The organism is Bacillus sp. GW821-FHT01G09 (assembly GCF_059422205.1).
Map to the genome: position 1 here is coordinate 57,672 of NZ_JBWKWL010000004.1, position 110,779 is coordinate 168,450.

The 110,779-nt window shown below is 41.6% G+C and carries 130 protein-coding genes, 1 other RNA gene and 5 pseudogenes (2 of these 136 only partly in view); 43 read left to right on the forward strand and 93 right to left on the reverse strand.

Annotation, left to right across the window (positions count from 1 at the left end; translation table 11 throughout):
* Positions 1 to 157: the start of a DUF3221 domain-containing protein gene (locus AC07VD_RS13670; protein ID WP_217018430.1), read on the reverse strand. The gene continues 194 nt to the left of window position 1, outside the view; only the first 157 of its 351 coding nucleotides appear in the window; its start codon is at positions 155 to 157; the stop codon falls past the left edge of the window.
* A 216-nt stretch (positions 158 to 373) separates the two neighbouring features.
* Here AC07VD_RS13670 and AC07VD_RS13675 point away from each other — a divergent pair, with 216 nt between their 5' ends.
* Together AC07VD_RS13675 and AC07VD_RS13680 are read left to right on the forward strand one after the other, a co-directional pair.
* Positions 374 to 553 carry a hypothetical protein gene (locus AC07VD_RS13675; RefSeq protein ID WP_254149944.1) on the forward strand — a complete coding sequence of 60 codons (180 nt, stop codon included), beginning with the start codon at positions 374 to 376 and terminating at the stop codon, positions 551 to 553.
* 393 nt (positions 554 to 946) lie between these two features.
* Positions 947 to 1,210, forward strand: coding sequence for a hypothetical protein (locus AC07VD_RS13680; protein WP_128737933.1), 264 nt, complete (start codon positions 947 to 949; stop codon positions 1,208 to 1,210).
* 374 nt (positions 1,211 to 1,584) lie between these two features.
* Here the strand turns inward: AC07VD_RS13680 and ppsA are convergent, their stop codons facing one another.
* Both ppsA and AC07VD_RS13690 read right to left on the reverse strand, forming a co-directional pair.
* The gene (ppsA, locus tag AC07VD_RS13685; protein WP_128737934.1) at positions 1,585 to 4,185 is read right to left on the reverse strand and encodes a phosphoenolpyruvate synthase; all 2,601 of its coding nucleotides are present in this window, start codon (positions 4,183 to 4,185) and stop codon (positions 1,585 to 1,587) included.
* Between the two features lie 670 nt (positions 4,186 to 4,855).
* Entirely contained in the window at positions 4,856 to 5,497 is a 642-nt protein-coding gene (locus AC07VD_RS13690; protein WP_003231377.1) for an endo-1,4-beta-xylanase XynA, read from the reverse strand.
* A 294-nt stretch (positions 5,498 to 5,791) separates the two neighbouring features.
* On the opposite strand from AC07VD_RS13690, the pseudogene AC07VD_RS13695 reads away from it, so the two are divergent.
* A pseudogene (locus AC07VD_RS13695) lies at positions 5,792 to 5,968 on the forward strand (ATP-dependent DNA ligase); the annotation flags it as partial.
* 326 nt (positions 5,969 to 6,294) lie between these two features.
* Positions 6,295 to 6,411, forward strand: a pseudogene (locus AC07VD_RS13700) (DUF8096 family protein); the annotation flags it as partial.
* 87 nt (positions 6,412 to 6,498) lie between these two features.
* Here AC07VD_RS13700 and AC07VD_RS13705 read toward each other — a convergent pair.
* The 7 genes and pseudogenes from AC07VD_RS13705 to AC07VD_RS13735 form a co-directional block, all read right to left on the reverse strand.
* Positions 6,499 to 6,765, reverse strand: a complete 267-nt coding sequence (locus AC07VD_RS13705; RefSeq protein WP_128737935.1) for a hypothetical protein — start codon at positions 6,763 to 6,765, stop codon at positions 6,499 to 6,501.
* A gap of 847 nt (positions 6,766 to 7,612) precedes the next feature.
* Positions 7,613 to 7,977: pseudogene (locus AC07VD_RS13710) on the reverse strand (UPF0715 family protein).
* Between the two features lie 95 nt (positions 7,978 to 8,072).
* Positions 8,073 to 8,347: pseudogene (locus tag AC07VD_RS13715) on the reverse strand (YnaG family membrane protein).
* Positions 8,348 to 8,392: 45 nt separating this feature from the next.
* A complete protein-coding gene (locus AC07VD_RS13720; RefSeq protein WP_250635310.1) occupies positions 8,393 to 8,704 on the reverse strand; it encodes an HIRAN domain-containing protein in 312 nt (103 codons plus the stop codon).
* Positions 8,679 to 9,035, reverse strand: a complete 357-nt coding sequence (locus tag AC07VD_RS13725) for a hypothetical protein (protein ID WP_250540172.1) — start codon at positions 9,033 to 9,035, stop codon at positions 8,679 to 8,681. Before AC07VD_RS13725 ends, AC07VD_RS13720 begins: the two co-directional genes overlap by 26 nt.
* A gap of 513 nt (positions 9,036 to 9,548) precedes the next feature.
* Positions 9,549 to 9,857: a hypothetical protein gene (locus AC07VD_RS13730; protein ID WP_042976007.1), complete on the reverse strand. Its 309-nt coding sequence runs from the start codon at positions 9,855 to 9,857 to the stop codon at positions 9,549 to 9,551.
* A gap of 199 nt (positions 9,858 to 10,056) precedes the next feature.
* Positions 10,057 to 10,758, reverse strand: coding sequence for a hypothetical protein (locus tag AC07VD_RS13735; protein WP_217018429.1), 702 nt, complete (start codon positions 10,756 to 10,758; stop codon positions 10,057 to 10,059).
* A 262-nt stretch (positions 10,759 to 11,020) separates the two neighbouring features.
* Between AC07VD_RS13735 and AC07VD_RS13740 the strand changes: the two genes are divergently transcribed.
* Positions 11,021 to 11,356: a YolC/YozM family protein gene (locus AC07VD_RS13740; RefSeq protein WP_024571447.1), complete on the forward strand. Its 336-nt coding sequence runs from the start codon at positions 11,021 to 11,023 to the stop codon at positions 11,354 to 11,356.
* Positions 11,357 to 11,390: 34 nt separating this feature from the next.
* Here the strand turns inward: AC07VD_RS13740 and AC07VD_RS13745 are convergent, their stop codons facing one another.
* Both AC07VD_RS13745 and AC07VD_RS13750 read right to left on the reverse strand, forming a co-directional pair.
* Positions 11,391 to 11,750, reverse strand: a complete 360-nt coding sequence (locus tag AC07VD_RS13745; RefSeq protein WP_024571448.1) for a hypothetical protein — start codon at positions 11,748 to 11,750, stop codon at positions 11,391 to 11,393.
* 5 nt (positions 11,751 to 11,755) lie between these two features.
* Positions 11,756 to 12,223, reverse strand: a complete 468-nt coding sequence (locus AC07VD_RS13750) for a DUF4879 domain-containing protein (protein ID WP_003241736.1) — start codon at positions 12,221 to 12,223, stop codon at positions 11,756 to 11,758.
* Positions 12,224 to 12,463: 240 nt separating this feature from the next.
* Here AC07VD_RS13750 and AC07VD_RS13755 point away from each other — a divergent pair, with 240 nt between their 5' ends.
* Positions 12,464 to 12,538 carry a putative holin-like toxin gene (locus AC07VD_RS13755; protein WP_413927852.1) on the forward strand — a complete coding sequence of 25 codons (75 nt, stop codon included), beginning with the start codon at positions 12,464 to 12,466 and terminating at the stop codon, positions 12,536 to 12,538.
* Between the two features lie 282 nt (positions 12,539 to 12,820).
* Here AC07VD_RS13755 and yobK read toward each other — a convergent pair whose 3' ends face one another.
* Positions 12,821 to 13,279 (reverse strand): type VII secretion system immunity protein YobK, encoded by a 459-nt coding sequence (yobK, locus tag AC07VD_RS13760; protein ID WP_024571449.1) that lies wholly within the window; start codon positions 13,277 to 13,279, stop codon positions 12,821 to 12,823.
* A 9-nt stretch (positions 13,280 to 13,288) separates the two neighbouring features.
* Positions 13,289 to 13,909: pseudogene (locus AC07VD_RS13765) on the reverse strand (HNH/ENDO VII family nuclease); the annotation flags it as partial.
* Between the two features lie 145 nt (positions 13,910 to 14,054).
* Here AC07VD_RS13765 and AC07VD_RS13770 point away from each other — a divergent pair.
* Complete coding sequence (locus AC07VD_RS13770; protein ID WP_217018428.1) at positions 14,055 to 15,491, forward strand: flavin monoamine oxidase family protein; 1,437 nt, start codon at positions 14,055 to 14,057, stop codon at positions 15,489 to 15,491.
* 249 nt (positions 15,492 to 15,740) lie between these two features.
* On the opposite strand, the gene csaA is transcribed toward AC07VD_RS13770, so the two are convergent.
* From csaA to AC07VD_RS13805, 7 genes are all read right to left on the reverse strand, one after another.
* Positions 15,741 to 16,073: a chaperone CsaA gene (gene csaA, locus AC07VD_RS13775; RefSeq protein ID WP_217018426.1), complete on the reverse strand. Its 333-nt coding sequence runs from the start codon at positions 16,071 to 16,073 to the stop codon at positions 15,741 to 15,743.
* Between the two features lie 64 nt (positions 16,074 to 16,137).
* Entirely contained in the window at positions 16,138 to 16,863 is a 726-nt protein-coding gene (locus AC07VD_RS13780) for an AraC family transcriptional regulator (RefSeq protein ID WP_144530341.1), read from the reverse strand.
* Between the two features lie 14 nt (positions 16,864 to 16,877).
* Positions 16,878 to 17,621 carry a GNAT family N-acetyltransferase gene (locus AC07VD_RS13785; protein ID WP_130572464.1) on the reverse strand — a complete coding sequence of 248 codons (744 nt, stop codon included), beginning with the start codon at positions 17,619 to 17,621 and terminating at the stop codon, positions 16,878 to 16,880.
* Between the two features lie 77 nt (positions 17,622 to 17,698).
* Complete coding sequence (locus AC07VD_RS13790; RefSeq protein WP_024571455.1) at positions 17,699 to 18,274, reverse strand: TetR/AcrR family transcriptional regulator; 576 nt, start codon at positions 18,272 to 18,274, stop codon at positions 17,699 to 17,701.
* A 5-nt stretch (positions 18,275 to 18,279) separates the two neighbouring features.
* Positions 18,280 to 18,981 (reverse strand): MBL fold metallo-hydrolase, encoded by a 702-nt coding sequence (locus AC07VD_RS13795; protein WP_116316648.1) that lies wholly within the window; start codon positions 18,979 to 18,981, stop codon positions 18,280 to 18,282.
* 76 nt (positions 18,982 to 19,057) lie between these two features.
* Entirely contained in the window at positions 19,058 to 19,540 is a 483-nt protein-coding gene (locus tag AC07VD_RS13800) for a GyrI-like domain-containing protein (protein WP_153256118.1), read from the reverse strand.
* 53 nt (positions 19,541 to 19,593) lie between these two features.
* Positions 19,594 to 20,532 (reverse strand): helix-turn-helix transcriptional regulator, encoded by a 939-nt coding sequence (locus AC07VD_RS13805; RefSeq protein ID WP_130572466.1) that lies wholly within the window; start codon positions 20,530 to 20,532, stop codon positions 19,594 to 19,596.
* Positions 20,533 to 20,736: 204 nt separating this feature from the next.
* Between AC07VD_RS13805 and csk22 the strand changes: the two genes are divergently transcribed.
* Positions 20,737 to 21,282: a mother cell-specific sporulation protein Csk22 gene (csk22, locus tag AC07VD_RS13810; protein ID WP_017697551.1), complete on the forward strand. Its 546-nt coding sequence runs from the start codon at positions 20,737 to 20,739 to the stop codon at positions 21,280 to 21,282.
* Between the two features lie 26 nt (positions 21,283 to 21,308).
* On the opposite strand, the gene czrA is transcribed toward csk22, so the two are convergent.
* A complete protein-coding gene (czrA, locus tag AC07VD_RS13815) occupies positions 21,309 to 21,632 on the reverse strand; it encodes a Zn(II)-responsive metalloregulatory transcriptional repressor CzrA (RefSeq protein WP_003231284.1) in 324 nt (107 codons plus the stop codon).
* 192 nt (positions 21,633 to 21,824) lie between these two features.
* Between czrA and AC07VD_RS13820 the strand changes: the two genes are divergently transcribed.
* The gene (locus AC07VD_RS13820) at positions 21,825 to 22,502 is read left to right on the forward strand and encodes a lysozyme family protein (protein WP_003231283.1); all 678 of its coding nucleotides are present in this window, start codon (positions 21,825 to 21,827) and stop codon (positions 22,500 to 22,502) included.
* Positions 22,503 to 22,591: 89 nt separating this feature from the next.
* Here the strand turns inward: AC07VD_RS13820 and AC07VD_RS13825 are convergent, their stop codons facing one another.
* On the reverse strand, positions 22,592 to 23,128 hold the full coding sequence (locus tag AC07VD_RS13825; RefSeq protein WP_003231280.1) for a DUF420 domain-containing protein: 537 nt from the start codon (positions 23,126 to 23,128) through the stop codon (positions 22,592 to 22,594).
* Between the two features lie 136 nt (positions 23,129 to 23,264).
* Entirely contained in the window at positions 23,265 to 24,047 is a 783-nt protein-coding gene (locus AC07VD_RS13830; protein WP_024573290.1) for a VLRF1 family aeRF1-type release factor, read from the reverse strand.
* A 170-nt stretch (positions 24,048 to 24,217) separates the two neighbouring features.
* Here AC07VD_RS13830 and AC07VD_RS13835 point away from each other — a divergent pair, with 170 nt between their 5' ends.
* The 5 genes from AC07VD_RS13835 (at position 24,218) to desR (ending at position 28,826) form a co-directional block, all read left to right on the forward strand.
* Entirely contained in the window at positions 24,218 to 24,715 is a 498-nt protein-coding gene (locus AC07VD_RS13835) for an N-acetyltransferase (RefSeq protein WP_024573291.1), read from the forward strand.
* Between the two features lie 63 nt (positions 24,716 to 24,778).
* The gene (locus tag AC07VD_RS13840; RefSeq protein ID WP_494721841.1) at positions 24,779 to 25,756 is read left to right on the forward strand and encodes a S66 family peptidase; all 978 of its coding nucleotides are present in this window, start codon (positions 24,779 to 24,781) and stop codon (positions 25,754 to 25,756) included.
* 161 nt (positions 25,757 to 25,917) lie between these two features.
* Positions 25,918 to 26,976 (forward strand): Delta(5) desaturase DesA, encoded by a 1,059-nt coding sequence (gene desA, locus AC07VD_RS13845; protein WP_004399588.1) that lies wholly within the window; start codon positions 25,918 to 25,920, stop codon positions 26,974 to 26,976.
* 119 nt (positions 26,977 to 27,095) lie between these two features.
* Entirely contained in the window at positions 27,096 to 28,208 is a 1,113-nt protein-coding gene (gene desK / locus AC07VD_RS13850; RefSeq protein ID WP_015251908.1) for a two-component sensor histidine kinase DesK, read from the forward strand.
* A gap of 18 nt (positions 28,209 to 28,226) precedes the next feature.
* Positions 28,227 to 28,826: a two-component system response regulator DesR gene (desR, locus tag AC07VD_RS13855; RefSeq protein ID WP_004399356.1), complete on the forward strand. Its 600-nt coding sequence runs from the start codon at positions 28,227 to 28,229 to the stop codon at positions 28,824 to 28,826.
* A 601-nt stretch (positions 28,827 to 29,427) separates the two neighbouring features.
* On the opposite strand, the gene AC07VD_RS13860 is transcribed toward desR, so the two are convergent.
* The 6 genes from AC07VD_RS13860 to AC07VD_RS13885 all read right to left on the reverse strand — a co-directional run bounded on the left by AC07VD_RS13860 (position 29,428) and on the right by AC07VD_RS13885 (position 34,554).
* Entirely contained in the window at positions 29,428 to 30,291 is an 864-nt protein-coding gene (locus tag AC07VD_RS13860; protein ID WP_003231267.1) for a LysM peptidoglycan-binding and 3D domain-containing protein, read from the reverse strand.
* 247 nt (positions 30,292 to 30,538) lie between these two features.
* Positions 30,539 to 32,314 (reverse strand): DNA helicase RecQ, encoded by a 1,776-nt coding sequence (gene recQ, locus AC07VD_RS13865; protein WP_494721840.1) that lies wholly within the window; start codon positions 32,312 to 32,314, stop codon positions 30,539 to 30,541.
* Between the two features lie 141 nt (positions 32,315 to 32,455).
* A non-coding RNA gene (gene ssrS, locus AC07VD_RS13870) (6S RNA) lies at positions 32,456 to 32,642 on the reverse strand.
* A 236-nt stretch (positions 32,643 to 32,878) separates the two neighbouring features.
* Entirely contained in the window at positions 32,879 to 33,505 is a 627-nt protein-coding gene (gene azoJ / locus AC07VD_RS13875; RefSeq protein WP_003231260.1) for an FMN-dependent NADH-azoreductase AzoJ, read from the reverse strand.
* Between the two features lie 150 nt (positions 33,506 to 33,655).
* Positions 33,656 to 34,147, reverse strand: coding sequence for a TraR/DksA family transcriptional regulator (locus AC07VD_RS13880; RefSeq protein ID WP_494721839.1), 492 nt, complete (start codon positions 34,145 to 34,147; stop codon positions 33,656 to 33,658).
* Positions 34,148 to 34,221: 74 nt separating this feature from the next.
* Positions 34,222 to 34,554, reverse strand: coding sequence for a hypothetical protein (locus AC07VD_RS13885; protein ID WP_024573296.1), 333 nt, complete (start codon positions 34,552 to 34,554; stop codon positions 34,222 to 34,224).
* A gap of 77 nt (positions 34,555 to 34,631) precedes the next feature.
* Between AC07VD_RS13885 and AC07VD_RS13890 the strand changes: the two genes are divergently transcribed.
* On the forward strand, positions 34,632 to 34,859 hold the full coding sequence (locus AC07VD_RS13890; RefSeq protein WP_015383862.1) for a hypothetical protein: 228 nt from the start codon (positions 34,632 to 34,634) through the stop codon (positions 34,857 to 34,859).
* Here AC07VD_RS13890 and yocM read toward each other — a convergent pair.
* Positions 34,846 to 35,322: a salt stress-responsive protein YocM gene (gene yocM / locus AC07VD_RS13895; protein WP_003231255.1), complete on the reverse strand. Its 477-nt coding sequence runs from the start codon at positions 35,320 to 35,322 to the stop codon at positions 34,846 to 34,848. The two genes, AC07VD_RS13890 and yocM, sit on opposite strands and share 14 nt — an antisense overlap.
* Positions 35,323 to 35,388: 66 nt before the next feature.
* Here yocM and AC07VD_RS13900 point away from each other — a divergent pair, with 66 nt between their 5' ends.
* Positions 35,389 to 35,652 (forward strand): hypothetical protein, encoded by a 264-nt coding sequence (locus AC07VD_RS13900; protein ID WP_004399338.1) that lies wholly within the window; start codon positions 35,389 to 35,391, stop codon positions 35,650 to 35,652.
* 4 nt (positions 35,653 to 35,656) lie between these two features.
* Positions 35,657 to 35,890, forward strand: coding sequence for a hypothetical protein (locus AC07VD_RS13905; protein ID WP_003231251.1), 234 nt, complete (start codon positions 35,657 to 35,659; stop codon positions 35,888 to 35,890).
* Between the two features lie 86 nt (positions 35,891 to 35,976).
* Here the strand turns inward: AC07VD_RS13905 and AC07VD_RS13910 are convergent, their stop codons facing one another.
* Together AC07VD_RS13910 and AC07VD_RS13915 are read right to left on the reverse strand one after the other, a co-directional pair.
* Positions 35,977 to 36,321: a PH domain-containing protein gene (locus AC07VD_RS13910; protein WP_003220141.1), complete on the reverse strand. Its 345-nt coding sequence runs from the start codon at positions 36,319 to 36,321 to the stop codon at positions 35,977 to 35,979.
* Positions 36,322 to 36,677: 356 nt separating this feature from the next.
* Entirely contained in the window at positions 36,678 to 36,881 is a 204-nt protein-coding gene (locus AC07VD_RS13915; protein WP_003231245.1) for a DUF6501 family protein, read from the reverse strand.
* Between the two features lie 228 nt (positions 36,882 to 37,109).
* Here AC07VD_RS13915 and dhaS point away from each other — a divergent pair, with 228 nt between their 5' ends.
* From dhaS to AC07VD_RS13930, 3 genes are all read left to right on the forward strand, one after another.
* Positions 37,110 to 38,597 carry an aldehyde dehydrogenase DhaS gene (gene dhaS / locus AC07VD_RS13920; protein WP_153256127.1) on the forward strand — a complete coding sequence of 496 codons (1,488 nt, stop codon included), beginning with the start codon at positions 37,110 to 37,112 and terminating at the stop codon, positions 38,595 to 38,597.
* Positions 38,598 to 38,697: 100 nt separating this feature from the next.
* Positions 38,698 to 40,596: a sporulenol synthase gene (sqhC, locus tag AC07VD_RS13925; protein WP_494721838.1), complete on the forward strand. Its 1,899-nt coding sequence runs from the start codon at positions 38,698 to 38,700 to the stop codon at positions 40,594 to 40,596.
* Entirely contained in the window at positions 40,586 to 41,431 is an 846-nt protein-coding gene (locus AC07VD_RS13930) for a superoxide dismutase (protein ID WP_015251901.1), read from the forward strand. Before sqhC ends, AC07VD_RS13930 begins: the two co-directional genes overlap by 11 nt.
* A gap of 32 nt (positions 41,432 to 41,463) precedes the next feature.
* Here the strand turns inward: AC07VD_RS13930 and AC07VD_RS13935 are convergent, their stop codons facing one another.
* On the reverse strand, positions 41,464 to 42,801 hold the full coding sequence (locus AC07VD_RS13935; RefSeq protein ID WP_017697160.1) for a sodium-dependent transporter: 1,338 nt from the start codon (positions 42,799 to 42,801) through the stop codon (positions 41,464 to 41,466).
* A 218-nt stretch (positions 42,802 to 43,019) separates the two neighbouring features.
* On the opposite strand from AC07VD_RS13935, the gene AC07VD_RS13940 reads away from it, so the two are divergent.
* Entirely contained in the window at positions 43,020 to 43,985 is a 966-nt protein-coding gene (locus AC07VD_RS13940) for a bile acid:sodium symporter family transporter (protein ID WP_494721837.1), read from the forward strand.
* 49 nt (positions 43,986 to 44,034) lie between these two features.
* Here the strand turns inward: AC07VD_RS13940 and odhB are convergent, their stop codons facing one another.
* The 8 genes from odhB to cdaS form a co-directional block, all read right to left on the reverse strand.
* A complete protein-coding gene (gene odhB / locus AC07VD_RS13945) occupies positions 44,035 to 45,288 on the reverse strand; it encodes a 2-oxoglutarate dehydrogenase complex dihydrolipoyllysine-residue succinyltransferase (RefSeq protein WP_130572473.1) in 1,254 nt (417 codons plus the stop codon).
* Between the two features lie 15 nt (positions 45,289 to 45,303).
* Entirely contained in the window at positions 45,304 to 48,138 is a 2,835-nt protein-coding gene (gene sucA, locus AC07VD_RS13950) for a 2-oxoglutarate dehydrogenase E1 component (protein WP_494721836.1), read from the reverse strand.
* Between the two features lie 228 nt (positions 48,139 to 48,366).
* Complete coding sequence (locus tag AC07VD_RS13955; protein WP_494721835.1) at positions 48,367 to 50,283, reverse strand: vWA domain-containing protein; 1,917 nt, start codon at positions 50,281 to 50,283, stop codon at positions 48,367 to 48,369.
* A 10-nt stretch (positions 50,284 to 50,293) separates the two neighbouring features.
* On the reverse strand, positions 50,294 to 51,208 hold the full coding sequence (locus AC07VD_RS13960) for an AAA family ATPase (RefSeq protein WP_076458024.1): 915 nt from the start codon (positions 51,206 to 51,208) through the stop codon (positions 50,294 to 50,296).
* Between the two features lie 62 nt (positions 51,209 to 51,270).
* Positions 51,271 to 51,861 carry a superoxide dismutase family protein gene (locus AC07VD_RS13965; protein ID WP_124058270.1) on the reverse strand — a complete coding sequence of 197 codons (591 nt, stop codon included), beginning with the start codon at positions 51,859 to 51,861 and terminating at the stop codon, positions 51,271 to 51,273.
* Positions 51,862 to 51,953: 92 nt separating this feature from the next.
* Complete coding sequence (gene cwlS, locus AC07VD_RS13970) at positions 51,954 to 53,207, reverse strand: D-gamma-glutamyl-meso-diaminopimelic acid endopeptidase CwlS (RefSeq protein WP_124058272.1); 1,254 nt, start codon at positions 53,205 to 53,207, stop codon at positions 51,954 to 51,956.
* Positions 53,208 to 53,588: 381 nt separating this feature from the next.
* The gene (locus AC07VD_RS13975; protein ID WP_124058273.1) at positions 53,589 to 54,806 is read right to left on the reverse strand and encodes a macrolide family glycosyltransferase; all 1,218 of its coding nucleotides are present in this window, start codon (positions 54,804 to 54,806) and stop codon (positions 53,589 to 53,591) included.
* Positions 54,807 to 55,041: 235 nt separating this feature from the next.
* Positions 55,042 to 55,665 (reverse strand): cyclic di-AMP synthase CdaS, encoded by a 624-nt coding sequence (gene cdaS, locus AC07VD_RS13980; protein ID WP_010886531.1) that lies wholly within the window; start codon positions 55,663 to 55,665, stop codon positions 55,042 to 55,044.
* Positions 55,666 to 55,930: 265 nt separating this feature from the next.
* Between cdaS and AC07VD_RS13985 the strand changes: the two genes are divergently transcribed.
* Both AC07VD_RS13985 and rsbRC read left to right on the forward strand, forming a co-directional pair.
* The gene (locus tag AC07VD_RS13985; protein ID WP_003231218.1) at positions 55,931 to 57,289 is read left to right on the forward strand and encodes an MATE family efflux transporter; all 1,359 of its coding nucleotides are present in this window, start codon (positions 55,931 to 55,933) and stop codon (positions 57,287 to 57,289) included.
* Between the two features lie 15 nt (positions 57,290 to 57,304).
* Positions 57,305 to 58,153: an RsbT co-antagonist RsbRC gene (rsbRC, locus tag AC07VD_RS13990; RefSeq protein ID WP_024572324.1), complete on the forward strand. Its 849-nt coding sequence runs from the start codon at positions 57,305 to 57,307 to the stop codon at positions 58,151 to 58,153.
* A gap of 25 nt (positions 58,154 to 58,178) precedes the next feature.
* On the opposite strand, the gene bshB2 is transcribed toward rsbRC, so the two are convergent.
* From bshB2 to rarD, 4 genes are all read right to left on the reverse strand, one after another.
* Positions 58,179 to 58,844 (reverse strand): bacillithiol biosynthesis deacetylase BshB2, encoded by a 666-nt coding sequence (gene bshB2 / locus AC07VD_RS13995; RefSeq protein WP_003231215.1) that lies wholly within the window; start codon positions 58,842 to 58,844, stop codon positions 58,179 to 58,181.
* 18 nt (positions 58,845 to 58,862) lie between these two features.
* A complete protein-coding gene (locus tag AC07VD_RS14000) occupies positions 58,863 to 59,213 on the reverse strand; it encodes a YojF family protein (protein ID WP_003231213.1) in 351 nt (116 codons plus the stop codon).
* Positions 59,210 to 59,488, reverse strand: coding sequence for a protein YoyC (gene yoyC / locus AC07VD_RS14005; RefSeq protein ID WP_003231211.1), 279 nt, complete (start codon positions 59,486 to 59,488; stop codon positions 59,210 to 59,212). Before yoyC ends, AC07VD_RS14000 begins: the two co-directional genes overlap by 4 nt.
* Positions 59,489 to 59,563: 75 nt before the next feature.
* Positions 59,564 to 60,460, reverse strand: a complete 897-nt coding sequence (rarD, locus tag AC07VD_RS14010) for an EamA family transporter RarD (RefSeq protein WP_124058275.1) — start codon at positions 60,458 to 60,460, stop codon at positions 59,564 to 59,566.
* Between the two features lie 98 nt (positions 60,461 to 60,558).
* Here rarD and AC07VD_RS14015 point away from each other — a divergent pair, with 98 nt between their 5' ends.
* Complete coding sequence (locus tag AC07VD_RS14015) at positions 60,559 to 61,032, forward strand: spore germination protein GerT (RefSeq protein WP_124058277.1); 474 nt, start codon at positions 60,559 to 60,561, stop codon at positions 61,030 to 61,032.
* A 34-nt stretch (positions 61,033 to 61,066) separates the two neighbouring features.
* Here the strand turns inward: AC07VD_RS14015 and AC07VD_RS14020 are convergent, their stop codons facing one another.
* On the reverse strand, positions 61,067 to 61,303 hold the full coding sequence (locus AC07VD_RS14020; protein ID WP_004399366.1) for a hypothetical protein: 237 nt from the start codon (positions 61,301 to 61,303) through the stop codon (positions 61,067 to 61,069).
* 84 nt (positions 61,304 to 61,387) lie between these two features.
* Positions 61,388 to 62,722, reverse strand: a complete 1,335-nt coding sequence (locus AC07VD_RS14025; protein WP_124058279.1) for a gluconate:H+ symporter — start codon at positions 62,720 to 62,722, stop codon at positions 61,388 to 61,390.
* 364 nt (positions 62,723 to 63,086) lie between these two features.
* Between AC07VD_RS14025 and AC07VD_RS14030 the strand changes: the two genes are divergently transcribed.
* Positions 63,087 to 63,476, forward strand: a complete 390-nt coding sequence (locus AC07VD_RS14030; protein WP_014477090.1) for a tautomerase family protein — start codon at positions 63,087 to 63,089, stop codon at positions 63,474 to 63,476.
* Between the two features lie 377 nt (positions 63,477 to 63,853).
* Here AC07VD_RS14030 and yodB read toward each other — a convergent pair whose 3' ends face one another.
* Positions 63,854 to 64,192, reverse strand: coding sequence for a transcriptional regulator YodB (gene yodB / locus AC07VD_RS14035; RefSeq protein WP_494721834.1), 339 nt, complete (start codon positions 64,190 to 64,192; stop codon positions 63,854 to 63,856).
* A gap of 129 nt (positions 64,193 to 64,321) precedes the next feature.
* On the opposite strand from yodB, the gene AC07VD_RS14040 reads away from it, so the two are divergent.
* Positions 64,322 to 64,930 carry a nitroreductase family protein gene (locus AC07VD_RS14040; RefSeq protein WP_024573521.1) on the forward strand — a complete coding sequence of 203 codons (609 nt, stop codon included), beginning with the start codon at positions 64,322 to 64,324 and terminating at the stop codon, positions 64,928 to 64,930.
* A 42-nt stretch (positions 64,931 to 64,972) separates the two neighbouring features.
* On the opposite strand, the gene AC07VD_RS14045 is transcribed toward AC07VD_RS14040, so the two are convergent.
* Both AC07VD_RS14045 and AC07VD_RS14050 read right to left on the reverse strand, forming a co-directional pair.
* Positions 64,973 to 65,575, reverse strand: a complete 603-nt coding sequence (locus AC07VD_RS14045) for an alpha/beta hydrolase (RefSeq protein ID WP_024573520.1) — start codon at positions 65,573 to 65,575, stop codon at positions 64,973 to 64,975.
* A 15-nt stretch (positions 65,576 to 65,590) separates the two neighbouring features.
* Positions 65,591 to 66,502 (reverse strand): ring-cleaving dioxygenase, encoded by a 912-nt coding sequence (locus AC07VD_RS14050; RefSeq protein WP_029318029.1) that lies wholly within the window; start codon positions 66,500 to 66,502, stop codon positions 65,591 to 65,593.
* 183 nt (positions 66,503 to 66,685) lie between these two features.
* Between AC07VD_RS14050 and AC07VD_RS14055 the strand changes: the two genes are divergently transcribed.
* Both AC07VD_RS14055 and AC07VD_RS14060 read left to right on the forward strand, forming a co-directional pair.
* Entirely contained in the window at positions 66,686 to 66,886 is a 201-nt protein-coding gene (locus AC07VD_RS14055) for a DUF3311 domain-containing protein (protein ID WP_003231189.1), read from the forward strand.
* A complete protein-coding gene (locus tag AC07VD_RS14060; protein ID WP_217018405.1) occupies positions 66,886 to 68,376 on the forward strand; it encodes a sodium:solute symporter family protein in 1,491 nt (496 codons plus the stop codon). The genes AC07VD_RS14055 and AC07VD_RS14060 overlap by 1 nt, the downstream gene beginning before the upstream one ends.
* Positions 68,377 to 68,409: 33 nt before the next feature.
* On the opposite strand, the gene ctpA is transcribed toward AC07VD_RS14060, so the two are convergent.
* The gene (ctpA, locus tag AC07VD_RS14065) at positions 68,410 to 69,810 is read right to left on the reverse strand and encodes a carboxy-terminal processing protease CtpA (RefSeq protein ID WP_038429163.1); all 1,401 of its coding nucleotides are present in this window, start codon (positions 69,808 to 69,810) and stop codon (positions 68,410 to 68,412) included.
* Between the two features lie 152 nt (positions 69,811 to 69,962).
* Between ctpA and AC07VD_RS14070 the strand changes: the two genes are divergently transcribed.
* Positions 69,963 to 70,664, forward strand: coding sequence for a class I SAM-dependent methyltransferase (locus AC07VD_RS14070; protein ID WP_015714112.1), 702 nt, complete (start codon positions 69,963 to 69,965; stop codon positions 70,662 to 70,664).
* An 87-nt stretch (positions 70,665 to 70,751) separates the two neighbouring features.
* A complete protein-coding gene (locus AC07VD_RS14075; protein WP_014477099.1) occupies positions 70,752 to 71,003 on the forward strand; it encodes a hypothetical protein in 252 nt (83 codons plus the stop codon).
* A gap of 70 nt (positions 71,004 to 71,073) precedes the next feature.
* On the opposite strand, the gene ldcB is transcribed toward AC07VD_RS14075, so the two are convergent.
* Both ldcB and deoD read right to left on the reverse strand, forming a co-directional pair.
* Positions 71,074 to 71,895 carry an LD-carboxypeptidase LdcB gene (gene ldcB / locus AC07VD_RS14080; RefSeq protein ID WP_014480046.1) on the reverse strand — a complete coding sequence of 274 codons (822 nt, stop codon included), beginning with the start codon at positions 71,893 to 71,895 and terminating at the stop codon, positions 71,074 to 71,076.
* Positions 71,896 to 71,977: 82 nt separating this feature from the next.
* On the reverse strand, positions 71,978 to 72,679 hold the full coding sequence (gene deoD / locus AC07VD_RS14085) for a purine-nucleoside phosphorylase (protein ID WP_470210815.1): 702 nt from the start codon (positions 72,677 to 72,679) through the stop codon (positions 71,978 to 71,980).
* 201 nt (positions 72,680 to 72,880) lie between these two features.
* Between deoD and AC07VD_RS14090 the strand changes: the two genes are divergently transcribed.
* Positions 72,881 to 73,006 (forward strand): protein YoyE, encoded by a 126-nt coding sequence (locus tag AC07VD_RS14090; RefSeq protein ID WP_003231174.1) that lies wholly within the window; start codon positions 72,881 to 72,883, stop codon positions 73,004 to 73,006.
* 39 nt (positions 73,007 to 73,045) lie between these two features.
* Here the strand turns inward: AC07VD_RS14090 and yodL are convergent, their stop codons facing one another.
* The 3 genes from yodL to AC07VD_RS14105 all read right to left on the reverse strand — a co-directional run bounded on the left by yodL (position 73,046) and on the right by AC07VD_RS14105 (position 74,286).
* Complete coding sequence (gene yodL, locus AC07VD_RS14095) at positions 73,046 to 73,360, reverse strand: shape determination protein YodL (protein ID WP_004399431.1); 315 nt, start codon at positions 73,358 to 73,360, stop codon at positions 73,046 to 73,048.
* 60 nt (positions 73,361 to 73,420) lie between these two features.
* Entirely contained in the window at positions 73,421 to 74,032 is a 612-nt protein-coding gene (gene pgpB / locus AC07VD_RS14100) for a phosphatidylglycerophosphatase PgpB (RefSeq protein ID WP_024572726.1), read from the reverse strand.
* A 77-nt stretch (positions 74,033 to 74,109) separates the two neighbouring features.
* Positions 74,110 to 74,286 (reverse strand): YozD family protein, encoded by a 177-nt coding sequence (locus tag AC07VD_RS14105; RefSeq protein ID WP_003231166.1) that lies wholly within the window; start codon positions 74,284 to 74,286, stop codon positions 74,110 to 74,112.
* A 118-nt stretch (positions 74,287 to 74,404) separates the two neighbouring features.
* Between AC07VD_RS14105 and AC07VD_RS14110 the strand changes: the two genes are divergently transcribed.
* Positions 74,405 to 74,548 carry a hypothetical protein gene (locus AC07VD_RS14110; RefSeq protein ID WP_003231164.1) on the forward strand — a complete coding sequence of 48 codons (144 nt, stop codon included), beginning with the start codon at positions 74,405 to 74,407 and terminating at the stop codon, positions 74,546 to 74,548.
* On the opposite strand, the gene yodN is transcribed toward AC07VD_RS14110, so the two are convergent.
* The 14 genes from yodN to cgeC form a co-directional block, all read right to left on the reverse strand.
* A complete protein-coding gene (gene yodN, locus AC07VD_RS14115) occupies positions 74,545 to 75,225 on the reverse strand; it encodes a germination protein YodN (protein WP_014480050.1) in 681 nt (226 codons plus the stop codon). The genes AC07VD_RS14110 and yodN overlap by 4 nt on opposite strands.
* A gap of 147 nt (positions 75,226 to 75,372) precedes the next feature.
* The gene (locus tag AC07VD_RS14120; protein ID WP_003231160.1) at positions 75,373 to 75,597 is read right to left on the reverse strand and encodes a YozE family protein; all 225 of its coding nucleotides are present in this window, start codon (positions 75,595 to 75,597) and stop codon (positions 75,373 to 75,375) included.
* 86 nt (positions 75,598 to 75,683) lie between these two features.
* Positions 75,684 to 75,962 carry a YokU family protein gene (locus AC07VD_RS14125; RefSeq protein WP_024572727.1) on the reverse strand — a complete coding sequence of 93 codons (279 nt, stop codon included), beginning with the start codon at positions 75,960 to 75,962 and terminating at the stop codon, positions 75,684 to 75,686.
* Positions 75,959 to 77,374, reverse strand: a complete 1,416-nt coding sequence (gene kamA, locus AC07VD_RS14130) for a lysine 2,3-aminomutase (RefSeq protein WP_004399420.1) — start codon at positions 77,372 to 77,374, stop codon at positions 75,959 to 75,961. Before kamA ends, AC07VD_RS14125 begins: the two co-directional genes overlap by 4 nt.
* Positions 77,375 to 77,402: 28 nt before the next feature.
* Complete coding sequence (gene ablB / locus AC07VD_RS14135; RefSeq protein ID WP_101169522.1) at positions 77,403 to 78,230, reverse strand: putative beta-lysine N-acetyltransferase; 828 nt, start codon at positions 78,228 to 78,230, stop codon at positions 77,403 to 77,405.
* Positions 78,208 to 79,518, reverse strand: coding sequence for a peptidase (locus AC07VD_RS14140; protein ID WP_494721833.1), 1,311 nt, complete (start codon positions 79,516 to 79,518; stop codon positions 78,208 to 78,210). The genes ablB and AC07VD_RS14140 overlap by 23 nt, the downstream gene beginning before the upstream one ends.
* A gap of 8 nt (positions 79,519 to 79,526) precedes the next feature.
* On the reverse strand, positions 79,527 to 80,180 hold the full coding sequence (locus tag AC07VD_RS14145; protein WP_042976303.1) for a 3-oxoacid CoA-transferase subunit B: 654 nt from the start codon (positions 80,178 to 80,180) through the stop codon (positions 79,527 to 79,529).
* On the reverse strand, positions 80,165 to 80,854 hold the full coding sequence (locus AC07VD_RS14150; RefSeq protein WP_003230839.1) for a CoA transferase subunit A: 690 nt from the start codon (positions 80,852 to 80,854) through the stop codon (positions 80,165 to 80,167). Before AC07VD_RS14150 ends, AC07VD_RS14145 begins: the two co-directional genes overlap by 16 nt.
* A 6-nt stretch (positions 80,855 to 80,860) precedes the next feature.
* Positions 80,861 to 82,195: an aspartate aminotransferase family protein gene (locus AC07VD_RS14155; protein WP_494721832.1), complete on the reverse strand. Its 1,335-nt coding sequence runs from the start codon at positions 82,193 to 82,195 to the stop codon at positions 80,861 to 80,863.
* Complete coding sequence (locus tag AC07VD_RS14160; RefSeq protein ID WP_015714119.1) at positions 82,176 to 82,331, reverse strand: hypothetical protein; 156 nt, start codon at positions 82,329 to 82,331, stop codon at positions 82,176 to 82,178. Before AC07VD_RS14160 ends, AC07VD_RS14155 begins: the two co-directional genes overlap by 20 nt.
* Positions 82,325 to 82,474, reverse strand: coding sequence for a YjcZ family sporulation protein (locus AC07VD_RS14165; protein ID WP_015251877.1), 150 nt, complete (start codon positions 82,472 to 82,474; stop codon positions 82,325 to 82,327). Before AC07VD_RS14165 ends, AC07VD_RS14160 begins: the two co-directional genes overlap by 7 nt.
* A 43-nt stretch (positions 82,475 to 82,517) precedes the next feature.
* The gene (gene cgeE, locus AC07VD_RS14170) at positions 82,518 to 83,297 is read right to left on the reverse strand and encodes a spore maturation N-acetyltransferase CgeE (protein WP_015383898.1); all 780 of its coding nucleotides are present in this window, start codon (positions 83,295 to 83,297) and stop codon (positions 82,518 to 82,520) included.
* A gap of 28 nt (positions 83,298 to 83,325) precedes the next feature.
* Positions 83,326 to 84,606, reverse strand: coding sequence for a spore maturation glycosyltransferase CgeD (cgeD, locus tag AC07VD_RS14175; protein ID WP_124058296.1), 1,281 nt, complete (start codon positions 84,604 to 84,606; stop codon positions 83,326 to 83,328).
* A gap of 64 nt (positions 84,607 to 84,670) precedes the next feature.
* The gene (gene cgeC / locus AC07VD_RS14180) at positions 84,671 to 84,976 is read right to left on the reverse strand and encodes a spore maturation protein CgeC (RefSeq protein ID WP_129092477.1); all 306 of its coding nucleotides are present in this window, start codon (positions 84,974 to 84,976) and stop codon (positions 84,671 to 84,673) included.
* 204 nt (positions 84,977 to 85,180) lie between these two features.
* Here cgeC and cgeA point away from each other — a divergent pair, with 204 nt between their 5' ends.
* Together cgeA and cgeB are read left to right on the forward strand one after the other, a co-directional pair.
* A complete protein-coding gene (gene cgeA / locus AC07VD_RS14185; RefSeq protein WP_003230824.1) occupies positions 85,181 to 85,582 on the forward strand; it encodes a spore crust protein CgeA in 402 nt (133 codons plus the stop codon).
* A 6-nt stretch (positions 85,583 to 85,588) separates the two neighbouring features.
* Entirely contained in the window at positions 85,589 to 86,542 is a 954-nt protein-coding gene (gene cgeB / locus AC07VD_RS14190; RefSeq protein ID WP_124058300.1) for a spore maturation protein CgeB, read from the forward strand.
* A gap of 70 nt (positions 86,543 to 86,612) precedes the next feature.
* Here the strand turns inward: cgeB and AC07VD_RS14195 are convergent, their stop codons facing one another.
* Positions 86,613 to 87,761 (reverse strand): phytase, encoded by a 1,149-nt coding sequence (locus AC07VD_RS14195; RefSeq protein WP_129092478.1) that lies wholly within the window; start codon positions 87,759 to 87,761, stop codon positions 86,613 to 86,615.
* Between the two features lie 370 nt (positions 87,762 to 88,131).
* On the opposite strand from AC07VD_RS14195, the gene AC07VD_RS14200 reads away from it, so the two are divergent.
* Positions 88,132 to 89,157, forward strand: a complete 1,026-nt coding sequence (locus AC07VD_RS14200; RefSeq protein ID WP_336805252.1) for an SDR family NAD(P)-dependent oxidoreductase — start codon at positions 88,132 to 88,134, stop codon at positions 89,155 to 89,157.
* Between the two features lie 43 nt (positions 89,158 to 89,200).
* On the opposite strand, the gene msrB is transcribed toward AC07VD_RS14200, so the two are convergent.
* Both msrB and msrA read right to left on the reverse strand, forming a co-directional pair.
* Positions 89,201 to 89,635, reverse strand: a complete 435-nt coding sequence (gene msrB, locus AC07VD_RS14205) for a peptide-methionine (R)-S-oxide reductase MsrB (RefSeq protein WP_024572009.1) — start codon at positions 89,633 to 89,635, stop codon at positions 89,201 to 89,203.
* Entirely contained in the window at positions 89,636 to 90,169 is a 534-nt protein-coding gene (gene msrA / locus AC07VD_RS14210; RefSeq protein WP_014477117.1) for a peptide-methionine (S)-S-oxide reductase MsrA, read from the reverse strand.
* A gap of 131 nt (positions 90,170 to 90,300) precedes the next feature.
* Between msrA and AC07VD_RS14215 the strand changes: the two genes are divergently transcribed.
* A complete protein-coding gene (locus tag AC07VD_RS14215) occupies positions 90,301 to 90,726 on the forward strand; it encodes a MarR family transcriptional regulator (RefSeq protein ID WP_004398634.1) in 426 nt (141 codons plus the stop codon).
* A gap of 49 nt (positions 90,727 to 90,775) precedes the next feature.
* Here AC07VD_RS14215 and AC07VD_RS14220 read toward each other — a convergent pair whose 3' ends face one another.
* The 7 genes from AC07VD_RS14220 to ilvA all read right to left on the reverse strand — a co-directional run bounded on the left by AC07VD_RS14220 (position 90,776) and on the right by ilvA (position 96,143).
* The gene (locus tag AC07VD_RS14220) at positions 90,776 to 92,113 is read right to left on the reverse strand and encodes an MATE family efflux transporter (RefSeq protein ID WP_024572007.1); all 1,338 of its coding nucleotides are present in this window, start codon (positions 92,111 to 92,113) and stop codon (positions 90,776 to 90,778) included.
* 71 nt (positions 92,114 to 92,184) lie between these two features.
* Complete coding sequence (ypmT, locus tag AC07VD_RS14225) at positions 92,185 to 92,379, reverse strand: protein YpmT (RefSeq protein ID WP_003230808.1); 195 nt, start codon at positions 92,377 to 92,379, stop codon at positions 92,185 to 92,187.
* Between the two features lie 12 nt (positions 92,380 to 92,391).
* Entirely contained in the window at positions 92,392 to 92,955 is a 564-nt protein-coding gene (locus tag AC07VD_RS14230; RefSeq protein WP_015251867.1) for a YpmS family protein, read from the reverse strand.
* A gap of 9 nt (positions 92,956 to 92,964) precedes the next feature.
* Complete coding sequence (locus AC07VD_RS14235; RefSeq protein WP_494721831.1) at positions 92,965 to 93,732, reverse strand: SGNH/GDSL hydrolase family protein; 768 nt, start codon at positions 93,730 to 93,732, stop codon at positions 92,965 to 92,967.
* 77 nt (positions 93,733 to 93,809) lie between these two features.
* Positions 93,810 to 94,391, reverse strand: coding sequence for a cytochrome c oxidase assembly accessory protein ScuA (gene scuA / locus AC07VD_RS14240; protein ID WP_024572006.1), 582 nt, complete (start codon positions 94,389 to 94,391; stop codon positions 93,810 to 93,812).
* A 146-nt stretch (positions 94,392 to 94,537) separates the two neighbouring features.
* Complete coding sequence (locus tag AC07VD_RS14245; protein ID WP_004399020.1) at positions 94,538 to 94,789, reverse strand: YpmP family protein; 252 nt, start codon at positions 94,787 to 94,789, stop codon at positions 94,538 to 94,540.
* Between the two features lie 85 nt (positions 94,790 to 94,874).
* Positions 94,875 to 96,143: a threonine ammonia-lyase IlvA gene (gene ilvA, locus AC07VD_RS14250; RefSeq protein ID WP_129092481.1), complete on the reverse strand. Its 1,269-nt coding sequence runs from the start codon at positions 96,141 to 96,143 to the stop codon at positions 94,875 to 94,877.
* 248 nt (positions 96,144 to 96,391) lie between these two features.
* On the opposite strand from ilvA, the gene AC07VD_RS14255 reads away from it, so the two are divergent.
* Together AC07VD_RS14255 and trhA are read left to right on the forward strand one after the other, a co-directional pair.
* On the forward strand, positions 96,392 to 97,387 hold the full coding sequence (locus AC07VD_RS14255; protein WP_494721830.1) for a sigma 54-interacting transcriptional regulator: 996 nt from the start codon (positions 96,392 to 96,394) through the stop codon (positions 97,385 to 97,387).
* A 20-nt stretch (positions 97,388 to 97,407) separates the two neighbouring features.
* The gene (gene trhA / locus AC07VD_RS14260; RefSeq protein ID WP_004398522.1) at positions 97,408 to 98,049 is read left to right on the forward strand and encodes a PAQR family membrane homeostasis protein TrhA; all 642 of its coding nucleotides are present in this window, start codon (positions 97,408 to 97,410) and stop codon (positions 98,047 to 98,049) included.
* A gap of 39 nt (positions 98,050 to 98,088) precedes the next feature.
* Here trhA and AC07VD_RS14265 read toward each other — a convergent pair whose 3' ends face one another.
* The 11 genes from AC07VD_RS14265 to AC07VD_RS14315 all read right to left on the reverse strand — a co-directional run bounded on the left by AC07VD_RS14265 (position 98,089) and on the right by AC07VD_RS14315 (position 107,138).
* Positions 98,089 to 98,709 (reverse strand): 1-acyl-sn-glycerol-3-phosphate acyltransferase, encoded by a 621-nt coding sequence (locus tag AC07VD_RS14265; RefSeq protein WP_494721829.1) that lies wholly within the window; start codon positions 98,707 to 98,709, stop codon positions 98,089 to 98,091.
* A complete protein-coding gene (gene dfrA / locus AC07VD_RS14270) occupies positions 98,710 to 99,216 on the reverse strand; it encodes a dihydrofolate reductase DfrA (RefSeq protein ID WP_042976322.1) in 507 nt (168 codons plus the stop codon).
* Positions 99,213 to 100,007: a thymidylate synthase gene (locus tag AC07VD_RS14275; RefSeq protein WP_024572096.1), complete on the reverse strand. Its 795-nt coding sequence runs from the start codon at positions 100,005 to 100,007 to the stop codon at positions 99,213 to 99,215. Before AC07VD_RS14275 ends, dfrA begins: the two co-directional genes overlap by 4 nt.
* Before the next feature lie 83 nt (positions 100,008 to 100,090).
* On the reverse strand, positions 100,091 to 100,624 hold the full coding sequence (locus tag AC07VD_RS14280) for a phosphatidylglycerophosphatase A family protein (protein ID WP_019258702.1): 534 nt from the start codon (positions 100,622 to 100,624) through the stop codon (positions 100,091 to 100,093).
* Between the two features lie 17 nt (positions 100,625 to 100,641).
* Positions 100,642 to 101,253, reverse strand: coding sequence for a YpjP family protein (locus AC07VD_RS14285; RefSeq protein ID WP_080529448.1), 612 nt, complete (start codon positions 101,251 to 101,253; stop codon positions 100,642 to 100,644).
* Between the two features lie 259 nt (positions 101,254 to 101,512).
* Positions 101,513 to 102,286, reverse strand: a complete 774-nt coding sequence (locus AC07VD_RS14290; RefSeq protein ID WP_494721828.1) for a class I SAM-dependent methyltransferase — start codon at positions 102,284 to 102,286, stop codon at positions 101,513 to 101,515.
* A 41-nt stretch (positions 102,287 to 102,327) separates the two neighbouring features.
* Positions 102,328 to 102,762: a bacilliredoxin BrxA gene (gene brxA / locus AC07VD_RS14295; RefSeq protein WP_003230794.1), complete on the reverse strand. Its 435-nt coding sequence runs from the start codon at positions 102,760 to 102,762 to the stop codon at positions 102,328 to 102,330.
* A gap of 104 nt (positions 102,763 to 102,866) precedes the next feature.
* Positions 102,867 to 104,543, reverse strand: coding sequence for a dihydroxy-acid dehydratase (gene ilvD, locus AC07VD_RS14300; protein ID WP_009967560.1), 1,677 nt, complete (start codon positions 104,541 to 104,543; stop codon positions 102,867 to 102,869).
* A gap of 288 nt (positions 104,544 to 104,831) precedes the next feature.
* On the reverse strand, positions 104,832 to 105,965 hold the full coding sequence (locus AC07VD_RS14305; RefSeq protein WP_080529450.1) for a conserved virulence factor C family protein: 1,134 nt from the start codon (positions 105,963 to 105,965) through the stop codon (positions 104,832 to 104,834).
* Positions 105,966 to 106,024: 59 nt separating this feature from the next.
* Complete coding sequence (gene hdhQ, locus AC07VD_RS14310) at positions 106,025 to 106,642, reverse strand: Mn(2+)-dependent (deoxy)ribonucleoside pyrophosphohydrolase (RefSeq protein ID WP_080529451.1); 618 nt, start codon at positions 106,640 to 106,642, stop codon at positions 106,025 to 106,027.
* 13 nt (positions 106,643 to 106,655) lie between these two features.
* Positions 106,656 to 107,138 carry a glutathione peroxidase gene (locus tag AC07VD_RS14315; protein ID WP_088326326.1) on the reverse strand — a complete coding sequence of 161 codons (483 nt, stop codon included), beginning with the start codon at positions 107,136 to 107,138 and terminating at the stop codon, positions 106,656 to 106,658.
* Between the two features lie 341 nt (positions 107,139 to 107,479).
* Here AC07VD_RS14315 and metA point away from each other — a divergent pair, with 341 nt between their 5' ends.
* The 4 genes from metA (at position 107,480) to cspD (ending at position 110,207) form a co-directional block, all read left to right on the forward strand.
* Positions 107,480 to 108,385 carry a homoserine O-acetyltransferase MetA gene (gene metA / locus AC07VD_RS14320; protein WP_024572336.1) on the forward strand — a complete coding sequence of 302 codons (906 nt, stop codon included), beginning with the start codon at positions 107,480 to 107,482 and terminating at the stop codon, positions 108,383 to 108,385.
* A 230-nt stretch (positions 108,386 to 108,615) separates the two neighbouring features.
* Positions 108,616 to 109,764 carry a diglucosyl diacylglycerol synthase gene (locus tag AC07VD_RS14325; protein ID WP_033884727.1) on the forward strand — a complete coding sequence of 383 codons (1,149 nt, stop codon included), beginning with the start codon at positions 108,616 to 108,618 and terminating at the stop codon, positions 109,762 to 109,764.
* A gap of 80 nt (positions 109,765 to 109,844) precedes the next feature.
* Positions 109,845 to 109,991: a hypothetical protein gene (locus AC07VD_RS14330; protein WP_123373170.1), complete on the forward strand. Its 147-nt coding sequence runs from the start codon at positions 109,845 to 109,847 to the stop codon at positions 109,989 to 109,991.
* 15 nt (positions 109,992 to 110,006) lie between these two features.
* Positions 110,007 to 110,207 carry a cold-shock protein CspD gene (gene cspD, locus AC07VD_RS14335; RefSeq protein WP_003230776.1) on the forward strand — a complete coding sequence of 67 codons (201 nt, stop codon included), beginning with the start codon at positions 110,007 to 110,009 and terminating at the stop codon, positions 110,205 to 110,207.
* Between the two features lie 51 nt (positions 110,208 to 110,258).
* Here cspD and degR read toward each other — a convergent pair whose 3' ends face one another.
* Positions 110,259 to 110,441 carry a transcriptional regulator DegR gene (gene degR / locus AC07VD_RS14340; RefSeq protein ID WP_003230774.1) on the reverse strand — a complete coding sequence of 61 codons (183 nt, stop codon included), beginning with the start codon at positions 110,439 to 110,441 and terminating at the stop codon, positions 110,259 to 110,261.
* A gap of 155 nt (positions 110,442 to 110,596) precedes the next feature.
* Here degR and AC07VD_RS14345 point away from each other — a divergent pair, with 155 nt between their 5' ends.
* A protein-coding gene (locus AC07VD_RS14345) for a DUF2564 family protein (RefSeq protein WP_004398863.1) crosses the window boundary here: on the forward strand, positions 110,597 to 110,779 show its 5' portion. The gene runs 87 nt beyond the window's last position; the window shows 183 of its 270 coding nt (coding positions 1-183); its start codon is at positions 110,597 to 110,599; the stop codon falls past the right edge of the window.

Here is a 110,779-nt window from a genome sequence, read left to right on the forward strand (position 1 = left end):
GAGCTTTTGTATCGGTAATGAGAATTGCCCTTTCATTGTCTTTAAGCACGACATAGCCTACTAGGCTCTGCATCTTTGTTTCTTCTCCGTGTTGTTCATTTTTGCAGCCTGCAAGGAAAATAATGAGCACTATCAAGCTTACTCCGATTTTAGGCAACTTTCTCCCTCCCGTCATGTTAAACAATCTCACTCCATAACTACATATCAATAAACTGTAGTGTAAATCTATCCAGAAACTTCTTCATTTTCTCATATTGAATCTTTTACAAGCTGTTAATACACAGACTAAATCGGGTAAAAATTCGTAGAGGTGATTTCTTTGAATGATGATCATTAAGTAACTCATTACTCTTCATTTATTTTTTCAACAATCATGGTATTGGCGGTCGCCATCTTTCCACAATACACTTCTTGGTTTGTAACAGTTTTCTTCTTGGGTTTTGCACTTATCTATACATTCCAAAAACATCAAACAAGTTCTTCAAAAGCAATATCTTATATTTCGTATTTTTTATTCATTGTTTCATTGACTTACACTTTAGTTAATATGTAATAGTAATCCTCCCTTTGTGGGAGGATTTTTTGTTTAAGCTTATTTCTAGGCTGCTTTTGGGCCACCTCTATCTATAATGATAAAACTATCTGAACCATTTTTTTCTTCCGATCTTTGTCTTCGTAAATAGCAACATTTTGGCGTGTCATTAATGTAATACCGGCCATTTTAAACTCTTTTTGATCTTTAAAATAAACAACAGGGACATTCACCAAACGGATCTACTTCTTTTTGTTCTTTCTCAAATGTTTGTATGTGGTTGTCTTCGAACCATACCCTTACTCTTATTCCGCTAAAATCGAGATTTTTACTTTTTATGATCCATTATTCACTTCTAAAAAACTTCCAATTACAACATAATATATGTATAAATTGTAAATGGAGTTGATATAATTGAAGATTAGGAAAATCTTATTGAGTTCTGCTTTATCCTTTGGCATGCTCATATCCGCGGTTCCCGCATTGGCTGCTGGCACTACGTCTGAGGTTGCAGTAAAAAGTGATGAATATGATTATGACACTATATACCGCATTAGTCCTCTGCCAATGGACTTCCAGCCAACAATAGAATACAACGGTTATACTTATACGCTTACACGTCATTATTTTGATTACTCAATCGGGTTTTACACGGCTATTTATACAAAAGTTGTTTAAACTTATAAAGGAGCTTTTTAGCTCCTTTTTCTCTTGTTTTAAGCAAGGTATTTCTTCTATGTCGTCCCCTATCAAATACAATATCAACATTCTCCAGTTCTCTTTGACACGAACAAAATCTAAAGTTTGGTTTTAAATGCTGGTAATAAAAAATTCATTTTAAAGAAGTGCCGCCCGCAAAATACGGCTTTTGCACACTACGCCAATTTTATATAGAAAAGCCAGACCTCCTCCAAGAGGTTCCAGCTTTTCTTAATGTGCTATCGATCTTCGTTAGTTCAACGGAACTTTATCATTCGGTACAATTGCAGCCTCCCAACTTCTAGTTAGGGCTGATGGCGGAATATCTGATGGCTCTCTACACACATCAGACATTATAAGATTTCAATGTAGCCTTCTGTCCCATGAACGCGAATTCGTTGCCCATCTTTTATCAGCTTGGCAGCATTTTCAACGCCAACAACTGCAGGTAAGCCATATTCACGGGCTATAACAGCTCCATGGGTCATCAGCCCCCCAACTTCGGTGACCAGGCCTTTTATGGATACAAACAATGGTGTCCAGCTTGGATCGGTAAAGGAGGTAACTAATATATCTCCATCTTCTAAATCAGCATCTTCCATGTTTAAAATGACACGCGCTCGCCCCTCTATAACTCCGGAGGAAACAGGTAGACCTACAATCGCTCCGGCTGGGAGATTTTCTCGTTTATACTCACCTGTAACGATTTCACCATCAGACGTGATAACACGTGGTGGAGATAGTTTTTCATATAATGTGTACTCGTCTTTTCGTGTACTGATGATTTGATAATCCAGTTTATGTGTGCGCACGACTTCGTGAAGTTCTTCAAAAGTGAGATAGTATATATCTTCTTTTTCATGAATAACGCCCGCTTCTATGAGTTGTTCGGCTTCTTTCAGTAAAGCCTGCTTATAAACGAAGTATCGATTAATCATGCCATATTTTGGATATTCCCTAAACCCGCTGAAATTCCGGATGATATCTATCATTCGTTTTGTTTCTTTGGCTTTTTGTTCACCATCCGGTAATTGCTTCAATCGATCTAATAACTCTTGCTCTTTCTTCAAAGCCTCCTGTCGCCCTTGCTCAAATTTCCGATGGCTGGCATTAGGCCCACTGTTATTGATGTTATTAAGAATCATTGGGATAAGTGTAGTTGGTTTTTCGCTCCATCGAGTTCTTGTAATATCAATTTCTCCGGTACATCGCATTCCGTATTTGCTGAGATAATCATAGATCGCGTCTCGGGTTTTGCTTCCGCCATCAAACTTAGCTAGTTCATCCAAAAAGTTATCATCTTTTACATGTTGTAAGTAATCAATTACCTCTGGATAAGGACGAATCACATCTGCGACGTCTAATAGCGCAAGACCCATTTCTGAAGTAATATTATGGGGTACAGATTGAGAAAGCGTATCTGCTGCGTTTTTTTCACCTAACCACTCGTTCATTTTTTCGTTAATCCATAATGAAGCATTCATAGCAGTTCGAATTAGAACCGAACTTTTTGGGTTAAATAAAATCTTCTTTAATTCCTGGATATCTTCTAGAATAAAACGAAATAAATCTGATCCTGATTTCGTTTGGATGTTTTGTTTTAACTCTTCTATCGATGTTTGACTGCTCTTAATCAAATCAGACACGATTGTCGGATCGTTTTCAACTTGAGCCGGCATATCTGCATTGCCTCTGCTGGGATTTGGTGCTGTTTTATCATTTGGTATCGACTTTATGAAATCTCGTCGCTTTATTATGGTCATAAGTGCGTCTTTTAAGAGCTGATCGTGCTGCCCCATGCCTTTTAAGAAAACTTCTCTGCTGTCAGGGGATGCCAGATGATGTGTGACATCAACAAATAGCCTTCCACCGGCTTTACGCATGGGTGCAGCAGTCGTCAACAGAAAAAAAGACAATCCCAGTGGTTTTATGGGATCCGTCATCATTTGTTGATGACCAACAGAAATATAGACGTGATTTTCTTGGTCACTCGCTTCAGGGATGGGGAATAAAGTAGTGATTGGACGACTCTGTACAATATAAAAAGTATCGCGGGCCAAACACCATTCGATATCTTGCGGCTGGCCGAAATGAGCTTCGATCTGTCTTCCAATGCGTGCCAGCTGTAAAATTTGTTCATCAGTCAGTGTTTGAGCCTTTTGCTGATCAGAATCGATCTGCTGTGTTTCTGTTCCGCCTTCTTTTCGTCCGTAGATAGCCATTTTTTTAGTTGCTATTCTCTTATCGATGATTTGCCCATCCTGTACTTTATAACAATCGGCAGATACCAAGCCAGAAACCAGTGCTTCACCAAGTCCAAAACCGGCATCGATGGATAACACCTTTCGGTTGGAGGTAATCGGATCAGCGGTAAATAAAATCCCCGAAGCCTGAGGGAAAACCATCCTTTGAACGATAACGGATAAATAGACTTGGCTGTGGTCAAATCCATTTTGCATACGGTAAATAACCGCGCGATCCGTAAATAGGGACGCCCAGCATTTACTGATATGCTGCAAGATTGCATCGACGCCGATTATATTTAAATAGGTGTCTTGTTGACCGGCAAAAGAAGCATGTGGTAAATCTTCAGCAGTTGCACTAGAACGCACGGCATAGGCATGTTCCTCGCCGAACTGGGAGAGATAGTGAGCCACTGCTTTCACAACATCGGAAGGAATGTCTACTTCCATAATGATTTGCCGAATCTTCCGGCTGATGTTACCAATCTGATCTCGGTCCTCAACTTTTAGCATCGCCAACTGATCCAACAACACTTGTAACGTTTCGTTTTGTTCGATGGCTTTTTGATATCCTACTGTTGTGACACAAAATCCTTCTGGTACTTGTATACCTTGAATTTTCGATAATTCCCCTAAATGTAACCCTTTTCCTCCAACGAGCGAAAGCTGTGTTTTTTCAATTTCATGTAAACCGAGAACCAAAGAACTCATTCTACATCTCCCCTTCAAAAAATAAATATTGACAAGAGCTTCCCAGCAGGATATAATTAAATTATAAGATGGGTATCTATAACTTTTTAACCAGAAAGCGCACGTAGTGTGATTATATCACCGTGTCTGTTTTTGTGCAATATAAAAAGAACCTGGGCAATTTCACCAGGTTCTTTTCTTAATTTCCGTAACTAGTCACATTAAAAAACTTGGTTCGAGCTGATTCAATCCTCTTAGGAAATCCTAAAGTTGGGTTCTTTTTGGAACTAACCTGCTTTATTCGTAGGTCCCCATTTATAAATTAGACTTTTTGTTTTTAACAGTCCCACCTTTAACTAGTATAAAGTTATGAGGATCTGGTTAACTACCAGATATTTTTATTTTGAAAAAGGCTTATGTTTGATAAAGAAGGGTTATGTAAAGGTATCTGTTGTGAGCAAGCGCTGACTACAAAAAATTGATAGCATTCTCATTTAAATACCATTCTATTAACCTATAGGAAAAGTTTTAAAACCAGATGGAGAATACCCTACCTCCAGCAATTCCAAGGCCGTTCACCTAGTAGAAAACAACCTTTAACCATTACTAACGATTTTAATAATCATTGATTATAAAACTTCTCAAGGAACGATCAGCAGCCCGTTAGCTACCCCTGATTAAGGATGATCTGCTACCACACTGTTACGTTAGAACTTCCACTACTTTGATATCCTTCTGTCGCCATGACTTGGTAAGCCCAATTACTGCCCAGATTCATTCCATGGCTCTTCCATGCGTTAACATGATTGCTGAAAGTGATTGTAGCGTTGCTTCCGGTTGGTCTCTTCGACTGGCGAACACTCCAGTACTGCGTAAAAGTAGTGCGATCGCCATCAATGGAAGGTGCGTTATAACGTGTAGTTGTATATATGTCATATGTACCCCCATCACTTTTTACAGTACCCTTATACGTTCCAGTAGGTCTATAAGTACCCCATGAATCCACTACATAATATTCTATGAGCGGTGATCTCGTCCAACCATATAAAGTTAAATATCCATTGCCATTCGGTGCCCAAACTCCGGCATTATAGTTTATCGTCCTAAATGGCGAACCTGTAGTCCAACCTTTACCAACAACAAAATTTCCGGTATTAGACCAATTAACACTGTAATTCCCGCCAGACCCATTGACAGCGTTTACTATACCGCCCCCATCAGTCCAATTTTGCCAGTAGTCTGTGCTAGCTGCAGAGGCGGTTGCCGAAAACAAGCTAATACTCATTAAAGCTGCCGATAATCCAACTAAGAAATTCTTTTTAAACTTAAACATATGTTACCTCCTATAATATTTTTTTCCGACTTTGAGGTAGCACTCGTATATATTTAAAACATTCTTAATTACTAACGCCAAAGCTTTTGATCGTCCTCTTCAGTATAATAACACGAATTCACGAGCGAATATTAAAAGTATTTGTAATTTAATTACAAATACCTAGAAACACATTATAAGTGGTCTTCTTCCACCATATCCTGATCCTTTTTTCGCAGGATCACAATTCTTGTTTCTAATTCAGATGGAGTAATATCTGTAATGAATTCCCGTGCGAACATAAAGGTGATATACATTAGAGATTGTGAAATTATTGTAGCTGACCCAGGTGGTGCTCTTGACTTTGAAGCTGTAGTGCAACGTTTCATGTCCAAAAAATCAGCTTATAAGATTGTCGAAGTTATCTATAAAGACGGTCAGTCAATAGCCTCTAAGCCGCTCACTGTGAGTAAGACAGTTTTGAAATCACTATAGTTATAGAATTACTCACGATTAATTTAGAAAAAATAAGACTAGTTTTATTACGTTTTCAATCATTAATAAAGTAATCCTTGCATTCCTTTGCCCGCCATGCTTTATTGAGATAGCGATGAGCTGAATTGTGTATGCCGATTACATGCCCTTTGCGGCACACACGATGTGGTGTGTTCAAAGAGGTATGCCAAAGTCTTACACAGCGCAGTTCATCGCTTTTTTTATTTCGTCAGGTCACATGTGAGGTCACGATTTTAACAATAAATCCATCTTATTTGCTGCTTCTAATTGCATACTTAAATTGTTTGAGATTACAAAGAGATCCTGATGTAAAGTACGGCAACTGTGACAATTGCGATTACACACTGTTCAAAAGCTCTGTGAAGAGTGGAATATTCTTGCGTGAATGTCGGCGCTGTGGGATGCAAAAGAGCATTTAGTTTAATGAAATCCAGTGTATGTATAATCTAAAGACATTGAGGTCAAGCCCTACAGTTATTTTTCTATAGGGCTTTGAAACTGTTACATTAGTAGCTTTCCTCTGTGTCGATTGAAGTGAAAGGTTCTAACTCAATGGCCTCATGTACTTCTGGGAAAAGATAAATTTCTCTCTGTTGCCCTTCACTGTATGCTTTAACCAATGGAGCAATGGCATCTGACCATTTTTTAAATTCTGTAGGATTTATTCTTGGAGTAGGAGTGTAAGCGTGATGAATTGCATACGCAGTTGTTTTATTTAAAACACTTCTAGGAATCATTTCATACCATGTGTCAGTTCTATTATGTCCTCCCAACGCTGTACCATTTACACCATACCTACGTGGAGCTGTTGCATACAGAATGTTCCCCCTTGAATCAGTTAAGAAAACAACTACTGTGCCGGTGAAACCTTTCCACTTTTACTAGTCCATGTTTTAGTGGTTGCATCTAATCTTCCACTTGAGGATATAATAATATTGGTTGCCATTCGTCTATGATCCCCTAATTCTGTATGCTGTGAGCCCCGTAAAGGAAATGTCACACGCTCATCACTTTCAATACTTTCTACGTAAGAATTAAAGTTTAAGTAATCATTTCTGTAGTCAAACGATACAGGATACATTGCGTCGTCCCAATTTTGATAGAATTTTTGGAATTGATAATTATACACAACAAAAGACCTCAGTAAATAATTTAGGTCAATGACCAAAATCAACATATTCAGTTAACTCGAACAAAGCTCCTAAATATTTACAATTAAATATGACAGTGTAAGTTCCTTAAAGATCGCAACCTTAACTCAAGAACTGTATAATTTATCTTCCTCTTCATTTTTAGGTATTCATAAATGTTTTCAAGTGTAGCCTATAACTCACTCATTTTTCTTGATTTTAAATTTCAGGAATTGTTCCATAATCAAAATAAAAATATCTTCTGTTGGCTTTTCTTATATACTTACTTTTCTTGTTTAAGCTCTTTCTTTTTATTCCTTTTGTAACCTGCATAAGAGCCGCCAAAAATAGCTATAAACATGGCAATCCAAATAAAAATGTTCAAGGCAACTTCCCCAATTTTAAATAAAACACTTCTTTTATCTTGAGCCCTTTGCCTCTTCCCAATAGAAAATGACCTTTAATTCCGCAGGAATATAGAGTCCCAAAATCAATAAATGAGAGCTGCAACAATACTCATAATGTAATAATTTATGCTTTTTAGCACAGCAAGAGCACTTGTTGGATTAGTTTTACAACAAAAAACGATAACGCAGCTACAAAGGCTATTGCTGTGTAAATAATAAGATTAATTAAATTAAACTTTTTTCCCCTTTTTCGCAGCCACATTTGAAAAGGAACAGCAAACACCAAGTAAGTGATTAAAGCGTAAAATGCAATGATCCCAATAGTTACTAATGCGATTGCCATAAAGCCGGAGTAAACAAACATGTACAAGCCAAAGATTAGACCATAGGACAAACTTGAAAATGCCAATGTATAAGCGTAACTGTCTAACGGTTTATATAACCCCAAATTAGTACCTCCGCATTCTCCCGTTTCTATAAAAAAGTTGTTTTATTCATTTATGCAATTGCTCAAGATCTTCATCAATTTTGTCATTTTAATTTTTAAACTCCAAATAACAAAGTTCCGCCTATAAACCAGAAAAAAGGAAATAGAAACATAATTGCATTTAAGACTATCCCATATACAGCACATCGTTTATTTGCCTTTATTAAGACCAACGCCAAGGCTATCCCTATAGGGGAAAGTATTAATGGAAAAAACACCGGCATACCTTGCCATGGAATTGAAATAACTCCCGTAAATAAATTAATAATTAAGATAGCTGAGATAATTGGAATAGTGATTGAAAAATACATGGAGCATTTTTAACATTCATATTTAAGGTAAGTCTCCGTTCTCTTTAAAATCGTAGTTTTATTGTCTATTTGTCTGTTTTAATCACAATTTGACACTCAATTTTATAATCTGTTTCACCGGTCTCAATCTTTGTATCATCACGGTTAACTTTATATTTTCCTCCATACAAACTTGCTGAGATTGGGTGCCTTATACCACCCTTTAACTGATCGTAAATGTATTTCTTGCCTTCTTGAAAATTCTTTCGCGGAACATGTCCTACTTTGCAATCATTTACATAGACAGCTATAGCTTCCGGATCGTACTTGTTGTTCTCTTCTAACCGCAATTCACAATTTGAGAAAAGGGCATTATGATAAATAAATATCGGCTTCAAAAGTTGATTCTATAATCTCTTTATTTGTCATACCGCCATATTTTTCATCGAAGAAAAAGCTATCTTCATCCTCTATCTTGATGGCTTTCTTAATATCTTTTTGATAGTGTGATGTTCCTGCAACCTTAAAGTCTATATACTCGAAATCGAAAAATGCAGACTTTTCCTCATACTTCCTTGAGAAATCTGTTTCTTGAATCAAGATTGGAAAATTTTCTTTTTCTAATGCCACCTCTGTTTCGTTATTAACCTCAACAGTGTTAATACTATTATTTCTATTCTCATGCTGCTCTTTTTTATCTTTGTTCTTGAAAAAGTTGAGTATGTCCAAAATGAACCCCTCCAATTAAAATAAAAGATTGGTTTAATCAAATAACTCATCATCAATAAAATCATTTTCTCTTGAAAGTTTATTCGGATCCTTTTTTAAAAACCTTTGCTTTAACTTTTTCTTTAACTGTTAATTTTTTGTTTTTGTCCTGACATATATGGCATACATAATCTCCGTTGTATGTAGTGTGCAGCCAATCTTCTGCATTTTAGAGCATACTCACGCTCTTCACCTTCTAAAGCATTAAATTCCTTATCATTTAAATCTAAAGAGCACTTTCCTGTTCGGACTTTATAACAGTCAAATTTACTTAGCCTAAAATAAAAAGAATGTTTTGTAGGATTTATTAACCTGTCCAACCTGATCATCCTTTCTCTTTAAAAGAATGATTTTATCTTAACTTACACTCTCACGAAACTTGAATTTTCGTGTATGAAGCACCAGACCTTCTTATTTACTAACTCATAATTCAACAATTTATGGAATATAAATTCTTTCTTTCCCCATTATTTTTTAAACGTGTTCTTTTAATACGAACAATTTTGATGATTCTAAACAATTAACTTGATCATCCATAATATAAGCCTCCGACAACCATTCAGGCACATGTCCTAAATGTTGTTTGCCCAAAACTAATCTTTTTAAAGCTAAATTAATTTTCATCTGAACCCAATAGAGATTGGAATAAGTTCCAAGGTATTTATTGAAACTATATTTTTTACCCTCATGTTCAATAACCTCAGTATATTGGTTTACATAACAATCTTCTTTTCCAGTGTGAGGAGTGTTTCGAACCCATATGGTTTGGTTCTCTACTTTCAAAAAAGAGATGTTCTTTTATGGTTCTTTCGCATAACCAGTGCACCTTTCTTCAATAGTTGCTCATCATACTCCTCCAGAAAACCAAAGCATCCTTTCCACTTTTGATCATTAATTTTAGGTCTTATAACATTATGCTCTTTTATAATTTCATTTTTATTCCCAAATCTTTTCGACTCATAACGAGCTTCACTAGCTGCGCTCAATGTTTTTCGTAATAATAGGATTTGACCCAATGATAATTTCTACCCTTATATTCACACCATTCAATAAATCCCTTTGATTGTTTTTCTGTAAACAACACCCAATCATTCAACAGATCTTGATAATAGTTAAGTGCTTCGTTATTGTTATTTCTTGTTTGTTGACATTCTACCTTGTTGTTTAGCTGCAGCGACTTAATAATAAGTGCTGTATCTTCTTTAATATCGCCAAGATACAAATCTTCGGATATATGATGAAATGAATACCAAAGGGCGTTCAAATTAATATCGATTAGCGTTAATAAGGATAATTGTTTATTGCTGCCACCAAGTCTAAGCGCATTGTGTAAGTAATCGACACGTTTTTCGGTATTTAAAAACACGCCATACCACCTATATGGCCTTGGATCTTCCGGATTATTCTTCATCCATCCCTCAAGTAAAGGCTTTAAAAGTTCCTCTTCCAAAGGATGAACGAGTACATGGTGAATATCATCTGATGTTTCAAATAAAGCAAATAGCCAACAAGCAAACTTCTGTTGGGCATTATTATCCCACGTCTTTGCTTCATCAATAAAGGAAGATAATGCTTTAAAGGATTCCTTACGTAACCCTTTTTCTTTGAGGGAGCAGAACTTTTGAAGTAATGGATATTCATCCAATCTGTCACTTTTCAAGATATTAGTTAAGATATTTACCATTGCTCACATCTCTCTTCGTTAAGAATAAAGTCCATGTTTTATTTAGGTTTTGTACCTTGCTATATCACTAAGAATAACTTGATTTCCATTTTCCTTTTTCTACACCTGAATGCTTTTCAAAATGCTATAGTTGCATTATTTAATTTGCTTCACTGAAAGTAATATGAACAATAAACTGAGTTGTTATCTTCAACTATAAAGTATGTATCCTGGATTAAGAAAAAGGAGAGATTCTTATCGACGAGGGAGAGAGTAATGGTGAATGAAGAAGAGGTTAATTGGATTTTTGATTTTAGTTCCTGTTTTGATTATGTCAGGTATAACTTTAACCGAAGCAAATAAAAAGTCCCCTTTGGAAGTAATTGATAGTATTCGGGATGAATTTGGTTTATTTAGTGTGCAAATTGGTCAAACAGATCCGGCAATTACAATTGGCATGGATCAAACCAAAAGTGAAGCAAAGCTCCGTGAATATTTAGAACATAATCTATCAAGAGAAGCAAAGGAAAAATATAAGATTTATATATTCAAAGATAATATTGATAAGTTGAAGAAAGAGCATCAAAAGTATTTGCGAGAAAATAACCTCAATAAATAAAATACCCAGCACTAAGCTGGGCATTGTTTCATATTTAAATTGAATTTTTATAAGCATTAATTGCTTCGTTTCGCAACAGCATATTATTTTTGTTAACCATGCCTAAGTTGCAAGCTTTTTTGATAATATCTAATACCTGTGAATCTAATGCAGAGAGATTGCCTCCTGGATTAAATCTTGATTTCCAATAGTCTAAAGACTTATTTAGGTCAAGTGAGCTTTTTTTGTTCTCGGGATTAACTACTTCATTTTTCTCAAGTTTTTCACAGAATTCACTAAAACCAATGGATCTACTAGGAGCTGAGTTATTCCCCCCGTATCCTTCTGTAGCCAAGCTGCAAAATGCTAAGAATTTTGGATCTTTAGTTACATCATAATTAGAAGAGCTAATCACCTGGTTCACTCTCTTTCAAAATCAATTTTTTGGCTGTAAACAAAAGTGGTGCCTGAGCTTAATGCTTTAATCTGTATAGAGTTATCTTGAAGTGCGTCCATTGGAATCTCAAAATATTTATCCCAGCCTATAACCACCTTATTCTGACCAAGAATGGCATCAGATTTGTACATCCTAGCTGTACCATCATATAACAGATTTTTCCCATCTTTACCCGTGATAACTGTTAACTTTGTATACCCCATAAAACGAGCCCTAACGTGAAGTTTATCACCTTTTAAAACACTTGGAGCTTTGGTTTGGTTAAAGTTAATGTAATCCCAAGCAAAGTCGTTTCCATCTGATGTTATCCCTGTAATTTGCAGATAATAAAGTGGTGTTGCTTCTGCTGCTTTGGCTTTTGATGAATCAGTGAAAGCAAAAGCTACTACTGCTAGAAGAGCAAGCAGCACATACGTAATTCTCTTCTTCATTTCCTAAATCCTCCTTGGTACAAGTTTACATGTTAAATATCGTCATTTGAAGGGAATTGTTTAATATTTGAAATAAAAAAAAGAACCTGCATTAAGCACGTTCTTTTCATACTGTCAATTTATTGTGAATTTTTAACGACAAGGACATTTATGTATAGTAAAATATTCCCTGCTCATTAAGTTTGCTCACTCAAGGGAGTCTTGCTCATCCCCTATGAAAGAGGGTGAGGCTATGTCAACATCCAGGCATTAATGCTAATGCTTGCATTCGGGTCATTTATAATTGCCCTGTTGACATATATAAATAAAAAATAGACCTCCCTTGAGCCTAAGAACCTGAAGGGATAGGTCTACCAAGAAATCACATCGAGCAAGCCCTTTAGTGGGTAGCTTTAGTACAGAGACGGGGTGTTGATAGCACCCTAGTCTTTTTATTTTTTGCATTTTTTATACCTTAAAAAGCATAATCCTTATCCTAATTATAACCATATAGAAATGTTATTTGAATACAATTGCTTTATGGATAAAACCATTATTTTATTTAGATTGAGGATGTGCAACTCAAGTGTATCTATTGAGCAATTGCAATATTTTTACTTAATCGTCCCAGTCTTCATCCTCTTCCCAATCATCTTTCGCTTCCTGAATCTTATTATAAAAAAATTCAATAAAGCTTTCTGCAACAGTATCTTGATAACCAACTACCCTATCCCATTCAACTACAGGGCATTCTCCGTCTTTCATTTTATTTGTATCTAGACAGTAAGCAAAGTAATCAACATCTTCAATAACCACAAGTCCATCAGTAAGACCATAGTGTTCTTTATATTCATTAGTTCTATTTACAACTAATGCATGATCAAAGTTGTAGCCTAAAACTAAAACACCGAATAAACCACCAGCACCGTATTTTTCTAAAAACCATTTATAACTGTTGGGGAGATCGCATTGGAGGTTTTCTTCAATGCGACCAATGTTTTCATGACTTGCGCCTTCTGTAAATATAGCATTTTGTTTATTTTCATTAATAAAGTTCTCAACCTTCGAATAAATCATATAAACACCTCAATTCTCATTTTCAAATTGTTTCGCTCTCCACTTCCAATATCTCTTTCTAAAGCTCTCGTATTGTGCTTTTAAAACCTTATCATTTCTAAAACTTTCACCATCAGACTTAAGCTGATGAATGACATCACTATATTTTGTATGTAAGCTGTTCGGGATTTCAAGCATTGGGCCAGGTTCTTCTTGAATCAAGTGATATAAATTAATCTGTGTACCGTCTTTTGCATAAGGGGCATTCCCGTTTTTCATTAGCTGAAGATTTGTAACACCGAATTCTGTTTTTTGATTAATATCAATATCTTTCATAGTATACACTCTACGGCTTACATCTTTAACTTTCCCCTTCGCCTTTACCTTCCCCTCTATTTCATATGCTTCATACTTTTCTTTATTTAGCCAAGGGGGGCTTATCTTTTGGCCAGTAAACGGTTTTCTTGTTCCATCCGGTATATTCTTCGCATTAGTCAAAAGTTCATTCTTAAGGCTTTGGCTATCAACCACATTGTATGGCACATTATCGGCTAGAGCAAAGTCGTACTTAGGATTATAAGGCAGCAAATCTGGAATCTTGACGTCCTTAATTTTCTTCCCTGCCTGACTTGCTTTGTTTATGACCTTCCCCCACCAAAGTTAGTCACATACATCACCCCTTTATTTCCTTTTAACAATAACCTTTCAAATTCCAAAAGATGTGAACAGATCGTGATAGGCGCTCTTTTCAATGAATATAATGCAATAAATTCTAAAAAGAGGTGCCTCCAAAAAAGTGAATTCTCTAATGAATGATGACATGGTAAAGATCATTAGAAATGGCCTTAGCGCATCCCAGCATCCAAAGCATATTCTTGTTGTAGGAGCTGGATTGTCCGGGCTTGTATCAGCATCTTTGCTGAAAAATGCCGGTCACAGAGTAACGATTCTCGAAGCGAGCGGCAGAGCGGGCGGCCGTGTCTGCACTTTGAGAGCTCCCTTTAGTGATGATTTGTATTTTAACGCTGGCCCGATGCGCATACCGAATAACCATTCGTTAACCTTAGAATATATAAAAAAATTCAAATTGCCAACAAATGTATTTATCAATAGAACCCCTATGGACATCATTTATGCAAATGGAATCAAAACACGTCTCCAAGTTTTTGAACGAGCTCCTGGAATATTGAGATACCCAGTTGCACCACATGAACAAGGGAAAACGTCTGAAGAGCTGATGCTTTCTTTACTGCAGCCTATTCTAAATTTTATCAATCTAAATCCAGCGAGAAATTGGCGGATTGTCGAAGAACAATACAAAAATTATTCGTTAAGCTCTTTTTTAAACACGTATTTTTCATATGGCGCGATCGATATGATCGGTGTACTTTTGGATATGGAAGCGTATATGGGGATGTCCCTTGTTGAAGTATTGCGGGAATCTATCTTTTTTTCTTCACCCGCTCACTTCTATGAGATAACTGGCGGCATGGATCTGCTGCCTCACGCGTTTCTTCCTCAATTAAAAACAAACATTCTATACCATCAAAAAATGATGAAAATTTCTCAGGGTGAAAATAGTGTTACGATCCATTGTCAGCATCAACAAACGGCAGAATTCACATCATTCACAGCTGATCTCGCTATTGTAACCATTCCTTTTTCAACATTGCGATTTGTAAAAGTCGAACCATACCATTCATTCTCGTACTATAAACGGAGGGCAATCCGTGAGCTAAACTATATCAGTGCAACAAAAATCGGCATAGAGTTTAAAAGCCGATTTTGGGAAAAAGCCGGGCAGCGCAGCGGCAAATCTATTACTGATCTACCGATTCGTTTTTCGTATTATCCAAGCAGAAATATTGGAGCAAATGGACATGCCGTCATTCTGGCCAGTTATACTTGGGCTGATGAGGCACTGATATGGGACAGTCTTTCAGAAGGAGAGCGAATCCAGTATACTTTACTGAATTTATCTGACATCTATGGTGATATTGTGTGGTCTGAATTTGTGTCTGGCACTTCTTTTAGCTGGAGCCAGTACCCGTATTCTGCGGGAGGTTTTACAGCTTTCGAACCAGGACAAGAATTAGAGCTGTATCCCTATATTCCTGTCCCTGAGGGCAGAGTTCATTTCGCCGGAGAACACGCCTCACTCACTCATGCGTGGATGCAAGGCGCGATTGAATCTGGAATACGTGTTGCTTATGAGGTCAATCGCTTACCTTAGATCATGCTCACCTTCTGTACTAAAAGATTATTACATTTCATATAATAAGATCTTGATTAGACGGACAAATTCAATCACAAAAACAAAGTAATCCTTGCAATCCTTCGCCCTCCATGCTATATTCATATAGCGATGAGCTGAATTGTGTAAGTCGATGTACATGCCTTTACGGCACACACGAATGTGGCGTGTGGTGCATCGCCTCAATACGCAAAAGACGTTTGCCTTAGGCAAACGTCTTTTTTTGCGTTATCCGATTTTTGTGCCGTTTGGGACAGGCTGATCCGGCTGCAAAAGGACGACGTCGCCCTGGCCGGGTATGCCGCCGAGGACCAAGACTTCCGATTTAAATCCGGCGATCCGGCGGGGCGGAAAGTTCACGACTGCTATGACTCGCTTGTTGACGAGATCTTCCGGCTTGTAACGCTTCGTGATTTGTGCGCTCGATTGTTTTAAGCCGATTTCAGTCCCAAAATCTATCACAAGCTTGATTGCCGGTACTCTTGCTTCAGAAAATTCTTCCGCTTTTACAATTGTTCCCGTTCTGATATCCAATTTCTCAAAGTCTTCAATGACTGCCATATCAATAACTCCTTTTTCTCCTATTGTAAAGGAGATATTCAAGATTCGTTTAACCAAATAGCCATTATTTTTTATCTGAATATAAGGTGTTTCGATACAGGCGGGGCGGCATTCCTGTGCTTTTTGTGAACCATCTGGTAAAAGAAGAAAGGTTTTGAAAGCCCAGCGCCTCGCTCACGACGGTAAGGGTTTCATTTCTCTCCATCAGCATTCGTTTTGCTTCCTCAAGGCGAAGGTCGGCAATATAGTTCTGCGGGGACTTCCCTGTCTGTTTTTTGAACCAGCTTGAATAGTAAGCTGGGTGATAATGCTCGATTTCTGCCAGCTTCTTAATCGTCAGCCGCTCAAATAAATGGCTGTGAATGTATGCAATTGAGGCATAGTTATGGGATTGAAGCTTTTCTTTTATGTATTGTACTAGCATATGAAGCGAGTTGGCTGTTCTAGCCTTTGCTTCCTCTGTCAGCAAGTACCTGATCGAAGACCAGAAAGGGTCGAGTGCAGCTTCAATTCCCGATCCTGCACGATACTCATCAATTTTCATTGCATGAAGCGGAACATCCAGTACAAGACATTCATTTCTTCCGATAGAACGGAAGCGATGCTCGCACTGCGGCGGAATATATAAAAAATGATCCGGATTTAATTTCACCTGGCGCTCTTCAGTTTCAAGATCAATACTCCCTTCAAGCGGAAAAAGAAATTGGCTGTACGCGTGCTTATGTGAATGATAAAGGCGTGTGTATGTCCGTTTTTCGCAAATCATCTCTTGAAGCGAATCCATCAGCAACCCCCTTCCTTTGGTCATCTTTTAATCCGGTAATGGTGTTCCGATATAGGCGAAAATCCGATTTTTTCATATAAAGAAACTGCCGCCAGATTTTCTTTCATCATTTGTAAAAACATGCGTTCCGCTCCGTTGTTTTTTGCCCATTCAGTCAACACCCTGATCACTTGGGTTCCTGCCCCTTTTTCTCTGTGCTCCTCAGCTACAACGATATTACTAAGTCCGCCATAACCATCAATGACAGAAACCGTGCCAAGCGCTGTCAGGCTTTCTTTGTCATACATCTTGAAAAAAGTTTTACACGGCGGCATGCGTTCGAATATGTGTTTGTAACCTTTGTGACGTTCGGGTGAAAACCCTTCTAATTGAATAAATTCATCTATCCAAACAGATGGTGGCTCTTGTTCCCACTTGTATGTAAATCGGCTGTTGTCATTTGTTCGGCTCATAATTGACCGGCACAACGCTGTCATCTGGAAGCACTCGTCTACCTTTTCATAACGGCTGTCTGCCAATGCGTCATCAAGCCCTTTCGGTGATGCGTTGCTAATATGAAAACAAACAGGTAAGCCTAAACTTTGATAAAAAAGTTCGGCCTCTAGCTGAAAATCCCCTTCAGGCATATCCGCAGACGTCCATACGCTATTTGCCCTTTTGGTTACGCCAAAATTCGCTCTGAGAAGCCATTTCCCTATGCTTTTTTGAAAATAAGCCGGCCATGAAGCTGCCGCTAATCGTTCAATCTTGTGAATGTCATCCATTGCATAATGCCTCTCCCCTATGTATACTCCCTTGATATTATACAATATTCAGAAATATAAGACATCCATTTATTTGTTTACATAATATTTTTATTGTTTATTAATAATCCTGACAAAAATGTCCGAATTGAAAATGACAGGCTTTCTAAAATGTCCTCCTCACGTTCAAATGCTTCTTTTGCGATTAAAACAGCAAAGCCATGCAGCAGGCTTCTGAGCCCCCTTGTCGCATGAATGGCAGTCTTTTCACTTGCATAGCCGTTTTCAATGAGCAGCTTCGTCACAAGACAGACAATTTGGTCAGAGACGATTTCCGTCCGTTTGTCCTGAACCTTAAGAAGAGCCGCTTCATAATATCCGGGATTTTCAATTGCAAAATCAACATATGCATGAGCTAAAGAAAGCATCGCGGAATCTCCCTTTCGTTCGGTTACGGAGTCCGCCATTTGATCAAAAAGCTTTGTCAGTCCTCTGACAGCAAGTTCTGCTCTGATCGCTTGCAGCCCGTTGATATGGTTATACAATGACGGGGGGCGCACATTCATTTTTTTAGAAAGTGCCGCAAGTGAGACACCATTTACCCCTTCCTGATCGGCAATCTCCGCTGCAGCGTCTACAATCATTTTTTGGGTCAAACCTATTCTCGGTGACATGCTCATCATCCTTTCTTTGCTTTTTGGATCGCCTGTCTCATCCGCTCTGAAGGTGATCGCAGGAATTTTCCATGTCCGACAGCGAGACAGGAAGGCGCCTTATCGGCGAGCAATTGTGCACTTTTGATGGCCTCCTCCTTATTCCATGTGGCGAAAGCGGGAAAAGGAAACGTCCATTTTATCTGACCTGATACAGCGATTCCTCCGCGCAACTGAAACGCATCTCCTGCTATTAAAGTGCCGTTTCTTGTATCAAGAAATGACATGCTGCCCGGAGTATGGCCCGGTGTTGGAATGGCAAGCAGAGAACCAATTGTTTCACCGCCCGTCAGCAGTTGGTGAGGCTTTGTTTGTATGTGTTTCGGAATACCTCCTTTTATAGGCGTCTGCGGCTCATCTTGCCGCAAGGATGTGTCACCTTGAAGCAAGAATGAATCTCGTTCCGAGATCATAACCTTTGCATGCGGAAATGTTTGTGCCAATGTATCCAGTGATCCGACATGGTCCCCATGTGCATGAGTCAGTAAAATATGCCGAAGCGGTTTTCCAAGCTGATTCACAGCTTGAATAATCCCTTTATAGCTGCCTGGCAGTGCGGCATCAATAAGGGTGACTTCGTTTTCTTCCTCTACTAAATAGCAATTAACCGGAAACAATGCTGGAAAAAAAGTCAGCTGCCAAACCGTTTGGTACTGAGTAATTCTCATCTTTTTATTCCTCCTAACAAAAACTAATGGTGTTAGTTTTATTATTAACTAACACCATTAGTTTATCAAGAGTTTATTATTTTTTTATCGCTACATAAATGTTAACTTGTGCTCGCTGTGGCACTGCGGCACTTTGATCATACATCTCAAAGTCACCTGTAAACGTGCGCAGATGCCGCTTATCCCAAGTCCAAATTTCCTTCCACGTTTCAAGCACAATCTCTTCAATAGGGCCGATTCTGGAAGTGAAAACGGCGTAAGCGGAAGCCGGCAAATTAATGTCTTCATATGGTTCCGGAAGAGTACTGCTGTGTTCCTGAAACGTTCCGACTGAAAACGTATAAAACCCATTCGTCTCTTGTTCATAATTCGAATATAAGGCAATAATGCTCTTGTCTTTTTCAGCCTGTGATAAAAGAGCGCTCATATCCTGCTTCCAGAATTGATCCCACAGTGCCGGAATCCTCCTTTCTTCCGTCATTTCCAGTGCGTTGCTTGTCCGTTGTGACAGTCCGGCAAATCGTTTCCGGTCTAAGTGTGTTATATGTGAAAAGCCCATACGTTCTCCTCCTTTTGTTAAGATTATAGACAAAGAAACCTGACAGCAGTGTGTCAGGTTTCATATATTTTTTGCATGTGATGAATGGTTTCTTTTACTTTATCCCGTATATGAAGAGGCTGCAGAACCTCAATATCCTTTCCGAACTGGAGCAAAAAACCGATCAGCCATTGATCTTCTGGAAGTGAAATCACTGCCCGGCAGATTTCATCTTCCTCACAGTGAAGAACATCATATCCGAACCATTCACCTATACGCTGACGTGCTGCCGGCTGAACAAGAATAACCAGTTCAGTTAAACGGCCCTTCTGGTACCAATTCTTATCCCATGGCAAAGTATCCAGCTGAATGTCTTTTCTGATAAAGGTTTGATGTAAGATGGCCAGATCTTTCATCCGGTTCAGTTTAAAAAAACGAAAATCATTTCTTACCAGGCAGTAGGCATATAAATACCAGTGCCCCGCCTTGCAAACCAATGTATAAGGTTCAGTTTCCCGAAGTAGTGTTTCCCCGCTTGCGCTTGTATATGTAAAAGATATCGTTGACAATCGATCGATGGCGGCGCTTATTTTCTCGCGCAGCGTCTTTTGATCCTCAGTATGGCCCCATGCCGTCATGTCAATAAACCATTTTTCTGTTTGGTGCTTAAATGCTTGAGCAGATTGCTTAGGTATAAGGTGTTTGATTTTTTGATAGGCTGTGCTGTGAGAAACGGGTTCATACATAGATGAAACGCTCTGCAAAGCGGAAGCAATTGCAAACAATTCCTCCTCCTTCAGCCACTCTCTTTCAAGCCGATACGTTTCCATGATGCCAATTCCGCCCCCGGAACCCTGTGAGGTCACAATCGGAATACCAGCCCTATTGATCGTCTCAATATCACGGTAAATTGTTCTGACAGATACTTCAAACAGCTCAGCAAGCTCTGCAGCCTGCACTTGTTTTTTGCTGATCAATAACACAACCATCGCTAACAAACGTTCCAGTTTCATTCTGCCACCTTTTCTTCTTGTATTTTCCAACAAAACAATCATAACATTTTGATAAAGCTTGGGCATATCTATTATGCGGCGGAATACACCTCGCATATGCTATGAAAACAGGGGGTTCCCCTTCTTTTTTGTGTTCAGTATTTATTTCAGCTACTATTTCCAACCGGATAAGCATACACTTCTCAACGGAGGGGATTTCACATCATGCATCTTACACTTCAGAGCGTTTATCCTGCCATGATCATTATCTTTTTTCTGTATAAAAAAATTAAAAGGTCCATCGGATACCAGCCGCTGAAGCCCCGCTGGCTGTTCACCCGTATCATTCTTTTCTCGCTGTTTGCTTTTGGCCTTTCAATCTTCAGCGCCATTCACCCTTTTTTATATGGATATCTCATTTTGGGCATTCTTGGCGGATGGCTCCTTGTCTTTTTCGCTAAGAAAAACATCTCTTTTGAAAAACGCAGAGGAAAGATCTATTTTCGGACTCATATTTGGGTAGAAATGATTCTCTTAACCTTATTCCTGTCAAGATTTCTATATCGAGTGACAGAGCTTTATCTTACCTCGCCTGATCTAAACCGCCTTGGATCATACAGTCAGTCAATCGGAACGGACCCTCTGACAATTGGCGTCTGTTTTCTGATAGCCGTTTATTATATCGGTTTTTCTTCTTTTGTCATCAAGCTCAGCAGAAACGAACTCGAACAGCACGGACACAATAAAGAAAAAGACATCCTTGCCCGCTAGCAGCGAGTTAAGCAAGGATGTCTTTTTCAATCATGCTGTGTATGATGGATCATTTGCTGAAGAACATCTAAAACATGTTCATCCTCGGGAGAGTAATAAATCGATGTTCCTTCTCTGCGCGATTTGACAAGTCGAAGATTTTTTAAAAATCTAAGTTGGTGGGACACTGTGGATTGCAGTAAATTCAGCTTTTCTGCAATTCCGTTTACTGCATGCTCACCCTGGGACAATAAATGGAGAATCCTGATTCGGGTAGGATCAGAAAGCGCTTTGAATGTTTGCGCGACTAGAAACAGCGTCTCCTCGTCCAGATCAGCAGCCGATTGTTCCGTTTCTCTAAATTCAGTCATATGTATCACCTTTCTTTATTCATAGTTTTATCTTATAACAAATGCTCTTGAGTGCAAACCAGCCTGCTTGTATTCCATTTCAATCTCATAGTTTAAATTTATGTTTCAAATCAGGTTTTTACTTGGTCTGATATACCGTCTTATGTCATAATAAAAAGGTCATACTGCTCCAAACATTGAGGGTGAAACACAGTGAAGAAAAAGAGAAAAGGCTGTTTCGCTGCTGCGGGTTTTATGATGATTTTTGTCTTTGTCATCGCCTCTTTTTTATTGGTCCTGCTTTTTTTCAACCGGGATTTAATCAAAAAACTTCCGATCGATACGAAAACGATTGTTTTGGAACGTTTAACCGATTACAAACCCTTGGTGGAAGAAGAGCTTGAAAGCCAAGGACTCTCTAATTATACATCACTCATATTAGGCATGATGTATCAGGAGTCAAAAGGAAAAGGCAATGATCCCATGCAGTCCTCTGAATCTCTGGGGTTAAAACGCAATGAGATAACAGACCCTCAACTCAGTGTTAAACAAGGCATCAAGCAATTTACCCTCATGTACAAGACCGGTAAGGAAAAAGGCGTGGATTTGGATACCATTATTCAAAGCTACAACATGGGGGCAGGTTACATTGATTTTGTAGCTGAACATGGAGGAACGCATACTGAGGAATTGGCAAAACAATACTCCGAGCAGCAAGTCAAAAAAAATCCTGATCTGTATACTTGCGGGGGAAATGCGAAAAATTTCCGCTATCCGTATTGCTACGGTGATTATACGTATGCAGAAAAAGTAAAAGAAAAAACAAAAACTGTTGAAGAATCTTTGCAGGTTGCAACACTTGAAACCATGGAATCCAAGGCTCATGAATAAGAGTCTATCAATTTACTGACAAAAGCCCAAAAATAGATTTGGGCTTTTGCCATGTTTACATGTAAAAAAAGCCATACTGAGTATGGCTTTTAATAATACGGTGAAATCATCAAATATACAATAACGCCTGTAAGGCTTACATACAGCCATAGAGGCATTGTCCATCTCGCAATTTTTTTGTGGCGCTCTACCTGCATGCTGAACCCTCTGATCAGCGTAAACAGCGCAAGCGGCACAATGATTGCAGAAAGGCAGATATGTGTAATTAAAATAAAGAAATAAATCGGGCGCATAATACCTTCTCCGCCATAGAGCGTGTTTTCCGCAATCGAGTGGTACGTCACATAGCAAATCAAAAATAGTAAAGTTGTTGTGAATGCGGCCAAAATAAAGCGTTTGTGAGCTTTGATATTTTTCTGTTTAATCATAATCAGCGCGGCCAATAAGAAGATAAACGTAAAGCTGTTGAATATCGCATTCAGCATTGGCAAAATGTGAATATTCGCATGGCTGAACTGATCTAATTTAGGCATGAAAAACAGCACTGCGATTAAACCGTTAATCAGAACTGTCAGCGTAAGGACAATTCCCGTGTAATTTTTCGGTTTATTTTCTGTTTGGTTCATTTGGTGACCTCTCCTAATTTGTACTGGCTATCCAAATCGTATGCAAATTCAAAGAAGATGTCAACGGTTTCGAGTGCTTCGTCAGAAATTAGACACACTTCAAAGGCCGGAGGCTATTAGCCCCGGCCTGTTAGGTTTACGCCTCTTTTATCAAATGTTCAATGACCTTATGTTCATTTTCATTCAGCAGGTTCTTTTGAATTTTCGAATGAATGGGTTTATTCATATGCTGATCCAAGATATCGGCCGTTTCTTTATCCCCGGCAATAACCATTCGTTCCCATCTTTTCGCGGCAGCTTTTTGATCAAGGCTGGCAGCCAGCCGCTTATACAGTCTCGATTGGTTCTCTGTTACATGTTCCCTCATCCGGTTCTCTTCAAATCGTGCCGCTTTGTCTACAGCTGAATGGCAATTCTTCCAAGATTCATTGATCATATCATACTCATAACGCTCCACCGCCTCAATTTTCCCTAAAACGGTTTCAATAATTTTCACTTCATGCTGCTGAGTTAAAATAAACGCCGTACTTGGGTATGTCTGGCGCAAACCCTTTAGCTGATCCAGGACAGCTGTTTCTTCCCAGTAAAATCTTGTATCTACAGGGACTTGAAGCTTAATAGGCTCCCATATGCCGCTGTCGGAAACAAAAAACACGAGACTGCGGGGCATGTCTTTTCCTATTGCATTCAAGTATTGATTCATTTTAGCCCTGATTCCATCCAGACACTTTTCCTCCTCTGGATCACTAACTGCCAAATACTCTTTTAATCGGCTGAATCCTGACTTTAGGGCAATCTTCCATTCTCCCCCCTGCTGCTCTGGATCTCTCATGTCTGTATTGAGATACAGGGAGAGAATTTTATCCGGCGGTTCCAATTGGACATACTGTAATTTGTTAATCAATGAATCAATCGCCATTCTGATTCCTCCTTTTTCACAGGTTAGTTTTCTTTTTCCTCTCTTAAAAACGATCAAACCTGACTTTGCGCTAATTTCTAGTAATAATGGAATTGTTGTTTACAATACGCCTCTCTTCTAATACAATTGGTAACTGTGTTTCTAAGCTGATTTTTGAAAGGAGTTTGATCTTGTTTACTATTAAAGAAAAAAATCGTCAAGAGCTTGAAGAAGAATTAAATGATTTAGAATTTCAAATTTATCGCATGCAGGAGAATATGAAGGATTTATCTAAAGATGCCAAAGTGCTTGGTATTGATCAATCGAACAATGAAGAATGGATGATTGTTTCCTCGATTGATGATGGCCAAACATGCAAAATTATGCTAACTGATTGTAAAACAGCTTACCGAGGAAAAGGCTGTTTTTCACTTGTAGCGTCTTACAAGGACGATGCCATTCATATAGGCGATATAAAAGGCCCTCCGAATCACGGGTTTGGTTCCATTTGCATGAAATATTTAAAAGATATAGCAAGAGACCACAATATACCGAAAGTCACAGGAGACATCGCCAAACGGGATTGGAATCATGTAGACCGGCTGATTCACTTTTATGAAAAACATCAATTCAAAGTATGTATCGATCATGATACCCAATCCGGTAGCATTAAGTGGGTTGATTTGTAAAAAAGTCTGGAAGAAAGAGCCAAGATATGCTGTAATGGTATAAAACCATTGATGGAGGGTTCTATGTACGCCTCAAAACTGAAAATGGGAGACGAAATCCGGATCGTGTCTCCCGCGACCAGCATGTCTATATTATCAAATGAAGCAAAAGCCCAAGCAAAAACGGCGTTAGAACGCTTAGGTTATCGGGTAACCATCGCTGAACACGCAAATGAATGTAACGAATTTGATTCATCCTCTATCGAGTCAAGAGTCCAAGATCTGCACGCTGCCTTTTTTGATCCAGGCGTCAAAGCGATTTTAACGACACTCGGAGGGTTTAATTCAAATCAGCTGCTGCGTTATCTTGATTACGAGAAAATCAAACGACATCCAAAAATTCTGTGCGGCTATTCCGATATAACCGCTCTTTGCAACGCTATTTATCAAAAAACGGGTCTTGTTACGTATTCAGGTCCCCACTTCTCAACATTTGCAATGAAAAAAGGACTCGATTATACAGAGGAGTATTTTCTTTCTTGCTGCGCTTCGGACGACCCGTTTGAAATTCTTCCTTCAAGTGAGTGGAGCGATGACCGCTGGTTTTTGGATCAAGAAAACAGGCGTTTTTATCCTAATAACGGCCCTGTTGTAATCCAAGAAGGTTATGCGGAAGGCACTTTAATTGGCGGAAACTTATGCACGCTTAATTTGCTGCAGGGAACGGAGTATTTTCCTGAAACAGAACATACTATTTTATTGATTGAAGATGATTATATGTCAGACATCCACATGTTTGACCGCGATCTGCAATCACTCATCCACCTCCCCGCTTTTTCACATGTAAAGGCGATTTTGATCGGCAGATTTCAGAAAGCATCAAACGCATCAATGGATCTTGTAAAAGCCATGATCGAAACAAAAAAAGAATTATCCGGCATCCCGGTCATCGCAAATATAAATGCCGGACATACCTCGCCAATTGCCACGTTCCCTATAGGAGGAACATGCAGGATTGAAGCTATTTCGGGCACATCACGAATATGGATTGATAAGCATTAATCAGCTTGTAAATTTTTTTACAAGCTTTTTTAGCGCAATCGGTTATGCATGCCGCACGAGACATGACAAATGTCATATAGGAGGCATGATGTGTGCTACTACAAAAGACTTCTCTCATTAGCGTATACTGAACCGAGACACACAATGAGAGGATACTTACTATGACTGAACAAACCATTGCACATAAACAAAAACAGCTGACAAAGCAAGTCGCTGCATTTGCTCAGCCTGAAACAAAAAACAGCCTGATTCAGCTTTTGAACACGTTTATCCCATTCTTCGGCCTGTGGTTTCTTGCTTATCTCAGCCTTGATGTCTCCTATCTTCTTACGTTAGCATTAACGGTAATTGCCGCAGGTTTTCTAACAAGAATTTTTATCATCTTCCATGACTGCTGCCATCAATCTTTTTTCAAACAAAAACGCTATAACCACATTCTCGGTTTTCTGACAGGTGTCCTGACTTTATTCCCGTATCTTCAATGGCAGCACAGCCATTCGATTCATCATGCAACTAGCAGCAATCTGGATAAACGCGGAACAGGAGACATCTGGATGTTAACAGTAAACGAATATAAAGCTGCATCCAGACGAACAAAGCTTGCATACAGACTTTATAGAAACCCGTTTATCATGTTTATTCTCGGACCGATTTATGTTTTTCTGATCACGAACCGTTTTAACAAAAAAGGCGCAAGACGCAAGGAACGTGTAAACACATACCTTACGAATCTGGCAATTGTCGCATTGGCTGCCGCTTGCTGTCTGATCTTTGGCTGGCAATCGTTTTTACTGGTGCAAGGCCCGATATTTCTGATTTCAGGTTCAATCGGTGTTTGGCTGTTTTATGTGCAGCATACCTTTGAAGATTCTTATTTTGAAGCGGATGAAAACTGGAGCTACGTTCAGGCTGCTGTTGAAGGCAGTTCATTTTATAAACTCCCGAAACTGCTTCAATGGCTAACAGGCAATATCGGTTACCACCACGTTCATCATTTGAGTCCAAAGGTGCCTAACTATAAGCTTGAAGTTGCTCATGAACATCACGAACCATTAAAAAACGTACCGACAATCACCTTAAAAACAAGCCTGCAATCACTCGCGTTCCGTCTATGGGATGAAGATAACAAACAGTTTGTGTCATTTCGGGCTATAAAACATATACCTGTAAGCCTTCCGCCTGATTCACCAGAAAAACAGAAGCTGCGGAAGAATGCCTGATGATAAAGGAGGTCTTCTAATATACTAGAAGGCTTCCTTTTTATTGTTGGAGGGTGCATTCTGGCTTTCACAATGATAAAGTTACAAGTAAGATGAAAAGCTGAAAATGAGGTAAGATCATGATTAAAAATCATTTTACATTTCAAAAACTAAACGGGATTACGCCCTATATATGGACGATATTTTTCATCCTCCCCTTCTACTTTATATGGAAATCATCATCTACATTTGTTATTATTGTCGGCATCATTTTGACGCTTTTATTTTTTTCGGTATATCGATTTGCTTTTGTCTCAAAAGGCTGGACCATTTATTTGTGGGGATTTTTATTAATTGGCATTTCAACCGCCTCCATTACCCTGTTCAGTTATATTTATTTTGCTTTTTTTATCGCGTATTTTATTGGAAACATTAAGGAACGCGTCCCTTTTCATATTTTATATTATGTCCATTTAATAAGCGCAGCCGTCGCAGCCAATTTCAGTCTCGTATTAAAAAAGGAATTCTTTCTGACACAAATTCCTTTTGTCGTCATTACCCTCATCAGCGCAATTTTATTGCCCTTTAGTATAAGAAGCCGCAAGGAGCGCGAACGGCTTGAAGAAAAGCTCGAGGATGCAAATGAACGGATTGCAGAACTGGTAAAATTAGAAGAACGTCAGCGAATTGCCCGCGATCTCCATGATACGCTTGGGCAAAAACTTTCTCTTATTGGGTTAAAAAGCGACTTAGCAAGAAAATTGATTTACAAAGATCCCGAACAAGCAGCTCGTGAACTGAAAAGTGTTCAGCAAACAGCGCGAACTTCTTTAAATGAAGTAAGAAAAATCGTTTCCTCTATGAAGGGCATACGGCTCAAGGATGAATTGATCAACATCAAACAAATTCTCGAAGCAGCTGACATTATGTTTATCTATGAAGAAGAGAAATGGCCCGAAAATATCTCATTGTTGAATGAAAACATTTTGAGCATGTGCTTAAAGGAAGCTGTCACAAATGTCGTCAAACACAGCCAGGCTAAAACTTGCCGAGTTGACATTCAGCAGCTCTGGAAGGAAGTTGTGATTACAGTGTCTGACGATGGAACATTCAAAGGAGAAGAAAATTCCTTTTCAAAAGGACATGGCTTACTCGGGATGAGAGAACGGCTTGAGTTTGCAAACGGAAGCCTTCACATCGATACCGAAAACGGAACCAAGCTTACCATGGCAATTCCTAATAATTCAAAATAAACATAAAGGATGGCTTATATGATTAGTATATTTATTGCAGAAGATCAGCAAATGCTGCTGGGCGCTTTAGGATCACTTCTAAACCTAGAAGACGATATGGAAGTCGTAGGCAAAGGTACAACCGGCCAAGATGCTGTTGATTTTGTCAAAAAACGCCAGCCTGATGTATGTATTATGGACATTGAAATGCCCGGAAAAACAGGGCTTGAAGCTGCTGAGGAGCTAAAAGATACAGGCTGCAAAATTATCATCTTAACCACCTTCGCCAGACCCGGTTACTTTCAGAGAGCTATTAAAGCTGGCGTTAAAGGCTATTTGTTAAAAGACAGTCCTAGTGAAGAGCTGGCCAACGCCATCCGTAGCGTCATGAATGGAAAACGCATCTATGCACCTGAGCTGATGGAGGACTTATACAGCGAAGCTAACCCTCTTACAGATAGAGAAAAAGAAGTGCTTGAACTTGTGGCTGACGGTAAAAACACAAAAGAAATCGCTCAGGAACTCAGCATCAAAAGCGGGACGGTGCGGAATTATATCTCAATGATTCTAGAAAAGCTTGAAGTGAAAAATCGAATTGAAGCCATTACCCGGTCAAAGGAAAAAGGCTGGTTTAAATAAAAAAGGATCTTGGCATCTGCCAGGATCCTTTTTGTTAACCTGAAATTCCCGTTTGAGAACCTCGCCGCAACCAGAATTAAATTGATCCATATCCTCGCTCCTATACCCGCTGAACGATTGCTTGGTTAACAGCCCAATAAAAGACTGGATTGAATGATATCCCTGTTAAAATGGTCGGCCATTGCACATCAGCAGAATTTCTGATATTGATTATTTTGTATTTTCAGTATGACAAAGTTGTGCCACTTCGCTCCCGAAGCTGCCATGCCCAACTGCAAGAGCCTAATATCACAATAAAAAACCGTCTGAAATCAATCCGATTCCGTTCCGTAAATGGTATCTGCTACATCCAACTGCTTATTATCTGCCAAAAACACCAGCTCGTTTCGCTGATCAAAGATATTAACAACCAGCTATAAATGTCATGATGCCGAATGTCTCTGTAATGTGGAATCAATCATTTAACCCGAGAGCCCCTGAATCGCACATAAAGAGAAAAACGGGACCACTTTCTTTTATCAGCATATGATATAAACAGCTCTAAGCAGAACAAAAAAAGACACAAGCCAAAAGCTCATGTCTTTTATCACAATCTATATTATTAGTTTAAGACTTTAACACTTACAGTTTTGACGCCCCAATTAGAAGCATCACTTTTACTTGGTACAAATACGTCGATTTTATTTCCTTTAATAGCGCCGCCAGTGTCTGCTGCTGTTGCTTCCCCGTAGCCTTCAACATAGACTTTAGAACCTAGCGGAATTACATTAGGATCAACCGCAATAACTTTCGCATTCGGGTTCTTATTTAAGTCAATGCCTGTAGCTGTAACGCCGGAAATGCCGCCGTCGTTAGCAGTGTAAGCAGTAGCAGTAACTGTTAGTTCTTTTGAAGCTTCTTGATTATTTGTATTTGATTGAACAGCCTTCTCCTCTGTGTTAACAGAAGTTTCTGCCTCAGCCTTTGTTTCTTGTTTAGGTTGCTGTTGTACAGCTTCTTGTTTAGGTTGCTCTTTTTGCACAGCCTCTTGTTTTGGCGCAGCTTGAGGTGCGTTTGTTTGCGCATTCTCAGTAGCTGTGTTTGCTGCTGTTGCCTGACCTTTTACTGAAAGAGTTGATCCAGCATAGATCATGTCAGAGCTTAAGTTATTCCAAACTTTCAGGTTGTTGACTGTCGTGCCGAATTTTTGAGCAATCTTAGAAAGCGTATCTCCCGCTTTAATTGTATATTGCCCAGTCGTGGTTGTTTCTTCTGAAGAAATGGTCAGTTTTTCTCCTGCAATGATTTTATCAGAAGTTAACTTGTTCCATTCTTTTAAGTCCTTTAGGTTCACTCCATTTTTCTGAGAGATTCCCCAGAGCGTATCACCCTTTTGCACCGTAATTTCTTTTGCAGAAGCGTGAGCTCCGAATGCAGTTGTTGAAAGTGCAGCAACTGCCACAAAGGACATAATCGTCTTCTTCATAAGTAAATCCTCCCTTGTTAGCTTTTTATTGGCGGCTAACAGGTGATATCGTAACACACGTAAATGTCAAATCAATAACAAAAAGATATGATTTAGATTACAGTTCCTTTACATGAAGGATTTCTCTCTGATGGAAAGACTTGCTGAACCCTTGATATAATAGGCTTCGCAGGTCTTTTTATTTTGAGGCAAAACAGAGAAAATAAAATGTGTTTTTTATAGAAAAAAAGATTGTTTTTCTGTTTTTTTAGTCTGTCATCCTTGCATAAGCTTGTATTTCTTGTAAAAAAAGCCGGCCGTATTTTGCTCTTTTTTGTTCTCCGACTCCTTTTATAGACAAAAGTTCATCATCATTTACGGGCTGTTTTCCTGACATTTCTTTTAACGTTTGGTCAGAGAAAACAACAAATGGCGGAACACCCTGCTCAGCCGCAATTTCTTTCCGAACCATGCGCAATCGTTCAAATAGCTCGTCATTTTCAGTAATCGCTGCCGCTTTTAACGCTTCTTTTCTCGCTACTGATAATTCTCCTTTCAGCACATTCCTTCCTTTACTGCTGACAAAAAGAGTCGGAAACGTTCCGTCTGACATCCTGATGAAGTCGTCAGAAATAAGAAATTCGATAAAATCACTGATTTCGCCAACGGATTGGTGTTTTAATATCCCGTATGTTGAAAGGTCTGAAAAGCCATTTTCAAGAACTTTTTTATTTTTGGAGCCGGCAAGCACCTGGGCAACCATCGTCTTGCCAAACCGTTCTTTCATGCGAATGATACAGGATAAGACCATTTGCGCCTCCCGCGTCACGTCATGGGCCGCTCTTGTATCGGTACAGTTTCCGCACTGTCCGCACGCATCAGGCTCCTTTTCTCCGAAATACATAAGGATAAAACGCTGCAGACAATCTTCCGTATGACAGTAGTCGACCATTTGTCTCAGTTTTTTTAAATCCTGCTTTTGTTTCTCTTCATGTTCTGATTGCTCAATTAAGAAGCGCTGCACCATAATATCCTGCGGTGAAAACAGGAGAACACATTCACTGGCAAGACCGTCCCGTCCAGCTCGTCCTGCCTCTTGATAATAGCTTTCCATATCTTTCGGAATTTGTGCATGCAGAACAAATCTGATATTTGATTTATCAATACCCATTCCAAAAGCAGAGGTTGCCACCATCACTTGAAGCTCATCATTAAGAAACCTTTCCTGCTGCTCTTTTCTCTCATCATCAGCCATACCTCCATGATACCGGCCTGCCCTGACATGGTTTCGTTTCAATCTCTCATATATCCGATCAGCTTCTTTTCTGGTCGCTGTATAGACAATTCCTGCTTCATGCCTGTTGTTTTGCACATATTCGTCTATAAACCGATCTTTATTTTCTCCTTTTACTACTTTAAAGGTTAAATTCTCTCGGGAAAATCCGGTATATACCGTGTTTTCTTTTTGAATATGCAGCTGTTTGCAAATATCATCATGAACCTCGGGTGTGGCTGTTGCTGTTAACGCCATGATGACAGGCTTGTCGTGTAATTCACGGAACAAGATTTCAATATTCCTGTAGCTTGGCCTGAAATCATGGCCCCATTGAGAAATACAGTGCGCCTCGTCTATTGCGACCAAAGGAACATCTATGCCCTGCAAAATCCGGATAAATTCTGTGGACGTTAGTCGCTCTGGTGTAATGTAAAAAAGCTTATAAGCCCCTTCTTTGAGTCCGTTCAGCCTCTCATATATTTCCTGATTGGATTGTGTGCTGTTAATGTAGGCGGCGTTAATCCCCGCTTCTTCTAACGCATCAACTTGATCCTTCATCAAGGAAATCAACGGTGATATGACGATCGTCGTCCCTTCAAACATTAATGCCGGAATTTGATAGCAAATCGATTTGCCGCCTCCCGTCGGCATAATGCAGGCCGTATTTTGCCTCGCTTCCATCACCAAGCGGATCGCTTCATCTTGGCCGCTCCGAAACTTCTCATAACCAAAATAATGAGCCAGAAGGGATTGGGCTCTATGTAACATAACGTGTAAACCTCGCTTTTCCTTGAATTTCTCCCATCATATCATAAAAAAGCGGCCTTCATTTCTTTCACACAAAAATGGAATATTCACTATACCAAACCTTTTTAGATAAAATAAAAAGCCATTTCCGAAAAGGAAATGGCTTTCGCTACGTCTTGCCGTATGCAAGTAAGAAAGTTTTAAACCACCACTCCTCAAAGTGGGTGTTTGCAGAAACGTTCCTGTCGTCCTCTGCAATGGAGGCATGACATTCCGGCTTCGATATAAAACTCCCTATTACAGCTTAAAGGTTAAAACTTAATTAACAATACGCACAAAGTAGCTTCTTTAATATAGTACACCATCAGGCGGTTTTAATCAAGAGGTCAGAACAATTGTTTAGAAAAACTTTTTCCAGTGAATAAAACTGCTTTTTCTCCAAAATACCTGACAATTCGACAAACAAAAAATATATTACAATAAAAAAAACAGCCTTTTTCGCTAAAAGTGAATGATTATTTTCTTCTATATTAATGTGTATATACAAAAAGACTCCTATTTGTAACGATAGGAGTCTTGGCTTTATTAGAATTTTGCAGCAAGATCTTTTGCTTCTTGTAAACCTTTTTCAACGATTTCTTGCGCTTGATCAGGTGCTGCGTTATGTCCTTCGATGACAACTGTGTGCAAGTCTTGAACACCCCAGAAACCAAGAACTGTTTTCATGAAGTTTAATGACATTTCAAGTGCAGCCATTGGTCCTTCTGAGTAGACACCGCCGCGAGCGTTAAGAAGCGCAACTTTTTTGCCGCCCATTAAACCGACTGGTCCTTCTTGTGTGTATTTGAATGTAACGCCTGCGCGAGACAGATAATCAACATAAGTATGAAGCACTGCTGGCACTGTGAAGTTCCAAAGCGGGAATGCGAAAACAACTTTGTCAGCTTTTACAAACTGGTTCAGATATTTGTCAGCAATTGCTGCTTGTTTTTTCTCATCTTCTGTCATTTCCATTCCTTGACCTGCTTTAAATGTTCCGTTAATCATATCTCTGCCAAGGTAAGGAAGGTTTTCCTTATGAAGATCTAATTCAACCACTTCATCATTAGGGTTGTTTTCTTTATAAGCAGCTAAGAAAGCTTCGTAAAGTTTAGTTGAAACGCCTTCTTCAGCTGTACGGTCGCTTGATTTTACAAATAAAACTGTAGACATTTGTATTCCTCCCGGTAAACTTTTTATATTTACTTACAAATAGTATGTTACTTTCTTTTTTACGCAAAGTCAATCACTTTATTTTGAATATGAGATTTTTTTTCAAAAAAAAGCAAGTACATCTAATATCGGTGTACTTGCTTGGCATTTTTACTTCGAATCTTGTTCACGATCCAAGATTTCATACGTCTGCGAGCTTTTTTGATCAATTGTTTCTTTGTTGGATAAGTCTTTTACCTGTTCATGAAACTCTCTTTCATAAGAAGGAGCATCTGTCTCCAGATCATCCTCCACATCAGCTTGGGCCTCAACTGTCATTCTTGCATAAGGAACAGCTTCAAGTCTTTCGTAAGGAATCTCTTGGCCGGTTTTTTCACACACGCCATAAGTTCCTTCTTTCATCTTTTGTAATGCACGGTTGACCTCCTCTAACAGCTCCCGGTCAATCTCTTTCACTGTTTGGTCTGTCATCCGGTCTGTGACGAGCGTCCCGTGATCTGCCATATGGTTGTCAACCCCATTGGAAAGCTCCCCCACTTCTTCCGTCATTGATTCTGTTTCCTTTTTCTCGCCAGACAATTCTTTTTGCATATCGAGCAATTTATGATAGAGATGCTGTGTTTGTTCTTTTGTCAGTGCCATGTATATCCTCTCCTTTCTATCCTGTTTCCCGTTTTGCCTTCTGTCAAACATGGGAACATCGATGGAAAGATGAGCTACTGCCTTTTTGAACGGATCGTGACCGCTGGCGTCGATGGTGCTTCGGGTTTTCGTTGGCACTTTTTGTTCTTCTCTTCTGGCGGTATATAATAGGTTGCGCCTATATTTAATCTGCCGCTCAGTTCATCAATGGTCAGCTCGCCGAATTCAAGATGATAGTCAATTTTTTCGACATTCAGCGTTTCAATATGTATATAGGTTTCTTCAGACTCCTGTTTGCTGCTTTGTTTCTGTTTCTCAAGCACTGAAAGTCTTTCTTCACATTCACGCAGTTTGTCAAGTTCTGGTTTCAAGCAATGCCTGATCAGCGACCGGAACATTTTTTTCATGACATCACGACCCTTTGCATACTCCTCTTTCGTCTACATATATAATGAGGTATATCCCATAGAAAGGAGAGGTTTTCATGCTTCCGACTAACATCAATATTTCTCATCTCAAGACTAACTCGATAGGCACCGGCTCATCCCTTACCTTTGGTTCTGCGGAGTTAAGGAACAGGTGCTCTGCTATCAAAAGAAATAACGGTTTTGGGGAACAAAATGCAGATGTTATTGTCATGGTCATTCCGATTGAATCAATTGATGACCGTGATGGGGCAGATGCACTCAGTATGAAAATCAATCATCAATAACAATGGTTTTCGCTTGACCTTCGTCTTTTTGAATGGTGATGTATAGGATTCCGTCTTTAAAAATGGCATTCATCTTTCCATGAAGATGGTCGGAAAGCGGAATTTTCTTTTCAAAACTTCCGTATTTCCCTTCTTTTTGGCGAAAGTCCTGTTCATTAAAATAGGAAAAGCGCTGCCCCTTCACCACTAAATAATCTCCGTACGATAATATGTGAACGTCTTGTTTACGATAGCCTGGAAGATAAATTAAAAACTGCACTTCCGCAACGGTATCTACAATATCCATGCTCGGAAATGAAGCATCTCCTTTCCCTCGCTGATCTTGCTGCGCAAACGGAAACGGAGATTGGCCATTTGTCATAAAAGGGGTTTTTTGGTCTTCATCAAATACCTGTTTCCAAAAGTCACCGCCGTACATCTGCTGTGCGAATTCCATCCACTGCTTCATCTTTTCGAAATCCATTTGAAGCCCCCTGTCTTAACATACTTTATAACCGCCAGCATACAACTATAGAAAGGAGGTTTGCCTGTGGTTCAACCAACTCCGTATATCAATATTAATATTTTCATGCTGAAAATTAATTCCTTTGAAAATGCTTCAGCGGTTAACGTAGGACAAAATTTATTGGCAGAATGGCAAAATTCAGATAAAAAAAATCAAGGCTACGGACAGAATTTTGGAGATGCGAGCGGATTTATGGGCACGAGAAGCCATGTGGATGACAGAGACCAAATTGATTCTCCGGCCTCTTTTGAAAGTGAAGCGGTTAACTCCTCAATCAAAAGGAAGTGATGAGATGTTCTTTTCTCCCTCCGTCGTGAATGTCGGCGGATTTAAAATCAATACGATGGACCGTGGTTCCTCTTTAACACTCGGTCCGTATCAGCAGGTCGATTACTTTTTATCAGCTAAAATAAATCAAGGGTTTGGAGAAGAAAATGGCGACTTTACTCCTCTTGTCGTACCGATTTCAAATGTATTAGATGCAGATCTTGTTGATTCGAACTCAGCGAAAAACAGTGTGGTGTAATAAGAACAGGGTGCACATGCCCTGTTCTTATTTTTATATATAAAAAAAAGCCTAACCATTTTTTGAACGGCTGGCTCATCAAATATTCAGCTGCACAAATGCTTTGTCAGCACCGCCTGAACCTCGCTTAAATCGGTGTCTTTCGCAAATTCTAATTCGAACGTTTTGCTTCTTGTCATCAATAAAAGCCCAGTGTCCGGATCAAACATTCCCGCTTCTTGGATGGCAAAGCTTTCAATTGTTTTATATGGAAGAAATACACGAACCTTCTTTTTGGAAAACATTTTATTGTCAAAGAAAATGATCCGCTTATTTGTAAAGCAAATTTGGTCCACTCGGAGCTTATAAATCGATTCTATTCTTTCCCCTTCAACGAGCAAAGCCTCAAGCTTCTTTGCGTCCGTTGATCTGCTAACAGAAAAAATACCCAATGAAGAACCCCTCTTTCTGCATTTATCTATTTGTTTTATCATTCACTACATAAAAATAAGTCCTTTATCCCTATATAAGAATACGACATAGAAGACATTTAAACCATTACGAACAGATTACATTTTTCAAATTTTTGATTTGTTTTTTGGCTTTTAAGCTGTTGTCATCAAGTAATACGCACAGATAGAGAAAAAAGTTTCAATATTCAGCAATGTTTTTATAAAAAAGTGGTTTTTAATGATTTTTTTAATTTTGTTTTATATTTCCTGTTTTAACCACAAAAAAACCGCAGCTGAGCTGCGGTTTTATGTATCGACTGCTTTTAACAAAATCTGTTTGATGCTTCAAGGAAGCATTACATCTCTTCGAAGTATTCTTTATAATAGCCGCCGACTTTGTTCGTATTGTCGACCACAAAGAGAAACTCCTCTGTTTCATTTTTTACTTCATATTCTTTTCCCGGCGTTAAAACGCGGTTTACGATATATTTTTTTGCGTTTGTCTGCACACACTTTACTTTTTTAATTGTTTCTTTTTCAAGCCAATTTTTATGAATCATGATGAAATCTCCTTTTCTTATCTATAAGCTTATTGTAGCTTTTTTCTTTTGTAAATTGCAATATCGGTTATTCATTGATTTTGCCTTGATTTCTATTATAGAATATTTGTATACGCTTACGTTTGAAGCAACTATCACAGCTTATTTCTGCTATTCAATCCAGGAATCAATGTCTATCACCAAGAATCTCAGAACAGACCATAAAAAATGACTGGAGGTTTGTTACGGATGAGTTCTTTAACGATGCAAGTGACGAAAAGGCTGGAGACATTTTTACAGGGAACAAAGAAGCTTTATATTGACGGAAAGTTTGTTCCGAGTGCCTCAGGGGCAACCTTTGACACTCCAAACCCGGCGACCGGCGAAACCTTGATGACGCTGTATGAAGCCCAGGCTGCGGATGTGGACAAAGCGGTTAAAGCTGCCCGGAAAGCCTTTGACCAAGGTGAATGGAGAACAATGTCTCCAGCTTCGAGAAGCAGACTGATGTATAAGCTGGCAGACTTAATGGAAGAGCATAAAACTGAGCTTGCTCAGCTTGAAACACTTGATAATGGGAAACCGATCAATGAAACGACTAATGGAGATATTCCGCTGGCTATTGAGCATATGCGCTATTACGCCGGCTGGTGTACAAAAATAACAGGACAGACGATTCCGGTTTCCGGCGCTTATTTTAATTATACGCGTCATGAGCCTGTCGGTGTCGTCGGCCAGATCATTCCATGGAATTTCCCGCTCCTGATGGCGATGTGGAAAATGGGTGCGGCACTTGCAACAGGCTGTACAATCGTCCTCAAACCGGCTGAACAAACACCGCTTTCAGCTCTTTATTTGGCAGAATTAATTGACCAAGCCGGTTTCCCTGCCGGTGTAATCAACATCATCCCAGGATTCGGTGAAGATGCGGGAGAAGCGCTGACGAACCACGAAGCGATTGATAAAATTGCCTTTACCGGTTCCACTGAAATCGGAAAGAAAATCATGTCCACCGCAGCGAAAAGCATTAAGCGTGTTACATTGGAGCTGGGCGGAAAATCGCCTAATATTCTTCTGCCGGATGCGAATTTGAAAAAAGCCATCCCGGGCGCTTTAAACGGTGTGATGTTTAACCAGGGCCAAGTCTGCTGTGCGGGCTCACGTGTCTTCATTCATAAAGACCAATATGATGAAGTTGTTGATGAAATGGCATCCTATGCTGAGTCACTCCGCCAAGGAGCGGGACTTCATAAAGATACTCAAATCGGGCCTCTCGTAAGCAAGGAACAGCATGAGCGCGTTCTTTCCTATATTCAAAAAGGAAAAGATGAAGGAGCAAAAGCAGTGACCGGCGGAAGCTGTCCTTTTGAAGCAGGATATTTTGTCGCACCGACTGTGTTTGCGAATGTTGAAGACGAAATGACCATCGCAAAAGAAGAAATTTTCGGACCCGTGCTGACTGCAATTCCGTACGAAACAGTCGATGAAGTTATTGAACGGGCAAACCATTCAGAATATGGGCTTGCAGCCGGACTATGGACAGAGAACGTCAAGCAGGCTCACTATATCGCGGACCGACTTCAAGCCGGAACCGTTTGGGTCAACTGCTATAATGTGTTTGACGCGGCGTCTCCATTTGGCGGTTATAAACAGTCAGGACTCGGACGAGAAATGGGATCATATGCCTTGGATAATTACACAGAAGTCAAAAGTGTATGGATAAACCTTGAAGACTAACATGTATGTTTAAAAAACTGCTGCCTGCCAGCAGTTTTTTTCTTTCTGTAATGGCAGTAAAAGACGCTGAATATATATGCTTCTGAAGGAGTTGAGCGTGATGGGCACACTTCAGGAGAAAGTGAGGCGTTTTCAAAAGAAAACCATTACCGAGTTAAGAGACAGGCAAAATGCTGATGGTTCATGGACATTTTGCTTTGAAGGACCAATCATGACAAATTCCTTTTTTATTTTGCTCCTTACCTCACTAGATGAAGGCGAAAATGAAAAAGAACTGATATCATCCCTTGCAGCCGGCATTCATGCAAAACAGCAGCCAGACGGCACATTTATCAACTATCCCGATGAAACGCGCGGAAATCTAACGGCTACCGTCCAAGGATATGTCGGGATGCTGGCTTCAGGATGTTTTCACAGATCTGAGCCGCACATGAAGAAAGCTGAACAATTTATCATCTCACATGGCGGTTTGAGACATGTTCATTTTATGACAAAATGGATGCTTGCCGCGAACGGGCTTTATCCTTGGCCTGCTTTGTATTTACCATTATCACTCATGGCGCTCCCCCCAACATTGCCGATTCATTTCTATCAGTTCAGCTCATATGCCCGTATTCATTTTGCTCCTATGGCTGTAACACTCAATCAGCGATTTGTCCTTATTAACCGCAATATTTCATCTCTTCGCCATCTCGATCCGCACATGACAAAAAATCCTTTCACTTGGCTTCGGTCTGATGCTTTCGAAGAAAGAGATCTCACGTCTATTTTGTCACATTGGAAACGCGTTTTTCATGCACCATTTGCTTTTCAGCAGCTGGGCCTACAGACAGCTAAAACGTATATGCTGGACCGGATTGAAAAAGATGGAACATTATACAGCTATGCGAGCGCAACTATATATATGGTTTACAGCCTTCTGTCACTTGGTGTGTCACGCTATTCTCCTGTTATCAGGAGGGCGATTACCGGCATTAAATCACTGGTGACTAAATGCAACGGGATTCCTTATCTGGAAAACTCTACTTCAACTGTTTGGGATACAGCTCTAATCAGCTATGCCCTTCAAAAAAATGGTGTGACCGAAACGGATGGCTCTGTTACAAAAGCAGCCGACTTTTTGCTAGAACGCCAGCATACCAAAATAGCAGATTGGTCTGTCAAAAATCCAAATTCAGTTCCTGGCGGCTGGGGGTTTTCAAACATTAATACAAATAACCCTGACTGTGACGACACTGCAGCCGTTTTAAAGGCGATTCCCCGCAATCATTCTCCTGCAGCATGGGAGCGAGGGGTATCTTGGCTTTTATCGATGCAAAACAATGACGGCGGATTTTCTGCTTTCGAAAAAAACGTGAACCACCCACTGATCCGTCTTCTGCCGCTTGAATCCGCCGAGGACGCTGCAGTTGACCCTTCAACCGCCGACCTCACCGGACGTGTACTGCACTTTTTAGGCGAGAAAGTTGGCTTCACAGAAAAACATCAACATATTCGACGCGCAGTGAAGTGGCTTTTCGAACATCAGGAACAAAATGGGTCTTGGTACGGCAGATGGGGTGTTTGCTACATTTACGGCACTTGGGCTGCTCTTACTGGTATGCATGCATGCGGGGTTGACCGAAAGCATCCCGGTATACAAAAGGCTCTGCGTTGGCTCAAATCCATACAAAATGATGACGGAAGCTGGGGAGAATCCTGCAAAAGCGCCGAAATCAAAACATATGTACCGCTTCATAGAGGAACCATTGTACAAACGGCCTGGGCTTTAGACGCTTTGCTCACATATGAAAATTCCGAACACCCGTCAGTTGTGAAAGGCATGCAATACCTTACCGACAGCAATTCGCATAGCTTCGATAGCCTTGCGTATCCAGCAGGGATCGGATTGCCGAAGCAATTTTATATTCGCTATCACAGTTATCCATATGTGTTCTCTTTGCTGGCTGTCGGAAAGTATTTAGATTCTATTGAAAAGGAGACAGCAAATGAAACGTGAATCTTATCAAACGGAGATGTTCAATTGGTGTGAAGCCCTGAAAGATCAGATTCAAAAGCGAGGTCAGCTTGACCAGTTTGAAGATCAAATCGACAAGATGATTGAGGCTCTGGAAGATGACCAAACAACAGAAGAAGATTGGTATAAACAGGCCGCTGCCCTTTATCGGGATATTACAGAATCAGATGATACAAGTGAAAGACGCGCTTATGTCCCTATAGGGAAACACGTGCTGCCAAAGCTTCCTTACAAATACTCCGCCTTAGAACCTTATATTTCACGCGATATTATGGTCCTTCATCATACAAAACATCATCAAAGCTATGTCGATGGCCTGAACAAAGCAGAATCAGAGCTTAAAAAAGCGAGAGCAACAAAGAATTATGACTTAATCACTCATTGGGAAAGAGAGCTTGCGTTCCATGGAGCAGGCCATTATTTGCACAGTATTTTTTGGTTTTCTATGCATCCAAACGGAAAGCGGCGTCCTACAGGAGCATTGTTCCAAATGATAGACCTTTCATTTGGAAGCTATTCCGCTTTTAAAGAACATTTTACCCAAGCCGCTAAAAAAGTGGAAGGCGTCGGCTGGGCCATTCTGGTCTGGGCACCTCGATCAGGACGGCTGGAGATTTTAACGGCAGAAAAACACCAGCTCTTCAGCCAATGGGATGTAATCCCCCTTTTACCGCTTGACGTATGGGAGCATGCCTACTATTTGCAATACAAAAATGACCGGGCCAGCTATGTCGATCACTGGTGGAATGTCGTGGATTGGCGCGAGGCAGAAAAACGTTTTGAGCAGGCAAAAGAAGTCGTTTGGAAGCTCTATTAAAAAAAGCCCCCTTTCCCCGGGGGCTTCGTGTTTTAAAAAATCCCTATCACATGCAAAAACACGATGATGATGGCAACAGGAGATAGATATCGAATGAGCAGCAGCCAAACCGCAAACCACTTTCGTTTGAGATTGGAACCGCTTTTCAGCTCGTCAAACAAATCCTGTTTCGGTATTTTTAGCGGGACAAAAATCGAAATCAGTAACGCACCTAACGGCATTAAAATATTGCTCACAAGATAGTCGGCCGCATCAAAAATAGACAGATGAAATATAGAGACGTCACTTAAGACACCGTATGATAATGCAGACGGCACACCGACAATAAAAATAGCAATTCCGCCTAACCAAGCGAATCGTTTTCTCTTATTGACATCGCCTTTCGAAAGTACTGCGACCAAAATTTCCAGCATTGAAAAAGCAGATGTCAATGCAGCAAATAAAAATAGAAGTAAAAATGCTAATAAAAAGATAATTCCGAACGGCATTTGATTAAACACAGTCGGCAGCACGTTAAATAACAGAACCGGGCCTTGGTCTGGTTTGAGGCCGAATGAAAAGACAGCTGGAAAAATCGCAATTCCGGCCATTACAGCAACAAGCATGTTCATAACAGTTACAGATACAGCGGACTGTACCAGATTTTCCTGTTTCTCTAAATAAGCGCTATACGTTACCATGACAGATACACCGACACTTAATAAGAAAAAGGATTGTCCCATTGCATATAAAATGGTATTGGCATCAATTGCAGTTAAATCAGGCATCAGGAAAAATTTGATTCCTTCCATCGCGCCATCAAGTGTAACCGAACGCACCATTAAAATGATGAATAATAGAAAAAGCGCCGGCATTAATACTTGGCTTGCTTTTTCAATTCCGCTGCTTACCCCTTTTGCAACAACTAAAATTGTTACCACCATAAAGAGCAGCTGGCCTCCTACAGCCAAATAAGGATTTGAAATGGTACTTGCAAATATCGTATCAAAACCAGATGTCTGCGATAAACCGCCAGTGAAGCCTTTTATAATATAAATTAAAATCCATCCGCCTACGACACTGTAGAAAGATAGAAGAATAAAGCACGTCACCATGCCTAAATAACCGATCCAATGCCACTTCGTTCCTGGAGCAAGTGTTTTATAGGACTGAACGGCATCTTTCTGTGTTCTTCTGCCTATGATGAATTCACCTAACAATAAAGGCAGTCCGATTAAAACCGTAAATAAAATAAAAATAAGTAAAAATGCGCCTCCGCCGCTGGTTCCGGCAACATATGGGAATTTCCATATCGCACCAAGCCCGATAGCTGATCCTGCCGCGGCTAAAATAAAGCCAAGCTTCGAAGACCATTGATTTGCTTCCTTCACCGTATCACTCCTATTTGATCTAACCATTATAAAGGTTCATTGTAAGAATATCTTCCTATATAGTCAAGAACATTTTGATTAGTTTACATCATATATCTATAGACATCTGCCAAAAACTAATATTGAATTATTCAGAAAATTATTTATAATAAGAGAATGTTATGAAATTTGTAAGAATTTCTGCTGAAGTTCTTGATAAGTGTGTTAGGAGTGTTTTTATGGACATCATTAGAAAAATAAGTCATTTTGCAGGACAAACCTTTGGCATATGGGTCATTGTTTTTGCAGTGCTGGGATTTTCTTTCCCATCTTTATTTACGTGGATCAGTTCTTATATTACGATTTTTCTTGGCATTATCATGTTTGGGATGGGCCTTACACTGCAAACCGATGATTTCAAAGAGCTGGTCAGAAAGCCTTGGCAAGTTATTATTGGAGTAATAGCTCAGTATACGATCATGCCGTTCGTTGCTTTCGGCCTCGCATTTGGGCTTCATCTTCCAGCTGAAATCGCAGTTGGTGTTATTCTTGTCGGCTGCTGTCCCGGGGGAACTGCATCTAATGTTATGACATTCTTAGCAAAAGGAAATACTGCCCTTTCTGTTGCGGTTACGACAATTTCTACCTTATTGGCACCTGTTGTAACACCGTTGTTGATTATGCTGTTTGCCAAAGAATGGCTTCCTGTCTCGCCGGGGTCTTTGTTTATCTCAATCTTACAGGCGGTTTTATTTCCGATCATTGCAGGTCTGATTGTCAAAATGTTTTTCAGAAAACAAGTGGCAAAAGCCGTACATGCCCTTCCGCTTGTTTCTGTCATTGGCATCGTTGCGATTGTCTCAGCTGTCGTCAGCGGCAATCGGGAAAATCTGCTTCAATCGGGGTTGCTCATTTTTTCAGTTGTTATCCTGCATAACGGTATCGGTTATTTACTTGGTTTTTTTTGTGCAAAGCTTTTAAAAATGGATTACCCGTCTCAAAAAGCGATTGCAATCGAAGTCGGCATGCAAAACTCCGGGCTTGGGGCTGCACTTGCCACGGCTCATTTCTCACCGCTATCGGCCGTACCAAGCGCAATATTCAGTGTGTGGCATAACCTTTCAGGTTCTATGCTTGCAACATATTGGTCAAAAAAAGTGAAAAAGAAACAAGCTGGATCCAAAAGCAGCAATCTATCACTTTAAATATGCATCAAAAAAGGTACATCACTTTATCGTGATGTACCCTTTTTTATTATCCTTCTAATAAAAGCTGTTCAGGATCTTCCAGTAAATTTTTGATTGTCACGAGGAAGCCAACCGCTTCTTTACCGTCTACAATCCGGTGATCATAAGATAAAGCGAGATACATCATCGGACGGTTTTCGAAACGCTCTTCATCAATTGCTACTGGGCGCAGCTGAATCTTATGCATGCCCAGTATACCGACTTGAGGGCTGTTTAAGATCGGAGTTGACATCAGTGAACCGAAAGTCCCTCCGTTGGTAATCGTGAAGGAACCTCCCTGAAGCTCGCTAAGGGTTAATTTATTGTTTCTTGCTTTTTTCGCAAGCTCGCCGATCTCTTTTTCGATTCCTGCAAATGTCAGGCGGTCCGCATCTCGTACTACCGGTACGACAAGGCCTTCATCAGCAGCAACAGCGATACCGATATCATAGAATTTCTTAACGATCAACTCATCGCCTTGAATTTCTGCATTCAACAGCGGATATTTTTTCAATGCAGCCACGACCGCTTTCGTGAAGAAAGACATAAAGCCGAGCTTCACTTCATTTTGCTCAAAGAATTGATCTTTGCGGCGTTTTCTGAGATTCATGACAGCCGTCATGTCCACTTCATTAAATGTGGTCAGCATCGCTGATGTTTGCTGTACCTCTACAAGGCGTTTTGCAATCGTTTGTCTGCGGCGTGACATTTTTTGCACTTCAACAGGTTTGTCAAAGCTTTGCTGTGCTTTTTGAGCCTGAGGCTGCTGTTTTTGCTGAGGAGCCGGTTTTGATGCCGGTTTTTCGTACGCTTCGACATCCTGCTTGCGCACTCTTCCAAGCGGATCTCCAGTTGGAACTTGAGACAGGTCAATTCCTTTTTCTCTCGCCAGCTTACGGGCCGACGGAGAAGCGATCGTTCTTGATTTTGCTTCAGATTGTGTTTCCTCGCTCACCTCTTGTGCAGCTGGTTCAGCCTGTTTCTCTTCTTTCACGCTTTCCTTGCTTTCTGCTTTCTCTGTAGGAGCAGGGGCAGAACTTTCACCCGCGCCTTCTGAAATCGTACCGATAATTTCTCCGACCTGGACGGTATCACCCGAATCTTTCAATACCTCTTGAAGTACACCCGATTCTTCTGCTGTCAATTCAACATTCACTTTATCCGTTTCTAGTTCAAGCAGATATTCACCCTGTTCTACATAGTCACCAGGCTGCTTTAACCATTGGGCTATTGTTCCTTCTGAGATTGATTCTGCTAATTCAGGTACCTTAATTTCCGCCATTTTTTCATTTCCCCCTTAGTTTTTGCGAGTCAAGCTATCAGATACAATACGTTCCTGTTCTTTTTTATGAACTGTCGGATCTCCCTCTGCAGGGCTGGATCGTCTTCTGCGTCCAATATATTGAACGCTTACTCCCTCTGGTGCAATCTCTGTCAAATACGGGCTGATATAACCCCAAGCCCCCATGTTCTGCGGCTCTTCCTGCACCCAAACGATTTCTTTCAGGTTCGGAAGTTTTGCAAATAACTCTTTGACTCCTTTTGCCGGGAATGGATACAGCTGTTCAATTCTCGCAATGTGAAGCCACTCTTTACCGTCTACTAACTTATTAAAATGATCACTGATGTCTATAGACACTTTACCGCTGGATAATACAAGTCTGGTTACTTTTTCATAGTCATGAGAAAGTCCCGACTGTTCATAAACAGGCTGGAAGCGGCTTTCGCTGAGCTCCTGCACTTCCGACACCGTATTTGGGTTGCGAAGAAGGCTCTTCGGCGTCATAATGACGAGCGGTCTGATTTCTTCACGAAGCAGCATTTTAGCCTGTCTTCTTAAAATATGGAAATACTGTGCCGCGCTTGTCAGGTTGGCAACCGTCCAGTTGTTTTCTGCTGCAAGCTGCAGGAATCGCTCGATTCTTCCGCTTGAGTGCTCAGGCCCCTGTCCCTCGTAACCGTGCGGAAGCAGCATGACTAATCCGGATTTTTGGCCCCATTTCGCGCGTCCGGCAGAAATAAATTGGTCAAAATACACTTGAGCAGCGTTGGCAAAATCTCCGTACTGCGCTTCCCACAAAACAAGCGTTTCCGGTGAATGCACGTTATAGCCGTATTCAAAACCGAGAACCGATCCTTCAGACAGAGGGCTGTTATGAACAGCAAATGATGTGCTGCAGTCAGATAAGTGATGAAGCGGCACAAATTCTTCGCCCGTCTCACTGTCATGAAGCACAAGGTTTCTTTGGGCGAACGTTCCGCGCTCGGAATCCTGTCCTGTTAAACGAATCGGTGTTCCGTCTTTCAAAATTGAAGCAAACGCGAGTGATTCTGCCAAAGACCATTCCACTTTTCTGTCATCATCGAACGCCTTGGCGCGTCTTTCTAAAATGCGCTTTAGCTTGCCGAAAACATTAAATGACTCCGGCCAGTTGATCAATTCGCCATTCAGCTTGCGGAGCACATCAAAATCAATCGAAGTGTCCACATCTGGGAAACCGTTTGATACAGGCTCTGGAAGTTCAATTTCACAGGCAGTGTGTTCCTTTTTAGACGGAACTTTCTGATATGCATCTTCAATGCGCTTCGTTACCGATTTTTCGATGTTTTGAACGACTTCCTCGGTAAGTACGCCTTCTTTTACCAGCTTTTCAGCGAAAATTTGTTTGACGGTCGGATGCTTTCTGACAGCATCATACAGCATTGGCTGAGTGGTTGACGGTTCATCCATTTCGTTGTGTCCATAGCGTCTGTACCCGATCAAATCAATCAGAAAATCCTTGTTGAATGTTTTTCGGTATTCGACCGCAAACTTAACAGCTGAAAGACAAGCTTCAGGATCGTCCGCATTCACGTGAACAATCGGAATTTCATAACCTTTGGCCAGGTCGCTGGCATATTTTGTCGATCTGGATTCAGCGCTTTCTGTTGTGAATCCGATCATGTTATTGGCGATAATATGAATCGCACCGCCTACTTGATACCCTTTTAAAGAGCTTAAATTCAATGTTTCAGCTACAATTCCTTCCCCAGGGAATGCAGCGTCTCCATGGATTAAAATGGCCAGCGATTTTGTTTCATCTTGTACCGGGTATCCGCTTTGTGTTCGCGTTTCCTGTGCCGCTCTTGTGCTGCCTTCAACAATCGGATTGATAAATTCCAAGTGGCTCGGGTTGTTCGCTAACGTAATGCGCGCTGATTTTGTTTCAGCGTCTTGAAGCTCCCGATTCGCCCCCAAATGGTATTTGACATCCCCTGTCCATCCGTAGCTGATTCCAATTGATCCCTCAGACGGGACAAGATCTTTGTTCGGCGCATGCTGGAATTCAGAGAAGATGATTTCATACGGTTTGCCGAGCACATGTGCCAAGACATTCAGGCGTCCCCTGTGCGCCATCCCGATGTTGACACTTGTCGTACCTGATTTGACAGATTGTGCAATAATGTCATCAAGCACTGGAACAAGAGCGTCCAGACCCTCAATGGAAAAGCGCTTCTGCCCGACGAATGTGCGGTGCAAAAACTGCTCGAAGCCCTCTACTTCAGTCAGTCTTTCCAGCACAGCCGACAGTTTTTCAGCTGAGTTCTTCTGGAACAGCTCGCCAGATTCAATCTTTCTTGTCAGCCACTCGCGCTCTTTGAAGTCATGCACATGGTCAAATTCAAAAGAGATGGTTCTTTTATACGTATTTCGTAAATACTGAATGGCTTCTAAACCGTTCGTAATGTTTTTAGGAGCGTCTTTGCAGATGACAGACGCAGGTATTGCTTTTATTTCCTCTTCTGTTAGCCCGTAATCGGATAATGGAAAAAGTTCGCTCTTTTTCCCATCCTTTCTGAGCGGATTGACGGAAGCGTTCAAATGGCCATAGGTTCGGATATCTTCTGCAAGTCTGACTGCGGATGCGATCTTTTGAATCAGATCGGCTGTAACACGTCCCTTTTCTTTTGTTCCCGAGGCCTCTTTTATATCGCTTGGCGGAGCACCGAGCTCGTCGAACATTTCCTTCAAATCCGGGTCAATGCTGTCCGGATCCTGGGTATATTGATCGTAAAGCTCCAGCGCATAGCCGAGGTTCGGACCGTAAAAATCTTCCCAATTCATTCGTTGTTTCATACTATTTTGAAACATTTGAATATTACCCCCAACTTAGATAATCAAGTGATTGATTCACTATCTTGAAATAACTTTCGAACGCTGTGTCCAAAATTATGTAATAAAAACGCTTCCAACGATATTTTACCACTGTTTGCAATTTGATTCTACCTTGATTGTTCACAAAATAGTAAAAAACCTTTATAAAAAACAAAAAATTTAATCATTCGAAAAAACAAACGCCAAAAAGCATAGGATTAAGGGCTACCCTATGCTTTTATGAAGCAGTTTTTTCAGCAGCGGATACAGAACATCCGGTAACTGATCAACATCCGGGACAAATATACTGAATTTTCCGTACATATCCTGGATCGTCTTCATTTGCGATTCTTCTATTTCTGAGTTGGAGAGAAAAACATTTATCACTTCTATTCCTCTTTTTCGGGCTTCGATAACCGCCTCACTTGTATCGACGATCCCATTTTGTTCGTAGCCAAATGCGGCCGGCTCTCCATCTGAGAAAACAATTAAGAACTTTTGCGCCTCGCTGCGATGCAGCATTTTTTTCGTCATCTGCCTAATTGCGTACCCGTCACGGTTATCTTCTTCTGGCTCAAGCTGCATAATGGCCGGTCCAGACTCTTGTCTTAATGATGATTGGAAGAGAATAACCGTATTGAAATAGTTTGGCTGGCTTGTTTCGGTTGCATCATTTGTGTCCTCCCAGAACCCGACAATCTGATGCGGAACCGCTACCGATTTCAACGCTTCGTGAAACAGCACGATTCCTCGTTTTGTTTCGTCCATTTTGTCGAACATGCTGGCTGAACAATCGACCAGCAATGTAAAAACTGCGTCGATTTCTGAAGATGGTTCTTGCTTTTTGTAGAACAGGCGCGGATTTCGCTCAGTGAAGTAGCGAAGAAGCTTATTGTTCAGTCTCCCGGCATGAAGGTCTGTTCTCGGCAATGTTTTTTTATGTTCAAGCGTTTTTTGAATCATTTGTTTCAAACGCTTTTGATACGATTCAATCGTTTTTGCCTGCTGTTTATAAGAAAGCTCTTCTTCACTGGTTGCCGGCTGCGGTTCTTTATAAATTGGAAATGCATATTTATTTTCTTTGCCGTCAGCCATACCCGCTCCGTTCGGCTGGTCTTTTTGGGACTCCAGCGCTTCCAGCTTGGAATAGTCTTTCCGTTTCGTTTGTCTGGCTGATCCTTGAACAGAGCCAAGGGCCTGATCTCCATCGTCGCCTTCCCTTGAAGCATCTTTTCCTAAATCTGATTTTGCGCCGTGTTCAATATCAAATTGAAGGAAGCTTTTGGACGGTGCTTCTGTTTCCCTGTGCCATGTCGGCATTTCTTCTTCATGGATATCCTCATCACCGTCTGATTGTTTTGGAAGCGTGATGTCATCACTCAGCTTCGGCGCTTTTTTCTCTTCTTCAAATAACGGCTGTTCTGCAGCTTTTGCGTAGTCAAGCTCAGGCAAAAAGAAGTAGGTGTTCAACATGTCTTTATCGAGCACCTCTTCAAGCCCATCCATGAGGTCCTCAACAATTTTCAGAACCTGCCGTGTCGAATCTGCTTCATACACACGCAAGAGCTGCTGCTCAATAAACGGGCGCATCAGATCGATATCTTCACGCATGGACGGAAGGGTCTCAAGCGGCGATTCCGCTGTGAGCTTGACATAGATCGCGCAAAAGAGCGCATCGGTAAAAATGCTTCGTTCCAAATTTAAGGTCAGCTGGGTTGAGAAATGTTTTCTGTACATGTCTTTTCGCTTCGCAAATACATGTTTCGTACCCGGACGCTCATGTTTGATGCGTTCTTCGATTCTAATGTCTTCAAGCAGCATAAAGAGCTGCTTGGCAAAACTTTTAAACGTAAGATGGCGATGGATATCATTCAAAAAGTTCGCAAACTCATGCAGCGAGCTATATCTTGTTCCGACTGAACGCAGGTAGACGTCGCTTTTCAGACCCGCTTCCATGTCCTCAGCTGCCCTGTCTTTCCAAAAGTGGCTCATATAGATTTTCTTTTCAAATGGATTGTAATAGGACTGAACGCCATACTCCACTTCTACCGCTTCACTCTTGGTGAGTGTTTTGGCCAAATCAGTCAGCATCATAAATAAAAATGAATCAATTGTGCTGTCGTTAAATTTGATAAATTTCATCGCAGCCCCCTCATTCAAACAGAGTTTCTGCAATATTTCGGACGGCCGCTTTTTCCCGATCATCATCAAGCTTTTCTACAATTCCCCGCTCAATAGCACGACGCGGCGGAATATAAGCAGCTAAATCACATGTATCGATTAAAGCTCTGATGGATGCCGCTTCTTCAGACACCTGTCCGTTATTGGCCTGAACGATCAAGTCAGAGGAAAGCGTGATAAATCTGTCAATCAATTTCTCGTCTTTCAAGGCTGACTGAGACATGAGCACTTGTTTCAGCAGCTCGCCTTTAATATAAGGCACATCAATGATGACAAAACGGTTTTTCAACGCTTCATTCAGAGGAACAGTTCCGACATAACCTTCATTGATGGCTGCAATGACTCCGAAACCGCCTTTAGCCCGAATGACCTCGCCTGTAAACGGATTTGTCATCATTTTTCTGTAATCTAATACACCGTTTAAAATAGGCAGTGTTTCCGGCTTCGCCATATTGATTTCATCTATATAAAGAAAATGGCCTTCCTTCATTGCCTTTGTAACAGGTCCTGAAACAAACTCGATTGTTGCCTGGCCAGATTGATTTTCAATCGTTTTATAACCGACCAATGCCTCAGCGTCCAAGTCGACTGAACAGTTGACGCTGTGCATCGGTTTATGAAAATAGCTGGACAATGTTTCTGCCAACTTTGTTTTTCCTGAACCTGTAGGCCCTTTCAGCAGGACATTTTTCCCCATGGCTAATGCAATAATGGCGTCAAATAAAATGGCTTCATCCTCCGCCTCATAGCCTGATGTTCCTATAAGCGATTGAAACTCTGGGGAAATAGGCTGCTCTTTATATGATAAAAGCTTTTGTTGTATATCTTCCGGCAATGTTAAGTGCTGTAGTTGTGTTGTCATAGACAGATTCCCTTTCCTATTCATATTCCTTAACGAGTATACTAAAAAAGCCCCTGTATGCTCAATACAAAAGGGCTTGGATGATATTACTGCTTCTCGTTATTTCCCAAAAGGGCTCCGCAGACAATACGCGCACCGGAATTGCCGCTTGGGTTTGTCAGATAATCGTCGGCTTGTTCATGAATAATAAATGCACTTCCGTCCTCGTCGAGAATATTTAGTTTACTTCCTTTTTTCAGTGAAGTGTCAGGCGCATTCATAATGACATCTACCTTTCCATCAGCACCGACTTCAAGGTTAGGCAGATCTCCGGCATGATGCCCCATCGGATTGTTGAAGCCGTGTTCTTTGTTCAGTGGATTAAAGGGACCGCCCGCTGATTCAAAATCCGGCCTGACACAAGAACCTTTCTCATAAATATGAAAACCGAGAGAAGCACCTGGACGCAGGCTGTTTGCGGAAATATGGATATCGAGGCCTTCATCATCTGATTCTTTGATCTCTATAAAACCGACTGCTTTCCCTTCACGATTGACCAACTGGACATGATGACCAAACACTGACGTTTCAACCACTTTTTTTTCCGGCACCCGGTTAGGAGGGTCTGGAGGTTTTTTTTGTCCGCATCCGGCAACTCCCAGTGCCGTCAGCATCATCAACAGCAAGAGACGGTACATACTGTCTCCCCCTTGTTTTTTCTAACAGTGTGGTCAATCATTGTCTGGTATAAACAAAAAAGCCTATAAAAGGCTTTTTGTCATACTCATTTTTAAAAATAACTTCTTGCGCCCAAGTACCGCTGTTTCCAATACGAATTGCTGAGATTGGAAATGTCGACGCCCGATGAGCTTGCATGAATAAAATCACCGCCGCCTAGATAAATCCCCATGTGAGACGGGCCGGATTTATATGTGGTAAAGAAGACAAAGTCTCCTACTGACGGCTGGCTGACTTTCTGCATGACATTCCAATATCCTGCCGTACTCAATCTTGATATAGATGATACATTATTAATGAGGTAATAAATGAAGCCGCTGCAATCAAAACCGGCAGGCGTGTTTCCGCCCCATCGGTAAGGCACTCCGACATATTTTTTCGCTTCCGTTATCATTCTGTCAATCTTCGAACCTATTTGAATGTTTGACCCTGAGTTATCTTTTGGCTTTGTTGGCTTTGTTGGCTTTGTCGGATTTGAAGGATTAGATTTTGATGCTCCCGAAATAGTCAGAACCTGCCCGATTTGCAACACATCCGATGATAAATTGTTTTTATCACGGATGCTTTGGACAGTGACTCCGAGCCGATTTGCAATTTTCCACAGCGAATCGCCTGCTTTTACCTTGTACGTCGTTGTTTTTGAGGGATTGGAGTTTGACGGCTTTTTGGAACCGCTGTTTCCGCTCTTCGGTGAACTGCTTCCTTTTATTTTGAGTACCTGTTTAGGATAAAGTGTATCTGATGTTAAGCCATTTAAGGTTTTTAATTCGGCTACAGTCATATTTAAGCTGTTTGCGATTTTCCACAGTGAGTCACCAAGCTTGACCGTATATGTACTTTTTGAAGAACCTGAAGAATTGGAACCGCTGTTTTTCTTTGATCCATTTGATCCACTTGAACTGCTTGTCCCTTTGATCTTAAGCTTTTGCCCCGGACGAATCAGGTCACTGCTCAGGCTGTTTAAGCTTTTAAGCTCAGAAACACTCATTTTATGATTTTTAGCAATCATCCATAGGGAATCACCATATGCAACTGTGTATGTTGATGTTTTGCTTGAATTAGATGGGGATGTCGTGCTTTTTTTGCTGCTTTCAGGAACCTTAAGACTTTGTCCGACATAAAGCACCGTTGATTTCAATTTGTTTTCGGATTTCAGAGCTGATATTGTCGTATCATACTGGCGGGAAAGTTTCCAAAGAGAGTCACCGCTTTTTACTTTTATCGTTTTTGCTTCCACGGGTGCTGCGGCCATCGACGACCCAACAACTGCAGAAACAGCCAAGCCGGCTACAATCTTCTTTTTCATTCATTCAACCTCCTAAACTGTTTTTTTGCAAAAACAGCTAGTATTTTGTTTCCAAAAATGGCACACAACTGTTTTATCGTCAATTTTTCAGCAAGTTAAACCCTTTTCAAACATTTGGCGCAGCATTTTCAGCATCGTTCGACCTTTAAACCTTCAAATAAACATCTAACATTTTACATAAGCACGATATGTTTTTCGAAAGTCTAAGGAACTATTTAAGCGAGGGTAAAAATGATGGTTTTCTATTGATGAACGAAGCAGTTTCTCCTCCTTTCTTGTCTATTTTTCTAATCAATTCTCTATCGGCGTGTCAAATCCCTTCCTCTGCATTCTTATGAAATGGCAAAAAGCCTGTTCTTTCGATAAGAACAGGCTTTTACACTATGCATTTGCTGATTGAGTTTTTTGTTTTACAGCTTCAAGAATGCTGTCGGCTGCTTTTTTAGAGCCGCCTGCCGCTTTCAGTGATTGTCCAATTTCTTTTGCCTTTTCAGCATACGAACGATTATTCATTACTTCTTGTATCGTATCTTTCAGTAGGCTTTCAGACAATTCTTCCTTTTTAATTACTTTTCCTGCGCCGACTTTTTCTACCTGATCTGCGACAACAAATTGGTCGCCTCCCATCGGAATGACAACGAGCGGGGTTTCAAAATACAAACCTTCACTTGTGCTGTTCATTCCGCCGTGGGTCACAAATAAGCTGGCTCTTTTCAAGATCTCAAGCTGAGGGACATACGGGCGTACAATGAAATTCTCCGGAATGTCGTTTAACTCACTTGTTTTAATATGCTTGCCGATGGAAAGCACAACTTTACCGTCAAAGTCCTTACACACTTCAAGGCATTGATTAAAAAACTGCTTTTGATTATTAAAAATGGTTCCCATTGAAATAAACAGCACGTTTTCATTGTCAATCTGATCAAATGGGAAATCATTGTTTCCGGCTCTTTCTGTAATGGAAGGACCGACAAATACATATCGCTCGCCAAATTGCTCAGCCAGTGGCTGAAATCCCCTTGATGTAAAGATGATTGTCAAGTCACCATCAGCTAAAAAAACATCAAATGGCTTCTTGATCTCTGCTTGAAAATCAGCATTTAAAGTTTCTGCAAGCTGCTGGTATGATTCATAATGAGGCGAATCTTCAAGTGATCCTTTCATGTACGCTCCCATCATTTCCTTCGCAAATTCCTCATTCATCGCAAAGGTTGTACACAATGAAAATCTTGGCAGCTTCAGCAGGTTGGCGATGACTTTACCCGCGAGAAGATGGTGATCATATATGACATAATCATACGATTCATGTTTGACTTCCTCATAAATATGAGTCGCAATATCTTTACAGCTTTTCAAAAAAGCGCAGATCATTTCAGTAAAGTCTCTTTCTTCATCACCGGTTGCGTTTTTCCCGAAGTAATCTCCCCTGAAATCATGATACTCACGAAACTCTATATCAAGAGCTGTGATTTTTTCTTTATATTCCTTCACTGCGTAGTACGTAATGTTTTCTCCCCGAGATTTCAGCTCCTTCATCACACCGATAGAGGGATTAATATGCCCTTCACCGGGGAAACCGATCATTAATACATTTGCCATGCGGCAGCACCCTTCCTTTGAAAATTTATATAATATTTTATACGGTACTATAAATACATAAACAGGTAAAGTATTTCACTTTATTAATATTCATCACATATAACTTTTCTACCAGTTTATATTCCCTGTCTTCAAGACAAAAAGCATTCAGCTTGAAGCGAATGCTTTAATAAAGATACGAATTCAGTCATTTTGTCTCATGATAGGATTCTTAATCAGGCCCTTTTTATTATTTTTACGTTCTTGGTGAAATTAACGGATATAATACACCGTCTTTGGCAAACGACATCTTACCTGTTTCCTCTGAAACCACGAGCACCAGTGCATCCGTATAGCCCGACATACCGAGAGCCGCCCGGTGCCGGGTTCCCAAATGGATATCCACTTCCTTCGTCGTCAGCGGGAGCACATTGGCTGCTGACACGAGTTTGTTTTCCCTCACTAATAAAGCACCGTCATGAAGAGGGTTTCCGGGAAAAAAGATGCTTTCAATTAATGAAGAGCTGATCTCGGCGTGTAGGGAGGTGCCTTTTTGAATAAAACGTTCAACCGGGTCTGCTCTTTCAATCACAATTAAAGCTCCATGCTTATGTTCCGATAAGGCTTTAATCGCCTTGGCCAGCTCAATAAATGCCGGCGTAAATTCCTCAATGTATGATTGCAAATAAAAGGAGGATGCAATCCCCTGCATGTCCTGAAAAACGTGCCCCAAATCATCTAATTCACAAAGGAGACACTGGTCTTTTTCGTGAAGCGTTTTCAAGATTAGAGATGCATCACCTAATATTTGCTCTAAGTACACCTGTATTTTCCCCTTGAACGCATTTTCTGATATCTGCTCATAGCGCATAGCCTTCATCTCCTGTTCAAATTTCCAACTTTTCACGAATGCTTATCTTATTGATGCACATTCTATTGGTAAAGGAGGGATGTAAAGAATGGAAATCGAAAGAATCATTCAGTATATTTGCACCTTTTTAGGCGTGATTTCGCTTTCTTTTATTTATGCCCAAATGTTTAGAAAAACGAAACCGACAAAAAAAGAATAGGCCCGGCGTTCATTGCTTTTTATACATAAAATGTTATAATTTCTCTCGTTATGAAAAAGAAACGGAGATCAATGTATGAAAGAAACTCAAAACGCCCGGGAAAAAATCAAACAGCTCTTGCACATTTTAATACCGATATTCATTACCCAAGCGGGGCTTTCTCTGATCACTTTTCTAGATACTGTGATGTCAGGGAAAGTCAGCCCCGCTGATTTAGCTGGTGTCGCCATTGGCTCAAGCCTTTGGACCCCTGTTTACACAGGACTTGCAGGTATATTAATGGCGGTAACCCCGATTGTCGCTCAGTTATTAGGTGCAGAGAAAAAACAGAAGATTCCCTTTACTGTTTTACAAGCTGTATACGTGGCCGCGCTTCTTAGCATCGCCGTTTTAGTGATTGGATATGCTGCAGTTGACCTTATTCTTGGCCGATTGAACCTTGATATTCACGTGCATCAGATTGCTAAACACTTTTTAGGCTTTTTATCACTGGGAATTTTCCCTTTATTTGTTTACACCGTGTTGAGATCATTCATCGACTCATTAGGAAAAACGAGAGTCACCATGATGATTACACTCAGTTCTCTTCCAATCAATTTTGTATTGAATTATGTATTTATCTTCGGGAAGTTCGGAATGCCGGCACTTGGAGGTGTAGGCGCGGGACTGGCATCCGCGTTAACTTACTGGTGTATCTGCATCATCAGTTTTTTCATTATTCATAAAAACGCACCGTTTTCTGAATACGGGATTTTTCTTACCATGTATAAGTTCTCTTGGAAAGCATGCAAAAATTTGCTCAAAATCGGGCTGCCTATTGGGTTCGCCGTGTTTTTTGAAACGAGCATTTTCGCAGCTGTCACGCTTCTAATGAGCCATTTTCATACAGTGACCATCGCGTCCCACCAGGCAGCCATGAATTTTGCGTCTCTTTTATATATGCTGCCGCTTAGCGTGTCCATGGCTCTAACAATTGTTGTCGGATTTGAAGCGGGTGCAGCCCGTTTTAAGGATGCACGCTCATATAGCTTAATCGGCATCATGATGGCGATCGGCTTTTCTTTGTTCACTGCCGCCTGTATCCTTTTATTCAGAGAGCAAATTGCGGGCATGTACACTTCTGACCCCGATGTGCTCCGGCTGACACAGCACTTTTTAATTTATGCGCTATTTTTTCAGCTTTCCGATGCTGTTGCCGCACCGATCCAGGGAGCACTCAGAGGGTACAAAGATGTGAACTATACGCTTGCGGCCGCTTTTGTCTCTTACTGGGTCATTGGCCTTCCGGTCGGTTATATGGTCGGTACGTTTACAAGCCTCGGTGCATTCGGCTATTGGATTGGATTAATAGCGGGACTCGCCGCCGGAGCAGTTGGGCTGTTTTTCAGGCTGGCAAAACTGCAAAAACGTTATTCGCAAAAACAACACATTTAAAAGAGGTGATCAATCATGGCAAAAAATAAAAAATTATTCGAGTATCTTTCCCAGCATGCGGAAACCATCAGTTCAACATGGTATGAAACAATCGAGGAGACTGATCCCAATTCCATTTATGCCTCAACAGACCCTGTTGTCATTCACAATTTAAAGAGCCAGAATCTTGCCTTTAACTATAAAATAAACCGTATTTTTATAGATGATGAGGACATATACTTGCCTATACTGAAAGAATGGGCCTTTGAAGTCACACAGGATCAAGAGCATTTAAAAACTCCTATCCACTATATTATTCGGGAGTTTGTCAGAGTGAGAGATTTATATGTTTCTTATGTGAAAGAATTTGTCCATCTCAATCAGAATACTGTGAAAAGCGAAGAAGCCGAAGACCTGTATCACGCCCTTATAAAAGCGTTTGATCTTGTGATTCATATTTTTATAGAAGAAATGTACAAAAACACAAGCCTTCAGCTTCAGGCCCAAAAAGATATGATTACTGAATTGAGCGCTCCGGTCATCGTGCTGTTTCACAGCGTCGGACTGCTGCCTTTAATCGGAGATATTGATACAGTCCGCGCCAAGCTGATTATGGAAAACACACTGCATCAATGTGCGAAAAAAAAGGTGACACAACTGTATATTGATTTGTCAGGAGTAGCTGTGATTGATACGATGGTTGCCCATCAGCTGTTCAGTCTGATTGAGGCGCTTCGTTTAATCGGTGTTTCTTCAACTTTGTCTGGAATCCGTCCGGAAATCGCGCAAACAGCGGTTCAGCTAGGTTTGTCTTTCGAAGGTATTTCCTTGAGATCCACTCTCGCTTCAGCAATTGCATCGGACTTAAAATTAAAAAAGGTATAAGGCTTAAGGCCTTATACCTTTTTGATTAATCATTCCATTGATACGTCCAATATATTTCTTCTTCAAACCATGTTGCCATAACAGGTTCATTATTTTTCAATTTCTCTTCAAGCTCTCTGAGCATGCCTTCTGTTTGTGTGCGGTGAGCTCTTAACGCATTCATTTTAATATCAGCTACTTCTTTGATATCAAGCACGACATCAGCTTCGCCGAGAACCTCTTCTCTGTTGCGGGTAATGGCCATGCAGATTGTACGCGGACGGTCTTCTTTCTTTTTGCGATATAATGCACGGATAACCGCTTCCCCGCATGCATCATGGTCAGGGTGCACACCGTGTCCGGGATAAAATGTGACAATTAAACTTGGTTTTACATCATCTATGATCTCTTCCATGATATCAGCTAAATACTCATCGTCTTCAAATTCGAGCGTTTTGTCACGGAGTCCAAGCATACGAAGGTCATTGATATCCATCTCTTTGCAAGCATTGATGAGCTCTTGTTTTCTTAGCAGCGGCAACGTTTCCCGATTCGCGAAAAATGGATCGCCCATATTTCTGCCCATTTCACCTAAAGTGGCGCAGGCATACGTAACGGGAATGTCTTTTTTTCTGTTTAAGGCAATGAGGCCTGCCACTCCATATGATTCATCATCAGGGTGAGGCAGGATTACTAGTACATGTTCTTTCATTATTATTCACCCTTTTCTTTAAACTGTGAACGGTTTTTCGCTGATTTGCAGAGAAATAGCCAGTTTACCGCCCGGCAGGTGTCCCGCCATTAATAAACGGTTTTCTTCATCTACCGTGTATTCAGTCAAGCCTTCAGCATAAATCCAGCCTTCTTCTGTTTTCAAGCCAACGCGGTAAGGCCCGTTGCCTTTGATTTTTGCCTGATGATAAGTGACTTTTGCATTGCGAATATACGCAACAACCGTCATGTTCTTTTCATTTAAGTGCGCTGAATAAGAACCTGTGGTGGTTTCTAAATGGATATATACAGGGCGGTCCGCATATCGTTCTAAAGATGCTTGCACATCTTCTTTTATGATCGCTTTCATGATTGCTCCCCTCTTTCTTCTTTTAAATACTCTGCACGTTCTGTATGTAATTTGACCAGCTGATATTTCACAGCCGGTTCGAGCTGTGAATTCACAATGCGCTGAATCGCGGCAAAATATTTTTCCAGCATCGGTTTTCGGAGTCTTGGATGTGTTCGTTTATCCAAGAGCTCAAGATCAATCGCCTCTGCTACCGCTTCTGCGTCATCATGTGCGAGAGATCGGTTATTCCAAAGTGAAGCATAGGCTTTCACTATCTCTTTATCATTGTCCATCGTCTTGCTCCTTTATGTCTTACATACATGAAATGATTATACATAATATATGCATCAGCTGAAAAGCCAAAGGCCTCAATGGCTTTTTGACGCCCGTTTCCACTTCACTTGTGAAAACGTAAACAAGAGCAGCGCAGCCCATATACAGCTGAATGTAAAAGCCTTCGAGCTTGAAAATGGCTCATGGTAAACAAACAGCCCGATCAGCAGGGTAATGGTCGGCGCAATATATTGTAAGATACCGACTTGATACAGTGGTAGCCGTTTCGCTCCTTCCGCAAACAATAAGAGCGGCAAAGCCGTAAACACACCGGCCAAAAAGAGAAGCAGCCACGTCCCTCCGCTTTCTGCACCCGCTGGCTGATCATGTCCACTGAACAGCAAATACCCCAATGCAATGGGCATAATCATGAATGTTTCCAGCGTTAAGCCGATGGCGCTCGGCAGGCTTGTTCTTTTTTTGCTTAACCCGTACAGCCCAAAGCTGAATGCAAGCAGAAGCGCAACATAAGGAATGGAGCCGTATTGGAACGCCGAGATGATGACACCGGCTGCCGCAATCGAAACGGCCACTAATTGCAGGCGATTCAGTTTTTCCTTTAAAAATAAAATCCCAAGGAGTACTGATACAAGCGGATTAATGTAATAGCCAAGACTAGCCTCAAGCAAAAAGCCATGGTTGACAGCCCATATGTATACAAACCAGTTGATCGAAATCAGGATAGAAGCAAGAAATAAAGAGAGGATCCCTCCGTTCTTTTTCAGAGAGCGCAGCTCCTGCCATCCTATTTTCCATTTCCGCAAGAAAAAAAGTACGATACACATAAAAACAAAAGACCATATAATACGATGAGCCAAAATATCAAGAGCCGGCAGCTGTTCGAGAAGCTTCCAATAGAGCGGAAACAGGCCCCACATGATAAAGGAAACGGCTGTGTAAATAACGCCTTTTTTTGTTTCTGAATATTGCATTTATATCCCTGCCTTTCTTTAGAGCATCTTATATTATATCACGTGAAAGATCTGGCGGGCATATACTATTTTGTCCGTGAAGAAAGGATGTGAAGACAATGTTTGAGTGGAACAAGTACTTTCCTTTCCACAATCAATTTTCTAAAGAAGCATTAAAAAAAGCTGATCCGAAAGAAGTTGAAACGTATGTCAATCGTGTGATGGAAAGTGTGTTCGGCAGTGATTATGCGGCTCAATTTCCTTTCCGCGATCCTCTCCCCCAAAAAGAACATCCCGCCAAACCTGATGCAAAACCTGATGTCAAACCTGATATTGATATATTCGAAACAGCAGACCATGTGTTTGTAAAGGTGCCAATCAGCGAAGAATGGCTGGAACAAGTGAGAATCAAACACACATCTCACGAATTATGGTTGGAAAACCTCCCAATAGCAGATCATCCGAAAAAAGTAAACCTTCCTTGTTTAGTCAAACGCAAAGGAACAAAAGCCGTCTATAAGGATGGCCTTCTGGAAGTCATGTTTCAAAAGCAGCAAGACTACAATATGTCCGAGGTAGAAATCATCCGATAAAAAACGGCCTGCAATCGATGCAGGCCGTTTTTTATTAATAGAAGCCGGGATATCCCCCGTATGGCACGCCGGCACCAAAACCGTACGGTCCGCCTCCATATCCATAAGGGCCAGGAGGATAGGCATAGGGACGAGAATAGTTAAACAGCGCACTCCCGAGAAAACCGCCTAATAAACCGCCGACTAGAGGAGCGCCAAACAAAAAAGGACTACGCGCCGGATATCCGGCTGGACCTGGGATTCCGCGTAAATACGAATGATGAGGGTACATGATTTTTTCCTCCTTTATGTCTGCCTATACGTAAAGTATTCAGCAAGGAAGAAAAACGATTGGGCTACGGACTGTCTTTGATTGTTACATCACAAGCCCTGCCAATAACACACAGCCGAGTCCTGTAACCGAAAGAACTGTTGTAAGCAACGTCCAGGTTTGAAATGTTTCTTTCATGCTCAAGCCGAAAAATTCCTTTACCATCCAAAATCCTGCATCATTTACATGACACGCAATGACACTGCCGGCTCCTGTTGCAAGCACCATTAACGCGGGGTTTACACTGCCAGCCTCCATAAGCGGAGCTGCCATTCCCGCTGTGGTAAGCGCAGCCACGGTAGCAGAGCCTAGACACAGACGCAGAACCGCGGCGATGGTCCATGCAACGAATAGCGGCGACATGTTTGTTTGACGGAAAAAATCAGCGACATAATCGCCGACTCCGCCGTCAATCAGCACCTGTTTAAACGCTCCTCCCCCTCCTATGATGAGCAGCATCATCGCAATTTGCGAAATTGATTCTGAAATAGATCTGCTGATTTCCTGCATAGATATTTTACGGGCATATCCCATCGTATAGAGTGCAAGCAACAGCGAAATGAGCATTGCCGTTCCCGGAGTGCCGATAAATTCTATAATGTCTTTTCCTTTTGAATGTTCACTCAATAATAAAGAAAAAACTGTTGCCATTGCCATAAAGATAACCGGGAATAAAGACGTGACAGCACTGATCGCAAAGCCCGGTGTTTCATCCAGCTGAAATTCTTTCCTCGGTCCTAACCCCGATAAGTTTCCATGCTTTTGATACGCACCAGGAAACCGTTTCATCGCAAATTTATTAAATAAAGGCCCGGCAATCATAGTTGTCGGAACAGCGATGATGATTCCCAAAAGCAGCACCTGGCCAATATGGGCACCATATGCAACTGAGATAGCAGTTGGAGCAGGATGCGGGGGCAAAAATCCGTGAGTAACATTTAAGGCGGCGGCCATCGGGATTCCCAGATACAGAAAAGGCATTTTTAATTCTTTAGCAATCGCGTAAACAATCGGTATCAACAGAACAAGACCGACTTCAAAAAACAGCGCAATACCGATGATAAAAGAGGCAACCACAACCGCCGCCTGTATTCGTTTCCTCCCGAATTTGTCAATCAGCGTAATGGCAATCCGATAGCCGCCCCCAGCATCTGAGACAAGCCTCCCAAGCATCGCGCCAAGTCCAAACACTAAAGCTAAATGCCCCAGCTGCCCGCCAATTCCAGCCTCAATTGAAAGAACAATTTTATTGATATCCATTCCAAGTCCGATGGCTACTAAAAATGAAACGACAATCAGTGAGACAAAGGTATTTAATTTTACTTTAATAATGAGAAATAACAGAATCAGCACTCCGACAGCTACAATTAAAATCGGCATGGTACCCCTCCAAAAGTGTTTTATATGATTCTCGCGACAATGTTTTGGCGCTTTTCATGCCTAGATGAACAGAAAGCGCTTTCATTAATAACTAAAAACGTCTTGGTTATATGATTGTTATCTTTTGATCAACTAATATGTTCATACTAATCTCCTAATCAATGACTGTCAATCGTTTTTATGAGCTTGTCTCGATTACCTACCGCCTAACTCAATGATTTATTAGTTATATGTTGATTAACTTTTGGTTATATGTTATGTTTTTTAAAGTTGACTGCCAATCATTATATCTCTCCATTGTCTGGAAGCAAATGAGACAATATGAGAACAGACGGATAACAACTTCACAAGAGGAGGAGTACACATGCCATTATTGCGTTTTGATGTAATTGAAGGCCGTGACGAAAAATCGCTGCAATTGTTATTAGATACTGCTCACCAAGCGATGGTTGAAGCGTTTGGTGTTCCGGAAAGAGACCGTTATCAAATTGTCCATCAGCATCCCGCAAACGAGCTTATAATCCAGGATACGGGATTAGGGTTTCAGAGAACCAAGGATCTGGTCATCATTAGCATGACAAGCAAAGCAAGAACCGAAAGCCAAAAGGAAAAATTGTATGCTCTGCTTGCTGAAAGGTTAGAAGAAAAATGCGGAATTTCCCCTGAAGACCTCATGGTATCTATTACTGAGAATGGTGACGCAGACTGGAGTTTCGGTCTCGGTGAGGCGCAATTTTTGAATGGAAAACTATAAGATTTCGTCTCCCCATAAAAAAAGAGAGAGCTCCAAAGAAGCTCTCTCTTTTTTTCATAAATGCGGAAGTCATCAGTATAGAAGCATCCAGCAATACGAAAAACCTGGATCTCCTTTTAGATCCGGTTTAAATGCCAATTGGAAGCTGACTTTGGCCGAAAATATAAAATTTTGCTGATTTGCATAATAAGATAACTCATAATCCCCATTTACAACAGGTTGGATGCTATAACTTATTGATCATTTCCATGAACATGACACTTTTGCCAATCCGGAAATGTCAGTCTGACAAATATAAAAAGTCATGTAAACGGGTGTGAACCGTACTTACATGACTCACCATGGAAACAAAGGCTCTTTTTCAGACGCCGCTTTCCTTATTTCTCTTCTTCACACACTGTGTCACCAGGCTCGCAAAATTGATCGGCCCATGCCTGCATCTCTTGAAATACAGCTTGAAGCGCCGTTCCTTTTTCAGTCAGCGTGTAGATGACTTTGACCGGCGTTTCAGGGAGAACCTGCCGTTCGACAATCTCGTTTTGTTCAAGCTCCTTCAAGCGCTCTGCCAACATTTTTTGGCTGATCATCGATATTGTTTCCGTTATCTCTTTAAACCGTTTCGGCCCATCCATTAGCACATGGATGATCAGACCGTTCCATCGTTTTCCCAGCAATGAGAATGCGGATTCCATTTTAGGGCACATCGTATTTCCCACAAGTCTTCATCCCTTCATCTATTGATTGACATGTATTCAATGATCCATTACAATAATCTTTCAAGTTACATTTAGTAAGCTTCTAACTTTTCTATTATCATACCACGTTTATCCGAAGGAGGAAACACTATGACGAATACTCTGGATGTTTTAAAAGCACGTGCATCTGTAAAGGAATATGATACAAATGCCCCGATCTCTAAGGAGGAGCTGACTGAGCTATTAGACCTTGCCACTAAAGCGCCTTCTGCTTGGAACCTTCAGCATTGGCATTTTACAGTATTCCACAGCGATGAATCAAAAGCGGAGCTTCTTCCTGTAGCGTATAATCAAAAACAAATCGTTGAGTCTTCTGCTGTTGTTGCCATTTTAGGCGATTTAAAGGCAAATGAAAACGGTGAAGAAGTTTATGCTGAATTAGCAAGCCAAGGCTATATTACGGATGAAATCAAACAAACATTGCTCGGCCAAATCAACGGTGCTTACCAAAGCGAGCAATTCGCACGTGATTCAGCTTTCTTAAATGCTTCTTTAGCTGCTATGCAGCTTATGATTGCCGCAAAAGCAAAAGGTTATGACACTTGCGCAATTGGCGGATTTAACAAAGAGAAGTTCCAAAAGCAATTTGATATCAGTGAGCGCTATGTTCCGGTTATGCTAATTTCAATCGGCAAAGCAGTGAAGCCTGCGCATCAAAGCAACCGTCTGCCGCTTTCAAAAGTATCAACTTGGCTGTAAGGATATGAAAAACCTTAGTCCGAAATCCGGACTAAGGTTTTTTTATACAATCGCCTCTTTGTACCATTCACGAGCCTGTTCAGCTTCATGCTGAGTCAGCTGATGGCCCCCGTCCTGCCAGAAAACGGAGGCTGATGCCCCGCTGTCACGTAAATAGCGGTAAAGCTCTTCTGATTCTTCCTTCGTGCAAAGAGGATCGTATTTCCCGGCACCGATAAAAACAGGGAGCCCCGCCATATCAGGCAGCTCGATACCCCGAATCGGAACCATTGGATGATGCAGAATAGCCCCTTTTAACACATCTTTATAATGAAAAAGCAGGCTTGCCGCAATGTTTGCGCCGTTTGAATAACCGACTGCAATCACTTTGCCGCGATCAAACTGATGCGTTTCTGCAGCCTCGTCGATAAAATCTTTCAATTCTCTTGTCCGCACCACAAGATCTTTTTCATCAAAAACTCCTTCACTCAGACGTTTGAAAAATCGCGGCATTCCATTTTCAAGCACCGATCCTCTGACACCAAGCAAATGGGCATCAGGGTCTATAAACCGCCCCAATGAAAGCAGATCGTGTTCATTACCGCCCGTGCCATGCAACAGCAAAAGTACGTTGTCAGATGTTCCTTTTTCATAAATATGCTTCATTATAAATTCCCCCTTTTAAAGTTCAGGTAAAATGTCTGTAATTTGGTGTCTATGTTTCTCCAGCCATTCAGGCAGTTTTAAGGAAGTCCCTAGCTCAGAAAACGTTTCATCTGTCATAAAGCCCGGTTCATCTGTGGCAATTTCAAATAAGATACCGCCTTTCTCCCTGAAATAAACTGATGTAAAGTATTCCCTGTCGAGAATTTCTGACGAAGGCAGATGGTTTTCAGCAATAATCGGCAGCCATTTCGCCTGTTCGTTTTTCTTTGTCCGAAACGCTACATGGTGTACCGTACCATATCCTCCGACTCCTCTTTTTTCAGGGTGTAAATGGACATCAATGACACCGCCGACGGCCGCTGAGGTTGCCAGTCTGACAATCTGGTCTTCTTCGGCCACTTTGGTGTATCCAAAGCTTTCCGTTAACAATTGTATGGTCGCCTGCGGGTCGTAGGAATATAGCAGCACACCTTTCATTCCCGTAATTGCTTCATTTGTTGTGATCCCGTCAGGCGTCCACTCGCTTTTGCCGCTTTTCGCATCCTCCATGATCGCCAGCGGAAGGTCTTCTGTATCATCAAAAATAAGACCTTTTTCACCAAACAACGTTTTTTCCTCTAGGCTCAGCCCGCTTTTCTCAAGACGCTCCTTCCAAAAAGACAGGGAGCCTGAGGGAACTGAAAAGTACACCCGGCCCGCTTGGCCTTTTCCTACCGTTCCCTGTCCGCTTCCTTGGAACGGAAAAAAGGTCATTATTGTACCGGGATCTCCGTTTTGATTCCCAAAGTAAAAATGATACGTTCCGGGATCATCAAAGTTTACTGTTTTTTTAACAAGCCTGAGCCCAAGCACTTCTGTATAAAATCGCAAGTTTTCTTGCGGATCTCTGGCGAATGCTGTGACATGGTGCAATCCTTCTGTTTTCATTTTCTCACTCCTATTTATCTCGATTTCAAGATATTTATTATTTTAAACCTTTATTGAAAAGGATGCAAACCATGTGTTTTGATTAAATAATTGAAAAAATCATTTTTTTCTAATAATTATCTTGTGATCTTTTCTTACAACTGCTATTATAGTGAGCATTATCATGTTTCAGGAGGAAAGTAAATGGTTAAAAAAGCACTTATTGTTATTCTCATTCTTTTGCCATTCGTTCAGCTCGCGCTTTTGCCGCTTGTGAATCGAATAGAACCGATTATGTTCGGCCTGCCGTTTTTCCACTTTTGGCTGCTGCTGTGGATTATTGTTACGCCGTTATGCTCGTTTGGCATTTATCAGATGCAAAAAAAAGATGGAGGACTTGAATAATGCAAGGGAATCTGACTGCACTTCTCATTACTGCTATTATTGTTTTAACCGTTGTCTGTATCGGCTTTCTCGCCGGAAGAGACAAATCCTCACGCACTTCTGTGGAAGAATGGTCTGTCGGCGGCAGACGCTTCGGCGGTCTTCTCGTCTGGTTTTTAGTAGGCGCTGACCTTTATACGGCCTATACTTTCTTAGGGTTGACCAGTACTGCTTTTACAGGCGGAAGTGTTGCATTTTTCGCCATTCCTTATTCTGTGTTGGCCTACTTTATCGCCTACTTCTTCTTGCCAAAACTTTGGAAAGTTGCGAAAATTCATAAATTAACAACACTCGCGGATTATGCCCGGGAACGTTTTAACAGTAAGCTTTTGGCAAGCCTCGTTGCCATCGTTGGGGTACTCATGCTTATTCCGTACATATGCCTTCAGCTGAGCGGCATTCAAGACACGCTTCAGGTTGCCGGCACCGGATATATTAACGTAAAATTCGTTGTGATCATTTCATTTATTCTTGTTGCTCTTTACACATTCTTCAGCGGGATTAAAGGGCCCACATATACAGCCATCATTAAGGACATTTTAGTATGGGTCATTATGCTGTTTATGGTGGTGTCCCTCCCTCTCATTCATTTTAACGGCTGGACGCCAATGATTGACACGTTAGTGAAGGAAGCGCCGCAAATGCTGACGATACCGTCAGAAGGACCAAAAGGCATTCCTTGGTTTATCACAGCATCTATTGTTTCCGCTTTGGCACTTTTTATGTGGGCACATGCCGCTACAGGTGTTTTCACGGCGAAAAGCGCTGATGCAGTAAGAAAAAACAGCATGTTTTTGCCGCTTTATAATATCGTGTTAATATTGGTTATTTTTCTTGGCTTTATCGCCTTTCTTGTCCTGCCGGAAGATACAAATCCAAGGCTGGCGCTGCTGCATTTGATTCAAACATCTTACGGCGGCGTGGCACAAGGCTTTGCATATGCCACTATCGCTCTTGCTTCATTAATACCTTGTTCCATTATGGCAATCGGCGCATCGAATTTATTCGCCAACAACCTATACCGGGATTTGATTCATCCGAATGTGTCGCAAAGCAAGCTGACCCTTGTCACACGTTCAATGGTCTTTGTTGTCATCGGTCTTGCGCTGCTGTTTGGAATGCTGTTCCCGACTGCCTTAGTGACACTTCAGCTATTAGGTGTATCCGGTATGGTGCAAATCTTCCCTGCGATTGCTGTCAGCCTGTTCTGGAAAAACCAAACGAAAGAAGCAACGGTTATCGGATTATTAGCCGGCCTAGCGGTAACGTTTATTGTGTATATCACTCAATCCGCACATGGCATTTATGAAGGATTCTGGGGATTGGCCGCCAACATGATCGCTGTGGTTATCCTGAATCCGCTGTTCGTTAAAAACGCGGGATCCAATCCTGTCATTGAAGGTTTATTTGGCAAAAAACAAGACGTTAATCCAAATCAAAAGGGCGCATAAAAAAACCATACGCGGCAGCCGCGTATGGTTTTTTTACATTTCTTTTTTCAGTGTTTCAATTGCCTTTTCCATTTGCGTATCATTATCAGACAGCTTCTTTTGAAGTTCTATCATTAATTTCGTTGTTGTATCGCCAGTCAGTATGCCTGTTTCTTTCAGCTCCTCTTTTTTCTGGAACTGTTTGACGACAGATACAAAATCCTGGTCATACGTACTGTTAACCTTTACCTTGTAACCAAGTGCTTTGAGCATTTTCTGAGCCACTTTGACGTTTGTGCCTGTATCACCTGATTTGTACGTTTTATCTGCGTCCAAATACGGCAGCTTCGCGTAATCAGGCAGCTCAGCTTTCACTTGAGGCTTGATGCCTTTTTTGTGAATCCATTCGCCGTCAGCAGTCAGCCATTTGGCAACTGTCAGTTTGACGGTAGAGCCATCATCATATTCTTTTGCCGTTTGTACTGTACCTTTGCCGAATGTCGTCTCGCCGATTAACGGTACGTTTGACGATTCATGAAGGGCAGCGGCCATAATTTCGGCTGCGCTTGCTGTACCGTCATTTACTAAAACGACGGTCGGCTTGGTCACTTTCCGTTCTTTTTCGGCCTTCATGACTTCTTTTGAACCGTTTTTGTATTCAACCTGCATGATGTTTTTCCCTTTATCAATGAACAGGTTGCTCATCGTAATCGCCTGTTCCATTAAGCCGCCCGGGTTGCCTCTCAAATCTAAAATATAGCCTTTGGCGCCTTTTTTCTCTAAACTGTCAATCGCATCTGTCAGCTCTTTAGCTGTTGTTTCAGAGAAAGAAGTGATTTGAATTTCTCCGATGTTGTTGTCTTTCATCTCTGAATAGACAGTCTCTACAGGAATGGTATCGCGCTTAATGGAAAGATCGATATTCCCCACTCCCGCTCTGTTCAGTTCAAGCTTCACCTTTGTGCCCTTTTTGCCTCGGATTAAAGCGACGGCTTCATTTACATTCATGCCTTTTACGCTTTTTCCATTCACCTTAATGATTTGGTCTCTCGGTTTGATACCGGCTTTTTCAGCAGGTGAACCTTTAATTGGGGATACAATAAGGATTTCTCCGTCTTTCTCCTCTACTTGGGCTCCGATTCCTTCAAAAGATGCTGAAATCGTCTCGTCGAATGATTTCGCTTGCTCTTGATCCATATATGTAGAGTACGGATCATCCAGTGATTGAATCATTCCTTTAATTGCTCCGTCTACTAATTTGTCATCATCTGTTTTTTGGTAATAATCACTTTTGATTTGCTCATACGCTTTATTTAATTTGTCGAACTTACTGTCTCCTGTGCTTGCTGATTTTTGGCCCAGGATACTGGAATTGCCCGTAATAAATAAAGTAAGCGCCGAAGCGACAACTGCAGTGATCAGCACAATAAAAAACAGTTTTAATTGCCGTTTCAATTAAACACCACCTTTTTCTTCTTACATTATTATCATGGACGAATTCTTATTCGTCAACTCGGAGCAGAAATGAAAGAGAAACGCCCTTCTTTTGCTTTTCATAAACCTATGTCTTTATACGACATATGATAAGGAAAAAGGAGGATTCGATATTGAGCCGATATTTAGAAATGCTGTCCTTATTCGGTGTCGCAGGGGCGCACCCAGGCGGGCTGGCTTTTTCAAAAGCGGTCTTGCAAAAGGCTGCGCCCTCCCCGGATCAGCCGATTCTTGATGCCGGATGCGGAACAGGGCAAACGGCGGCTTATTTAGGACATTTGCTGTATCCTGTAACAGTCGTTGATAAAGATCCTATTATGCTTGAGAAAGCGAAAAAAAGATTTGCGAATGAAGGGCTTGCCATCCCTGCATATCAGGCGGAGCTGGAACATCTCCCGTTTTCTTCTGAGTCCTTTTCCTGCGTCCTGTCAGAATCGGTCCTCAGTTTTTCACGCCTGACATCCTCTCTTCAAGAAATTTCAAGAGTTTTAAAACCCGGCGGGATGCTGATTGGTATCGAAGCTGCTTTAAAAAAACCGATGCCCCCTGCAGAAAAGAAGCAAATGATGGATTTTTACGGATTTACTTGCTTACATGAAGAAAGCGAATGGCATAAACTCCTAAGATCCTATGGCTTTCAAAAAACAGAAGCGATGACACTTCTTCCGGAAGACATGGAATTTGAACCAACCACAGAAATGGATTTATCGCAAACGATTGATCCCATCTATTACGATACGCTTCAAACACATTATCAGCTCATGCAGTTATATAGTGAGTACATGGGTCATTGTATTTTTATCGCGTACAAGTAAAACGGCGTATCGCCCCCTGTTTTCGTCCAACCTTTTTTTCCTATCTATCATATGCTGATAGAAAGTCAGGATAGGAGGGGAACAATATTGGAGAGATATTATCATCTTTGCAAAAACCATCAAGGTAAAGTCGTCAGAATTACAGAGAGAGGCGGGAGAGTTCACGTCGGCAGAATTACCCGTGTAACAAGAGACAGAGTTTTTATAGCTCCGACCGGCGGAGGGCCAAGAGGTTTCGGTTACGGATATTGGGGCGGTTATTGGGGATACGGAGCAGCTTACGGTATTTCCCTCGGTTTAATTACAGGGGTCGCTCTTGCTGGTTTATTCTTCTGGTAAGCATAGAACAAATGCTAGATTCACCAGACACAATGAAGCCCGCTTATCTAGTGTAAGCGGGCTTTTCATTTTAAATTTTCTTCACTTTTTCAAAGTACTCTTCAAGCGTTAAATCATTATCTTGGATGACCTTTGCGGCTTTTTTGCCTACATAGCGCAGATGCCATGGCTCATATTCATATTTCGTGATATCTTCTTTATTTTTCGGATAGCGAATGATAAAGCCATATTTATAAGCATTGTCCTGCACCCATTTCCCGTCTGCCGTGCTTCCGAACGCTTCATTTAGCTCAAAGCCATTACTCCGGCTCGAAATGTCCATCGCGAGGCCTGTTTGGTGCTCGCTTTCACCCGGGTAAGCAACCGCTTCCTTTGCCTTCTTTTCCCCTTTTAGGCTTACTTCATTGTCAAAAATGACTTTCTGTCTGTCATACGAACGGTACCCTGAGACAGCTGCCAGTTCATAGCCTTCCTTTTTGGCAGCATCGAACATTGTTTTTAATGCGTCGGCCGCTTCTTTTCTGATGTAACGTTTTTGAATCTTTTCTTCAAAAGAAAACTCTACATCTGGTATGACAAGATCGCTAGGTTCATAGTTTCCGGGCAGTGCATATTGTTTATTGACAAGCGCGAGTATATTTTCTGGATTTTGAATGGTTTCCAAACCATCGACTTTTTTAATATCATTGAAATACTGGCTTTCCAATGAAAACTCACTGTTTTGAGTGTTTGATTTTTTGCTGTCAGCTGTTTTTTGTTCTGTTTGCTTTGTTTCTGCTGTGGTTTTCGTATCCTTTTGAGCATCTCCGTTCGACATGCTGCAGCCGGCTCCGACTATTGCCGTTACACTCAGAGCGGCAGCCAGTGAGAACCATTTACCGGACTTTTTCATATTACATTACCTTCCTTTTATCAATCGTTTCCGCATTCATAAAGAAGAGGCTGCCGGCACCCAGCACGCCTCTTGATATATTTTATTGTGATACGGAATGTAAAGCCACTTCTATCATATCATGAAATGTCGTTTGACGCTCTTCCGCTGTCGTTTCTTCTCCTGTTAATACGTGATCACTCACGGTGAGAATTGACAGGGCTTTTCTTCCTTGCTTCGCTGCTAATGTATACAATGCAGTTGTTTCCATTTCAACGCCAAGCACACCGTATTTTGCAAGTTTTTCAATTTGTGAATCGTCGTTGTAGAACTGGTCAGCTGTAAATACGCTTCCTACAGTCACCGGCACACCTTTATCCTTTGCGGCATCATAGGCATTTTTTAAAAGCTCGAAATCTGCGCAAGGCGCAAAATCAATGCTTCCAAAAGCGACTCTGTTCATTTGTGAATCAGTTGAGGAGGTCATCGCCAAAATGACGTCTCGCACTTTGACATCTTTACGAATAGCGCCGCAAGAACCGACTCTTATTAGATTTTGCACATCGTAGCTTTGAATTAATTCATTCACATAAATTGAAATAGACGGAACACCCATTCCCGTGCCTTGTACTGAGATTTTTTTACCTTTATATGTACCCGTAAATCCATACATGCCTCTGACTTCATTGTAGCATTCTACATTTTCAAGATACGTTTCTGCAATAAATTTTGCTCTGAGAGGATCTCCCGGCAAAAGCACTGTATCCGCAATTTGTCCTTTTTCAGCACCTATATGTACACTCATCTCATATCCTCCTGTAAATCAAAATTATCATCCAGCCCGTCCATTTTACAACGAATGTCATGATGAAACAAACTTCAGCATTGATTATAAAGGAATATGTCGAAAAAAGAAATGTTCGAGGATCTGTTAGGCACTTCCTCAGAAAAACGGATAATCGGGGTGTTAATTTGAAAACCTAACCGCAGGAAGGAGGGGTGGGACTTGGGTAAAAAACATCGCAACCGGATCACCGGCCAAAAAAAGAACAATCATATACCTGAAAAAGATATCATTGCAGCTGAAGAAGCACACGGGAAAGAATATTCTGCTGCCAAACGCAAGCCTTAAAACTGCAGAAAACTGCGGGTTTCCGCAGTTTTCTTTTCATTATGTCGTTTGTACAATCAGACGATTGATTTTCCTCCAGCCGGCGGGAAGCAGTTGATAATATGTTTTCCCTTTTCTGCCTTCATCAATCAGGATCACGTCCCCTGTGGCCATGAATCTTGCATCATAATCACTCGGAACAGTGTCGAATACATTAAACAAAGAGAATGCTCTTTTCAGCACGTCTTGATGATCGCTCCCGTTCAGTTCAGTTCGATAGACGGCTCTGTAGCCCTTTTTTTCGCCAAACCGGGGTGTCTGAAATATTGTCACGTCATAGGAACAAGACTTCTTTTTAAACACGGATAACATCATCAAGATCCCCTCCCTTTTATTTCTTTAACATATTGGCGTTTTTGCTGTGTTTTCCTCTCTCTATTTTTGTCGAAACCGCTTAATCTTTTCGTCAAAACCTTTTACTAGGAAAAACAGAAGCAAGCCGAGGCTAAAGCCTCCTAACACGTCTGTCACAAAATGAACCCCCAGATACACTCTGCTTATGCCGACTAAAACAGCAATTACACCGGCTATGATATATACCATTTTTTTATGCTTGGACAAAAACGGGAGGTGTTTCACTAAAAAGTAAGCAATAACAGGATAGACACAAGCAGCATTCATGGAATGGCCGCTCGGAAAACTGAAGGATGATTCATGAACCAGCGGTGCAAAATCAGGCCTCACTCTTTCGATCCATTCTTTTAAGACTTTGTTTAACAGCCGATCTGTGCCGAATATCAAGAGCATCAACAGGCCGTCCCATGTTTTTCTGTAGAAAAACAGGCCTGCTCCAATGATGACAATTAGAGGGAGCAGAAAAGAAGAAGCACCAAGATGCGTGATCCCCGTCATGACTTCATTAAGCCATGGCTGACGGATCAAAACAGCTGCCTTGCTTATTGCTTCATCTGCAGATTGAACAGCATTTGTATGAATGGCCGCAGCTAGAATTAAAAAGAAAAGAAACAAACTAACGGGCTTGTACAATTTTAACCACCTCAATTTTCATAGAAGTCATAGAACATGAATAATAAAACCGGAGCTGACCGCTCCGGTTTTAAGCCTCACTCATCTTCATCCAGCTCTTCATCTATCATACATTTTTCTATCAAATAATCAAAGGTAATATCAGCGATTTCAAACAGCTCATCCTCACTCGGTATGTAGCCCCGTCTTGCAAGCTCTCTGTAAAAAAATTCAGCGATTTCTTCCGTATCAATCACAAGATCTATTTCTTTCATCTCCGTACCGCCTCCTTTTTTATGTTTTATGAAAAAACAGGCTGAATTATACCCGGTGTTCTAAACAATTCTTTCAGTCATATATTGAATAAAAAACGAGCCATGGGAGGCTGACGCTATGATTGCTAAAATGATGGAAGCACTGGACGGAGAAAGATTTGATATCATAATGGAAAAAACGCTCAAAGGAATGACGCGTGTGATGATTTGGGGCTGTCTGCCATATTTTTTATATGTCTTGATCCGTATGTTCACAAACTAACTGAAATGCTCTTTTAAACTTTCCAAAACAAACATCATCATGTCTTTATATTCTTCATCATGAAACATTTCGTACAGAATTTTGTAGTCATTATAAATATCCAGAAGCTCATCAACAATTGACACAGCAAGGATGTGAAGGGTATCTTGATCTTCATCATCGCCTTCAAACTGAAGAAGAGCAGACGATGCGATATCTTCGCCGATCTCATGGCCAGTTTCTCCGACATAATGGACAAACAACAGCTGATGCACAAACTGGTCCATTTCATATTTTCTAAGCACCAGCGTGAGATCCTCTTCCTCCGTTTCAAGCCACTCTCCATCCTTTAAACGGGTCAGCTCATAAATGATATCTTCCCAGCCATCTTCTAAATATCTCCAAATTTCTGTTCTATGGCCGATAATGCGAAAGAGTTCTTTTCCATAATCTTTTACATAAACAACGTCCCCAATAAGGAATTCATACTCAATATCAAGCTTCTCCATGTCGACAATGACACCCTCATAATCTTTATAAAGCTGAATAGATGATTCAAAGTATAAAACTTCGTTATGATTGACTTCATAAAGATAGTGTTTATCAATTTGGTGTACTTTTGTGATGGTGCCGACTGTTCCATACATAATGACGACTACGATATCCCCTACTTGGAATTTCGGTTTATTTTGCTTCATGGTGTCTCCCCCTCGCCGCAACATTTCTCATACGCTATCGTATGCCGGGTGAAGCCAATTCGCATGGGCATGAAAACCAAAGGAAATATCCAATTATGGTATGGGGGACATAAAAAAATCCGCAGTGATCTGCGGATGAAACAGCTATTATCTGCCGTGCACTTCAGACTCGTATTGATCCCAAGCTTCATCAAACGTCGCCATCGTGTGAAGGTAATCAGCATTCAGCTCCAAATATGAACTGATTTCATGATAATCGGTTGATGTTTTTGGAAAGCTGTGATCCTCATACGCCTGATTGGCAAATTCACTGATGCTGTCCTTCGGCTTAGGGTGTCTGTATTTCAATAAATAGTGATAAAAGGATTTCATGGGTTTCCCCTCCTGGTGTCTGTCTTTTGTTGTTCTATTATACAGTTCAAGTGTAAAATTACAACAAAAGAATACTGAAACATGACTCAGGAGAAGTCAAAATAGTTGCGTTTCAAAATTCTTTCTGTCTCCATGAGCTGCTGATATGTCAGGCTTTCAGGCAGTTTGTTTGTTTGAATTAAAAGCAGCTGATCCTCAATCTCCTTAACCGTGTTTTCCTCTTGATAGGTCATACCGCAGGAAGAACATACCATGGCAGGAGTGTCTGTCAGTTCTATAGCCCTCGTTCCATCAGGAAGCTCCCAGTACACCGTGTTCCTGCCGGGCACCGCTTCAAGCTCGCCGCACCATTCGCATGTTTTCATGAAGAATCCCCTCCGCATTCAGTCTCTTTCTGTTTTTTCTGCTGCGCCAAAAATTTCTTTTCTTTGAGCTGATCTCTTTTCTCACGCCGATCTTTTAATGTTTCATGCTCCGGATTTGCGATGTATGCCTCTCTCCTTTTGATTCTGTCTACATTTTCAGGTGTAAACGAAACTTCTTTGTCAGCAAAAATGGCACTCAGCCCGATCGGCTCCTTTTTGTCAGCGGTTTCAGGGAAAACGGACTCAAAATAGGCGTCTGCCTGATTGGGGATATAATTCTCAGGTTCCGGATATGACGTAATCACACCTTCAAAATTTCTTAAGATCACTTTGTCAGGACTTTGTGACAGGACATAGTTTGGCTGCAGGGCGATTTTACCGCCGCCGCCTGGTGCGTCAACGACAAAGGTAGGAACCGCATAGCCTGAGGTATGACCTCTCAACCCTTCAATGATCTCCAAACCTTTGGAAACAGGAGCTCTGAAATGCCCGATTCCCTCTGACAGATCACATTGGTAAATATAATAAGGACGGACTCTGATTTTTACCAAGTCATGCATGAGCTTTTTCATAATTGGAACCGAATCATTAATACCTGCTAATACGACAGCCTGATTTCCGACCGGCACTCCCGCGTTCACCAGCTTTTCACATGCTTCAACGGATTCTTCTGTCATTTCGATGCTTGTGTTAAAATGGGTGTTCAGCCAGACCGGATGATATTTTTTCAATATCTCGCACAGATGATCGGTAATGCGCTGTGGAAAGACGACGGGCGCTCTTGTTCCGATTCTGATGACTTCCAGATGCGGAATGCTGCGCAGCTCTTTTAAAATATATTCTAAAATTTGGTCGTTGATGAGCAGCCCATCACCGCCTGAAATTAAACAATCGCGGATTTCGGGTGTTTCCCGGATATAAGCAATTGCAGCATCAAGCTGTTTTTTAGGGACGCCCATTCCGATTTGTCCGGAAAAACGCCTTCTTGTGCAGTAGCGGCAGTACATGGAACATTGATTTGTGACAAGAAACAGCACACGGTCGGGATAGCGGTGTGTCAGACCGGGTACCGGTGAATCTTCATCCTCATGAAGCGGGTCTTCCAGATCGTATTTTGTTTTGTGCATTTCTTCAGAAAGCGGCACAGACTGCATGCGTACCGGGCATCTCGGATTGTCGGGGTCCATTAAAGAAGCATAGTAAGGTGTAATATTTAAGGGGATCGTTTTGGTAGAAATTCTGACGCCTTCCTCTTCATCCTCGGTCAGATTGATGACTTTCTTTAAATCATCTAACGTTCTTACAGTGTGTGTCAGCTGCCAAAGCCAATCGTTCCATTTCTCTTCCGGAACGTCCTTCCATAACTCGATCTCCTTCCAATGCCGTTTCGGTTTATACCATTTGTTTTTCAAACGAACTCCTCCTCGCGCATATTTTGACTTACAGTTGCTTGCACCAAATATTCATGTTTTCAAGGCCTTCGGCTATAAAGCAATTATTGATCAGCCTTCCGCCATACTGATAACCTGAATGGTACAACACAGCATTCATCCCAAAAGACGAAGCACGGGCGAGAGAAAATACATGAAAGATATCCTTTCCAGCCATTTCTTTTTCTAACGCCTCGATTAAAAAGCTTGTTAACGAATGGCCGCGATATTCCGGCAGCACAGCGCAATCGGTTATTTCTGCATGCCCAAGCTCTGGATTGATTTCTGCGCTTGCTGCGCTGATCAGGCGGTCATGATCAAGCATGATATAATACACCGTATTTGCATTCATCGTCTTTTCAATATAAGCGGGGTCAAATACCGGGGTTGGGTACGTGCGGAATACTTTTTTATACAACATCGATAGCTGGTACATGTCATTTGTTTCTGCTTTTCTCATCGTAAAAACGGGTGTACTGTCGTTGTGAAGACGGGGCGCTGTGCGATATATGGCTTCGATGATCTCCTGTTCCTCTGTATAAGAATCTGTCTGTCTCCGGCTTTCTGAAAGGTAACGTACCATGACACAAGCCGAATAGCCGAGATAATAGCCCTTTAGATAACCCTCCGGCGCAAATAATTGTTTGGCAAGGATTGGCTCATCATGCTGCTTCGCATAAACAATGATTTTTTCTGCATCCTCTTCTTTTGCCGCTGCCACGATATCCGGCAGGGCCTTCTCAATGGCTCCGTCATAACGGACCACTCTGATTCGTTTATTAAAGCCGTCATGGTCCAAAACTGCTGTGACACCGCTACTCTTTATTGACTTGAGCATCCTCATCCTCCCCATCTGTATGAAGCCCGCACCAATCCATGACAAAAAGTGCAATAATTTTAGCAGATTCTATCATGGCTTCAACCTCAATGTATTCATTGGCCTGATGAGCCGTTTTTGTTTCCCCCGGCCCGAAAACGATCACTGGTGTATCTCCTGCATGGTACAAAAGCCCTCCATCCGTTCCCCACGGGGAAGCCTCAATAATCGGCTCTGTCTGTTTCATTTTTTGATAGGCTGATTGCAGCACAGAAATTAAAGGGTGATTATCAGGTAAATCATTCGGCAGCCATTGAGCGCCAAACCATTCGACTTGTACGGGATGGCGTTTAAACCATTCGTCATAGTATTCTAAATCCTTCAGCCAGTTTTCCAATTCAAGTTTTACAGCTTCTGGTTTCTCATGGGGAGCAATTCCGCATCTCCCTTCTATAACGACACGGTCTGCAACTGAAGATGGCCAGGCACCGCCCGAGATGGTGCCGATATTCACCGGTACCGGTATTGGGATATTGTCATACAGCGGATCTGAAATTCTCGCATTGCGGACTTTCTCCAGCTCTTGTATCGCTGTGATAACGTGCATGCTTTTTTCAATCGCGCTTACCCCTTCATAGCGTGTGCCCCCATGTGCGGCTAATCCCTTCACAGTGATCCGAAACCACATCGAACCCTGCTGCTTAATAAATAGTTTCATATTCGTCGGTTCAGGAATCAGCGCCCCGTCAGCACGATAGCCTCTCATGATGGCGGACAGTGTACCGGCGCCGCCGCACTCTTCATCTACAACACTCTGAAACAATACATCTCCCTTCAATTTGACATCGCAAGCGTGCAGGGCTTCTAAAGCAAAAAGAAGGGCTGTATTGCCTCCCTTCATATCCGTTGAGCCGCGGCCGTATATTTTACCGTTTTCTTCGACAGCTTGATACGGTTCATACTTCCAATCCTTTACGCTTCCTTCAGGCACAACATCGATATGACCGTTCAAAATCAGGGACCTGCCTCCGCCGGCTCCCGTTTTTTTAGCCACGATATTCGGGCTCTCATGAAAATCGGATCGGTTAGATTTAAAGTAGGGATGCTGTTTTAATTGCTTTATGCTTGGCTCCCATACATCAATGTCCATATGAAATTGCCGCAGCTTTTCAAGCACAACAGCTTGGGCGTTAAACTCTGACCCCAATGTGCTTTTTTCCCCAATCAGCCTTTTGAGAAGACGAATGGCTTTGGCCGAATGCTGATCAAGCCACTCGATTACTTTTCTTTCAATGTCTTGCATCCTCATTCCCCCTCTTAAGAAAAAGGCATATCTATTTTGATTTCAGCTTCTGTCAGCCTCGTCACCTCATCGATTGTCGAACCATTCATCAGCTCTTTTAAAATGAAGTGATGGCTATCGACCTCAAGAACCGCTTTTTCGGTAATAATCAAATCTACACAGCCTGCAGCAGTTAATGGCAGCGTGCATCTTTCTGTTAATTTAGGCCTTCCCTTTTGATCTGTATGACTCATGACGACAACCACTTTTTTCGCTTTTTGGGCAAGCTCCATCGCCCCGCCCATACCAGGCACCTTTTTTCCCGGAACAAGCCAATTTGCCAAATCTCCTGATTGGCTCACCTGCAGGGCGCCTAAAATCGTAATGTCAATTTTGCCTTTTCTGATCATCGCAAAAGACATGGTTGTATCAAAATAAGAAGCCCCTTTTACAGCGCGGACAGGATAGCCCGCGGCGTTGCATAAATGCGCATCCTCTTCTCCCTTTTCGGGACTTTCTCCAATGCCAAGGACACCGTTTTCCGCTTGAAACATGACCTGTATGTCAGGCTTCAAAAAGTTCGGTACCAAGGATGGGATACCGATACCGAGATTCACAATCATGCCCTGCTTAATTTCAGTAGCAGCCCGTTTTGCAATCTGTTCTCTTTCTGCTACTCCCAAGCCCATTTCCACTTCACTCCCTCGCTTCTTACAACTCCCTCAACAAAAACCCCCGGTGTGACAATCATTTCTTCAGAAATCTCACCCATCGGAACGATACGCTCAGCTTCGGCAAAGGTTCTCCTGGCGGCCATTGCCATAAGCGGATTCATATTGCGCGCGGTTTTGTCATACGTTAGATTGCCGAATTCATCTGCAATGTAAGCATTGATGAAAGCAAAATCAGCCGTCAGCGCCTCTTCAATCAAGTATCGTTTTCCCGCCACTGTTACGATGTCCTTTTTTTCGCAAACCATTTGATTATCAATGCCCACATCGGTTAAAATACCGCCAAGCCCCGCTCCGCCGGCGCGAATCCGTTCCGCAAGCGTTCCCTGAGGTGAAAATTGAACCTCTAACGTCCCCTCTGTCATCTGTTTTCCGGCTACAGGATTGGAACCGATATGCGAGGCGATCAGGGTTTTGACCCGTTGATTAACAATAAGCGGGCCGATCCCGATATCCGGGAAACCGGCGTCATTGCAAATCACAGTTAAATCCGTTACACCGCTGTCCAATATCGCTTCAATCAATGAAGGAGGCGACCCGACTCCCCCAAAACCGCCAAACATCAGAACCGATCCATCCCGAACATCTGCAATTGCTGTGTCAATGCTGATTGCTTTTTGAAATGGCGCCATTTAATGTCAATCCTTTTTTAAGTTTTTTTCGACCGCTGCAACTGTTTCTGAAAAAATAGAGATAAGCTCTTCCACTTCACCGTCTGAAATAGTAAAAGGAGGAGCAATAATGACAGCATCTCCTTCTCCACTGTCTATTCCAGCTTTGGAAGGATAAACAATTAGCCCGCGTTTTTTCGCCTCGCTGACAATAAGCTGGGTTACCGCCTGCTCTGGCGGAAACACTTTCTTCGTTTTTTGGTCTGCCACAAATTCAACGCCTAATAGCAGTCCTTTTCCGCGCACATCACCTATAATGCCGCTTTGAGATGCCGCCTCATCAAGCTTTTTCTTCAGCACAGCGCCCTTTTTTTCTGATTGTTTGATCAAGCCGTGCTTTAACACATATCGCAAAACTTCAAGAGCAGCTTTGGCTGAATAGGGATGTGCACTATATGTGTGACCGCTCATAATCACACCTGACCCTTGTTTTATCGTTTCAATAATAGAATCAGATACGACGGCAGCAGCAATAGGCGCATACCCCGCACCGAGTCCCTTCCCCAGTACAGCAATATCAGGTACGGTGTCCCAATGCTCTGTCGCGAGCATCCTTCCTGTTCTCCCAAGCCCCGTCATCACTTCATCTGCAATAAAAAGCACATCGTGTGTGCGGCATACCTCACTTAATCTCTCATAATATCCCGGAGGCGGAGTAATCGCTGCTCCTGCAGCACCAATAATAGGCTCAGCCACAAAGCCGGCGATGAATTGGCTTCCGATTCTTTTGATCATAGTGTCCAGTTCATCAGCTGCAGTCTGAACAAAGTCTTCTTCTGTCTCGTGATTCAGCCGATAAATATGTGGAGCTGAGATAGCTGGATACCGCTCAATGAGATGGGTGAACCGGTATCTCCTTTCATAAAAACCAGACAATGAAAGCGCTCCCAAAGTTATTCCGTGGTAACTGCTCCATCGAGACAAAAAGATGGATTTTTGTGTTTGCTTTTTTTCCTGCCAATACTGAATGGCGATTTTCATAGCTGTTTCTATCGCTTCTGATCCGCTGTTGACAAAAAAAGACCAATTCACATCTCCGGGCAGCTCCTGTGCCAAGAGAGCGGCTAATTGCTCGGCGGGCTCACTCGTAAACTGTGAGCGGTAAGCAAAAGACACCTGATCAAGCTGTTCTTTCAGCTTCTCAGTCACATCACGAACTCCGTGGCCGATATTACATGTCACCGCACCTGACGAGCCGTCGAGATATTTTTTTCCGGTCTGATCATAAACATATGAACCCTTCGCATAACTGACAACCGGATAGGCCGAGCTAAGCTCTGGCTTAATCAAATAACTGCTCATGCTCCCACCTCAAAACCCCTTTTACCATATTGTATGAGTGTCCAAATGGCGGCATGACGTTCCCCGCAAAAACTTTTTCACATAAAAAGAGCCTTCCTAATAGGGAAGGCTCTTTTGGAATTTCAGCATCTAGCAAATAAAAGCGGCTCCAACAATAATTAATAAAATGAACAAGACAACAATTAACACAAATGTATTTGTCCCGCAGCCAAATCCGTAACCGTACCCAGAGTATCCATACATGCTGTTTTCATCCTTTCTTATCACGATATACGGCATTTTATGCGGGCCAAGTCCCAAATGGTTTGTGCAAACGCCTATTTCATGTAAGGAAATAATGAAATACAGTATGCACCCGCTCATATTTTTTAAACGTCAGCTTTTCGTAAAACTGAGTTGCACCGTCAGTGCTTGCAGCCACTAAGTAGGCTGCTTCCATTCCTAGTGATTTGGCGATGGACAGCATTTCTTTCACTAAGATACTGCCGTAGCCCTTCCTTTGAAACTGATCTAAAATTGCCACTTCTTCGATTTTAGCCGTTTTCTCTTGATGATCGATAAACAGCTCGCCGCACCCAATGGGAACTTTCTGTGCCTGGTCGCTGTAACAAACAACAAGAATGATTATACCTGCTTCATAGAAAGGATATTTTCTTTTTAATTTTTGTTCAGCGATTGCTTCTCCAATATAAATGGAATCGTAAATTTTCATAATAGAAGATCCGTCGCTAAGACTTTTCGCCGTCCCCCATGCGGTTAAAGGATGTCCCATCTGCCCCTTCCAGTCACTAAGCTTCATGTCATATAGTAGCTCATCCTCGACGACAAAACCGCTTTTTACAAGCGACTGCTTCAAGCCGAGCGGAAAAACATGCTGCGGCGACGCTTTTAAATGGAGATAATTCGCATCAAGCAGCTTTGGTACGGAGGGTAAAAAGTTAAGTAACCGCTCCAATGGAAACGTATCATGAAGCTGAACAAAGTTATGAGAAAAAATTTGTGGAAGCTGCGGATCTCTGTATACGCTGTAATGATCAAACGATGCCGATTCAGACGTTAACAATATATATTGATGTTCCGTTTTTGAATAATGTCCTGTCATGAACGTCTCCTTTTTATGACCTATACCTTTACTCTGTTGCAATATTCAATTTCTTTATAATCTCATCGTACACCGGATAAAACGGCTTTCCAATTGGAAATTGCTGAATATTTCGGAAAGAAGCGGAGATTGGCTTCTGATGTAAAAAAAACTTCCTTGCTACTTGTTCACTAATCGGGTGAAAGACGCCGTTTAGAAACAAAAACGGCTCGCGTTCGATGAAAAACACCCGTCGGCCAGGCGGATTTTTGATCAATTCAGATCGTTTCCACGTAATCGGCGGCCCTTCCGGAAGCGTCTCCATCTCTTCTTTTCCAATTGTCACTATGTCTTTTCTTTGAAATTGATAAAATTGAAACGCATACTGGTCCACAATTCGCCTTTTTTTTCCGGCTTCGATATAAAATATTGCAGGATGATTAGCTTCCTTTACTAAAATATAATTCGGAATGTTTAAAATTTTGCCAATCCTATATTGGAATAAATATGGGTCTGGAACAGCGACAGTCCGATTTAGATACAAAAAACCCCACTTTTCTCCAACAGGATGCCTTACACCCTGATCAAAAAAATACACATATTGATCTGAACCTTTTACAAAAGAGCCGTCAATCAAATCGGCGGGCAGAAACCGATATGCATTTTGAAATGAATCTGGGGTTTTATAGGTTGTGTCTAATACTTCATTTATCGGCAGAAATGGGGTAAAGTTGTTGAGTCTCGCCCAAAAAATTGCGTCTCCATGATTCCAATGCTTCATATCATCATCCCAGTAGCCTCCAAATTTATGGTGGATGAGATTAAGTAACGAACGGCGATGCATAACGGAGCAATGATCAACTTGAAAAGCGGCCTGATCAAGCACTGCATTGGCATTTCTGTAGAAATGTGAGATTTCCTCTCCCCTTTCGTTTACATGTACAACTTTTTGTTTTGAATAGACCGCCTGCGCTTCAGGCTTATGTGAAAACTCTTGCACCATACGGCTCAGCCGCTCAGGATGATAAACAGTGTCGTCAGTAAGATAGGAAATGTAATCGCCGTCTGCAAATGGGAGCGCACTGTTAATTAATGTGGCATAACGGGCTGTTTTTAATCGATCTGCAGGATGCACGAAACTGTTATGATATTGAATGCGCCGGTCATGGAGATACTTGTGAATCACCGCAGTTGTTTCTGCATTCGAATGATCATCCATGATAAAAAGCTCCCAAAGATCATGCGTTTGCTGTATCACGCTTTCGATCGCTTTTTGCAAATAATCGGGTTTGTTGTAACTTGTTAAAATAATAGACACTTTCTCTCCCATCTATACCGCCTCCCGCCGTCAAACATAAAAACGGCTCCGCAGCAAGCAGAGCCTCTGTCATCATTTAAAAAGCACCCCAGCTTACAACACTTGAGAGTGAAACATGAGATCTCGTGTTATGTAACGGGTTTTGGAAAATAACCAAATCAGTCAGAACTTCTTTTACGATGACATTTTGAAGTGTATCTCCGTTGATCAAATTGACTTTTGAAACCGGTACGCCCAGCTCTTTTGCAAAAACAAGCTGGCGTCTGAGGTCAGATGGATTTCCTTCAGAAGACGATTGACGTATAAGCAGAATCAGCAAAAGCAAAATAAAATGCAGATCATCTTGGTTTTCTTCTCGATCCACTTGTTTCTCTAAATCCAAATCATCCCTCTCCCTTATCCTTATCTCTGTTTCACAATATGTGCGACTTCGATTTATGGTATAGGCTATGTCCACTCCATTAAAAAATCAGCATTTTCCTTAAATAGATGAAAAATAGATCAGGTACGGCGTTCGACTCATACCAAATAACAGCCGGAAGAATATGAATAACGTGAGTTCACTATCGAATAGGAGGTGTGTGTAATGAGCTCTGAAAATGCACAGTTAAAAAAGGATTTAATTAAAGCCGTTTTAAGCCCTTTATTTCCAACTGCAACAGAAGGAGGAGAAAATATGGATAGTAATCTTAAAGCCTTGCTTGATGCTGCCATCGATCAAAAAGTAGATGAAAGTGAAACGGTTACGGCAGAATCTATTTTAGACCCTTCTCTTCCGGCAAGATGGATTTTTGCCAGAATTACGCCAGGCACGACAATCAGCATTGTGACTGATTCAGGTGACATGATCGGACCGGTTGTTTTCGTTGCTTTCGATCAAGTTCACGGTATCGTCTTTGTAACACAGGAAAGCTCCGTCACTCCGGCAGGCCAAGCTACAACATTAATTGATGTAGACAAAGTAGAAAGCGTTACGTTCTTTTCATAACATCCGATGAAAGTCTTGTATATCCAGTCGGGATACGGAGGAATATACAGTTATTTTGATCGCTGGGCTGAAGAATGTTTTCAGAACACTCATACAGAGTATATGATTGCAGATAAACCTGAAGCAGAATCTTTGATGAAGATCGAAGCGTTTCAGCCGGACTTCACACTTATGATGGTTGGAGACCGCGTTCCTCACGACTGGCTGACCTGGTTAAAGGGTAAGGATATCCCCGTGTATGTTTGGCTGACCGAAGACCCATTTTATATGGATATCAGCCTTCAGGTAATTAAGCTTGCTGACGCCATATTAACGATAGAACAAAATGCAGCTCTCTACTATCAAGAGCTCGGCTACCAGAACGTCTATTATGTTCCGATACCAGTCAACCATCGGCTGTTTAAAAAAATGGGCACCGAACATTCCTATCATTCAAATCTGTTAATCATCGGCTATCCTTACCCTAATCGGGTTCAGCTTATGAAAGAAGCGGTCCATCTGCCATTCACGGTTCGGGTAATCGGCAAGGAATGGGGAAAATATCTGCCTAAAAAAGTGCTCAAACAGCCGCATATTGATGTCGTCAGCACATGGGTTCCACCCGAACAGGCCGTTCATTATTATAATGGGGCAGACATCGTAATTAATGCGCATCGTCCCTATCATTTTGCTTTCAACCAAAATACTATGCGCATCAAAAATGCCAGTTTTAATAACCGAACGTTTGATATCGCTGCATGCGAAGCATTTCAATTAACAGATTTACCCGCGGCGCATCCTTTTTTATCCTTTATTTCTTATCACGGCATGAACGACTTTAAGGAAAAAGCCGCTTTCTATATCAACCACCCTGAAGAACGGCAAAAAGCTGCAGCAGCCAATTATAAAGAGATCGTACCCGCATTTACGTTTGATGAGTTTCCTGCAAAACTAAAAGCGATTCATCTGGCGCTCTCATGAAAAATCGTTCATTGCTATGAACGATTTTTTTATTCATAGAAAAAAGCAGCCGCACAAGCTGCTTTCTTTTCTAGCCGTCAGAACGGTCTTTCAGCTTCCTCGGGTTCACCTGTTTATGAAGATCAGGCATTTCGCCGAGATGCTGTGCAATTTGTTCCCACGATACAATTTTGAAATTTTGATTGACGGCTTGTCCGTTATCGATATTTTCGCCGTCCTGCACCACAAAAATCCCGTACGGATATTTTGGGCCAAGTCCGAAACCGAGAACATCAATACCATCCGTGTCACTAGTACCGTCTATCTTCTCGCCATCTGTAATCTCAAAGTTGGCTACATAGCGATTTTTCCCCTGCCGTTCATACATTGCATAGCTGTTATTTCCTTGACTTGAAGCCATGAGATATCCTTTGCCATTTGGTGCATAATAGATTGTCAGTCCTTCAATATCAGCTGTCAAATGATCTCCTGTCGCACGGTCAACAACCTGCCCCTTTGATCCTCCGCCGGGCTCAGCTTTAAATTTCCAGATGGCCTCATCTTCCTCTGCTATGTATAGGTTTCCGTACTCATCATCCGCAACAAGGCCTTCGGTCTGAGAATTCAACTTAAATTCACGCACTTTTTTTCCTGTTACATAACCCTTTCCACCATCAACAATTTCATACTGCTCAAATTCCCCTTGTTTGCCTGTCACTAATGCGTAAAATGCTCCTGTTTTCTGGCTGTGATACAGGCCGAATCCATAAACCTCAGAAATATTGGTGGAAATAGGATGTTTCGGATCTGTAATGCTTTTCAATTTTCCTTTATCCCCGTCTATTGCATATACTTCAATTGTATTTTTTCCTTCGGACCGGTTGGATGCGGCAGCAATATCAATTTTTTCGCCGTTCAATGGAAAATCATAGCGCAGATCGACATTATTGAGCTTGCCAAACTCATAAGAATGAAGCTGTTTTCCGTCTAAATCATACACGACGAGCCCTGACTTCTTATTTGTAGTAATCAACTTGCTTTTTTCCGGGTGTTTTTCATGAACCCAAATGGCCGGGTCATCTGCTGCGTCATCGCCAGATGCGACCGGATCTGTCTCCGTGTGTGCAGTCACTTTGAAATGATGTTCCTCATTCACATAATGAGCCGACACCGAGGTTGCTGTCAGGCTAAGCAATAAACCCGCGGCAGTGCTTAGCAGCATTGTTTTTGAAACCTTCATTTGGTACCCTCCTCTTTTATCACTATCACTACTATTGTAAAATATATACAGGTGATTACCGTGAGGAAAATGAACCTTTTTTTATAGGGTTTCTGACTCATAAACAACTTTTCCCCAAAGAGGTACGTGAGATGGACTTTGCCAGATTTCCTTTTGCGGAGCGAAATAAAAATATGTTGAATATTTAGTACATTGTTTATTTAGTTTTGTTGTTCCCTAGTTACGTCCGTTTTTCCATTATCTATTAAAAAAGAACACTTTGTGACATGATCATTCCCCTAAATTTTGTTTTATTGGTTGCTTTCATTAATTCGATTACAAAGTTGAACATATGATGCATGGTAGAGAAACGAGAGTTGGAGGATAAGCCATGCCTAAACAGCAAACAGCAGAACTAAAACCATTTTTCCATAACAAAACAGTTTTAGTCACTGGCGGAACGGGTTCAATCGGGAGTCAAATTGTCAAACGCCTTTTGCTGCTTACCCCTAAACAGGTGATTGTATTCAGCAAAGACGACAGTAAACAGTATGTCATGAGCCAAAAGTATGCGGAGGATAAGCGGCTATTATTTGTACTCGGAGATGTACGCGATCACAGAAGGGTGAATCAGGTGATGAAAGGCGTTGATATCGTCTTTCACGCGGCTGCGCTGAAACAGGTTCCGACATGTGAGGACCATCCATTTGAAGCGATTCAGACCAATCTCATCGGCGGACAAAATGTGGTGGAAGCTGCCCTTTCACACCGAGTGCAGCATGTCATTAATATCAGTACAGATAAAGCTGTATCTCCTGTGAACACAATGGGTGCCACCAAGCTGTTATCTGAAAAGCTGTTTCATCAAGCAAACCGCCACGTCCAAAACAAAGGAACCTTGTTTTGTTCGGTCCGCTTTGGAAATGTTCTGGGTTCCAGAGGTTCGGTCATCCCCATATTATTTGAACAGATGATGGAGGGTGAACCTCTGACCATCACAGACAAAAACATGACCAGATTTTTCATGTCAATAGACGATGCAGCTACATTGACATTACAATCAGCTGCTATTACAAAAGGCGGAGAAACCTTTATTTTCAAAATGGAATCACTGAAACTTGAAGAACTGATTCATGGGTTTGAAGAATATGCATCGCAGCACGGGCTCCCGCGGCCGGCTGCAGTAGAAGTGGGCAAGCGTCCAGGTGAAAAGCTTCACGAAGAATTAACATCTCCACATGAAATTGAATCACTGTATGAATGGGGCAACCTTTATGCAATCCTTCCAGAGCCGGAAAAACATCCTGGCTTTCGCAAAGTCAATCTGCCTGGGTATCAATCAGATCAAGCCCCGCTCATTACGAAAGAAAGAATTGCTCAGATTATTGAAGAATTGCATCAAGAGAAAAAGGCATAAAAACAAGCCTGTCTATCCATTAGGCAGGCCTGTTTTTAACACTTTATTTATTAAAGAGATGCAGATAGCTTTCGTATCCTTCTTCTTTCAGCTTATGCTTCGGAACAAACCGCAGCGCTGCTGAATTTATGCAGTAACGAAGTCCGTTTGGCCCCGGTCCGTCATTAAATACGTGGCCAAGATGAGAATCAGCAGTTCGGCTTCTTACTTCTGTGCGAATCATGCCGTGGCTCGTGTCCAGTTTTTCTTCCACTTCTTCTTCTTCAATCGGCTTTGTAAAGCTTGGCCAGCCGCAGTGGGAATCAAATTTATCCTTGGATGTAAACAATGGCTTGCCTGACACAATGTCTACATACAACCCTTCTTCCTTATGATCCCAATATTCATTTTGAAATGGCGGCTCCGTGCCGTTATTTTGCGTTACTTCATATTGCATGCGATTTAATGACTTCAATTTTTCTTCTTTATTGTACGCCATTTATTTAGCCCCCCAATGCTCGCTGATAAATCCCGCTCGTCCGGAACCTGTCCGGTAGCGCTGATAATGTGCTGGATTCTTTTTATAAAAATGCTGATGGTAGCCTTCCGCTTCATAGAAAGGTTCAGCTTTTAAAATGTCCGTTACAATCGGATCTTTAAAGATGCCGCTTTCCGCCAGACGTTGCTTGGAAGCTTCCGCAAGCTCCTTTTGTTTATCATTATGATAAAAAATGGCTGCGCGATAGGAACTGCCGCGATCAGCAAACTGCCCCCCGGCATCTGTCGGATCGATTTGCTGCCAAAATAATTCAAGCAGTTTTTCATAAGGGAATACATCAGGATTAAACGTGATTTGAACGGCTTCACGATGTCCCGTCGTTTCACTGCACACCTCTTCATACGTAGGGTTTTCAGTATGGCCGCCTGTATACCCGGACACCACTTTTTCAATTCCCGGCTGTTCGTCAAAAGGTTTAACCATACACCAAAAACAGCCTCCTGCAAATGTGGCGATTTCTTTTTTTTCAGACATACTGGTGCCTCCTTTGTTAATACGTGGTATTATTATATTATAGCATGTAAAAATAGAATGAAAATGATTCTGCTTTTCAATAAAATCTATAGGTTTTAAGCAATATGCTTATGTAATGGAGGTTCACAAATTTGAAAGTAAGAACACAGATGATGTACGATATGGAAACTTTACTCCGTAAAGTCTTTAAACAAATACGCAATGAAATCAATGAAATTTTAGATAAAGAGCTGTCGCGGAATGAATTCACCATTCTTCGGATCCTCAGTGAACAAGGGCCTAAAAAAGTCACTGAATTTGCGCCTATTTTAGAGGTATCGGCAAGCCACATTACGGCTGTGACCGATGCGCTGGTAGAAAAGGAATGGATTACGAGAATCAGATCGAAGGAAGACAGACGCATCATCCGCATTCATATCACTGAAGCGGGCGAAAAAGTCCTTCAGCACTTTAACGAGAAAAAAACGGAATATTTCTTTAAACGCTTTGACTGCTACACTGATGCTGAACTTGCCACGTTAATCGAGCTCTTCAGCAAACTTGATAAAAAACGGTGAAAAAAAGCACATACCGATATATAGGTATGTGCTTTTCGCAGTGCTTCACTTATTTTTCAGTAAACAGCTTCATTGCTTTCCAGCGGCCATATCTATAATACAAAAATGCCGCGCAGCTGCTAAATAAAAAACTCATTCCGATTCCAAGCCCGATTCCTTTTTGTCCAAGCCAAGCTGAAAATAGAGCTGTGAAAGGATATCTCAACACCCAAAACGAGATTAAATTTAATACCAGAACCTGCAGCATCGCTCCCGCGGCCCTGACGATTCCGTTCAGCACAAAATTAATCCCAATAAAAGGGTAGAAAAACGCGATCCACTTCAAATATTGTTCACCAAATGCGACCGCATCGGGCTCACTGATAAATAACCTTATGAGATATTTACCAAATACCCAAATCATAACCGCAATCACCAGCATGCAGGAAATAACAGCTATCACACCCAGCCTTGCAATTGTTCCCACTCTTTTTTCGTTTCCGATTCCAATATTTTGCCCTGCCATACTATTGACGGCCGTACCGGCAGCCATTGCTGGAAGCGTGATGATGCTATCAAGCCGCTGCACCGCGCCAAAGCCTGATACCACGTGATCCCCGTATGAGTTGACAACACTCATAATCGCCATCATACCGCCTGTAATCACCATCATCTGCAGACCTGCCGGAATCCCGAGTTTCAAAATCAGCGCGGACTCTTCCCACTTGGGCATTCTCGGAATCGAGAATGGCACAAGCTTGTGTTTGATGACATAAAACAACCCATACAGAAACGCAATGCCCTGTGACAAAATCGTTGAATAAGCCGCTCCCGCTATTCCCATGCGGAACACAGAAATAAAGAGCGGCGCAAGCACTGTATTCAGTACAACAGCAAACGCAATAAACCGGAGAGGTGTCTTGCTGTCACCCAGCGCACGAAGCACAGTACTGATAAAGTTATAACCAAACAAAAATAAAATGCCGATAAATTGAATCTGTAAATACGTCTCAGCAAGCGGAATCATTGACTCCGGCGTTTTTAGAAGACGCAGCAAAAGCTCTGAGAGAAAAAAACCGGCAACGCCGAATCCGATGCTTAGGCCTGTTAATAAAACAACAAAAGCGTTAATATACGACGCCATTCCTTTTACATCATCTTTTCCTTTTTGCTGAGATAAAATGGTTAACGTCGCATTGTTAAGGCCCAAAATAAAAGACAGCACGGTCAAAACAATCGTGCTTGATACCGCGGCTGCCCCAAGGGCCTTTGCCCCCAGTAAATTGCCAATCCACAAGCTGTCTATAAATTGAAAGGAAACCTGCAATGCGTTTCCGAGCATAATAGGCATTGAAAACAGTACAAGCTGTTTCAGCACGTTCCCCTGTGTAAAATCGTATGCTTTCATCTTTTCTCCTTGTGTTCTCAAATTTTCTTTGGACCGCATGAAAAAAGAGACGTTGTTTCATGTCTCTTTTTTCATGACTTATCGGTTTTTTTTCGGTCTCGCATACCGAATGTAAACACCATCACACTTAGGAACAAGGCACAATAGGAAACATTCAAATACATTTGATCCATGTCTTCAGCAGCCAGATGATGATAAGCAAGCCAGCCGAAGTACAGGGAAAATGTAAAGGATAATAAACTGAAATACTGGTAAATCCGTTTCATTTTCAGTCACCTCTATTGTTTAGGATGGTAATAGGAAAACTCAATTTCATCTTTTTCTAAATTTATCTTATCCGCTTTGACATACATTCCATTCGTTAAAGGCATTTCTGACAAACGCACTTCAATGCTTTTATCTCCGGGGTGAACATGGACAAATGACGGCAATTCATAAAAGCTGTCCATATAATTTAACACAAAGCTAATTGGTATACTCAATTTCCCTAACGAAAATTTCGTGACATTCAGCTCTACATCACCGTTTTTTTTCACGGTCGGCTCAAAAGCGATAAACGCATCAATAGACGTGGAAAATGCCTTGATTTTCCCTGCGACATGAACATCATCATCAATCTCTACTTTATAATCAAGCTTGTTTGATGCTTTGTCGTTTAAATATGAGTTAACAAACGCAGCTAATGATTCTTTTGTGCTTGTCACTTGAAATCCATACTCGCTCTCAGATGAATCCTTCACCTGAGCCTGTTCCCCCGGGAGCAAAACAAGTGCCACAAACCCGGCGGCGAGGATAAAATTAATTGCAAGCAATATAAAAAACAGTCGCTTCCACTTATTCATGCTGTCACCCTACTCTTTCGGTAATCCTTCTTTTTTAATGGCTTGATAGACGCGCTTTGCGATAAGAGAATAACCCGTACCATTAGGATGAAAATCATCTTCCTCAGAAATTCGGCTGCTGTCACTTTTTTGATTGAACAAATCTTCGATATGAACGATTTTTGCATGTTTATCTTTTTTCAGCTCTTTTTCAGCAATATGGTTCCAATCCGTGACGACACCATTTATTTCATTTAGTTCTGATAATGTAAACGTAAACGGATTGTACATGCTGACATAAATCAGCTTAGCGTGATCATTCAGCTCGCGAATTTCAGAAATGATTTTTTCAAAGCGCTTTTCGTACGGTTTTTCCGCTTCCTGAAACGGTTCAACGGTTAATTGCAGAAAGTTTTGGCGAAGGATTTTCATCAAATCATTACCGCCAATTGTAAAAAAGACATAATCTGCGTCCTTTATGCCTTTTTGAACCTTTTTATCTTTTAGTTTTTCTAATAAATCATCCGAACGGTTCCCTTTTACAGCATAATTTTTCACGTCGACCGTTTTGACTTGTTTATCTGACCGGATAGAATCCGCCACCTTGCCGACATATCCCTTTCCGTCGGGATCTCCGACTCCTTCTGTCAGCGAATCCCCGACAGCCGCTATGACAATGTGTTCTTTTGTTTTCGTTTCATGGGCTTTTTGTTTTCCCTCAGATGATGTACGTATGCTCGTACACGCAGTAAGAAGCAAAATCAAACTGGCCATGATTGAAAAAATGCGCAGCTTCAATCTTGTTGCTCCTTCCCATTCTACTAGTGGAAAGTGTATCATGTTTTAGAAGATTTGCAAATGCCTAGTCTCTTAGCTTACTTGAGTGTACTGGCTGACTTCACATCGGAAATGATATCATCGTACGGTGTATTCTCCACTCCATTGTAATCTTTCAGCACCTTACCGTCCGGACCTACCAAATAAAAAGAAGATTGATGAATCACTTGGTCCTCTCCCTCCGGCTTCTTTACGATCGCTTTAAAGCTCTTAAGTGCGAACTCCTCAATCTCACTCTGGCTGTATCCCGTGAGAAAATCCCAGTTATCAAAAGATAATGGATAATTTGCGGCAAATTTCTTCAGCTGTTTCGGCTTATCGTTTTCTGGGTCAACACTAAATGATATGATGCGGACATCTATATTTTCGGCTTTCAGTTTTTTTTGCAGATCGGTCATATGAGCGGTCATTGGCGGACATATAGTTTCACAATTGGTAAAAATAAAATCCGCCAGCCATACTTCTCCTTTTAAACTCTCTAAAGAAACGTTCTTGCCGTCTTGGTTTTGAAATGTAAAAGGCTCCACCTCGTAATTGAGCGGATTTTTAATCTGCTGTCCTCCGCATGCACACAAAAACAGAAAAATCAGCCCAGCCGTTAATCCCTTGATAACCTTCATGACATCCACCCTTTCCAGCCATCATAAAAACGCTTTCTAAAACCGTCCTTACTGTCCCATGTTTGTATTCGATACTGAGCAAAAAAAATCCTGCATGCCTCCCATTAACGATTACAAAGGAGGGCATGCAGGTAAAAAACGGCATGTTACGCGTTGTGCTTTAACACCTCTTGATGAAATACAGCCTGATAATCTGCCCACTTCATCCGGCGCTTCATATAATGTCGGAAAGAATACACTTTTGCCCTGCTGTTTGATGAAAACACTTCTTTTAAGTAGAATTGCAAATGGTGATGTAACATAAAGAAATAGTGCTCATCTTCCTTTAATACAGGTATTTCTGTCACTTTCACCTGAATCCCGTCACCGCGTTTGAACTCTAGGCTTTTGAGTAACAAGCTATCAATCCTCTTTTTTGTTTTTCTTCTATTATATATGATGCCAGCCGGGCTGTCTGTCATTTTGCGCGGTTGTGTAAAAAAATTAGATCAGCAAATGGAACAAGTCCTCATCCTTGTTCACCTCTACATAATGAAACGGTTTTTTGTTCATTCGTTCAATCAGCGGCCCATAATCGGCTTTGTTCTGCAGCTCGATGCCGACAAGAGCAGGTCCGTTGCTTTTATTATTTTTCTTCGTATATTCAAATCTTGTAATGTCATCATTCGGCCCGAGGACTTCGTCAAGAAATTCGCGGAGCGCCCCCGCTCTTTGCGGAAAGTTGACGATAAAATAATGCTGAAGACCTTCAAAAATCAAGGAACGCTCCTTCATTTCCTGCATTCTTCCGATATCGTTATTCCCCCCGCTGACCACACACACCACATTTTTTCCTTTGATTTCATCTTTGTACAAATCAAGCGCTGCGACAGAAAGAGCTCCGGCCGGTTCAGCAACAATCGCACATTCGTTATATAATTCAAGAATGGATGTACATACTTTTCCTTCAGGCACAAGGAGAATGTCATCAACGACAGTTTCCAGCGTCTGGAAGGTTTCCTCGCCAATTTTTTTAACAGCCGCCCCATCTACAAACTTGTCAATTTTATCAAGTGTGACGACATGCCCAGCTTTGTTTGATTCAAAGTAGGATGCCGCTCCCGCCGGCTCAACAGCAATTACCTTTGTATCAGGAGACACGTTTTTCAAATATGTACCTGCCCCAGAGAGAAGGCCGCCGCCTCCGACACTTGCAAAAAGAAAATGCGGTTCTCCATCAATGTCGTTTAAAATCTCGACTGCGAGCGTCCCCTGTCCGGCCATCACATCCGGATCATCGAACGGATGGATAAACGTCCGCGATTCAGCCTCACAGCATTCAACGGCGCTTTTATACGCGTCGTCAAACGTATCACCTGTCAAAATAATATCGATAAATCCTTTTCCGAATAGTTCAACTTGAGATACTTTTTGTCTCGGTGTAGTAGACGGCATAAAAATTTTCCCGTGAATGCCAAGATGTTTACACGAAAATGCCACACCTTGAGCGTGGTTTCCGGCACTTGCACACACAACTCCGTTCTCTGTCTGCTCGCTGGAAAGCTGTTTCATTTTATGATAAGCCCCTCTGAGCTTAAAAGATCTGACAACTTGCAAGTCTTCACGTTTTAAATAGATATTGCATTCATATCTCTCAGAAAGTCTGTCATTCCTCTGCAAAGGTGTGTGAATGACAACGTCCTTTACGTTTTGGTGAGCCTTCAAAATGTCTTTCACTTGGATGAGAGAGTTTTCTTTCAACAACGGTTTCATGTACAGATTCCTTTCTTGTTTTAAATCCCTATTTAATATGCCATTATAACATGAATATTCAAAAAATAAGACAATTATTTTTATTTAATAATTAAAAAAATACAGACTATGTCCACCACATCTTGTGGTAACTTCTGTTCAACAATTATCCTGAAGAGCCAAGAAAAAAGATGATCGTAAAATAAAGGGTGTTTTCAACCAAAAGGCATGATATAATCAAACCAATTAGAACCAAAAGGAGCCAATTGATGAATAGTGCACCAAAACTCAATACATTTCAACAACTAATCGGAGAACATCAAACTTTCCTGGAAGCGAAGCGAATCGCCAAGCAGTTCTCGTTATCGGAGCTTCCTGTCTTAATAACAGGAAAAATCGGAACAGGCAAAAATCACTTCGCACATGCCATACACTTGGAATCTTCGAGAAGCAATGAACCGTTTATAAGCGTCAATTGCAGCACCCATTCGGAAGAAACCCTTATTCATGAGCTTTTTGGCCCTAGCGGAAACACAGGTGCTTTTCAAAAAGCGGTACGAGGAACCCTTTTTCTTGATGATGTATGGCGCATGCCTGCTTCTGTACAAGCTCAGCTGTTAAAAGCGCTTGATTCAGACACGGAGAAACCGCGAATGATCTGTGCTTCTGCAGACCGATCCGTGGAACATACCTTCAGGCAAGACTTATTCTACAGACTGAACATTTTAACGCTTACACTGCCCGAATTATCGGAACGAAAAAGCGATATACCGCTTTTGACACAGCATTTTCTCTCAAATTCCGGTCAGCAATTGTTAATCGATCCCTCCGTTTTTCAGGTGCTTGAGAAGCATGCATTTGAAGGAAATGTCAGGGAATTAAAAAACGCTGCAGATTATATGGCGGCAGTATCAAGCGGAGGAACGATTCAGCCATATGACCTGCCGCCATATATTAGAGGCGCGATAGACGGAAAAACGTCGAAGAAAAAAGCGAAGCTGCTGACTTTAATGGAAAAAGCTGAGTTTTTGTTTATTTTGGAAACAATAAAAGTATTGAACGAAAAAGGAGAACCTGCCAGCAGACGGATCATTTCTGAACACAGCAAAAATACCCAAACCTCGTTAACTCCTCAGCAGGTCAGAAGCCGTCTCGACTATTTGGAGAAAAAAGATTATGTCACCAAAAGCCGCGGACGCGCAGGCACAAAAATTACCTTTGAGGGCTTGAGCTTTATAGAGACGTTAAAAAATCAAATGATCTAGCGATCGAAAGGAGAATGTACTTGTTTACAATCAAAGAAGAGATCGCCAATGCGATTACACACGGCATCGGTGTCCTCTTATCCATCCCAGCATTAGTGTTTCTAATCATATTTGCGGCTAATTACGGGTCTGCATGGGACATTGTCAGCTTTACAATATTCGGTGTCTCTATGCTGCTGTTATATTTGAGCTCCACCCTGCTTCACAGCATCACACATAAAAAAACGAAAGACATTTTGGAGATTATTGATCATAGCGCGATTTACGTACTCATCGCCGGAACCTACACGCCTTTTTTGCTTGGGCCGCTGAAAGGCACACTCGGCTTTACCCTGTTGGTTATCGTATGGTCACTTGCCCTAGGCGGAATCGTTTTTAAAATTTTCTTTGTGAAACGGTTTATCCTATTGTCAACCTTCGTGTATTTAGTCATGGGGTGGCTGATGATTATTGCAGTTAAACCTTTATATGCTTCACTGAGCGGAGCGGGATTCAGCCTTCTCTTTCTCGGCGGCATTTTATACTCTGTCGGAACCATCTTTTACATTTGGAAAAAGATCCCCTTCCATCACGCCATTTGGCACAGCTTTGTATTGGGCGGGAGCGCTGCCATGTTTTTCTGCGTGCTCTTCTATTGTGTAAAGGTGCCGTTCCTTTCGTAACAGTAACAGAAAAGCGCAGTCTTCACGACTGCGCTTTTTTTATGCACGTAATTGTTTTTCATTGGCAGGTATATAAGCTTTTGAAAAGGACAATTCAATGTCTGCCGGTTTTAAGCGTTTAAAAAACGAGCCCTTTTGCATGTTATCTGTTCCTTTCGTTTCCACCCTCACCAACGGAAGATGATAGCGGGCCGCAAGTTCTATAGGATCAATAGAACCATCTAGTGAAAGAATCAGGCTTTGTCCCTTTTCCAGCTGTTTTGTCACATCTTCATATACCTTTTCTGAATCACCGTCTGAAATCACATCCATCCGATCCAGCCATTGCCCGATAAAAGGCAAGCGGAACACTTTTGGGTTGGCGATAAAGCCGGCCGGTTCCTCAATATATCCAGCAATTAAGGCCAGTTCAGCCAAACGCAAACGGGGATGCACATACAAAACAGGACCGTGTGGTATTGGCTCTGGCTGATGGATTGTCACAACTGAACCGGAGATGCCGATACAGCCTTCCAAAAACGCCTTTGGCTGTTCGTACACAAGAGTCATCTGTTTTTTGTATGACAGACGGGGATCGAGCATTGTTTGATTAAATAATTGTTTCATATTTTTTAACAGCATATACACAATATAAACCACTAGAAGGCTGTAGCGAACCAATTAAAATCCTCCCGCTTTAGAAGAATTCTTTTTTTCATACATTAGAAATTCGTAATCATACGGGTTTTTTTCGTCTTTGATCCCCTGCTCAGAAGAAACCAGCTTCCAATTGGATTCATCAAATTCAGGGAAATGACGGTCACCCTCAAACTCGTGATGAATTTTCGTCATATACAGTCTGTCCGCATAAGGGAACAGGTCCGTATAGAGCTGAGCCCCTCCGATCACAAAGCATTCTTCAGGGCCTGAACAAATGTCCAGTACATCCTTTAATGAACTGACAACCGTGCATCCCGGAAATTCTGAATCCGGCGCTGAGGTAACGACAATATTTTTCCGATTTGGAAGCGGACGTCCGATCGATTCAAATGTTTTCCGGCCCATAATGATTGAATGGCCCGATGTTATTTTCTTAAAGTATGCAAGATCATTGGGCAAATGCCACGGCAAATCATTGTCTTTGCCGATAAGCCTGTTGGCATCCATCGCAAAAATGAATGAAATCATACGCTGACCGCCCCTTTTATATGAGGATGCGGATCATAATCCTCGATGATAAAGTCCTCAAATGCAAAGTTAAAAATAGAATCAACCTTTCTGGCGAAACGAAGCTGCGGAAGCGGTCTAACATCTCTTTCCAGCTGCAAATTGACTTGTTCAATATGATTTTGATAAATATGAACATCACCAAACGTATGGATGAACTCGCCCGGTTCAAGCCCAGTCACATGAGCAATCATCATGGTTAGGAGGGCATAAGATGCAATATTAAACGGCACACCTAAGAAAACATCGGCAGAGCGCTGATACAGCTGACAGGACAGCTTGCCGTCAGACACATAGAATTGGAACAGGCAATGGCACGGCGGCAACGCCATTTTATCAATTTCACCAACATTCCAGGCGCTGACGATTAAGCGTCTGGAGTTCGGATTTGTTTTAATATCTTCAATAAGACGGGAAATTTGATCAATGGTTTCTCCATCAGCTCCCCGCCAAGAACGCCATTGGGAGCCATATACAGGTCCAAGTTCACCGTTTTCATCAGCCCACTCATTCCAGATTCGCACTCCGTTTTCCTGCAGATAGCGTACATTCGTATCTCCTTTTAAGAACCACAGCAGTTCATGCGCAATTGATTTAAAGTGGAGTTTTTTAGTGGTGAGCATCGGAAAGCCTTCCCGTAAATTAAATCTCATTTGATATCCGAAAGTGCTGATTGTTCCGGTCCCTGTCCGGTCTCCCTTTTTCTCACCATGCTCTAAAACATGTCTGCATAAATCCTTATACTGTTTCATTTTTTTCATCCTTTAAAAGTAGTCTTCTAGTAGTGTAACACAATAAAAAATCATTTCTGAACCCAGAAATGATTTTTTTATAGTCAGCTGACGACAGGCTTTTCATCCTGTTCTTTTTCTTCATCTTGCAGATCCTGATGCGTATGTGCAATTCTGCTCGCCGCTGCTGCAGCAAGAGCTGCCACAATATCATCCAAAAAGGTGTGAATACCGTCTGGACTTTCATCAAGTTCCTTAATAATTCCAATCTTCTCTTTATCCAAATAACCGAAATTGGTCAAACCGATCGATCCGTACACATTAACGATTGAAAGCGGGATAATTTCATCTATGCCGTAAAGCGGTTCATCCGTTTCAACAAGGTGCTGCAGCGGCTCGGGGAGAAGCTTCTGTTCTGCAAGCTGATCGAGTGCAAGGCCTGTCAAAACAGCATGAATAATTTCACGTTTGTTCAGGACTTTTTCTACATTCTCCATGCAAACACTGAGCGGCAGATTTGGATTGTATTTTTCCTGAAGTTTTTGAACAATCTGTGCAATATCTTCTATCATAACGCCCCGTTTGTTCAGCATATCCTTTGTTATATCGACCATTTCATTCATTGTGTACTTTTTCATGTCTAATGGCATCTCCTTTAGGCACTCATCCAGTTGGGAGGCGTGTTGCGGTCCCAGTAAATGCTCCCAAGCTCATGATGTGATTGAAATCCATCTTCTGCTGTATGATAATGAAAATTAAACCAGTAGCCGTCATGCGGCGGATGGTCTCTTCGCACATGGAATCTGAGAAGATCTTCTCCAGTTGTCCGATTGTAAACGTTGAAAATTTTTTCCGTTTTGCCCGCTGAAGGCATGCTTGAGATCACAACATCTTGGTACGCCTCATCATCTTGCAATGTCGCTAAATATTCACTAATCACATTTTCGATTTTTGGCAGGATCTCTTTCCGATAGTCATCCTCAATGACCGGAGCGATTCTGCTGCCGAATTTTAAAAAGGACTGATCCTCAGCGCTGTCAAGGAGCTGTTCCTTGTACGATTGAAAAAGCAGTTCAGGATTTTGCCTGTCATCCGACTCATCATCATACAGGTCATGCTCATCATAAAAAGCGGTGTAATCATTCTGCTCAAGACTGCTCGGCTGTCCGGAAGGCTTGTCCGCCATAAGGGCAGCCGGAGGAGATACGAGCCCGAACGTTACAATGGTAAATAAAACCACAAGGGTCTTTCTCATCCACAATTTCATGACTGCTTATTCCTCTCTATTTTATTGTCATGTTTCTCTTATTTTAGCACATCCAAAACATGCAAGTCATGTACTATATGAAACTGATATGCAAATTAGGAGATTCGTTGCTATGCACTTTGTGTAAAAACGCTTACAATATTCAATGAAAGGAGGCTTTCCGCATGATTGACGCTCTGTTTGCCACAGTTTCACTCTTAACATTATTATACTTTGTCGTCATGGAGGTCACCGATTAACAGAAAGCCCGTGATATGAATCACGGGCTTGTTTGAATGACGCCATAATGGAACAGTGCTGTTTTTCTTTTCATGACGTTAAAACCAAACTGTTCAAACCGCGGACTTTTCCAGTGGTCTTTTAGCACAACGCTTTTTCTGGCGACTCGTACCGCTTCATTGATACATCCTTCGTGTAAAACTGAATCCTCTGCCAAATCACGTAAAGGCGCGATGCCGTCAGAGGTCTCTACAGGTTCATGAAACATTGGATCGAAATAAACCACATCAACAGAGTTGTCAGGAAGCTGTTTGATGTATTCTAAGCAATCACCATTCTTCACCTGGATTCTTCTCATCGCAGCTTGAAGCTCTTCTATACCCGTTTCCCATGAATGCAGCCCCATCCTCACTAAAACAGACACAAGATGGTTTTTTTCAATCCCAACAACAGAACCCGTTTCGCCTACTGCCATACTTGCGATAATGGCATCTGACCCCAGCCCGAGTGTGCAATCTAAAAACGTGTCCCCTTCAGATAAGCTGGCAGCCCGAAGCATAGGCTCTTGCTCTCCCTGTAAGAAGCGTTTGGCTCTAAACATCGCTGTATTCGGATGAAAAAAGAATTTGGCACCTTGTTTCGTATGCAGCTCAAACCGCTCTTTGCCGACCACAAGCAAATCACGTTCAGCTGACTTCAGCAGGTGTTCAACCGTTTGTTTATTCCGGCCGCAGTATGGCATATTTAGCTCTTTAGAAAGCTGCTTTGCGGTTTTTATGGTGTGTTCAGACGGTCTATAGCTTGTTGTTATCATCTTCTGTACTCCCAAAAAGAAAATGCCCGGAAAACGGGCATTTAGCAGTGCGCATCGAAGGCAGCAGTCAGATTTTTCATGATTTCTTCCATATCGTGTCCTTCAATTTCATGACGCGGAATAAAATGTACGACTTCTTTGCCTTTCAAAAGAGCCATTGATGGTGAAGAAGGCTCCTGGCCAGTAAAATACTCACGCATTTTCGCAGTAGCTTCTTTATCTTGGCCCGCAAATACAGTCACCGTATTGTCAGGTGTTTTGTCATTCTGGAGGACTGCCTGTGTAGCCGCAGGACGCGCAAGGCCTGCCGCGCAGCCGCATACAGAGTTAACGACTACAAGAGTTGTGCCCTCTGCCTTTTCCATAAAGTTCTCTACTTCTTCCGCTGTTGTTAACTCTTCAAAACCTGCTCCAGTCAGCTCGCGGCGCATCGGTACGACAAGCTGGCGCATGTATTCTTCATAAGCCATTGACATAAAAAAGCCCCCTCTAGTATCCTTCATCTGAAGTAAAGGATACTATAGAGAGGGCCGGATTTCAAATGTTCACACCTTAAAATAAAAGAAAGTGTCCCTAATATCTAGATTTTCATAATACCGCCGGTGTTGGCACTTGTCACAAGTTTAGAATAACGTGCCAGGTAGCCGGTTTTCACTTTCGGTTCAAAACCTTTCCAGTTCGCTTTTCGTTTTTCCCACTCTTCTTCTGGCACTTGTACATCCAAGATACGTTTTTCAATATCAACGATAATATGGTCTCCGTTTTCAACAAAGGCAAGTGGCCCGCCCTCAGCGGCCTCAGGTGATACGTGGCCGATTGAGAGGCCACGGGAGGCTCCGGAAAAACGTCCGTCCGTAATCAATGCCACTTTTGGTCCGAGTCCCATTCCAACGATTTGGGATGTTGGCGCCAGCATTTCCGGCATGCCAGGTCCGCCTTTTGGCCCTTCGTATCTGATAATGACAACGTCGCCTTCTTTTACTTTTCGGTTGATAATGCCGTCAAGCGCCTCGTCCTGAGAATCGAATACGACAGCCGGCCCTTCGTGTCTTGTAATCCCATTCTGTACGCCGCCTGTTTTAATGATAGCGCCGTCCGGAGCTAGATTACCGAATAAAACAGCAAGGCCTCCCTTTTCAGTGAATGGTTGATCCAGCGGGTGAATGACGTCATAATCCTTTACTTCATGTCCGGCAATGGTTTCTCCAAGAGTTTTTCCTGTAACAGTCAGCGCGTCTAAATGAAGCGCTCCTTCTTTCTTGGAAAGCTCATTCAGAGCCGCTGACACGCCGCCCGCTTCATGAAGATCTTCAATAAACACATCCGATGCAGGCGCCAGCTTGGCCAAGTGCGGCACGCGCTCAGCGACTTCGTTAATGCGTTCTAAAGAGTATTCAACGCCGGCTTCGTTTGCAAGGGCAAGGGTATGAAGAACGGTATTTGTAGAACCTCCGAGCGCCATATCGAGTGCAAACGCGTTATCAATCGCTTTTACTGTAACGATATCACGCGGTTTGATATCTTTGCGAATCGTTTCCATTAATTGCGCAGCCGATTTTCTCACAAACTCTTTGCGTTCCGGAGATGTCGCCAGAATGGTTCCATTACCCGGCAAAGCAAGACCAAGTGCTTCTGACAGACAGTTCATTGAGTTCGCCGTAAACATGCCTGAGCAAGACCCGCACGTTGGGCATCCGAACTGCTCTAGTTCTTGAAGCTCGTTTTCGTTGATTTTCCCTGCTTGGTAGGCGCCTACCCCTTCGAATACTGAGGAAAGGGAGATTTTTCGCCCGTCACTTGTTCTTCCTGCCGCCATCGGTCCGCCGCTGACAAAAATCGTCGGAATGTTGATGCGCATTGCCGCCATAAGCATTCCCGGTGTGATTTTGTCGCAGTTCGGAATACAGACCATTCCGTCAAACCAGTGTGCGGATACAACCGTTTCCACAGAGTCTGCGATAATTTCACGGCTTGGCAGCGAATATCTCATACCGATATGCCCCATTGCGATGCCATCATCTACCCCAATGGTATTAAATTCAAACGGCACGCCCCCTGCTTCTCTGATTGCTTCTTTTACGATTTTCCCAAACTCCTGCAAGTGAACATGACCGGGAACGATATCAATGTATGAATTACACACCGCAATAAACGGCTTGCCGAAATCCTCTTCTTTTACTCCTGCTGCACGAAGCAAACTGCGGTGCGGAGCTCTATCGATTCCTTGTGTGATCATATTACTGCGTAATTCTGCCATGGTGATCCTCCTAAATTCTTTCAATTGTTTGATTGGATTTTATTTTGAAAATTTTCAGTTTATTTATGAGCTGTTTTTGCAAATAAGATAAATTCAGGCCGCCCTCACCTTGTTTTGTTCTTTCGTGTTTTTATATTTATATAGCTTTCTTTCGATTTGAACCCTCCAACTATTAATATTGTTACTTACTATAAATAGTTTTCGGATATTTTTCAACAATATTCGAAATAATTTTTATAAAAAGTGAATTCACATAAAAAAGGTGCATGATCTGCACCTTTTTTATTTCTATTCGCCTTTTTTTCTGCTTTCCGTCATTTGTTTCCAAACAGAACCTTTTGCTTCTTCTCCATGCTCAATACGTTCAAGCGCCATTTTGACTTGAAGGCTGACCTCAAATTCGGGGTCATCTTCGGCAGCGCGCAAAGCTTCAATTGCACTATCATCCCCGACTTCGTACAGGAACATGGCCGCACGCCAGCGAACAAGCTTGCTGGAGTCGCTTAACGACTTGATCATAGCGGGAATGGCTTGAGGATCGCCGATATCAGACAGGCAGTCTCCGGCCGTTCTTCTGACTGATACAGCTTTGTCCTCAAGTGCTTTATACAATAGAGGCAGAACATCAGGTGTTTCAATCATTCCTAAGTACACAACAGCCTGTCTTCTGATGGACACCTTTGGATCATCCAATGCCTTCTGTAAAACCGGGATATCCTCTTCTTTCGGATCCATCTGTTCCAAGTGTGCATAACGCTTTTTCCAGTCCTCATCATCCAGCATGTCAAGCGTTACTTTATACGCTTTGCGCTGTACAGCTTGTTTTGCTTCGCCCTTTCCTTGAGCGGCTGCTTCAGTCAGTCGTTTCAGCCGTTCATCACTGTATGCCGCCTGAAGCTCTTCTGTCACGTCATGGCCGATTTCATTAAAGTCACCGAACCTGACACCTTGTTCTTTCCAAGCCCGCTCAAACACAACATTTGAAGCTTCAGATCTAAGTTTTAAGATCGCCTGCTGAAAGCGTTCAGGTAAGCCGAAGCGTTCTTCCCGCTCCCCATCGGTTAATTTAACTTGCATAGGAATGCCGCTGAACATCTGCACAAAAACTTTTACCTCTCCAAAAGATTCTTGATCAGAACGATTTTCTTCTGCGCTTTCAGCACTTTCCATCCCAAATGCAGTGCGGACTTGCGGTAAAATGTCTTTCCAGTCGTATCTTGCATTCCGTTCAACAGCAAGAAAATCTGCGACGTGATATACCCCTTTAACTCCATCTATTTTAAGGATTTCCGCTATAACAGGCGGTGCGCCTTCTGCTTGCTCAGGTTTATAGTTATTGCTTTTGCCCGCCGGAAGCTCTTCCGTTAAGATGACTTTCATTGTATTCGGGCTTGGTGTAGGTTCAATTGATTTTATCTTCATGATCGTCCTCCTATAGCATATCTGTGACTTATTCTATCATAGTCGCTCCAAGCCTTCTATTACGACGTTTTGGCATCAATCCCGGATATTTCTTTTTCTAATTGGCGGACAAACTGAAGCATAAAATTGTGTCTTTCTTCTGCCAGTTCCCGTGCAGTGTCTGTATTCATCATATCTTTCAGCCGCAGCAGCTTATGAAAAAAATGAGAGTAGGCGCTTTGATCATCTCCATAAAGGCTATGCCCGTTTGCGCCCGCAAACATGAAAGCTCTCGCAATGCCGACAGCACCAATCGCATCAAGTCTGTCAGCATCCTGTACGGCTTTTCCCTCAATTGAGAGCGGCTCCTTCGCCAGCTTTTCCCTGTCTCGAAAGGACATCCTTGTTATAATATGAATCACCCTGTCAGCATTCTCTTTTCCTACTCCGAAAAAAACGAGCTGGTCATATACTTCGTTCACAGAAAGCCTGACCGTGTCAGGCAGCTTCACATCAATTAAATCATGAACCAAAGCCGCGGTTTCAACAATGAACAAATCCGCTTTTTCCTTTTCTCCAATATACGCTGCAAGATCTGCTACTCTTGATACATGATGCCAGTCATGTCCAGAGCTTTCGTCAGTCAGGATAGATTGAACCCATGTCCTGATTTGCTCTGCCTGCTTCAATTCCTTCACAAAAACACCCTCTTTATTGCTCTAATAGCTTCACGATAGCGTCTTCCAGCTCTTTCGGATTTGTATTTGGTGAATAACGGCCAACGATTTCTCCATTTCTATCCACTATAAATTTCGTGAAATTCCACTTGATCGCCTTAGTTCCCAGCATCCCTTTCGCATGTTCTGTCAAATACACAAACAGCGGGTGGGCGTTTTTCCCGTTTACATCCACTTTTGAAAACATAGGAAATGTAACACCGTAATTTGTTTCACAAAATTCCTGTATGTCAGCCTCTTCACCAGGCTCTTGGTTCATAAATTGATTGCAGGGAAACCCTAAGATCTCCAGCCCCTCCTGTTGATATGTATCATATAATTCCTGCAGCTGCTTCAATTGGGGAGTAAAACCGCACTTACTTGCTGTATTCACGATCATCAGTACCTTTCCCGCGAAAGGCTGAAGTGTCATGTCTTTCCCTGTTATTGTACGTACCTTTATTTGATAAATAGACATGTAAGTCCCTCCTATGTCCTTGGTGCTGATTATTTTACCTTTTTTAAATCTCAATTCAAAATGTAAACATCAATTAAGAACTCATAAGAAACTTAACAATATGAGCGTCCGTTCATTATCAATTCATATGGCTCATTTTTTATCTTATCATTCTATAAAACATTACAATTCCCTCTGACATCATGGAAAATCATTTTACTGTGAAACCAAAAGGCGTGTCAGTGCGTTTTATTTAAAGAGTTTTCTGTTGTTTCCCCCTCAACACGCATAGATAGATTGAAAATTGGCGTGAAAATTCCTATAATGAAGAAAATTAACGGGGAAATAATGGAGGTGGCACGTTGCCTATTAATATACCAACACACCTGCCGGCAAAACAGGTGCTTGAAAGTGAACAGATATTTGTAATGGATGAAAGCAGAGCATTTCATCAGGATATCCGGCCGCAAAAAATTATTATATTAAATTTGATGCCGAAAAAAATCCAAACAGAGACTCAGCTTCTCAGATTGCTTGGAAATTCGCCTTTACAGGTTCATTTCACATTTTTAATCCCAAGCACACACACGCCGAAAAATACTGCGAGAGAACACCTTGACGAATTTTACACGACTTTTTCCAATATCCGTCACAAGAGGTTTGACGGCATGATTATCACCGGTGCGCCGATCGAGCATTTGGCGTTTGAAGAGGTTTCATATTGGGAAGAGCTCAAGGAAATCATGGAGTGGAGCAAAACAAATGTCACTTCAACCTTGCATATTTGCTGGGGTGCTCAAGCAGGTTTGTATTACCATTACGGTGTGGAAAAAATTCAAATGCCGAAAAAAATCTTCGGTGTGTTCGAACATACCGTTCTTTCAAAACACGAAAGATTGGTAAGAGGTTTTGACGAGCTATACTACGTGCCGCATTCCCGGCATACAGATATAAATATGGAACAGCTTCAAGCAGTGCCCGAGTTAAACATTCTTACCGCATCAAAGGAAGCCGGGGTTTGCTTAATTGTGTCTAAAGACGAAAAACAAGTCTTTTTGACAGGGCACCCTGAATATGATACAAATACGCTTCTTCAAGAGTATGAAAGAGATTTGGAACGAAACCTTTCTACTGTCGAGGCACCTAAACATTATTTTGCAAAAGGCAGCAACGAGCCAGTGAATCGCTGGAAAGCGCATGCCACATTATTGTTTATGAATTGGCTGAATTATTACGTTTACCAGGAAACTCCTTATGAATGGGACTAATTTTTCTTTTTTTAGTGATACGCTGAGCAAAAAATATGATAAAATACATCTGATTCAGTCTGCGTATAACAAAAATTTAAAATACTGGAATCCAAATCATTTAAAATTAGCTTAACTTTTTCACTGCATTAATAATTCGATTATGTATTTGTGTTATGTTTATGTATAGACAATAACTCCTTACGATGCATGAAGCTTGCTTGTTGTTGATTACATTGAGGTGAATTTACTTGAATACCAATAAAAGAGTATTAATTTTGACTGCAAATTACGGAAATGGACATGTGCAGGTAGCCAAAACACTATATGAACAATGTGTACGGCTCGGCTTTCAGCATGTAACAGTTTCTAATTTGTACCAAGAGTCAAATCCGATTGTTTCAGAGGTAACTCAATACCTTTATTTAAAAAGCTTCTCAATCGGGAAACAGTTTTATCGTTTGTTTTATTACGGAGTTGACAAAATCTATAATAAACGTAAATTCAATATTTACTTTAAAATGGGTAATAAAAGATTGGGCGAACTTGTCGATGAACATCAGCCCGATATTATTATTAATACATTTCCGATGATCGTCGTGCCTGAATACAGACGCCGAACTGGAAGAGTCATTCCTACCTTCAACGTTATGACTGATTTTTGTCTTCATAAAATTTGGGTTCACGAAAACGTGGATAAATATTATGTGGCGACAGATTACGTGAAGGAAAAACTGCTGGAGATCGGCACTCATCCAAGCAACGTAAAAATCACAGGAATTCCAATCAGGCCGCAATTTGAAGAATCCATGCCGGTTGGCCCGATATATAAAAAGTACAATCTTTCACCAAACAAAAAAGTGCTTCTGATCATGGCAGGTGCTCACGGTGTATTAAAGAACGTAAAAGAGCTGTGCGAAAACCTTGTCAAAGATGACCAAGTGCAAGTGGTTGTCGTGTGCGGGAAAAATACGGCTTTAAAAGAATCTTTGAGTGCGCTTGAGGCGGAAAATGGTGACAAATTAAAAGTTCTGGGCTATGTGGAGCGCATTGATGAGCTATTCCGAATCACAGATTGCATGATTACCAAGCCCGGCGGCATTACTTTGACAGAAGCCACAGCCATTGGAGTGCCTGTCATTCTGTACAAACCCGTGCCTGGACAGGAAAAAGAAAATGCAAACTTCTTTGAAGACCGCGGAGCTGCCATCGTTGTGAACCGTCATGAAGAGATTCTCGAGTCAGTCACTTCCCTTCTTGCAGATGAAGATACCTTGCATCGCATGAAGAAAAACATTAAGGACCTTCATTTAGCAAACTCCTCTGAAGTGATTTTAGAGGATATCCTGAAGGAATCAGAAATGATGACTACCAAACAAAAAGCCAAAGTGCTATCGTAATGGCGTACTTGAGAGCATACGAAAATCGTGTGCTCTTTTTATTTATATTCAGCCATTAATAAAAGCGGTTACATTTTTTTATGAAACTTGCCCTTCTTTTGAAAAATAAGCCGTTTCGAAACTTGACGGGTGCTCCCAGATGGTGTATAGTTGAACCATCATTTAACAATGAATCAAAGTTAGATGATGACAAAATTTTTTTTAGCACATGGGTGCTACAGTACTAGGAGGAATTAAGCAATATGCAAAACGGTAAAGTAAAATGGTTCAACAACGAAAAAGGATTCGGCTTCATTGAAGTTGAAGGCGGAGACGATGTATTTGTTCACTTCACAGCTATCGAAGGAGATGGATACAAATCATTAGAAGAAGGACAAGAAGTTTCTTTTGAAATTGTCGAAGGTAATCGTGGACCTCAAGCTTCTAATGTTGTAAAACTCTAAACTCAATACATGATGATGAGATGACAAATAGAGGAGAGGCATTCGCCTCTCCTATTTGATTTTCATCTGGATTTCAATCGCCAAAATGTTTTGTTTACACCTCTGTTCAATCTCTTCAACATACTTTTCCATTGATGGTTTTCCTTTTTTCGCGATATCCGCCAGTTCTTCTAAATCACTGTATATTTCTATAAATGTTTTGTGAAGGATCAACTTCAAGTCTTTATCATCCATAGCTGCGTTCCCCTTCTCTATCAAGATACCTCAAATAGTAAAACAGTCCTATTTATTCTGGTTCAATAGTTATATCGGCTTATTTTTATTTTCTTTTCTATTTTGGTACATAAATTTCAAAAAAACTCTGCAAAATAATGGCGGAGGTGTTTTTTGTGACTTCAGAATTTCATAATGAGGATCAGACTGGCTTTACGGATAAGCGGCAGCTGGAACTAGCGGTGGAAACAGCGCAGAAAACAACAGGCGCCGCGACGAGAGGCCAAAGCAAAACATTAGTCGACTCTGCATACCAAGCCATTGAGGATGCTAGAGAACTGTCACAATCTGAAGAGCTG

What these genes read in the sequence shown, in the direction of transcription:
- AC07VD_RS14060 (WP_217018405.1), top strand. Translation starts at nt 66,886, where the DNA reads ATGCAAGGGAATCTGACTGCACTTCTCATTACTGCTATTATTGTTTTA.
- AC07VD_RS14255 (WP_494721830.1), top strand. Translation starts at nt 96,392, where the DNA reads ATGAATAGTGCACCAAAACTCAATACATTTCAACAACTAATCGGAGAA.
- AC07VD_RS14040 (WP_024573521.1), top strand. Translation starts at nt 64,322, where the DNA reads ATGACGAATACTCTGGATGTTTTAAAAGCACGTGCATCTGTAAAGGAA.
- AC07VD_RS14315 (WP_088326326.1), bottom strand. Translation starts at nt 107,138, where the DNA reads ATGTCTATTTATCAAATAAAGGTACGTACAATAACAGGGAAAGACATG.
- dfrA (WP_042976322.1), bottom strand. Translation starts at nt 99,216, where the DNA reads ATGATTTCATTCATTTTTGCGATGGATGCCAACAGGCTTATCGGCAAA.
- AC07VD_RS13975 (WP_124058273.1), bottom strand. Translation starts at nt 54,806, where the DNA reads ATGGCAAATGTATTAATGATCGGTTTCCCCGGTGAAGGGCATATTAAT.
- desK (WP_015251908.1), top strand. Translation starts at nt 27,096, where the DNA reads ATGATTAAAAATCATTTTACATTTCAAAAACTAAACGGGATTACGCCC.
- AC07VD_RS13905 (WP_003231251.1), top strand. Translation starts at nt 35,657, where the DNA reads ATGTTCTTTTCTCCCTCCGTCGTGAATGTCGGCGGATTTAAAATCAAT.
- AC07VD_RS14330 (WP_123373170.1), top strand. Translation starts at nt 109,845, where the DNA reads ATGAAACTTGCCCTTCTTTTGAAAAATAAGCCGTTTCGAAACTTGACG.
- AC07VD_RS14125 (WP_024572727.1), bottom strand. Translation starts at nt 75,962, where the DNA reads ATGAAAACATGCGAATGGTGCGGCGAGCTTGAAGCGGTGCCCGGCAGG.
- degR (WP_003230774.1), bottom strand. Translation starts at nt 110,441, where the DNA reads ATGGATGATAAAGACTTGAAGTTGATCCTTCACAAAACATTTATAGAA.
- AC07VD_RS14110 (WP_003231164.1), top strand. Translation starts at nt 74,405, where the DNA reads ATGATTGCTAAAATGATGGAAGCACTGGACGGAGAAAGATTTGATATC.
- cgeD (WP_124058296.1), bottom strand. Translation starts at nt 84,606, where the DNA reads ATGGGAGAGAAAGTGTCTATTATTTTAACAAGTTACAACAAACCCGAT.
- rsbRC (WP_024572324.1), top strand. Translation starts at nt 57,305, where the DNA reads ATGGCAAAAAATAAAAAATTATTCGAGTATCTTTCCCAGCATGCGGAA.
- AC07VD_RS13960 (WP_076458024.1), bottom strand. Translation starts at nt 51,208, where the DNA reads ATGAATAGGAAAGGGAATCTGTCTATGACAACACAACTACAGCACTTA.
- AC07VD_RS13785 (WP_130572464.1), bottom strand. Translation starts at nt 17,621, where the DNA reads ATGGATGACATTCACAAGATTGAACGATTAGCGGCAGCTTCATGGCCG.
- AC07VD_RS14140 (WP_494721833.1), bottom strand. Translation starts at nt 79,518, where the DNA reads ATGAGGATGCAAGACATTGAAAGAAAAGTAATCGAGTGGCTTGATCAG.
- AC07VD_RS13750 (WP_003241736.1), bottom strand. Translation starts at nt 12,223, where the DNA reads ATGAAGAAGAGAATTACGTATGTGCTGCTTGCTCTTCTAGCAGTAGTA.
- deoD (WP_470210815.1), bottom strand. Translation starts at nt 72,679, where the DNA reads ATGAGTGTACATATAGGTGCTGAAAAAGGACAAATTGCGGATACAGTG.
- AC07VD_RS13965 (WP_124058270.1), bottom strand. Translation starts at nt 51,861, where the DNA reads ATGTACCGTCTCTTGCTGTTGATGATGCTGACGGCACTGGGAGTTGCC.
- AC07VD_RS14165 (WP_015251877.1), bottom strand. Translation starts at nt 82,474, where the DNA reads ATGCCGTATATCGTGATAAGAAAGGATGAAAACAGCATGTATGGATAC.
- AC07VD_RS14150 (WP_003230839.1), bottom strand. Translation starts at nt 80,854, where the DNA reads ATGGCGCCATTTCAAAAAGCAATCAGCATTGACACAGCAATTGCAGAT.
- yodL (WP_004399431.1), bottom strand. Translation starts at nt 73,360, where the DNA reads ATGATGTTATCCGTGTTTAAAAAGAAGTCTTGTTCCTATGACGTGACA.
- msrB (WP_024572009.1), bottom strand. Translation starts at nt 89,635, where the DNA reads ATGGCGTACAATAAAGAAGAAAAATTGAAGTCATTAAATCGCATGCAA.
- AC07VD_RS14050 (WP_029318029.1), bottom strand. Translation starts at nt 66,502, where the DNA reads ATGAAAACAGAAGGATTGCACCATGTCACAGCATTCGCCAGAGATCCG.
- cwlS (WP_124058272.1), bottom strand. Translation starts at nt 53,207, where the DNA reads ATGAAAAAGAAGATTGTAGCCGGCTTGGCTGTTTCTGCAGTTGTTGGG.
- AC07VD_RS13740 (WP_024571447.1), top strand. Translation starts at nt 11,021, where the DNA reads ATGAAGAAGAGGTTAATTGGATTTTTGATTTTAGTTCCTGTTTTGATT.
- AC07VD_RS14220 (WP_024572007.1), bottom strand. Translation starts at nt 92,113, where the DNA reads ATGAAAGCATACGATTTTACACAGGGGAACGTGCTGAAACAGCTTGTA.
- AC07VD_RS13825 (WP_003231280.1), bottom strand. Translation starts at nt 23,128, where the DNA reads ATGAACCAAACAGAAAATAAACCGAAAAATTACACGGGAATTGTCCTT.
- cgeE (WP_015383898.1), bottom strand. Translation starts at nt 83,297, where the DNA reads ATGACAGGACATTATTCAAAAACGGAACATCAATATATATTGTTAACG.
- dhaS (WP_153256127.1), top strand. Translation starts at nt 37,110, where the DNA reads ATGAGTTCTTTAACGATGCAAGTGACGAAAAGGCTGGAGACATTTTTA.
- yocM (WP_003231255.1), bottom strand. Translation starts at nt 35,322, where the DNA reads ATGGATTTCGAAAAGATGAAGCAGTGGATGGAATTCGCACAGCAGATG.
- csk22 (WP_017697551.1), top strand. Translation starts at nt 20,737, where the DNA reads ATGCATCTTACACTTCAGAGCGTTTATCCTGCCATGATCATTATCTTT.
- AC07VD_RS13805 (WP_130572466.1), bottom strand. Translation starts at nt 20,532, where the DNA reads ATGAAACTGGAACGTTTGTTAGCGATGGTTGTGTTATTGATCAGCAAA.
- AC07VD_RS14105 (WP_003231166.1), bottom strand. Translation starts at nt 74,286, where the DNA reads ATGAAAGAAATAGATCTTGTGATTGATACGGAAGAAATCGCTGAATTT.
- AC07VD_RS13790 (WP_024571455.1), bottom strand. Translation starts at nt 18,274, where the DNA reads ATGTCACCGAGAATAGGTTTGACCCAAAAAATGATTGTAGACGCTGCA.
- AC07VD_RS13915 (WP_003231245.1), bottom strand. Translation starts at nt 36,881, where the DNA reads ATGATTCATAAAAATTGGCTTGAAAAAGAAACAATTAAAAAAGTAAAG.
- AC07VD_RS13955 (WP_494721835.1), bottom strand. Translation starts at nt 50,283, where the DNA reads ATGAAATTTATCAAATTTAACGACAGCACAATTGATTCATTTTTATTT.
- AC07VD_RS14305 (WP_080529450.1), bottom strand. Translation starts at nt 105,965, where the DNA reads ATGAAGATAAAATCAATTGAACCTACACCAAGCCCGAATACAATGAAA.
- desR (WP_004399356.1), top strand. Translation starts at nt 28,227, where the DNA reads ATGATTAGTATATTTATTGCAGAAGATCAGCAAATGCTGCTGGGCGCT.
- AC07VD_RS13840 (WP_494721841.1), top strand. Translation starts at nt 24,779, where the DNA reads ATGTACGCCTCAAAACTGAAAATGGGAGACGAAATCCGGATCGTGTCT.
- AC07VD_RS14120 (WP_003231160.1), bottom strand. Translation starts at nt 75,597, where the DNA reads ATGAAATCCTTTTATCACTATTTATTGAAATACAGACACCCTAAGCCG.
- AC07VD_RS13885 (WP_024573296.1), bottom strand. Translation starts at nt 34,554, where the DNA reads ATGAAAAAAATGTTCCGGTCGCTGATCAGGCATTGCTTGAAACCAGAA.
- AC07VD_RS13860 (WP_003231267.1), bottom strand. Translation starts at nt 30,291, where the DNA reads ATGAAGAAGACGATTATGTCCTTTGTGGCAGTTGCTGCACTTTCAACA.
- cdaS (WP_010886531.1), bottom strand. Translation starts at nt 55,665, where the DNA reads ATGAAGGCTATGCGCTATGAGCAGATATCAGAAAATGCGTTCAAGGGG.
- yodN (WP_014480050.1), bottom strand. Translation starts at nt 75,225, where the DNA reads ATGAAGCAAAATAAACCGAAATTCCAAGTAGGGGATATCGTAGTCGTC.
- AC07VD_RS14290 (WP_494721828.1), bottom strand. Translation starts at nt 102,286, where the DNA reads ATGATAACAACAAGCTATAGACCGTCTGAACACACCATAAAAACCGCA.
- desA (WP_004399588.1), top strand. Translation starts at nt 25,918, where the DNA reads ATGACTGAACAAACCATTGCACATAAACAAAAACAGCTGACAAAGCAA.
- AC07VD_RS13690 (WP_003231377.1), bottom strand. Translation starts at nt 5,497, where the DNA reads ATGTTTAAGTTTAAAAAGAATTTCTTAGTTGGATTATCGGCAGCTTTA.
- ypmT (WP_003230808.1), bottom strand. Translation starts at nt 92,379, where the DNA reads ATGAAACGGATTTACCAGTATTTCAGTTTATTATCCTTTACATTTTCC.
- AC07VD_RS13985 (WP_003231218.1), top strand. Translation starts at nt 55,931, where the DNA reads ATGAAAGAAACTCAAAACGCCCGGGAAAAAATCAAACAGCTCTTGCAC.
- AC07VD_RS14145 (WP_042976303.1), bottom strand. Translation starts at nt 80,180, where the DNA reads ATGGGCTTGGGAGTAGCAGAAAGAGAACAGATTGCAAAACGGGCTGCT.
- AC07VD_RS13890 (WP_015383862.1), top strand. Translation starts at nt 34,632, where the DNA reads ATGCTTCCGACTAACATCAATATTTCTCATCTCAAGACTAACTCGATA.
- czrA (WP_003231284.1), bottom strand. Translation starts at nt 21,632, where the DNA reads ATGACTGAATTTAGAGAAACGGAACAATCGGCTGCTGATCTGGACGAG.
- AC07VD_RS14055 (WP_003231189.1), top strand. Translation starts at nt 66,686, where the DNA reads ATGGTTAAAAAAGCACTTATTGTTATTCTCATTCTTTTGCCATTCGTT.
- AC07VD_RS14000 (WP_003231213.1), bottom strand. Translation starts at nt 59,213, where the DNA reads ATGAAAGCGATCATAAAAGAAGATGTGCAAGCATCTTTAGAACGATAT.
- brxA (WP_003230794.1), bottom strand. Translation starts at nt 102,762, where the DNA reads ATGTCAATGGCTTATGAAGAATACATGCGCCAGCTTGTCGTACCGATG.
- ilvA (WP_129092481.1), bottom strand. Translation starts at nt 96,143, where the DNA reads ATGAAACCGTTGTTGAAAGAAAACTCTCTCATCCAAGTGAAAGACATT.
- msrA (WP_014477117.1), bottom strand. Translation starts at nt 90,169, where the DNA reads ATGTCTGAAAAAAAAGAAATCGCCACATTTGCAGGAGGCTGTTTTTGG.
- AC07VD_RS14275 (WP_024572096.1), bottom strand. Translation starts at nt 100,007, where the DNA reads ATGAAACAGTATAAGGATTTATGCAGACATGTTTTAGAGCATGGTGAG.
- AC07VD_RS14280 (WP_019258702.1), bottom strand. Translation starts at nt 100,624, where the DNA reads ATGAAAAAGTACACAATGAATGAAATGGTCGATATAACAAAGGATATG.
- AC07VD_RS13675 (WP_254149944.1), top strand. Translation starts at nt 374, where the DNA reads ATGGTATTGGCGGTCGCCATCTTTCCACAATACACTTCTTGGTTTGTA.
- AC07VD_RS13830 (WP_024573290.1), bottom strand. Translation starts at nt 24,047, where the DNA reads ATGGCGATTGATTCATTGATTAACAAATTACAGTATGTCCAATTGGAA.
- AC07VD_RS13735 (WP_217018429.1), bottom strand. Translation starts at nt 10,758, where the DNA reads ATGGTAAATATCTTAACTAATATCTTGAAAAGTGACAGATTGGATGAA.
- csaA (WP_217018426.1), bottom strand. Translation starts at nt 16,073, where the DNA reads ATGGCAGTCATTGAAGACTTTGAGAAATTGGATATCAGAACGGGAACA.
- ilvD (WP_009967560.1), bottom strand. Translation starts at nt 104,543, where the DNA reads ATGGCAGAATTACGCAGTAATATGATCACACAAGGAATCGATAGAGCT.
- bshB2 (WP_003231215.1), bottom strand. Translation starts at nt 58,844, where the DNA reads ATGAAAGAACATGTACTAGTAATCCTGCCTCACCCTGATGATGAATCA.
- cgeA (WP_003230824.1), top strand. Translation starts at nt 85,181, where the DNA reads ATGAGCTCTGAAAATGCACAGTTAAAAAAGGATTTAATTAAAGCCGTT.
- AC07VD_RS14020 (WP_004399366.1), bottom strand. Translation starts at nt 61,303, where the DNA reads ATGTACCCTCATCATTCGTATTTACGCGGAATCCCAGGTCCAGCCGGA.
- ablB (WP_101169522.1), bottom strand. Translation starts at nt 78,230, where the DNA reads ATGCTCAAGTCAATAAAGAGTAGCGGTGTCACAGCAGTTTTGGACCAT.
- AC07VD_RS13880 (WP_494721839.1), bottom strand. Translation starts at nt 34,147, where the DNA reads ATGGCACTGACAAAAGAACAAACACAGCATCTCTATCATAAATTGCTC.
- AC07VD_RS13800 (WP_153256118.1), bottom strand. Translation starts at nt 19,540, where the DNA reads ATGGGCTTTTCACATATAACACACTTAGACCGGAAACGATTTGCCGGA.
- scuA (WP_024572006.1), bottom strand. Translation starts at nt 94,391, where the DNA reads ATGAAGGTTATCAAGGGATTAACGGCTGGGCTGATTTTTCTGTTTTTG.
- AC07VD_RS14155 (WP_494721832.1), bottom strand. Translation starts at nt 82,195, where the DNA reads ATGAGCAGTTATTTGATTAAGCCAGAGCTTAGCTCGGCCTATCCGGTT.
- ppsA (WP_128737934.1), bottom strand. Translation starts at nt 4,185, where the DNA reads ATGAGTTCTTTGGTTCTCGGTTTACATGAAATTGAAAAAACACAGCTT.
- AC07VD_RS14015 (WP_124058277.1), top strand. Translation starts at nt 60,559, where the DNA reads ATGTTTGAGTGGAACAAGTACTTTCCTTTCCACAATCAATTTTCTAAA.
- sqhC (WP_494721838.1), top strand. Translation starts at nt 38,698, where the DNA reads ATGGGCACACTTCAGGAGAAAGTGAGGCGTTTTCAAAAGAAAACCATT.
- rarD (WP_124058275.1), bottom strand. Translation starts at nt 60,460, where the DNA reads ATGCAATATTCAGAAACAAAAAAAGGCGTTATTTACACAGCCGTTTCC.
- AC07VD_RS14030 (WP_014477090.1), top strand. Translation starts at nt 63,087, where the DNA reads ATGCCATTATTGCGTTTTGATGTAATTGAAGGCCGTGACGAAAAATCG.
- AC07VD_RS13930 (WP_015251901.1), top strand. Translation starts at nt 40,586, where the DNA reads ATGAAACGTGAATCTTATCAAACGGAGATGTTCAATTGGTGTGAAGCC.
- AC07VD_RS14025 (WP_124058279.1), bottom strand. Translation starts at nt 62,722, where the DNA reads ATGCCGATTTTAATTGTAGCTGTCGGAGTGCTGATTCTGTTATTTCTC.
- odhB (WP_130572473.1), bottom strand. Translation starts at nt 45,288, where the DNA reads ATGGCGGAAATTAAGGTACCTGAATTAGCAGAATCAATCTCAGAAGGA.
- AC07VD_RS14045 (WP_024573520.1), bottom strand. Translation starts at nt 65,575, where the DNA reads ATGAAGCATATTTATGAAAAAGGAACATCTGACAACGTACTTTTGCTG.
- cgeB (WP_124058300.1), top strand. Translation starts at nt 85,589, where the DNA reads ATGAAAGTCTTGTATATCCAGTCGGGATACGGAGGAATATACAGTTAT.
- recQ (WP_494721840.1), bottom strand. Translation starts at nt 32,314, where the DNA reads ATGTTACATAGAGCCCAATCCCTTCTGGCTCATTATTTTGGTTATGAG.
- azoJ (WP_003231260.1), bottom strand. Translation starts at nt 33,505, where the DNA reads ATGTCTACAGTTTTATTTGTAAAATCAAGCGACCGTACAGCTGAAGAA.
- AC07VD_RS13940 (WP_494721837.1), top strand. Translation starts at nt 43,020, where the DNA reads ATGGACATCATTAGAAAAATAAGTCATTTTGCAGGACAAACCTTTGGC.
- cspD (WP_003230776.1), top strand. Translation starts at nt 110,007, where the DNA reads ATGCAAAACGGTAAAGTAAAATGGTTCAACAACGAAAAAGGATTCGGC.
- ldcB (WP_014480046.1), bottom strand. Translation starts at nt 71,895, where the DNA reads ATGAAAAAGTCCGGTAAATGGTTCTCACTGGCTGCCGCTCTGAGTGTA.
- AC07VD_RS14230 (WP_015251867.1), bottom strand. Translation starts at nt 92,955, where the DNA reads ATGAATAAGTGGAAGCGACTGTTTTTTATATTGCTTGCAATTAATTTT.
- yobK (WP_024571449.1), bottom strand. Translation starts at nt 13,279, where the DNA reads ATGATTTATTCGAAGGTTGAGAACTTTATTAATGAAAATAAACAAAAT.
- AC07VD_RS14200 (WP_336805252.1), top strand. Translation starts at nt 88,132, where the DNA reads ATGCCTAAACAGCAAACAGCAGAACTAAAACCATTTTTCCATAACAAA.
- AC07VD_RS13795 (WP_116316648.1), bottom strand. Translation starts at nt 18,981, where the DNA reads ATGAGAATTACTCAGTACCAAACGGTTTGGCAGCTGACTTTTTTTCCA.
- AC07VD_RS14285 (WP_080529448.1), bottom strand. Translation starts at nt 101,253, where the DNA reads ATGAAATTGTGGATGAGAAAGACCCTTGTGGTTTTATTTACCATTGTA.
- AC07VD_RS14195 (WP_129092478.1), bottom strand. Translation starts at nt 87,761, where the DNA reads ATGAAGGTTTCAAAAACAATGCTGCTAAGCACTGCCGCGGGTTTATTG.
- yoyC (WP_003231211.1), bottom strand. Translation starts at nt 59,488, where the DNA reads ATGGACAATGATAAAGAGATAGTGAAAGCCTATGCTTCACTTTGGAAT.
- sucA (WP_494721836.1), bottom strand. Translation starts at nt 48,138, where the DNA reads ATGTTTCAAAATAGTATGAAACAACGAATGAATTGGGAAGATTTTTAC.